The organism is Flavobacterium fontis (assembly GCF_900129405.1).
GTDB classification, from domain to species: Bacteria; Bacteroidota; Bacteroidia; order Flavobacteriales; family Flavobacteriaceae; genus Flavobacterium; species Flavobacterium fontis.
Window position 1 is genome coordinate 57672 of the sequence record NZ_FQVQ01000003.1, and the last position, 115343, is coordinate 173014.

At 40.6% G+C, this 115343-nt stretch carries 96 protein-coding genes and 1 tRNA gene (2 of these 97 cut by a window edge); 65 read left to right on the forward strand and 32 right to left on the reverse strand.

Features of this window, described 5'->3' with window-relative positions:
• The 12 genes from uvrC to BUC17_RS03790 all read left to right on the forward strand — a co-directional run.
• A protein-coding gene (gene uvrC / locus BUC17_RS03735) for an excinuclease ABC subunit UvrC (RefSeq protein WP_073361762.1) crosses the window boundary here: on the forward strand, positions 1 to 299 show its end. It extends 1528 nt beyond the left edge of the window; only the last 299 of its 1827 coding nucleotides appear in the window; its start codon lies beyond the left edge, outside the window; the stop codon is at positions 297 to 299.
• The gene (locus BUC17_RS03740; protein ID WP_234977684.1) at positions 283 to 2526 is read left to right on the forward strand and encodes a patatin-like phospholipase family protein; all 2244 of its coding nucleotides are present in this window, start codon (positions 283 to 285) and stop codon (positions 2524 to 2526) included. Before uvrC ends, BUC17_RS03740 begins: the two co-directional genes overlap by 17 nt.
• Positions 2527 to 2604: 78 nt before the next feature.
• Positions 2605 to 4245 carry an amino acid permease gene (locus BUC17_RS03745; RefSeq protein ID WP_143161704.1) on the forward strand — a complete coding sequence of 547 codons (1641 nt, stop codon included), beginning with the start codon at positions 2605 to 2607 and terminating at the stop codon, positions 4243 to 4245.
• 179 nt (positions 4246 to 4424) lie between these two features.
• Positions 4425 to 5582 (forward strand): homogentisate 1,2-dioxygenase, encoded by a 1158-nt coding sequence (locus BUC17_RS03750; protein WP_073361766.1) that lies wholly within the window; start codon positions 4425 to 4427, stop codon positions 5580 to 5582.
• A 4-nt stretch (positions 5583 to 5586) separates the two neighbouring features.
• Positions 5587 to 6048 (forward strand): hypothetical protein, encoded by a 462-nt coding sequence (locus BUC17_RS03755; protein WP_143161705.1) that lies wholly within the window; start codon positions 5587 to 5589, stop codon positions 6046 to 6048.
• 12 nt (positions 6049 to 6060) lie between these two features.
• On the forward strand, positions 6061 to 7221 hold the full coding sequence (gene hppD / locus BUC17_RS03760) for a 4-hydroxyphenylpyruvate dioxygenase (protein WP_073361770.1): 1161 nt from the start codon (positions 6061 to 6063) through the stop codon (positions 7219 to 7221).
• Positions 7222 to 7512: 291 nt separating this feature from the next.
• A complete protein-coding gene (locus BUC17_RS03765) occupies positions 7513 to 8289 on the forward strand; it encodes a DUF3108 domain-containing protein (RefSeq protein ID WP_073362057.1) in 777 nt (258 codons plus the stop codon).
• A complete protein-coding gene (locus tag BUC17_RS03770) occupies positions 8286 to 9218 on the forward strand; it encodes a tryptophan 2,3-dioxygenase family protein (protein ID WP_073361772.1) in 933 nt (310 codons plus the stop codon). Before BUC17_RS03765 ends, BUC17_RS03770 begins: the two co-directional genes overlap by 4 nt.
• The gene (locus tag BUC17_RS03775; RefSeq protein ID WP_073361774.1) at positions 9215 to 10453 is read left to right on the forward strand and encodes a peptidoglycan DD-metalloendopeptidase family protein; all 1239 of its coding nucleotides are present in this window, start codon (positions 9215 to 9217) and stop codon (positions 10451 to 10453) included. The genes BUC17_RS03770 and BUC17_RS03775 overlap by 4 nt, the downstream gene beginning before the upstream one ends.
• A gap of 109 nt (positions 10454 to 10562) precedes the next feature.
• Positions 10563 to 12206 carry a glucose-6-phosphate isomerase gene (gene pgi, locus BUC17_RS03780; RefSeq protein WP_073361776.1) on the forward strand — a complete coding sequence of 548 codons (1644 nt, stop codon included), beginning with the start codon at positions 10563 to 10565 and terminating at the stop codon, positions 12204 to 12206.
• 99 nt (positions 12207 to 12305) lie between these two features.
• Positions 12306 to 12728: a hypothetical protein gene (locus tag BUC17_RS03785; RefSeq protein ID WP_073361778.1), complete on the forward strand. Its 423-nt coding sequence runs from the start codon at positions 12306 to 12308 to the stop codon at positions 12726 to 12728.
• Positions 12729 to 12804: 76 nt separating this feature from the next.
• Positions 12805 to 13311, forward strand: coding sequence for a septal ring lytic transglycosylase RlpA family protein (locus BUC17_RS03790; protein WP_073361780.1), 507 nt, complete (start codon positions 12805 to 12807; stop codon positions 13309 to 13311).
• On the opposite strand, the gene BUC17_RS03795 is transcribed toward BUC17_RS03790, so the two are convergent.
• Positions 13303 to 13770 carry a CYTH domain-containing protein gene (locus BUC17_RS03795; RefSeq protein WP_073362059.1) on the reverse strand — a complete coding sequence of 156 codons (468 nt, stop codon included), beginning with the start codon at positions 13768 to 13770 and terminating at the stop codon, positions 13303 to 13305. The genes BUC17_RS03790 and BUC17_RS03795 overlap by 9 nt on opposite strands.
• A 78-nt stretch (positions 13771 to 13848) precedes the next feature.
• Here BUC17_RS03795 and BUC17_RS03800 point away from each other — a divergent pair, with 78 nt between their 5' ends.
• The 11 genes from BUC17_RS03800 (at position 13849) to BUC17_RS03855 (ending at position 23801) form a co-directional block, all read left to right on the forward strand.
• Positions 13849 to 15861, forward strand: a complete 2013-nt coding sequence (locus BUC17_RS03800) for a site-specific recombinase (protein WP_073361782.1) — start codon at positions 13849 to 13851, stop codon at positions 15859 to 15861.
• Between the two features lie 3 nt (positions 15862 to 15864).
• A complete protein-coding gene (dinB, locus tag BUC17_RS03805) occupies positions 15865 to 16947 on the forward strand; it encodes a DNA polymerase IV (RefSeq protein WP_073361784.1) in 1083 nt (360 codons plus the stop codon).
• 180 nt (positions 16948 to 17127) lie between these two features.
• A complete protein-coding gene (locus BUC17_RS03810) occupies positions 17128 to 17847 on the forward strand; it encodes a hypothetical protein (RefSeq protein WP_073361785.1) in 720 nt (239 codons plus the stop codon).
• 172 nt (positions 17848 to 18019) lie between these two features.
• Positions 18020 to 18433, forward strand: a complete 414-nt coding sequence (locus BUC17_RS03820) for a hypothetical protein (RefSeq protein ID WP_073361790.1) — start codon at positions 18020 to 18022, stop codon at positions 18431 to 18433.
• 208 nt (positions 18434 to 18641) lie between these two features.
• Positions 18642 to 19445 carry a hypothetical protein gene (locus tag BUC17_RS03825; RefSeq protein WP_073361792.1) on the forward strand — a complete coding sequence of 268 codons (804 nt, stop codon included), beginning with the start codon at positions 18642 to 18644 and terminating at the stop codon, positions 19443 to 19445.
• 254 nt (positions 19446 to 19699) lie between these two features.
• Positions 19700 to 20074, forward strand: coding sequence for a hypothetical protein (locus tag BUC17_RS03830; RefSeq protein ID WP_073361793.1), 375 nt, complete (start codon positions 19700 to 19702; stop codon positions 20072 to 20074).
• A 558-nt stretch (positions 20075 to 20632) separates the two neighbouring features.
• Positions 20633 to 21115: a hypothetical protein gene (locus BUC17_RS03835; protein WP_073361795.1), complete on the forward strand. Its 483-nt coding sequence runs from the start codon at positions 20633 to 20635 to the stop codon at positions 21113 to 21115.
• Positions 21116 to 21425: 310 nt separating this feature from the next.
• Positions 21426 to 21812, forward strand: coding sequence for a hypothetical protein (locus tag BUC17_RS03840; RefSeq protein WP_073361797.1), 387 nt, complete (start codon positions 21426 to 21428; stop codon positions 21810 to 21812).
• Between the two features lie 229 nt (positions 21813 to 22041).
• Positions 22042 to 22320 (forward strand): hypothetical protein, encoded by a 279-nt coding sequence (locus tag BUC17_RS03845; protein ID WP_073361799.1) that lies wholly within the window; start codon positions 22042 to 22044, stop codon positions 22318 to 22320.
• Positions 22321 to 22559: 239 nt separating this feature from the next.
• Complete coding sequence (locus tag BUC17_RS03850; RefSeq protein ID WP_073361801.1) at positions 22560 to 23165, forward strand: hypothetical protein; 606 nt, start codon at positions 22560 to 22562, stop codon at positions 23163 to 23165.
• Between the two features lie 288 nt (positions 23166 to 23453).
• The gene (locus BUC17_RS03855) at positions 23454 to 23801 is read left to right on the forward strand and encodes a hypothetical protein (protein ID WP_143161706.1); all 348 of its coding nucleotides are present in this window, start codon (positions 23454 to 23456) and stop codon (positions 23799 to 23801) included.
• Between the two features lie 905 nt (positions 23802 to 24706).
• Here BUC17_RS03855 and BUC17_RS03865 read toward each other — a convergent pair.
• From BUC17_RS03865 to BUC17_RS03890, 6 genes are all read right to left on the reverse strand, one after another.
• The gene (locus BUC17_RS03865; protein WP_073361807.1) at positions 24707 to 25459 is read right to left on the reverse strand and encodes a Bax inhibitor-1/YccA family protein; all 753 of its coding nucleotides are present in this window, start codon (positions 25457 to 25459) and stop codon (positions 24707 to 24709) included.
• Positions 25460 to 25567: 108 nt separating this feature from the next.
• Complete coding sequence (pyk, locus tag BUC17_RS03870; RefSeq protein WP_073361808.1) at positions 25568 to 26998, reverse strand: pyruvate kinase; 1431 nt, start codon at positions 26996 to 26998, stop codon at positions 25568 to 25570.
• Between the two features lie 4 nt (positions 26999 to 27002).
• Positions 27003 to 27488, reverse strand: a complete 486-nt coding sequence (locus BUC17_RS03875; RefSeq protein ID WP_073361810.1) for an IPExxxVDY family protein — start codon at positions 27486 to 27488, stop codon at positions 27003 to 27005.
• Between the two features lie 113 nt (positions 27489 to 27601).
• A complete protein-coding gene (gene rnc, locus BUC17_RS03880; protein ID WP_073361812.1) occupies positions 27602 to 28348 on the reverse strand; it encodes a ribonuclease III in 747 nt (248 codons plus the stop codon).
• Positions 28349 to 28356: 8 nt separating this feature from the next.
• Positions 28357 to 29610 (reverse strand): beta-ketoacyl-ACP synthase II, encoded by a 1254-nt coding sequence (gene fabF / locus BUC17_RS03885; protein WP_073362061.1) that lies wholly within the window; start codon positions 29608 to 29610, stop codon positions 28357 to 28359.
• 171 nt (positions 29611 to 29781) lie between these two features.
• Positions 29782 to 30018, reverse strand: coding sequence for an acyl carrier protein (locus BUC17_RS03890; RefSeq protein WP_026980165.1), 237 nt, complete (start codon positions 30016 to 30018; stop codon positions 29782 to 29784).
• Between the two features lie 190 nt (positions 30019 to 30208).
• Between BUC17_RS03890 and purN the strand changes: the two genes are divergently transcribed.
• The 3 genes from purN (at position 30209) to BUC17_RS03905 (ending at position 33449) form a co-directional block, all read left to right on the forward strand.
• On the forward strand, positions 30209 to 30781 hold the full coding sequence (gene purN / locus BUC17_RS03895) for a phosphoribosylglycinamide formyltransferase (RefSeq protein WP_073361814.1): 573 nt from the start codon (positions 30209 to 30211) through the stop codon (positions 30779 to 30781).
• A gap of 51 nt (positions 30782 to 30832) precedes the next feature.
• Positions 30833 to 31309, forward strand: coding sequence for a ribonuclease HI (gene rnhA / locus BUC17_RS03900; protein WP_073361816.1), 477 nt, complete (start codon positions 30833 to 30835; stop codon positions 31307 to 31309).
• 94 nt (positions 31310 to 31403) lie between these two features.
• Positions 31404 to 33449, forward strand: a complete 2046-nt coding sequence (locus BUC17_RS03905) for a BspA family leucine-rich repeat surface protein (protein WP_159433923.1) — start codon at positions 31404 to 31406, stop codon at positions 33447 to 33449.
• Between the two features lie 38 nt (positions 33450 to 33487).
• Here the strand turns inward: BUC17_RS03905 and BUC17_RS03910 are convergent, their stop codons facing one another.
• The gene (locus BUC17_RS03910) at positions 33488 to 33823 is read right to left on the reverse strand and encodes a hypothetical protein (RefSeq protein ID WP_073361820.1); all 336 of its coding nucleotides are present in this window, start codon (positions 33821 to 33823) and stop codon (positions 33488 to 33490) included.
• 320 nt (positions 33824 to 34143) lie between these two features.
• Here BUC17_RS03910 and BUC17_RS03915 point away from each other — a divergent pair, with 320 nt between their 5' ends.
• Both BUC17_RS03915 and BUC17_RS03920 read left to right on the forward strand, forming a co-directional pair.
• Positions 34144 to 35067, forward strand: a complete 924-nt coding sequence (locus BUC17_RS03915; RefSeq protein ID WP_073361822.1) for a PfkB family carbohydrate kinase — start codon at positions 34144 to 34146, stop codon at positions 35065 to 35067.
• Positions 35068 to 35198: 131 nt separating this feature from the next.
• Positions 35199 to 37097, forward strand: a complete 1899-nt coding sequence (locus BUC17_RS03920; RefSeq protein ID WP_073361824.1) for an amidophosphoribosyltransferase — start codon at positions 35199 to 35201, stop codon at positions 37095 to 37097.
• Between the two features lie 417 nt (positions 37098 to 37514).
• Here BUC17_RS03920 and BUC17_RS03925 read toward each other — a convergent pair whose 3' ends face one another.
• Positions 37515 to 38123, reverse strand: coding sequence for a superoxide dismutase (locus BUC17_RS03925; RefSeq protein WP_073361826.1), 609 nt, complete (start codon positions 38121 to 38123; stop codon positions 37515 to 37517).
• 109 nt (positions 38124 to 38232) lie between these two features.
• Here BUC17_RS03925 and BUC17_RS03930 point away from each other — a divergent pair, with 109 nt between their 5' ends.
• From BUC17_RS03930 to BUC17_RS03955, 6 genes are all read left to right on the forward strand, one after another.
• Positions 38233 to 38766 carry a GNAT family N-acetyltransferase gene (locus BUC17_RS03930; protein ID WP_073361828.1) on the forward strand — a complete coding sequence of 178 codons (534 nt, stop codon included), beginning with the start codon at positions 38233 to 38235 and terminating at the stop codon, positions 38764 to 38766.
• Positions 38763 to 41933: a UvrD-helicase domain-containing protein gene (locus BUC17_RS03935; RefSeq protein WP_073361830.1), complete on the forward strand. Its 3171-nt coding sequence runs from the start codon at positions 38763 to 38765 to the stop codon at positions 41931 to 41933. The genes BUC17_RS03930 and BUC17_RS03935 overlap by 4 nt, the downstream gene beginning before the upstream one ends.
• A 4-nt stretch (positions 41934 to 41937) precedes the next feature.
• Positions 41938 to 43128, forward strand: coding sequence for a glycine C-acetyltransferase (gene kbl, locus BUC17_RS03940; protein ID WP_073361832.1), 1191 nt, complete (start codon positions 41938 to 41940; stop codon positions 43126 to 43128).
• Between the two features lie 86 nt (positions 43129 to 43214).
• Entirely contained in the window at positions 43215 to 44630 is a 1416-nt protein-coding gene (locus BUC17_RS03945; protein WP_073361834.1) for an OmpA family protein, read from the forward strand.
• A gap of 66 nt (positions 44631 to 44696) precedes the next feature.
• Positions 44697 to 47462, forward strand: coding sequence for a PD-(D/E)XK nuclease family protein (locus tag BUC17_RS03950; protein WP_073361836.1), 2766 nt, complete (start codon positions 44697 to 44699; stop codon positions 47460 to 47462).
• 94 nt (positions 47463 to 47556) lie between these two features.
• Entirely contained in the window at positions 47557 to 49713 is a 2157-nt protein-coding gene (locus BUC17_RS03955) for a S41 family peptidase (RefSeq protein WP_073361838.1), read from the forward strand.
• Here BUC17_RS03955 and BUC17_RS03960 read toward each other — a convergent pair.
• Together BUC17_RS03960 and BUC17_RS03965 are read right to left on the reverse strand one after the other, a co-directional pair.
• Positions 49710 to 50492, reverse strand: coding sequence for an alpha/beta fold hydrolase (locus BUC17_RS03960; protein ID WP_073361840.1), 783 nt, complete (start codon positions 50490 to 50492; stop codon positions 49710 to 49712). The genes BUC17_RS03955 and BUC17_RS03960 overlap by 4 nt on opposite strands.
• A gap of 337 nt (positions 50493 to 50829) precedes the next feature.
• Complete coding sequence (locus BUC17_RS03965; RefSeq protein ID WP_073361842.1) at positions 50830 to 52125, reverse strand: aminopeptidase P family protein; 1296 nt, start codon at positions 52123 to 52125, stop codon at positions 50830 to 50832.
• Between the two features lie 181 nt (positions 52126 to 52306).
• Here BUC17_RS03965 and BUC17_RS03970 point away from each other — a divergent pair, with 181 nt between their 5' ends.
• From BUC17_RS03970 to BUC17_RS04000, 7 genes are all read left to right on the forward strand, one after another.
• Positions 52307 to 53158, forward strand: coding sequence for a ChaN family lipoprotein (locus tag BUC17_RS03970; RefSeq protein WP_073361844.1), 852 nt, complete (start codon positions 52307 to 52309; stop codon positions 53156 to 53158).
• Between the two features lie 28 nt (positions 53159 to 53186).
• Positions 53187 to 54056: a hypothetical protein gene (locus BUC17_RS03975; RefSeq protein ID WP_073361846.1), complete on the forward strand. Its 870-nt coding sequence runs from the start codon at positions 53187 to 53189 to the stop codon at positions 54054 to 54056.
• Between the two features lie 171 nt (positions 54057 to 54227).
• Complete coding sequence (locus BUC17_RS03980; RefSeq protein ID WP_073362063.1) at positions 54228 to 55118, forward strand: succinate dehydrogenase cytochrome b subunit; 891 nt, start codon at positions 54228 to 54230, stop codon at positions 55116 to 55118.
• A 13-nt stretch (positions 55119 to 55131) separates the two neighbouring features.
• The gene (locus BUC17_RS03985) at positions 55132 to 57141 is read left to right on the forward strand and encodes a fumarate reductase/succinate dehydrogenase flavoprotein subunit (protein ID WP_073361848.1); all 2010 of its coding nucleotides are present in this window, start codon (positions 55132 to 55134) and stop codon (positions 57139 to 57141) included.
• Between the two features lie 7 nt (positions 57142 to 57148).
• Positions 57149 to 57910 carry a succinate dehydrogenase/fumarate reductase iron-sulfur subunit gene (locus BUC17_RS03990; RefSeq protein WP_073361850.1) on the forward strand — a complete coding sequence of 254 codons (762 nt, stop codon included), beginning with the start codon at positions 57149 to 57151 and terminating at the stop codon, positions 57908 to 57910.
• 220 nt (positions 57911 to 58130) lie between these two features.
• Positions 58131 to 60941, forward strand: a complete 2811-nt coding sequence (locus BUC17_RS03995; RefSeq protein WP_073361852.1) for a GH92 family glycosyl hydrolase — start codon at positions 58131 to 58133, stop codon at positions 60939 to 60941.
• Positions 60942 to 60943: 2 nt separating this feature from the next.
• Entirely contained in the window at positions 60944 to 61705 is a 762-nt protein-coding gene (locus BUC17_RS04000) for an amidohydrolase (RefSeq protein WP_073361853.1), read from the forward strand.
• Positions 61706 to 61707: 2 nt separating this feature from the next.
• On the opposite strand, the gene BUC17_RS04005 is transcribed toward BUC17_RS04000, so the two are convergent.
• Complete coding sequence (locus BUC17_RS04005) at positions 61708 to 63309, reverse strand: Ig-like domain-containing protein (RefSeq protein ID WP_073361855.1); 1602 nt, start codon at positions 63307 to 63309, stop codon at positions 61708 to 61710.
• Positions 63310 to 63385: 76 nt separating this feature from the next.
• On the reverse strand, positions 63386 to 64066 hold the full coding sequence (locus BUC17_RS04010) for a ComF family protein (protein ID WP_073361857.1): 681 nt from the start codon (positions 64064 to 64066) through the stop codon (positions 63386 to 63388).
• Positions 64067 to 64149: 83 nt separating this feature from the next.
• On the opposite strand from BUC17_RS04010, the gene BUC17_RS04015 reads away from it, so the two are divergent.
• On the forward strand, positions 64150 to 65694 hold the full coding sequence (locus BUC17_RS04015; protein ID WP_073361859.1) for a glycine--tRNA ligase: 1545 nt from the start codon (positions 64150 to 64152) through the stop codon (positions 65692 to 65694).
• Between the two features lie 51 nt (positions 65695 to 65745).
• On the opposite strand, the gene BUC17_RS04020 is transcribed toward BUC17_RS04015, so the two are convergent.
• Entirely contained in the window at positions 65746 to 66069 is a 324-nt protein-coding gene (locus tag BUC17_RS04020) for an ArsR/SmtB family transcription factor (RefSeq protein WP_073361861.1), read from the reverse strand.
• Positions 66070 to 66533: 464 nt separating this feature from the next.
• On the opposite strand from BUC17_RS04020, the gene BUC17_RS14240 reads away from it, so the two are divergent.
• The 7 genes from BUC17_RS14240 (at position 66534) to BUC17_RS04055 (ending at position 74261) form a co-directional block, all read left to right on the forward strand.
• Complete coding sequence (locus tag BUC17_RS14240) at positions 66534 to 67541, forward strand: LytR/AlgR family response regulator transcription factor (protein WP_234977685.1); 1008 nt, start codon at positions 66534 to 66536, stop codon at positions 67539 to 67541.
• Between the two features lie 40 nt (positions 67542 to 67581).
• Complete coding sequence (locus BUC17_RS04030; protein WP_073361863.1) at positions 67582 to 68244, forward strand: response regulator; 663 nt, start codon at positions 67582 to 67584, stop codon at positions 68242 to 68244.
• A gap of 114 nt (positions 68245 to 68358) precedes the next feature.
• Entirely contained in the window at positions 68359 to 68748 is a 390-nt protein-coding gene (locus tag BUC17_RS04035) for a hypothetical protein (protein WP_073361865.1), read from the forward strand.
• Positions 68749 to 69054: 306 nt separating this feature from the next.
• Complete coding sequence (locus BUC17_RS04040) at positions 69055 to 70980, forward strand: ATP-binding protein (RefSeq protein ID WP_073361867.1); 1926 nt, start codon at positions 69055 to 69057, stop codon at positions 70978 to 70980.
• A 244-nt stretch (positions 70981 to 71224) separates the two neighbouring features.
• Positions 71225 to 71458: a hypothetical protein gene (locus tag BUC17_RS04045; protein ID WP_143161707.1), complete on the forward strand. Its 234-nt coding sequence runs from the start codon at positions 71225 to 71227 to the stop codon at positions 71456 to 71458.
• 76 nt (positions 71459 to 71534) lie between these two features.
• A complete protein-coding gene (locus BUC17_RS04050) occupies positions 71535 to 73574 on the forward strand; it encodes a tetratricopeptide repeat-containing sensor histidine kinase (protein WP_159433924.1) in 2040 nt (679 codons plus the stop codon).
• A gap of 18 nt (positions 73575 to 73592) precedes the next feature.
• Positions 73593 to 74261: a DNA-binding response regulator gene (locus BUC17_RS04055; protein WP_073361871.1), complete on the forward strand. Its 669-nt coding sequence runs from the start codon at positions 73593 to 73595 to the stop codon at positions 74259 to 74261.
• Here BUC17_RS04055 and thiL read toward each other — a convergent pair.
• Together thiL and lepA are read right to left on the reverse strand one after the other, a co-directional pair.
• On the reverse strand, positions 74253 to 75314 hold the full coding sequence (gene thiL, locus BUC17_RS04060) for a thiamine-phosphate kinase (RefSeq protein WP_073362068.1): 1062 nt from the start codon (positions 75312 to 75314) through the stop codon (positions 74253 to 74255). The two genes, BUC17_RS04055 and thiL, sit on opposite strands and share 9 nt — an antisense overlap.
• Positions 75315 to 75589: 275 nt before the next feature.
• Entirely contained in the window at positions 75590 to 77386 is a 1797-nt protein-coding gene (gene lepA, locus BUC17_RS04065) for a translation elongation factor 4 (protein ID WP_073361875.1), read from the reverse strand.
• Between the two features lie 363 nt (positions 77387 to 77749).
• On the opposite strand from lepA, the gene dusB reads away from it, so the two are divergent.
• Positions 77750 to 78739, forward strand: a complete 990-nt coding sequence (gene dusB, locus BUC17_RS04070; protein WP_073361876.1) for a tRNA dihydrouridine synthase DusB — start codon at positions 77750 to 77752, stop codon at positions 78737 to 78739.
• Here the strand turns inward: dusB and BUC17_RS04075 are convergent.
• On the reverse strand, positions 78736 to 79935 hold the full coding sequence (locus BUC17_RS04075; RefSeq protein ID WP_073361878.1) for an ABC transporter permease: 1200 nt from the start codon (positions 79933 to 79935) through the stop codon (positions 78736 to 78738). The two genes, dusB and BUC17_RS04075, sit on opposite strands and share 4 nt — an antisense overlap.
• The gene (gene rbfA, locus BUC17_RS04080; protein WP_073361880.1) at positions 79936 to 80328 is read right to left on the reverse strand and encodes a 30S ribosome-binding factor RbfA; all 393 of its coding nucleotides are present in this window, start codon (positions 80326 to 80328) and stop codon (positions 79936 to 79938) included.
• Positions 80329 to 80430: 102 nt separating this feature from the next.
• Between rbfA and mce the strand changes: the two genes are divergently transcribed.
• The 3 genes from mce (at position 80431) to BUC17_RS04095 (ending at position 81687) form a co-directional block, all read left to right on the forward strand.
• Positions 80431 to 80838, forward strand: a complete 408-nt coding sequence (gene mce / locus BUC17_RS04085; protein ID WP_073361882.1) for a methylmalonyl-CoA epimerase — start codon at positions 80431 to 80433, stop codon at positions 80836 to 80838.
• A gap of 104 nt (positions 80839 to 80942) precedes the next feature.
• A tRNA-Ile gene (locus tag BUC17_RS04090) sits at positions 80943 to 81016 on the forward strand.
• 467 nt (positions 81017 to 81483) lie between these two features.
• Positions 81484 to 81687 (forward strand): hypothetical protein, encoded by a 204-nt coding sequence (locus tag BUC17_RS04095; RefSeq protein WP_143161708.1) that lies wholly within the window; start codon positions 81484 to 81486, stop codon positions 81685 to 81687.
• A 41-nt stretch (positions 81688 to 81728) separates the two neighbouring features.
• On the opposite strand, the gene BUC17_RS04100 is transcribed toward BUC17_RS04095, so the two are convergent.
• Positions 81729 to 82319, reverse strand: coding sequence for a riboflavin synthase (locus BUC17_RS04100; protein WP_073361886.1), 591 nt, complete (start codon positions 82317 to 82319; stop codon positions 81729 to 81731).
• Positions 82320 to 82383: 64 nt separating this feature from the next.
• On the opposite strand from BUC17_RS04100, the gene pdxA reads away from it, so the two are divergent.
• From pdxA to accC, 6 genes are all read left to right on the forward strand, one after another.
• The gene (gene pdxA / locus BUC17_RS04105; RefSeq protein WP_073362071.1) at positions 82384 to 83448 is read left to right on the forward strand and encodes a 4-hydroxythreonine-4-phosphate dehydrogenase PdxA; all 1065 of its coding nucleotides are present in this window, start codon (positions 82384 to 82386) and stop codon (positions 83446 to 83448) included.
• Positions 83449 to 83525: 77 nt separating this feature from the next.
• On the forward strand, positions 83526 to 84065 hold the full coding sequence (locus BUC17_RS04110) for a YceD family protein (protein WP_073361888.1): 540 nt from the start codon (positions 83526 to 83528) through the stop codon (positions 84063 to 84065).
• Positions 84066 to 84073: 8 nt separating this feature from the next.
• Positions 84074 to 84268 carry a 50S ribosomal protein L32 gene (rpmF, locus tag BUC17_RS04115; RefSeq protein WP_073361890.1) on the forward strand — a complete coding sequence of 65 codons (195 nt, stop codon included), beginning with the start codon at positions 84074 to 84076 and terminating at the stop codon, positions 84266 to 84268.
• Positions 84269 to 84409: 141 nt separating this feature from the next.
• Positions 84410 to 85408 carry a beta-ketoacyl-ACP synthase III gene (locus BUC17_RS04120; protein WP_073361892.1) on the forward strand — a complete coding sequence of 333 codons (999 nt, stop codon included), beginning with the start codon at positions 84410 to 84412 and terminating at the stop codon, positions 85406 to 85408.
• 23 nt (positions 85409 to 85431) lie between these two features.
• Entirely contained in the window at positions 85432 to 85914 is a 483-nt protein-coding gene (gene accB / locus BUC17_RS04125) for an acetyl-CoA carboxylase biotin carboxyl carrier protein (RefSeq protein ID WP_073361894.1), read from the forward strand.
• A gap of 74 nt (positions 85915 to 85988) precedes the next feature.
• Entirely contained in the window at positions 85989 to 87335 is a 1347-nt protein-coding gene (accC, locus tag BUC17_RS04130; protein ID WP_073361897.1) for an acetyl-CoA carboxylase biotin carboxylase subunit, read from the forward strand.
• A gap of 136 nt (positions 87336 to 87471) precedes the next feature.
• On the opposite strand, the gene rpmA is transcribed toward accC, so the two are convergent.
• The gene (gene rpmA / locus BUC17_RS04135; protein ID WP_073361898.1) at positions 87472 to 87732 is read right to left on the reverse strand and encodes a 50S ribosomal protein L27; all 261 of its coding nucleotides are present in this window, start codon (positions 87730 to 87732) and stop codon (positions 87472 to 87474) included.
• Positions 87733 to 87754: 22 nt separating this feature from the next.
• Entirely contained in the window at positions 87755 to 88213 is a 459-nt protein-coding gene (gene rplU, locus BUC17_RS04140) for a 50S ribosomal protein L21 (RefSeq protein WP_073361900.1), read from the reverse strand.
• 248 nt (positions 88214 to 88461) lie between these two features.
• Here rplU and BUC17_RS04145 point away from each other — a divergent pair, with 248 nt between their 5' ends.
• Both BUC17_RS04145 and BUC17_RS04150 read left to right on the forward strand, forming a co-directional pair.
• Complete coding sequence (locus BUC17_RS04145) at positions 88462 to 89790, forward strand: M16 family metallopeptidase (protein WP_073361902.1); 1329 nt, start codon at positions 88462 to 88464, stop codon at positions 89788 to 89790.
• 10 nt (positions 89791 to 89800) lie between these two features.
• A complete protein-coding gene (locus tag BUC17_RS04150) occupies positions 89801 to 91858 on the forward strand; it encodes a M16 family metallopeptidase (protein WP_073361904.1) in 2058 nt (685 codons plus the stop codon).
• Positions 91859 to 91906: 48 nt separating this feature from the next.
• On the opposite strand, the gene BUC17_RS04155 is transcribed toward BUC17_RS04150, so the two are convergent.
• Positions 91907 to 92773: a DMT family transporter gene (locus BUC17_RS04155; RefSeq protein ID WP_073361906.1), complete on the reverse strand. Its 867-nt coding sequence runs from the start codon at positions 92771 to 92773 to the stop codon at positions 91907 to 91909.
• A gap of 93 nt (positions 92774 to 92866) precedes the next feature.
• Here BUC17_RS04155 and BUC17_RS04160 point away from each other — a divergent pair, with 93 nt between their 5' ends.
• Positions 92867 to 93241, forward strand: a complete 375-nt coding sequence (locus BUC17_RS04160) for a heavy-metal-associated domain-containing protein (protein ID WP_073361908.1) — start codon at positions 92867 to 92869, stop codon at positions 93239 to 93241.
• A 540-nt stretch (positions 93242 to 93781) separates the two neighbouring features.
• Here the strand turns inward: BUC17_RS04160 and gldD are convergent.
• The 3 genes from gldD to mutY all read right to left on the reverse strand — a co-directional run bounded on the left by gldD (position 93782) and on the right by mutY (position 96171).
• Positions 93782 to 94375: a gliding motility lipoprotein GldD gene (gldD, locus tag BUC17_RS04165; protein ID WP_083544728.1), complete on the reverse strand. Its 594-nt coding sequence runs from the start codon at positions 94373 to 94375 to the stop codon at positions 93782 to 93784.
• A gap of 287 nt (positions 94376 to 94662) precedes the next feature.
• Complete coding sequence (locus BUC17_RS04170; protein ID WP_073361910.1) at positions 94663 to 95094, reverse strand: single-stranded DNA-binding protein; 432 nt, start codon at positions 95092 to 95094, stop codon at positions 94663 to 94665.
• Positions 95095 to 95139: 45 nt separating this feature from the next.
• Complete coding sequence (gene mutY / locus BUC17_RS04175) at positions 95140 to 96171, reverse strand: A/G-specific adenine glycosylase (protein ID WP_073361912.1); 1032 nt, start codon at positions 96169 to 96171, stop codon at positions 95140 to 95142.
• 133 nt (positions 96172 to 96304) lie between these two features.
• On the opposite strand from mutY, the gene BUC17_RS04180 reads away from it, so the two are divergent.
• Positions 96305 to 96598 (forward strand): HU family DNA-binding protein, encoded by a 294-nt coding sequence (locus BUC17_RS04180; RefSeq protein WP_073361914.1) that lies wholly within the window; start codon positions 96305 to 96307, stop codon positions 96596 to 96598.
• A gap of 341 nt (positions 96599 to 96939) precedes the next feature.
• A complete protein-coding gene (locus BUC17_RS04185) occupies positions 96940 to 98490 on the forward strand; it encodes an Rne/Rng family ribonuclease (RefSeq protein ID WP_073361916.1) in 1551 nt (516 codons plus the stop codon).
• A gap of 185 nt (positions 98491 to 98675) precedes the next feature.
• Here the strand turns inward: BUC17_RS04185 and pbpC are convergent, their stop codons facing one another.
• The 4 genes from pbpC to BUC17_RS04205 all read right to left on the reverse strand — a co-directional run bounded on the left by pbpC (position 98676) and on the right by BUC17_RS04205 (position 108004).
• On the reverse strand, positions 98676 to 100970 hold the full coding sequence (gene pbpC / locus BUC17_RS04190; RefSeq protein WP_083544735.1) for a penicillin-binding protein 1C: 2295 nt from the start codon (positions 100968 to 100970) through the stop codon (positions 98676 to 98678).
• 160 nt (positions 100971 to 101130) lie between these two features.
• Positions 101131 to 101718, reverse strand: coding sequence for a transposase (locus BUC17_RS04195; RefSeq protein WP_073361920.1), 588 nt, complete (start codon positions 101716 to 101718; stop codon positions 101131 to 101133).
• 90 nt (positions 101719 to 101808) lie between these two features.
• Positions 101809 to 107481, reverse strand: coding sequence for an MG2 domain-containing protein (locus BUC17_RS04200; RefSeq protein ID WP_073361922.1), 5673 nt, complete (start codon positions 107479 to 107481; stop codon positions 101809 to 101811).
• Positions 107482 to 107563: 82 nt separating this feature from the next.
• Complete coding sequence (locus BUC17_RS04205) at positions 107564 to 108004, reverse strand: nucleoside deaminase (protein WP_073361924.1); 441 nt, start codon at positions 108002 to 108004, stop codon at positions 107564 to 107566.
• Between the two features lie 38 nt (positions 108005 to 108042).
• Between BUC17_RS04205 and BUC17_RS04210 the strand changes: the two genes are divergently transcribed.
• Positions 108043 to 109824 (forward strand): 1-deoxy-D-xylulose-5-phosphate synthase, encoded by a 1782-nt coding sequence (locus tag BUC17_RS04210; RefSeq protein WP_073361926.1) that lies wholly within the window; start codon positions 108043 to 108045, stop codon positions 109822 to 109824.
• Between the two features lie 151 nt (positions 109825 to 109975).
• On the opposite strand, the gene BUC17_RS04215 is transcribed toward BUC17_RS04210, so the two are convergent.
• From BUC17_RS04215 to BUC17_RS04225, 3 genes are all read right to left on the reverse strand, one after another.
• The gene (locus tag BUC17_RS04215; RefSeq protein ID WP_073361928.1) at positions 109976 to 112660 is read right to left on the reverse strand and encodes a T9SS-dependent M36 family metallopeptidase; all 2685 of its coding nucleotides are present in this window, start codon (positions 112658 to 112660) and stop codon (positions 109976 to 109978) included.
• An 85-nt stretch (positions 112661 to 112745) separates the two neighbouring features.
• Positions 112746 to 114077, reverse strand: a complete 1332-nt coding sequence (locus tag BUC17_RS04220) for a deoxyguanosinetriphosphate triphosphohydrolase (RefSeq protein WP_073361930.1) — start codon at positions 114075 to 114077, stop codon at positions 112746 to 112748.
• A gap of 142 nt (positions 114078 to 114219) precedes the next feature.
• Positions 114220 to 115343 carry the 3' end of a ribonucleoside-diphosphate reductase subunit alpha gene (locus BUC17_RS04225; RefSeq protein WP_073361932.1) on the reverse strand. It continues 1303 nt past the right edge of the window, so the window shows 1124 of its 2427 coding nt (coding positions 1304-2427); the start codon falls outside the window, past its right edge — the gene reads right to left on this strand; it ends in the stop codon at positions 114220 to 114222.

Consider the following 115343-nt stretch of genomic DNA (forward strand, 5'->3'; position numbering starts at 1 on the left):
ACAAAAAATCGGAAACCCTAAAAGTCATTCAGCATTTACGCAACGAAGCCCACCGTTTTGGCATTACCTTTCACCGTGACAAACGAAGCAAGTCGGCCTTACAATCAAGTATGGAAACCATTCCTGGGATTGGAGAAAAGACAATGCAAACGTTACTAAAACATTTTAAAAGTGTTAAAAGATTGAAATTGGCGTCTGAAAGTGAAATTTCGGCGGTTGTAGGGCCATCGAAAGCCAAAAAAATTTACGAATTTTACCAAACCAATACCAATAAAGACCATCTTGAAACCAATACGTAAACGCCTACGCGAAGTTTTCCCTATTTATTCCACCCTGTGGGTATTTGGGATGGTGTGCTTCGGTGTAACTTTGGGGTATAGCCAAGAGGTTACCCCGCGACCCAAAGTAGGCGTGGTTTTGAGTGGTGGAGGAGCCAAAGGGTTTGCGCATATTGGTGTGCTGAAGGTTTTGGAAGATGCCGGAGTGAAAATAGACTACATCGGCGGCACCAGTATGGGCGCTGTCGTAGGAGGATTATACGCTTCGGGTTACAGCGCGCGTCAAATCGACTCCATTTTTCATGACACCAATTTTGACGAGTTATTAAGTGATTACATTCCCCGTGAATCCAAAAGTTTTTATGAAAAGCACAACGACGAGTTGTATGCTTTGACCCTTCCCTTTGATAAGTTGACCATTGGTATTCCGATTGCGTTATCGCGGGGCCTCTATAATTATAATTTGCTGAATAAGTTACTGCATAACGTGCGTCATGTGCGAAAATTTGATCAGCTTCCTATTCCTTTTGTATGCGTGGCTACCAATATTGAAACGGGCGAGGAAGTGATGTTGCGCGAAGGCTATCTTCCCGAAGCGATTTTGGCGAGTTCGGCTTTTCCCAGTTTGTTTTCTCCCGTTGAAATCAATGGCCAATTGTTGATAGACGGCGGCGTTACCAATAATTATCCGGTGGAAGAAATTCGTCGAATGGGCGCCGATATTATCATAGGCGTGGACGTGCAAGATGACTTACAAACCCGCGAAAAGCTCTCGGAAGCGACTCGAATTTTGGTGCAAATTTCCAATTTGGAAATGATCCAAAGCATGAAAAGAAAACAGTTGTTGACCGACATTTATATCAAACCCGACATTAAAAATTATTCGGTGATTTCTTTTGACAAAGGCCGAGAAATTATTGCCAAAGGAGAAGAAGCCGCTCGGGAATCGTGGGAAAAATTTAAAAAACTAACGAGCCGCAACTATCAATTAATTGAAAAACCGCTACAACAAGATAGTTTGCAAATAGACCGCATTACCATCAATGCGTTAAAGAATTATACCCGAGCTTTTGTGATTGGGAAATTGGGATTCAAACAAGGAACAAAAATCAGTTATGCCGATTTAAAAAACGGGATTAACAAACTAACATCCACAGGAAACTTCAGCAGTATTTTGTATCAAATTAATCCGTTTAACGATAGCGAAGAGTTGGAACTTCGATTGACAGAAAGTAAAAATAAAACGTTTTTGCGATTCGGCCTACATTATGACGGGTTGTATAAAAGTGCCGCTTTGGTGAATTTGACGCAAAAGAAAATCCTTTTTCGCAATGATGTTTTGTCTTTAGATGTCGGACTAGGCGATAATTTCCGGTATAATTTGGATTACTATATTGATAATGGATTTTACTTCAGTTTTGGGTTAAAATCCCGTTTCAACCAATTCAATCGAAATGTATCCACCGACTTCAATAACGGCGCTTTTTTTGATCAAGAAGGCATCAATGCAATCAATGTAGATTACTCCGACTTTTCTCATCAAGCATATCTTCAAACGGTTTTTGCACAGAAGTTTTTGATTGGGGGCGGCATCGAATTGAAGCATCTTGAAATTAAATCCAAAACCCTTGAAAATCAAAAGCAAATCTTTGAAGATAGCAATTATTTGAGTGTTTTCGGGTATTTAAAATACGATTCATTAGACAATAAATACTTCCCAAAAAAAGGCTGGTTTTTTAATGGAGAGCTCAATTCCTATCTCTATTCGTCCGATTACGCCAACAATTTTGAGCGGTTTACCATCATCAAAGGGGAGGCAGGCATTACCCGAACATTTTACAAAATTTTCAACCTACGCCTTCAGTCTGAAGCGGGCATCAATATCGGGGATAACGGTTCCCATTATTTAGATTTTGTGTTGGGAGGTTATGGGTTTCAAACCATTAATAATTTTAGGCATTTTTACGGATACGACTTTGTAGGCGCTGCTGCAGACAGTTATATTCGTGCGTTGGCCACCGTCGATGTTGAATTTTACAAAAAGAATCACATTAATTTTTCGGCCAATTATGCCAACTTAGAGAACAAGTTGTTCAAAACAGGGAATTGGTTGCAAACCCCTATGATGTCTGGGTATGCTGTGGGGTATGGCCTAGAGACGGTTATCGGCCCTATTGAAGTTAAATATTCCTGGTCGCCCGAACTTCCAAAAGGCTTTTTGTGGTTTAGTGCCGGATTTTGGTTCTAAGCCATCCCACTCCTTTGTTTGTTTTTTCCACAAATACGTTATATTTGGAAGCTATAACATAACCAAAAACAAAATTATATGTCAATTTGGAGAGTAAAACCTGTTTCAGCTTTTGAAGCAGATATGAAAAAAGGCGGACTCAACCGCGTCTTAACTCGTTGGGGACTTACCTCACTGGGGATTGGAGCAATCATTGGGGGAGGTATTTTTACGTTAACCGGAATTGCAGCCCATGATTATGCAGGTCCCGCGTTAGCATTATCTTTTGTAATCGCTGGAATCGGCTGTTTATTTGCCTCTTTGTGTTATGCAGAGTTTGCCTCTGTATTGCCCGTTGAAGGGTCGGCCTATGCCTATGCTTATGGAACCATCGGAGAGGTTTTTGCCTGGTTTATCGGATGGAATCTAATCCTAGAATACATGATGGGAGCCACCACTGTAGCCGTGGCATGGAGTGGATATTTTACCAAATTATTGGGTTTGTTTCACCTTAAACTCCCACTTTCATTGCTTTCCGACAAAGCTACGGCCATGGAAAAACTCAACCATGCCAAAGCCGTAGATGCTGTAAAAGAATACTTGACCACACATACGACTGCTACTTTTGATCAAATCAAAGAGCATTTTGCCAACGCCGAATTTGCTAGCGCATTTAAAAGTTTGACCACGATCAAAGATTTTCAAAATTTTGCCAACGGTGAAGGGGTCGCGCAATTTGCAGAACACTATTCTTCAATCGATTTATCAGGAATTGTATTCAATTTACCAGCGTTTTTAATCACTTGGGTGATTACTGCTATTTTGGTAAAAGGTATCAAAGAAGCAGCCAAAACAAATAATATTATTGTGATTATTAAAATTGCAGTAGTGCTTTTCGTCATTATTGCTGGAGCCTTTTTTATCGATACCGATAATTGGGTGCCGTTCATTCCTGCCGAAACCAAGACGATTGTGGATGGGGTAGAAAAAATTAATTTTGGTTTTGGGGGCGTTTTAACAGCTGCGACCATTGTCTTTTTTGCGTATATCGGATTTGACGCCGTTTCAACCCAAGCAGGAGAGGCCATTAATCCGAAAAAGGACGTACCTTTTGCTATTGTCGCCTCATTGGTAATCTGTACTATTCTGTACATCTTGGTTTCTTTGGTGCTTACCGGTATGGTTCGTTTTGATCAATTGGATAAAGCCGCTCCCGTTGCATCAGCCTTTAGCGGTGTTGGATTGACGTGGGCAACGTTTTTAATCACCATTGCGGCCACCGCGGGATTAATGTCGGTGATGTTGGTAATGATGTTGGGACAAACACGAATTTTCTTAGGAATGTCCAAAGACGGATTACTCCCTGGGTTCTTCAAAGATTTGCATCCCAAATACCTTACCCCACACAAGAGTACGTTGTTGGTAGGATTAATTATTTCGATTGTAGCCGCATTAACTCCCATTGAAAAAGTATCGGAAATGTGTTCTATGGGTACCCTTTTGGCTTTTGCTATGGTATGTATGGCTGTGATGGTATTGCGCGTGAAAAAACCTGAGCTAGAGCGTCCTTATAAAACACCTGCTGTTTATGTTGTTGGAACCCTTGGCGTTGGATTTAACCTGTTTTTGATGACCCAAGTCCGCACCGAAACTTGGTATACCTTTATCATTTGGGGTACCTTGGGGATTTTGGTTTATCTGTTATACAGTAAACGACATTCCAACCTAGAAAAAGAATAAATTGAAAGCCACAGTATTGTGGCTTTTTATTTTTTACGATATTTGTTCGTATGAACGGTTGGAATGGTTTACGGTCCTATCTGAAATTCCTCATCAAGAGAAATCCTGAGTGAGAAGACTGCGACTATGCTTTGTTTTCAACCCTTTCGGGGTTATTGTTAACCACAATCCTTTCAATTATGCCGATTTATCACAAATTAGGAGATACTCCCCACAAGCGACACATTCAGTTTCGCAAACCCAACGGCGACTTGTATTATGAGCAACTTTTTGGCACCATCGGTTTTGATGGTATGTATTCCAATTTATACCATGTACATCGTCCGACACAAGTCAAAGAAATTCGCCGGCAATACAGTGTTGCCCCCAAAATCGCGAAAGCCAATAACATTCAATCCTATCGACTACGCGGATTTGAAGTAACGCCCGAGGATGATTTCTTGGAAAGCCGAAAAATTGTCCTGACCAACAGCGATTGTCATATCGTATTGGCCGCTCCCCGTCAGTCGATGACGGCTTATTTTTATAAAAACACCGATGCTGACGAAGTGATCTTTATCCACAAAGGTTCGGGAAAACTTCGAACGATGATGGGAATTTTGGACTTTAAATACGGAGATTATTTGGTTATTCCTAGAGGAATGATCTACCAAATGGAATTTGATACCCAAGAGAACCGATTGTTTATTGTCGAGTCCCACCGTCCCGTGTATACCCCAAAGCAATATCGAAATTGGTTTGGTCAGTTGCTCGAACACGCGCCGTTTTGTGAGCGTGATATTCGTCGCCCGTATGCGCTAGAAACCCATGATGAAAAAGGTGATTTTTTGATGAAAATCAAAAAGAAAGATGAGATTTTTGAATTGATTTACGCTACTCATCCCTTTGATGTAGTGGGCTATGACGGGTTTAATTATCCGTATGCGTTTTCGATTCATGATTTTGAACCCATAACGGGACGGATTCACATGCCTCCTCCGGTACACCAAACGTTTGAAACCGATGCTTTTGTTATCTGTTCGTTTGTGCCGCGCTTGTATGATTACCATCCCGAGTCCATTCCTGCGCCTTACAATCACAGCAATATCGATGCCGATGAGGTATTGTATTACGTCGATGGTGATTTTATGAGTCGCAATGATGTTGAGGCGGGACATATTTCGTTGCACCCTGCTGGGATTCCACACGGGCCCCATCCAGGTGCTGTTGAACGCAGTATCGGGAAAAAGGAAACGCTTGAATTGGCGGTTATGGTAGATACGTTCAAACCCTTGATGGTTACCGAGGAAGCGATGCGTATTGCTGACGATACCTATTATCAATCTTGGCTTGAATAATACGATGCAGCATCATAGATTGCCCGCCGATCCGTTAGTGCTCATACTGGGAGTAACCAGTTTGTTTATTCTTTTTTTTGTGTGTTGCTGCGGATTTTTAATTCCTTTTTCTCTTGGATTGGCTATTGTGGGATGGGTCCTTGCAGGTAAAAGTTTACGCCTCTATGACGTCGATCCCCAGCAGTATTCAGAAGGCAGTCGTTCTATCGTTTCTATAGGGAAAATATTGTGTATGATCAGTGCTATTATCAACGGGATACTAGCCCTCTTGATTACCGTCTTTTTCCTCTTTTTGGATTATGATATTATTGAAAAATTTTCAAACCAAAACCTATTACAACAAACCAAACAAATCACAACGCGCGCAAAGGATTCAGTAGTGCACGATTCGGTATATGACGACGCTTTATTTAAACGCCCCTCGACCGATACCGTAGCCATACCCGCTCCAAAAACGCGTCCTTAACTTTTAATTTTTATGGCAAAAGAAATAAAATCCGTAGAATACGGACTGGAAAAAATCTTTCAAGGGGCCCAAGACTTTTTACCCTTGTTAGGAACAGATTATGTTGAATTTTACGTGGGAAATGCAAAACAATCCGCGCATTTTTATAAAACAGCCTTTGGGTTTCAATCGTTGGCCTATAAAGGGTTAGAAACAGGCTCTCGCGATGCCGTGAGTTATGTATTGCAACAAGGCAAAATCCGATTGGTCTTGACAACCCCGTTGAACAGTGATTCTCCCATTAACGACCACTTGCGCAAACACGGTGACGGTGTTAAAGTTGTCGCTTTATGGGTTGAAGATGCCCGTTCTGCGTGGGAGGAAACCACAAAACGTGGGGCGCGTTCGTTTATGGAACCTACCGTAGAAAAAGATGCCCATGGCGAGGTGATCCGTTCGGGAATTTATACGTATGGCGAAACTGTGCATGTTTTTGTTGAGCGTAAAAATTATACGGGAACCTTCCTTCCTGGATTTATAGATTGGAAATCCGATTACAATCCAGCGCCACTTGGGTTAAAATACATTGACCACATGGTAGGAAATGTTGGTTGGGGCGAAATGAACCAATGGGTAAAATGGTATGAAGACGTGATGGGATTCGAAAACTTCTTGTCCTTTGACGATTCGCAAATTCATACCGAATACTCTGCCTTGATGAGTAAAGTCATGTCCAACGGCAACGGCCGCATTAAGTTCCCCATCAACGAGCCCGCCGAAGGAAAAAAGAAGTCGCAAATTGAGGAATATTTAGATTTCTACGAAGGGCCAGGTGTGCAACACATTGCGGTCGCTACCGACGATATCATTCAAACCGTAGCGGGGTTACGTGCTCGTGGGGTCGAATTTTTACCGCCACCACCGCAAGCGTACTATGATGAGATTCCCGCGCGTTTGGGCAAACATATGGAAGTGATGAAAGAAGACATCAAAGCCTTACAAGCCTTATCCATTTTGGTCGATGCTGATGAAGAAGGGTATTTGTTGCAAATTTTCACCAAACCCGTAGAAGATCGCCCTACCTTATTCTTTGAAATCATTCAACGCATGGGGGCAAAAGGCTTTGGTGCGGGGAACTTTAAAGCCCTTTTTGAATCCATTGAACGGGAGCAGGCGTTGCGAGGCACCTTGTAAAAACCTAAAAATGTTGAATAATTGTTAAAATACAACGTTGTAGTACGCTTGTTTCTAATAATTATTTGTTAAAGTAGACATTCTGTTGTTGATAATTCAAAAATAGGCAGTACTTTTGACCTCAGAAAACAAGAAAGGTGTATTACTCCTTTTGAAAGTAATTACGTTTTTCATAATTTATAGTTTTTTGGTTGGTTAATAGCATAAAAACCTAGTCATTTTTGGCTGGGTTTTTTTGTTTTTTTACATTTGGAACAGTAATTGTATGCGGTAAATAAATTTCAGACCATTATGAAAAATCTTGTTTTGCTCAGTCTTTTATTTTTTACCGTATCCTTTGACATGGAGCGTCCTTCGGCTTTTGATGTGGGCGAATGGTTCAAATTTCGCATCCACTACGGTTTAGTTACGGCGGGTTATGCTACCTTGGAAGTCAAAGAATCCACGCGCAACAATAAAAAAGTTTTTCATGCTGTCGGCAAAGGATATACTACGGGTATGTCCCGGTGGTTTTTTAAAGTCGACGACAACTATGAATCGTATTTTGATAAAAACACAGGGAAACCCTATCAGTTTGTGCGTAAAATTGACGAAGGAGGGTATACCAAAAATCAGGAAGGGTTTTTCAATCAAGACAAAAATACAGTGTTGGTCAAAGATTATAAGAACAACACCAATGCGGTTTTTGAGACTCCCGAGCAAGTGCAAGATATTGTCTCTACCTTTTATTACCTTCGCAACCATCCGAATGTTGACAAACTAAAGGTGGGCGAATCCATTAACGTGGATATGTTTTTTGACAACGAAACCACAAAGTTTCGGTTAAAATTTATAGGTCGAGAGGATTTAGACACTAAATTTGGCACCGTTCCTTGTATGATTTTCCGACCTTTGGTGCAAACCGGTCGTGTTTTTAAGGAACAAGAAAGTTTAACGGTTTGGATTTCGGCAGATGATAACAAATTGCCCATTCGAATCAAAGCCAGTTTGATGGTTGGCTCCCTGAAAGCAGATTTGGATGCGTTTAAGGGATTGGCCAATCCTTTTGAAATTAAAGTAAAAAAATGAGTAGCGAACAAACCTCTACCTTGATTGAAGCCTTGGATGAAAAATTCCAAAAGATTAATCAAAACACCGATACACATCTGGAAGGCCTTTTGTGGGCCAAACCCATCACGTATTGGGATTATATTCAAACCGATGCGCTTTTGAATTTGCAGATTCAACGCACCACACTCCCCGACGAAATGGTGTTCATTATGTACCATCAAGTCAACGAGTTGCTGTTTAAAATGGTATTATGGGAAATTGATCAAGTATGCCATGCGCAATCCTTGACGACCGATTTTTTTACCGAAAAATTACGCCGCATCAGTCGTTATTTTGATATGTTAACCACCTCTTTCGATATTATGGGCGAAGGCATGGAAGTGGCGCAATACATGAAGTTTCGCAACACCTTAACACCCGCCAGTGGTTTTCAAAGTGCCCAATACCGCAAAATTGAGTTCGCCTCCACCGATTTGATTAATTTAATTGACTACCGCTTTCGGGCTACCATCGACCGAAATACGCCTTACCGACATGCTTTAGAACATTTGTATTGGCAAGCCGCAGGGAAAGACCATCGAACGGGTACAAAAAACTACTTGATTCAAGCCTTTGAACAAAAATACGATGCCGAGTTTCTTCGCTTTATGGAGGAATATAACACCATCAACTTGTGGCAAAAGTTTTCGCAACTTCCGGAATCCGATCGTCAAAATCCTGAGCTCATTGCTACAATGCGTCATTATGATCGCACGGTAAATATCACGTGGGTGATGGGACATTATAATGCAGCCCGCAAATACATTGAAAGCGGACAAGGTAATGGCGAAGCAACAGGCGGTAGCGATTGGAAAAAATACATGCATCCGAAATACCAACGTCGAATTTTCTTCCCTGAATTGTGGAGTGAAACCGAATTAAAACATTGGGGAGAGGATTGCGAATGAGAAGGGCATCGCTAAAAATACTAGGCCTTTTTGGACTCTTTTGGCTTTTGTTTTCTTGTTCACAAAAAGCAGAAGAATACGTTATTGAACCTATGGAACCTCGGAAACCTATGGTCGATTTCGGATTCAATTTTGACGATTTTAACGTGCATTTCGATACCATTCGCAGTCAAGATACTTTTGAGCGAATTTTAAAAAAACAAAATCTTAACGGACGCAAACCCGCTGAAATTATCGCCAAGGTTAAGGATTCTTTTCCTACCTCTGTGCGGTTTATGAAGCCCTATATTTGTTTGCGCTCCAAAGACAAATACCACAAACTTCAGTACTTGATTTACCAGCCCAACAAAATAGATTACTATTTGGTCGATTTAACCGATTCCATCGTTGGCTATAAAAAATCACGTCCGCTTACGTTCAAAGTTCGCACCATTGCTGGAAAATTAGACGGCTCGCTTTCTACTACGTTGCGCGGAATGAAGGTCGACCCTTCGTTATCCAACAAATTGCTCAAAGTGTATGCGTGGTCGATTGACTTTTTTAAATTGAAAAAAGGCGACCGATTTGCCGTTAGTTTTACCGAGCGCTATATTAACGATACCATTTACGATGGAGTCGATAGTTTGCGCTGTGCTTTTTTTGAATACAAAGGCGACAAAATCTATGCGTTCCCCTTCCAACAAGAGCGCAAGGGACGCACCGATTATTACGATGAAAACGGAAAAGCACTCAAGAATTTCTTCCTCAAAGCACCGCTGAAGTACATCCACATCACATCGCGTTTTTCCAAAAGTAGATTCCACCCCGTTCAACTGCGTTGGAAAGCACACAACGGCACCGATTACGCAGCTCCCACAGGCACACCGATCATGACGACTGCTTCGGGGGTTGTAGAGCAAGCAGGGTACACTGCCGGAAATGGGAATTTTGTCAAAGTCAAACACGACCGAACCTATGCTACCCAATACCTTCACATGTCGCGCATCTTGGTACGACGGGGCCAACGGGTAAAGCAAGGGGATGTTATTGGAAAAGTGGGGAGTACGGGCTTGGCTACCGGGCCGCACGTATGTTATCGTTTTTGGAAAAATGGGGTACAGGTCGATCCACTTCGTATTCAACTGCCCAATGCACAACCGATGGAAGGAAGAAATTTGCCTCGATTTAAGGAGCAAATGCGTCCGTTGAAGCGCGAATTGGATAGTGTGGCCCAAGTGGTTTTCAAAGGACGTTAAAATTTTTCCAACGAAAACGATTTCTTAACAGTGTCGTTCCCTTTTTTGAACGACTTTAACGATTTTTCCCCTATTATTTTAGTTAATTTTGTCGGGCAAAAAATCTCTTATGGCATTACAAGCAATTAATCCAACCCGTACCGCTGCCTGGGCAAAGTTACAAGCGCATTACAACTTCATGCAGCAGCAATCGATCAAAACGTTGTTTGTAGAACAACCCGATCGTGCGCACACGTTTCATATTCAATGGGAAGACTTTTTAGTCGATTATTCCAAAAATGCAATTACCCGTGAAACTCTTCAGTATTTGTTGGAGCTCGCTGATGAGGTGCACCTCAAAGAAGCCATTGCTGCTTATTTTGAAGGCGATTTAATCAATCAAACCGAGCAACGAGCGGTATTGCACACGGCATTGCGCAATCCAGCTTCGGCTACCGTTCGGGTCGACGGACAAAATGTAATGCCCGAAATTTTTGCCGTTAAAGAACGAATCAAAACATTTGTCGACGCGATTATTTCAGGAACACACAAAGGCTATACAGGAAAAGCCATTACCGATGTGGTCAATATTGGTATTGGAGGCTCTGATTTGGGTCCAGCTATGGTGGTAGAAGCCTTACAGTTTTACAAAAACCATTTGAACGTTCATTTCGTGTCCAATGTAGATGGGGATCATGTACAGGAAGTATTGAAGAGAGTCAATCCCGAAACGACCTTGTTTGTTATTGTTTCCAAAACGTTTACTACACAAGAAACCCTTACCAATTCGGAAACTATTCGCCATTGGTTTTTGCAATCGGCGCAGCCTGCCGACGTAGCGCGCCATTTTGTGGCAGTATCGACCAATATTCAACGGGTAACTGCTTTTGGCATTCATCCCGAAAATATTTTCCCGATGTGGGATTGGGTTGGAGGTCGGTTTTCGTTGTGGAGTGCGGTCGGACTTTCTATTGCCTTGGCCGTGGGATACGAGCATTTTGATCAACTCTTAGCGGGGGCGCATGCCATGGATGAGCATTTTAGAACGACTTCATTTGATCAAAATATTCCAGTTATACTCGCTTTGTTAAGCATTTGGTACAATAATTTTTACGGTGCCGAAAGTGAAGCCTTGATTCCGTATACCCAGTATTTACAAAAGTTAGCGCCCTATTTGCAACAAGGGATCATGGAAAGTAACGGAAAAAGTATTGGCCGCGATGGCAATCCCGTAAACTACCAAACTGGAACGATTATTTGGGGGGAACCCGGAACGAATTCGCAACACGCCTTTTTTCAATTGATTCACCAAGGCACCAAGTTGATTCCCACCGATTTTATTGGTTTTGTCAAAGCGTTGTACGGAGATCAAAACCATCACGATAAATTAATGTCCAACTTTTTTGCCCAAACCGAAGCGTTGCTCAATGGGAAAACCGAGCAACAAGTTTTGGCCGAGTTTGCACAACAAGGGATTTCGGGGGACAAAGCCGCCTTTTTAAAACCGTTTAAAGTGTTTTCAGGGGACCGTCCTACCAATACCCTTCTTATTCAGCAACTAACCCCTGCCTCTTTAGGAAAATTGATTGCTTTGTATGAGCATAAAATTTTTGTTCAAGGCGTTGTTTGGAATATTTTCAGTTACGATCAATGGGGGGTAGAACTTGGGAAACAGTTGGCCAATTCTATTTTGGAAGAAATCGAATCGCAACAGGTAAAAACCCATGACAGTTCGACAACCTTCTTGTTGGAACATTTCTTAAAGAACCGCTAAAAGAAGTATAATTTCATGATAAATAACCGTATTCTCGTGGGAGGGTGCGGTTTTTTTATGGTTTTTACCTATTTTTGTTATCCACTAAAACTAAAATATATGTACGAATTTATACAAAAGTTCCACTCTGGTTGGGCTTATATTATCTTGGCCTTATTGGTTTTCACCGCGATTAATGCTGTAATGGGCCTTAGCTCTGGAAGAGATTTTTCAGCGCGCGACCGTAAAATCGGGTTGTTTACGTTGATTGCTTCACACGTGCAATTACTGGTTGGCTTGGTATTGTATTTTATATCGCCCTTGGGTAAAGCGTTGTTGGGCGAGATGTCTAATGCAGAAGCGCGTTTAACGTCTTTAGAGCATCCGTTGACCAATATTATTGCGATTGTGTTGATTACCGTAGGCTGGTCAACCCACAAAAAAGCCACGGAATCGGGCGTTAAGTTTAAAAAATTCGCCATTTTCTATACCTTGGGATTGGTGTTGATTTTATCGCGTATTCCTTGGAAACTTTGGTTGTAAGTCAACCGTTTAGTATGTAATTGATGTCAAGACACACTCGATTGTAGACGTCTTGAATCGCCCAAAAATAAGTCCAATGCGAACAAAATCAATACTTATTTACGGTATCACCCTCGGCATCGGTCTTTTCTTTAGTAGCACTTTTTTGGCTCAAAATACGGTAAATCCCGAATTAAAAAAGCAAAAAAATGATACGGTCAAAAAAGAAAAAGTCCTTGCGGATGAGCCTGTAGCCGATACATTACCAGTAGTTAATGGAAAGTTTAAGCTTTTCAAAAAGAAAGCCCACGCTTCCTATTATTCCGATCGCTTTCATGGTCGAAGAACGGCTAGTGGCAAGCGTTATGACCGAAACAAACTTACGGCGGCGCACAAAAAATTGCCTTTAGGAACCTTGGTTCGTGTTACCAATGAAGCCAATGGTAAAACGGTTATCGTTGAAATTACCGATCGTGGTCCGTTTGCTCGTGGTCGTGAAATCGATTTGTCTAAACGCGCGTTCTTCTTGATTTCGGGATCCCGCAATTCAGGATCCGCTACCGTTACACTTGAAGTGATAGAAGTGGAGAAAAAATCACCATAAACCAAAGGGATGCTGCGATAAATAAGCGTTGTAATAGCGTGCGTCGTGGGTTACTTCTTCACCGAGCCAATCGGGTTTAGCATACGTTTCGTCTTCCGATTGTAGTTCAATTTCAGCGAGAATCAGTCCGGCATTTTCACCTTCAAAAACATCCACCTCGATGATATGTTGCCCCGATACCACTTCGTATCGGGTTTTTTGTATCGTTCCTTTTTCACAAAGGGGCAAGAGCATTTGTGCTTCGGCTACCGTAATCTCCTTTTCCCATTCCAACCGACTCGCCCCCGAGGCATTGCTTTTCCCTTTGATGGTTAAAAATCCTTGATTTCCTTTGATTCGAACGCGCACGGTACGCTCGGGAACCGATGAAAGATAGCCTTGGGCGATGGGTATAGCCGCGCGACTTTCCGCTTTGAATTGTTCGTTTCGCACTAAGAATTTACGTTCAATTTCGATCATCATATTCGAATTTAGGAGCAAGTTAAGAAAAAAATTCCCCGTAAACTGTATCTTTACGTAACGTCAATTACGCCTTTTATGCACGAAACCACCTCGATGACTTCTTTACACGATTGGTATATCCGCCATTTTCAAACCGACGATGCTTCAGATTCTTTAGCTTATTTGGTTGCCTTGGTAGCGTTGTTTCGCCCTGCACAACCCAAACAGGCAGCTGAAGTATCGATTCGCCCGCTTTTGGACTTTTTAAGCCAAGAAACCGAGATTGCCGAGCAAGTTGCGCTTCGTGTTCAAAAAACGTTGCAAAAGCGAAAATTTGCACGCATGTTGTCGGATTCAGGAATATTGAAAGATTCCGATTTTTGGTATGAAATCAAACAGCGCGCGTGGGCAAAGATTTTACCCTACCAACCGGAGGCCGATACCTTAGAGTTTGTATTAAATCAGGTGTTTTACAAAAGTACTGACCCCATTTGGTTGGCCAAGATTCCACTTGAAGAATACCGTGCCTTGTTTGCGTATCTTCAACTGCAACCCTTGTATACTTCGCTGGATGACCAATCACCTTTATCGGAATTGCTTACCGCCATAGCTTTGTTGATGCAACGGATGAGCGGCCGAGCCATGGAAAATCAGGTGATACAAATGGTTCCCGAATACGACGATTTAGAAAGTCCTTTTCTCGCCTTGGAAACCGAATTTGAAGCCTTACATCGTCGTCTTCAAGCGCAAGAAGCCCCTTATATTACGCCTGATGACATGCATTATCGGCAACTCTTGGTGTTACAAAAGCAATGTGAAGCCTATGTCGCTAAAGCCTTTCATAACAGTACCAAGTTTGGGATTTCTTTAAAAGTCAATCAAAGTTTGTTGCGCATACGGCAGCAATTGCAGCGGGTGAAGGCCTTGTTGGGGTATTTGGTGGTGCCCAAAGTAGCCGATGCTCAATCGCAAACCATTTTGTTGGCGTTGCGACTCATACGGTACAATTGCCATAAAAATAATGTTCGCCAACTGTTTAATGAGAGCACCCAACTTTTGGCGTATGAAATTACCCAGCATACGGCACGTACTGGCGAGCATTACATCACCGAAACCCGTTCGGAGTACCTTTTGATGCTTAAGGCGGCTTTGGGCGGTGGTTTTATTGTTGGGTTCCTTTGTATTTTCAAATTGCTTCTATCAAAAGTTGAGGCCAGTGCTTTTGGCCATGCCTTTTTATACAGTTTCAATTATGCTGCTGGATTTATCTTGATTTACCTTTCGGGGTTTACGTTGGCTACGAAACAGCCTGCGATGACAGCTGCTACCATCGTTCAAGCTATTGAAAACGGGATGCGTAAATCGCGCCATAAAGACGATCAGAAGCACGAGGCCTTTGCCTTGCTGTTTGCCCGTTTGTTCCGTTCTCAATTCATCGCTTTTTTTGGGAATGTGGCGATGGCATTTCCAGTAGCCTTCGGGTTGATTTGGGGTATAGATTTTCTGTGGGAGACCAATATTGCTGAAGACAAAGCGTATAAATTATTGACCGATTTGTCGCCCATAGATTCACTGGCCGTTTTTCATGCTGCGATTGCAGGTTTTTTCCTTTTTTTGTCGGGTATCATCTCGGGGAGTATTTCCAATAAAAATAAGTACAATAAAATTGCTTACCGAATCCAAGAGCATCCTGTGTTAAAGCAAACGTTGGGCACCGCCAAAACGACCCGATTGGCACAATGGATTGCCGACTTTTGGCCAGGCGTTGCCTCCAACGGTTGGTTTGGTATTTTCTTGGGGAGCACGGCTTCGTTGGGGATTTTCTTTGGCCTAGCGTTGGATATTCGGCACATTACTTTTGCTGCGGGAAATTTTGCTCTGGGCTTGTATGGTGCTGATTTTCATGTAGCAGTTCCCATGGTATTGTGGGCCGTTATCGGAATAGGTGTTATCGGATTTGTAAATTTTATCGTGAGTTTTTCACTATCCTTGGGACTTGCATTGCGTTCGCGTAATATTCCATTGGGGGAGTTGCGCCTGTTGGTTTGGGCTACATGGAACTATTTTAAACGGCGTCCCATTGCTTTTTTTGTCCCCGTTCGAGAGTAAATTATGGAAACAGATTGGCGGCAACGGAAAATTATTCACATTGACATGGATGCGTTTTATGCGTCGGTGGAGCAAATGGATTTCCCCGAATTAAAGGGCAAACCCATTGCCGTGGGTGGCAGTGAAGTGCGCGGGGTAGTTTCGGCGGCCAGTTATGAAGCCCGTAAGTATGGCGTACGCAGTGCTATGAGTGGCGTTCAGGCCAAACGTTTGTGTCCTGATTTAATTTTTGTTCCTCCGCGGTTTGATCGCTATACGGAGATTTCCAAACGGATACGGGCTATTTTTAAAGCGTATACGGATTTGGTAGAACCTTTATCGCTAGACGAAGCCTATTTGGATGTGACGGTAAATAAAAAAGGGAATCCGAGTGCCACCTTAATCGCGCAGGAGATTCGGCAGCGCATTTTTGATGAAATCGGTTTGACCGCTTCGGCAGGGATTTCCAACACGAAATTTGTGGCCAAAGTTGCCAGCGATTACAACAAACCCAACGGTCAAAAAACGGTGCCGCCGGATGAAGTGGAAGCCTTTTTGGAGGTTTTGGATATCAAAAAGTTTTATGGCATTGGCAAAGTAACCGCCGAAAAAATGTACCATCATGGGATTTTTACCGGGGCCGATTTAAAAGCGCGTTCGCGGGAGTACTTAGAGGAGCATTTTGGCAAGAGCGGAGGCTTTTATTACAACATTGTGCGGGGCATTCATTACAGTGAGGTCAAACCCAATCGGGTGTCAAAGTCGGTAGCGGCCGAGCATACGTTTGAAGAGAACCTGACTTCGGAATTGTTTATGGAAGAAAGGCTCGCGCATATTGCTGAAACCTTGGAACGGCGCCTGAAAAAATACAGTATTTCGGGTAAAACGGTGACGTTAAAAATCAAGTACAGCGATTTCACGACCCAAACCCGCAGTAAGACCTTGCCGTATTACATCAGTGACAAGGGTTTGTTGTTGGAAACGGCCAAAGAATTGTTGTACCAAGAACGCCTGAAAGAATCGGTGCGGTTGTTGGGGATTTCGTTGAGTAATTTGAATACCGAAGTTAAGAAAACGGTGGTGGTGCAGTTGAAGTTTGCGTTTTGAGAGTGGGGTGTAAATCCGCGTTATCGGAGTTTGTGTTTTTCAGTATTTTAAATTGTAAAAACCACCCGAAATGATTGACTTCGTCGAATTTCATTTTGCTCGGTAGCGGGGGAACCTCCAATACCTTTGAATAAAATACAATTAACAAAAAGTGGTTTTAGCTATTAAAATAAATAAATTATGAATAAAAATGTTTTAATGTTTTTTGTATTATTTTCAACAATATTATATGCTCAAAACACTTTAAAGTCTTTTACTGAAGTTAGTAAAATTAATCATCAGTATAAATATACCCGAGGTAAAAAAATATATATTTCTGAAAAAAATTATCTAATCAAAAATAAAAATATAGTATTACAATTGAATTCTAACTTATTTCCGGAAGGACATTATAATGCTCTTTATCTTTTTAGTAATGAATTGTTTATAGTACATGCTTTGGTCACTGGGAATGCATTTGAGAATCCAATTAAAAATATGTTCGTTCCAAATGTATTTAATGAAGTTATTATTTATGATATAATTAATAATAAAGTTTTTTTGATTGGTAGTGTTGATGGCCTTGGAAGTATTTACTTCATATCAAAAAAAAGATTATCTATTCTTTATCATAAATCGAATTACAGAAATAGATTATTTGTATTAAATGAAGATTTTTCTCCAAAAGAACTTATTGAGAAAAAAGATTTTTTCAATCTATTAGAGTTTACAAAAGGAAAAATTTTGAAAAAACAAATAAACATAGCATTTGAAAATGTTTTTGATATTCCTTTAATAGAAATAAACAATATTATTTCTAATCAATCTAATAATTATACAGAAGAAATTAAATGTAACGATGAAGATTGTTTTAAAGAATCTGACCAAGGTATTTGGAAGTGTTTATCAGGGCGTTCATAGTTAAGAGTTTAATTTTTCTAGCTGCCGCACGCGCTGCCGGAACAGGTGAAGATGGTACAATTTATATTTTTAGCAAAAATGGTGAACAAGCAAAACATGAAATTATGACATTACAAGCAGTTGAGTATTTCTTCGGGAAGCACAAGGGATTATATAATCATAACAATTAACCATGAATTTTTTATTTACATTTTTTTTGATGTTTTCAATACAATTATCTTTTTCCCAAAAAAGTAATGTAAGTCTGACTATAGAAACTGAAAGTAATGTTTACATCACAGATAAGATTAGTATTTGTGAATATTATAGTGGCTTTGAGGTCAATATTGATGAAAAATTCAAACAAAAAATATTTGATAAAAAAACTAAAAGTATTTATTTATCTTATGGAATGGAAAAACTTAAAATTAGTTTATACAATGTATTGTATTCTCCTAAAGCTAATGTTCAAAATCAAACCCCTTTAACTCCAAAAGGAAATATCGTTATTTTTAAAAATGAAACTAGTTTTTATTTTTTAATTCGATCAGATGATAAATCAATAATTAAAAAATTTTTAGAAAATAAAGTAGGTATTTGTGAATGAGTTAATTATTGATCCCAGCTGACGCGGATTTACAATCCGTGCCCACACCGTAAAAGGCAGAAACTTCATTAAATTAGATATAGTATATTTAACGTTGAGTCAATATATAGCAAACATGGATGAGCACGGATTGTAAATCCGCGCTTTCGGGATCAAAGGATGTAAAAAGTTTAAACAATTTATATAAAATTTTAAGAATTTATAGTGTATGTCCAAATTAAATTATTTACTCCTATTATTACCAATCTTTGGTCACAGTCAAATAAGTATTTTGAATGATACTATAATAGTGAAAAAATACAATCATTTAGATTACGAAATTGTTGCTAGTGATACAATAAAATCTATGTATGAAAATCAAAAGAGATTTTTAATTAATTCACATGTAACTAATGAAAATAGTTTGTCAAATAAAAGTAAATTAAACGAGTTAAATTTATTAACTATACCTTGTTTTAGATTAAAAAGAAGTGCAAATGAATTCTACGACTGTGATAAATCAATAGAACAATTCATAGCATTTGAGGATCATGTTAAGTACATGTTTACATTTATTATGTCAAATAATAAAATTATTAATCTGCAAATAATACCAAATCCTATTTTTGAAATCGAACGAATAAATAATCCTGACTCGCAATTAGAAGTAAATGGTTTTAGATATAGAGAAATGATTTTAAATGACTTTACTGATGATTCAGATTTTTTTAAATTTATACAAGATGATATATTGTCAATAAAAAACTCATTTATATTTGGGATATATGGTATTTGGGATGTAATTTTTGAAATTGAGAACGGTGAGTTGTTCGCTAATAAATTTGGATTTAACTCATTTATCAGAATGAATGCAAATGATTATTTAAATCATTATTTGGGTGAAATCAAGATAAAAGAATTAGCAAGAGGCTATTATGAGGATATAGATAATTTAGGTACATTAGAGCCAATTCCTTGTCAAAATCATAAAAATGAAAAATTGAAAACTTTTATAAAAATATTGAATAATTAAAATTTCTAGATTCAAAAATTAGTTTAAAAATTTAAAACCCCGCTACGCAAAGTGTTCCTTTTATGTACGATGCTAAGCAACAGTCCCGTTCCCCTCTGGCGCGGATTTACAATCCGTGCCCACACCGTAAAAGGCAAAAACTTGATTAAATTAGATATAGTATATTTAACGTTGAGTCAATAGAGTAAAGCATGAATAAGTAAGAATTGTAAATCCGCACTGCCGGGGGTAGCGGTGTATTTTAAATTGATGTAATGAAGTCACTTTTTTTAATTTTTTTATTTCTTTGTTCCTGTACAAGCAGCCAAAATCAAGTTGGAGTTGCGAATACTTGCAATGAAAATATTGAATTTAAAAAGCAATTTTTCTATCATTTACAAGTGGTGGATGAATATATGCACTTAGTAAATCCTAAAGTTTTAAATATTGATGAATTACAGAAGTTAGTGACGCAGGAAAAAACAAAAAATTTTAATATTTCTCTTTACTTTATTTCAAAATATACACATGTTTCTTACGAGTCTATCAGTCATTCTAGGTATCCTTTCGGGGTCTACGAAGAAGATAAATTAGTTTGGTTAAAATGGTACGAAGAAAATAAATGTAATAACATTCAAATTAAGTTGTAATAAATCCCGATCGCTCGGATTTACTTCGTCAGTTCGGCTAAAGCCTCGGGTGCAATCCTTGCCCACAATGAGAATAAAACAAAACTATATTAAATTAGATATAGTATATTTAACGTTGAGTCAATATATAGCAAACATGGATGAGCACGGATTTTAAATCCGCGCTATCGGGGGTTAACACTTAATGAAAATATTATGCTAAAAAATTTTTTGAATATTCTCTTTTTATGTTTAATGGTATACTTTTCACTAGTGATTTTTTACAACAAACCTAATATAGATACCAACAGCATTGATTTATTGAACTATTATAATAATATTGTATATTACAATTTAGCTGTTTTGCTATTATATATATTTTTTATATCACTTTTTGGAAAGTATAAGTTTACCATTTCATGTATTACTTTAATAATAAGTGCTTTATTATTTTTATACTATTATAATTCAATAAAATTCAAACTAATTGAGGGTTTTAATTTCTTTCCTATCATTAGTTAAAACAACACCCGCTGACGCGGATTTATAATCCGTGCCCACACCGTAAAAGGCAAAAACTTGATTAAATTAGATATAGTATATTTAACGTTGAGTCAATATATAGCAAACATGAATGAGCAGGGTTATAAATCCGCGCTGTCGGGTTTAATTATGAAAATAACTATTATGAGCAAAAAGGTTTTAATAATTACTATAATAACTAATATTTTTTTTATATTATCTTGTGATGGTCCAAAAAAATATTTGTTCAATGGTGGTAAAAGTCATTTAAATTTTAATTGTAATGATGACAATTTTCAATTTACTTTATTACGTAGTTTATCTAAATCTGATATAATAAAAATTGACAATGGTAAAGTTTCTAATATAAAAGTAAACAATATCTTAGTTAATAATAATCCATGTGATTTTAATATTCAGAAATATGATAAGTACACTTATATAGAATTAATTAATTATAAATTTTTTGAGAAAGACAAAATTGACATTGAAATTAATATTAACGATTGTAGTGTTATAAGTACTATAATAATAGATTAGTTTGAAGAACATGAAAAAAATAATTTATCTAATACCATTTCTTTTTATCCCCGATCGCGCGGATTTACTTCGTCAGTTCGGCTAAAGCCTCGGGTGCAATCCGTGCCCATAATGAGAATAAAACAAAACTATATTAAATTAGATATAGTATATTTAACGTTGAGCCAATATATCGCAAACATGGATGAGCACGGATTGTAAATCCGCGCTATCGGGGAAAAATTATGACCGAGAGGATGGTAATAAACCATTATCAACAATAAAACAATATATCAATGCTTCATATCAATTATTCAAAAATTAAAAATTTATGAAAAATTTATTTAGATTAATTTTTTTGTTATTTGCTTTGCTTTTAAATGGCTGCATAGACATTAATAATTGTAATTATAATATATCAGGTAAATATTTTTGTTCAAAGGATGATAAAGCTATTAATTTTATTGATTTAAATGTGAACGGAACATTTCTTCATTATTATAAAAAAGGAACTATAATACTTACCAGCCGAGGAACTTGGGAAAAAAGCACTAATGGATACTGTTATATTGAATTAAGTGAATGGAAAAATTTCAATGAAGAAGGTGAAAATTTCAAGGAATATGGTAATGGGATTTTATATATAAATGATAATTTTTTGGACATTAGTCCAGATGGCAATTCGTCAAGTAGTTTTCGTAAAGAAAACGAAAAATAGAATTATAAGTACAATGGAAAAGAGTACCCCGCTGGCGCGGATTTACAATCCGTGCCCACACCGTAAAAGGCAAAAACTTGATTAAATTAGATATAGTATATTTAACGTTGAGCCAATATATAGCAAACATGGATGAGCGCGGATTGTAAATCCGCGCTATCGGGGTTGCAGGATATGCAAGCATGACAGCACAGCAAATGATTTTAAAATTTAAATTAAAAAGATAATCATGAAATTACATAGTGAAGGTAAAATTGATGAAAATGGTAAAATTTTTAGTGACGAATTGATAACTGAAAAACAAGGTTATGAAGCGATGCTATTGATGTTATACAATTACTGGAAATCAACAGATTCAAATGACTTGACTGATATATTAAGTGGTGGTGAGTATTGGCTAGATTATGATATTCCTGCTGATTCTGCTTTCTGGGAGTATTGGCTTGAGGCAGTTGATAAAATAAAAAAAAATGGATTTTTAAAACTAAAGAAATTGTCTAAAGAATAGAATAATTACTAGAAAATCAAATGGGTACTAAAAAAAGCCCGATCGCGCGGATTTACAATCCGTGCCCACACCGTAAAAGGCAAAAACTTGATTAAATTAGATATAGTATATTTAACGTTGAGTCAATATATAGTAAACATGGATGAGCAGGGATTGTAAATCCGCGCTATCGGGATATGTTCTATAATTATTGGTGTTGTTCTACTGTTTTCATAATGTTTAATTGTTTGTTTTAATTTATGATGAAGTATTTTTGGTTTTTAATTTTTTTTCTTGCCTTTTGCAAAAACAAGAAAACAGAAGAATGTATTGATAGAGGAATAAATATTGAATATTTAACCGATATTGATAAATTGATTAAAGATGGATATAAATGTGAAACCACATTTAATGATTTTAATATTGATGAATTAAAAAAGTGCAAAGTATTATTCTCAGATTCTAAATACAAAATAATTTATAATGGTTATAAGTCTAGATTACTTATTGATAAAAAAGAGAATATTACGATTGCAATAAATTCTCGGACTGTTGATTTTAAAACTATAAAGAATTTACCCTTCGCGTTATTTTTACTTAATGATAAATTAATGCCAATTTATGCAATTTCAAGGCTTGGGGAGGAAAAAACTTTTGTTTATAAAATTGAATACTTGAATGAAAATATTATTCTTAGTAGAGCTGTAGATAAAGAAGTTGCCGAAATTGATATCAATAAATTAAAATATTCTCAGATAAAAGAAATTTTTAAAAAAAGTATTTATAGTTTCAGGTACAAAAAAGAGAAACTAACTTTAGATAGTTATTATAATAAGGTACCTTTTTGGACAGCAGGCTTAAATTAAACAATAAAGACTCTAAACTCCCCGCTGACGCGGATTTATAAACCGTATCCACACCGTAAAAGGCAATAACTTGATTAAATTAGATATAGTATATTTAACGTTGAGTCAATATATAGCAAACACGGATGAGCACGGATTGTAAATCCGCGCTATCGGGATAATAGACGAATTGATAATATCGTTACACTACAAATAATATTTCATGATCGAAACAATCCAAAAATAGAAATGATTGTTAATCCAACTACTAATGGAAGTATTAGTGTAACAAAAAATAAAATCCCCTAAATGAAAAAAAATGTAATTATCTTATTTTTAATGATTTCTTGTAATTCAAACAAAGAAATAATTAATGGTTGTAATGAGAATAAAGAATTTAAGAAGGTCTTTTTTTCACACTTTGATTATATAAAAAACAACATTTACATAAGGCAAGATATAAAATTTAGAGAATCGTTAATTTTCATTTCTAATTATACACATGTTTCTCTCGATAGAATTGTAAATTATTCAGGAACATATCCTTACGGTGTTTTTATAAAAGATTCAGTAATTTGGAGAAATTGGTACGAGGAAAATAAATGCAATAATATACAACTAAAGAAAGAATTGATTATACCTGAAATTTTAAAATAATAGATGTTATCTTGACATTTAATTTCTAGCTACCCCCCCCCGCTGGCGCGGATTTACAATCCGTGCCCACACCGTAAAAGGCAAAAACTTGATTAAATTAGATATAGTATATTTAACGTTGAGTCAATATATAGCAAACATGAATGAGCAGGGTTATAAATCCGCGCTGTCGGGACTATAAGTTCAACAGTTTACAGTATTTCAGAGGTTTACAGCGCTGATAATGGCCAATATATAGGCAGAATTAGATAATTTAACTTTTAGGAAATTCATGAAAAGATTTAAATCCTGGCTTACATACTTTATTTTTTTTGGTATTTACATTTTTCAACTTTGGTCATTTATCTCAATAACTTCTGATGTGATAATTAGATTATTTTTTAAAGATAAAGTTTATATTTTTCACATATTATTTATTTTTGTTTTAATCTTTCTGCCGATTCTTTTTAAAAAGACAAATTTGTTTCTACCCTATTTAATATTTATAAATATTCTATTGTTTATATTGAATCAACAATATGGAAACTACCATTTATGGTGATTTTGTATAATGTTATACCCTCTGCGACCTCGCGAAATGAAATTCGACGAAGTCAATCCTTCGGGTGGTTTTGTGTTATAAAATCCTATATTTCTAATTACATTATAGTTGATAAATAGCTGAAGTCCTAGCCCTGGTGGCAGTGGAAAGCCCGGAAGGGGGATGCGTTGGTTTTTACCGCCGAGGGAGAGCGACCCAAGAAGCTAGAGCGCGGCGTAGTAAAAACACGCAGGCCACTGAGGACTTGCAACGAACAACAGGAAATAGCTCCAAAACAATATATTCAGGTTTGCGGTTCACGGCACGTTTATAAACCAAAAAACCACCCCGAAGGATGGTTTTCTTGTTATAGTTTAATGCTGACTTAGTCTCGGCTGCTTATTTTGGATAGCAATCGCAAGAACTCGATATACAACCAAACTAGGGTGACCATCAAGCCCATCGCGCCAAACCACTCCATATACTTGGGCATGCGGTTGGCGATGCCTTTTTCAATTTGATCAAAGTCCAAAAACAAGTTTAACGCCGCAATGACAATCACAAAAACGCTAATGCCAATACTCATTAAACTGTGGCCATGATGAACGGGTTGGAAGTTGGTAAAAAGCGAAATCAACCAAGAGATCAAATAATAGGCAGCAATAGCCAACGTAGCGGCCACGACCACCGAACGAAACTTCTCGGTGACTTTCACCACTTGATATTTGTATAAGGCCAAACAAATGAAAAACGTTATAAATGTGGCACCCACGGCTTGAATAACAATTCCTGGGTAGGCAGCTTCAAAATAAGCCGATACGCCCCCGATGAACAATCCTTCAAAAACCGCATATCCTGGCGCTAAGAAGGGCGACCAAGCAGGTTTGAACGACGCGACCAATACAGCAATTAAGCCCACAATTGCCCCGCCAAACACGAGAATTAACGGGTTGTACCCCGCATTAATCATCATCCATGTGATGACGGCACCGCCCACGAGCAATACCAACAAAAGGAACGATTTGTTGATGGTTCCGTTTAGGGTCATCGTTTGGTTGTAATCAATAAGTACCGCATCGTGTACGGTTTCACTTTCCTTGTAGGATTTGGTGTTGAAAAAAGGATTTCTAGATTCCATAGTACTGTAGTTTATGTCTCAAAGATAATTTGATTTTTTGGAACGAAAAAAGGATTATCAAAATTCTAACAGGTTGATAATCCTTTTTACGATGTATACTTCGTGCGTTTATTCGATTTCAGAGATACGCAAGGTGTTGACCATTCCGCGTTCTACTACGGGCATCGCCGCAAGGTTGATCAGGATATCGCCTTTTTTAACAAACCCACGGTCTTTGGCCATTTGGTTAATGTCGTCAACGGTATCGTCGGTGGTGACAAACTTGTCGTAATAAAACGCATTGACACCCCATAACAAGTTCAATTGCGTTAGAATATACTTATTGGACGTGTACACGAGAATGTGTGCTGAGGGGCGCCATGCCGAAATTTGAAACGCCGTGTACCCGCTGTTGGTAAGCGTTGATATCGCTTTGGCTTTGATGTCGTTGGCCATCGTAGCGGCGTGGTAGCAAATCGATTTGGTTATGAATCGTTTGGTACGTACGTGTGGCGGGTTTTGGGGAACTTGAATCAAAGGCGAATCTTCGACAGCCTCAATGATTTGGGTCATTTTTTCAATGACTTGCACGGGATAGTTTCCTACCGAGGTTTCACCCGAAAGCATTACCGCATCGGCGCCATCCATAACCGAGTTGGCCACGTCGTTGACTTCAGCACGGGTGGGAGTCAAGCTGGTAATCATGGTTTCCATCATTTGGGTCGCTACGATTACAGGGATACGGGCTGTTTTGGCGCGGTGGATTAATTTTTTCTGAATTAAAGGTACTTCGTGTGCTGGAATTTCCACCCCGAGGTCACCCCGCGCTACCATCAATCCGTCGCAGTAGGCTACAATCTTATCGATGTTTTCAACGGCTTCGGGTTTTTCAATTTTGGCGACAATCGGAATTTTATGATCGGTATGTTCAGAAATTAATTCTTGCAATTCCATCAAGTCTTTTGGGGTGCGCACAAAGGAGAGTGCAATCCAATCCACGTCGTTTTCAATAGCAAAAATCGCGTCTTTGATGTCTTTTGGGGTCAAAGCAGGAAGGGAAACCTTGGTGTTGGGCAGGTTGACTCCTTTTTTGGATTTTAGGGGACCTCCTTGAATGACTTTGGTTTTTACTTCGTTTTTTCCGTCGGTTTCGATGACTTCAAAAATGAGTTTCCCGTCGTCGAGAAGGATGCGTTCGCCTGGATTTACATCACTTGGAAACGCTTTGTAGTTCATGTATACGCGTTCGGCATTGCCGGGAACGTCTTCGGCAGTTTGAAAAGTGATTACATCTCCTGGATTGACCACAACGTCTTCTTTCATAACGCCTACCCGTAATTTGGGTCCTTGTAAGTCGGCTAAAATAGCGGTGGTGTAGCCAAATTCCTGGTTTAATCCACGGATAATGTCAATTCGCTCTTTTACATCGGCATAGTCGGCATGCGAAAAGTTAATACGGAACACATTGACTCCGGCGTCGATCATGTCTTTGATTACCTCGCGGGTACTACACGCCGGCCCCAAGGTGGCCACGATTTTGGTTTTTTTTCTAGTCGGCATTCTTTTAAAAAATTAGATTGTGTTTGGACTTTAGTTGTTTTTTATCAATACGGTAAGCCATACTTACCCATTCAATTTCGCTGATTTTTCGAATCACTTCATCCAAATCGACATCGTTTTCTAGATTGTCAATTTTGAGAATATAATCCACTTTTTTGTACTCGGGCAATAAATACACCGAAGTGGCAACATCATTTTTTAGCGCGGCAAACAGCACCCCAGGACCTTGCGTTTCGGTGATGACTTCACTTTTATTTTGCACCAAATGCCAGGTAATGAAGCGGGATTCGTCATAAAATTCAAAGCGTGAAAGTCCGGTGCTTCCTTCTTTGATTTGTATGTGAAGGTCTTCTTGGGTTCGTGCCAACAAAACGTCGAGTTGTCGGTTTAGGTGAAAGGCCAAACGGGAATCTTCCAACGAAGTGTGCAAGGCGATTACCTCGTAATCTTGCGCTTCAAATTCATGGATGTAGATTTTTTGCGTCGCCATTTCCGCCCAAATAAGTTGTAAATATACTTCATATCGGAATGCGTTTTACCGAGAGGAAGTTAGATTAACGTTATTTTATGAACGAAATCGTTGTAGGATTTTAAGATATTGCCCTATATTTTGTTAATTTTTTCTTGAAATGCAAAATAGGCTCGTTTGGCTGCGATTTCTTCCGCTTTTTTCTTGGAGGTAGCTCGGGATTTGGCTACTACTTTTTGGTCAATGCTTAAGCGCACGCCGAAATATTTTTGACCGTCGTTGCCGTTGTCATCAAAAACATCAAAATGAAAGTTGTGTTTTTCTTTTTGGCACCATTCGATAACAAGGCTTTTGTAGCTTATGACTTTTCCTTCTAATTTTTCGATATCCACGTAGGGAATGATGACTTTTTCGTGGATAAATTTTTCGCAAAAATCATAGCCTTTGTCCAAAAATATAGCTCCAATTAAGGCTTCAAAGATATTTCCGTGGATGTTTTCGCCAAAATGTTGGGCGGGGACTTTACTCTCGACAAATTGAATGAGATTCAAATCGCGTCCGAGTTCGTTTAAGTGTTCCCGACTCACAATTTTGGAGCGCATTTTGGTGAGATACCCTTCGTCACCTGTAGGCACTTCACGGTATAAATGGGCGGCAATTACGGAGCCCAACATGGCATCGCCCAAGAACTCCAAACGTTCGTAATTCATAGGGCGCCCGTTTTCATCCATTAGGTTGGAGGAACGGTGCGTGAAGGCTTTTTTGTAATATTTTAATTGCCCTGGCGCAAATCCTAAGATGGTTTGTAGGGTCTCAAAAAAAATCCCGCCTTCTGTCTGAGGACGGGAGTTTTTAGCAAATATTTTTTTAATAATTCTCATAAAAGAGATTACGCGTCAATTTTTTTAAAAAGTACACAAGCGTTGTGGCCCCCAAAACCAAAGGTGTTGCTCATGGCTACTTTGATCTCGCGTTTTTGTGCTTTATTCAAAGTAAGATTCAACGAAGGATCAATGTTTTCATCGACAACTTCATGGTTGATGGTCGGCGGAACGATACCGTGTTGCATCGCCAAAATTACCGCAATCGCCTCAATCGCACCCGCCGCACCCAACAAGTGGCCGGTCATAGATTTGGTTGAGTTGATGTTTAAGGTTTTGGCATGGTCGCCAAAGACTGCACTAATTGCTTTTAATTCAGCGACATCTCCAAGAGGTGTGGAGGTTCCATGGGTGTTGATATGATCGACATCGGTGGGTTGCATTCCCGCATCGCGAAGCGTATTTTGCATTACGGCGATAACACCTACGCCTTCAGGATGGGGTGCTGTGAGATGGTACGCGTCGGATGAAAGACCACCGCCTCCGATTTCACAATAAATTTTAGCACCACGAGCTTTGGCGTGTTCGTATTCTTCCAATACTAAGGCACCGGCACCTTCTCCGAGAACGAATCCGTCACGGGTGGCATCAAATGGGCGCGAAGCCGTTTCGGGGCTGTCGTTTCGGGTTGATAAAGCGTGCATCGAATTGAATCCGCCCATACCAGCAATGGTTACCGCGGCTTCTGAACCCCCAGAAATGATAACATCGCACATGCCCAATCGAATGTAGTTGAACGCGTCGATCAAGGCATTGGCGGAGGAAGCACAAGCCGAAACGGTGGTATAGTTAGGTCCCATAAAGCCATTGCGCATCGAGATGTGTGCAGGGGCAATATCGGCAATCATTTTTGGGATAAAAAACGGATTGAATTTGGGAGTTCCATCGCCTTTTGCGTAGTTTAAAACCTCTTCTTGGAACGTTTCTAAACCACCGATTCCAGCGCCCCAAATAACGCCTACGCGCGCTTTGTTGACATTGGTGTCGGTGATCCCCGCGTCTTTAATGGCTTCATCACTGGCAGCAATAGCATATTGTGAGAATTTGTCCAAACGACGGGATTCCTTGCGGTCCATGAATTGTTCGATGTCAAAATTTTTGACTTCACAAGCAAATTTGGTTTTGTGTTTTTCGGTATCATAATAGGTAATCGGGGCAGCCCCACTTTTCCCATTGACTAAACCTTCCCAATAGGCTTCAATCGAATTTCCAATGGGAGTTAAGGCGCCAAGACCGGTAACAACAACACGCTTTAATTGCATAAAAATGGATTTAGTTTGTTCTGTATATAAAGAATACCCTTGTTCCTTTTTGGCAAATCGCAAAGAGACAGGGGTATTTATCTTTAGGATTGATTTACAATCGCAATGTAGTGATTTTGAAAATAATAAAAACCCGCATGCCAAAAAGGTACGCGGGTTTGGTATATTTTATTATTTTTTAGCTTCTTCGATGTAAGAGATAGCTTGACCAACTGTTGAGATGTTCTCAGCTTGATCGTCTGGAATTTGAATGTCAAATTCTTTCTCGAACTCCATGATAAGCTCAACAGTATCTAATGAATCGGCTCCCAAGTCATTGGTGAAGCTTGCTTCAGATACAACTTCATTCTCGTCAACTCCTAGTTTGTCCACGATAATCGCTTTAACTCTTGATGCAATGTCTGACATAGTTTCTAATTTTTAATTTTTAATTGTTGGCAAAAATAAAAAACTTTATTTTATTTCAGCATTTTGATTTACAAATGTTACCACGAAGGTAATAAATTATTTTAACAAACCTTTTACGGTAGTTGAATTATCTCGTCATTTATTCGTTTTTTTGTAGGCGGTATTTTTGTCGAAAAACACAACCCGTTTTATGTCCAAAATTGTTCTATTTGCCTCGGGAGAAGGCACCAATGCTGTGGCGATTATCAAGCATTTTCAAGCAAAAGCTATCGGTTCAGTGGTGGCCGTTTTTTGCAATAATCCGCAAGCGGGGGTGTTGCAACGCGCGAACGATTTAGGCGTTCCCACCGTGTTGTTTGGACGGCAAGATCTTGAAGAGGGCAAAGTGCTACAACAGTTGCAAACGTTTGCCCCCGATTGGATTGTACTGGCGGGATTTCTGTGGAAGTTTCCCGAAGCGATTTTGGATGTTTTTCCCAACGTGATCAATATTCATCCCGCTTTGTTACCCAAATTTGGAGGGAAAGGCATGTACGGCAAACATGTTCATGAAGCGGTATTGGGGCAGGGTGAGACGGTAACCGGCATTACAATTCACTATGTCAACGCACATTATGACGAGGGTGCGATTATCGCTCAGTTTGAAACTTCGATTGCCGATTGTACCACCGCAGCGTGTATTGCCGCCAAGGTTCATGCCCTCGAACAAGAACATTTCCCCAACGTGATTGAACAACTTCTTCATGCCCAACTAAACTCATAATTCATAATTCATAACTCATAATTCATAATTCATAATTCATAATTTTTTTAGATGCATCAAATTCACTTGTACACTGACGGCGCAGCCAAAGGAAATCCCGGTAACGGTGGGTACGGTGTGGTTTTGGAGCAAGTAGGTACAGGCTATCGCAAAGAGTTTTATGAAGGATTTCGCCTAACGACCAACAACCGGATGGAATTGCTGGCTGTGATTGTGGGTTTGGAAAAGTTAAAACAACCGGGCATGTCGGTATTGGTAGTCTCGGACAGTAAGTATGTGGTCGATGCCGTTGAAAAAGGTTGGGTAATGGGTTGGGAAAAAAAGGGATTCCAAGGCAAGAAAAACCCCGATTTATGGAGGCGTTTTTTAAAAGTATATCGCCAGCATAAAGTCGATTTTCAATGGGTAAAAGGCCACAATAACCATCCGCAAAACGAGCGTTGCGATCAATTGGCGGTCATGGCATCCATGCAAACAAATTTGTCAGTAGACGCCTATTACGAGTCGCAAGAAGATGCTTTGTTTTAAAGTATTCGCTTTTAATGCTGCCTCAAACAATCCCAAATTTAAAGTTAAAGAAAACCGTTTTCATCCGTTTTCAGCGTATTTTTATAAGAAAACTATGAAACGACTTTTACTCCTCTGTTGGGGCTTGGTATTCATTGCGTCTTCAGCTAAAGCCCAAGATTTTATTACCACTTGGCGAATCATCAATAATTCATCGTTTATTGCCTTTGGCGCTGAAACCGTGGGTCCTGTGAATTATTCTTGGCAAACCTTACCCCCAGCGGCACCTGCTTCTGGGTCGGGCACTTTTACGGGGCCGAATGTCACTATCTCAGGATTGCCCATTACGGGTTCCATTCGTTTGACGATTCAACCACAAAACTTTCGGCGAATAGTCAATAATGCCACATTTAATTTTTCGTATACTCTAGAAAACATCAATCAATGGGGCGCTGTGCCGTGGACCAGTATGGAAAATGCTTTCCGTTTTTATCCCGAATTGCAAGTTAGCGCTATTGATTTTCCAAATTTGACCAACGTAACCAGTATGGCGGGAATGTTTGAAGGTTGTTTTGCGCTCAACTCTCCTTTCAATATTAATTTTTGGAATATTTCAAATGTAACCAACCTCTCACGGATGTTTAAAGACTGTCAGAATTTTAATCAGGCCTTGAGTTTGTGGAATACTTCGAATGTCACGGATATGTCGAGTTTGTTTGAAAATGCAATAGTGTTCAATCAAAATATAGGCAATTGGAATACCGCGAATGTGACTTCGTTTCGTCGGATGTTTAAGGCTGCAGTTGAGTTTAATCGCAATATTGGTAACTGGAATACGGGCAATGTGACCGATATGTCCGAAATGTTTTCCGTTCTAGAATTTGCTAGTTTTCCTACGCAGTTTAATCAAAATATTGCCAATTGGAATACTGCGAATGTGACTACAATGGCAGGGATGTTTTATGGAGCCTCTTTTTTTAATCAAAACATTAGTAACTGGAACACCTCCAATGTGACCGATATGTCGGATATGTTTCGGGATGCCAATGCCTTTAATCAAAACATTGGGAACTGGGATACGTCTAATGTGACTACGATGGCACGCATGTTTCAAAATGATTTATTTAATCTTGTCCCTGAAAATTTTGCCTTTAACAATGGCGGAAGTCCATCCATTCAAAATTGGAATACGTCCAATGTTATCGATATGTCGGGCATGTTTTCAAGAGCGGCAAATTTTAATTTTTCATTAGGGAATTGGGTTTTAAATCCGAATGTCGTTTTGGTGAATATGTTGGATCGCTCGGGTTTAGATTGCGAAAGTTATACCCAAACCTTGCTAGCATGGAATGCCAATCCGAATACCCCTAACAATAAGATATTGGGCGCCACATTCATGTCCTACGGTCCAGAAGCTATTCCAGCCATAACCAATTTGGTAGTCAACAAAGGTTGGGGTTTTTCTGGGCATGATTTTTTCTCTGTCACGCCCGAGTTTTCGTTGGATACTACTTACTGCGAAGGCGATGTGATTCCGGCGTTACCTCTCGTGTCAGAAAATGGGATAACAGGCACATGGAGTCCAGCGCTCAACAATACCCAAACTACGACTTACACTTTTGTGCCCAACAACGGTCAATGTGCTACAACGCTTTCGACAACGCTTACAATAGTTCCTGTAGTCACACCATCGGGGGAGGCCAATCCGTTAGTACCAGCGGGAAGTACTTTAAATGAATTGGTGATAACTCCTGCCAATGTGCTTTGGTATGCGAGTTTACAAGACGCGCAATCGGGGAATAATTCGTTGCCCTTAAGCACGTTGTTGGTCGACGGGGCTACTTATTATGCGGTGGCGGTTAATTCAGGATGTCGAAGTGAGCCTTTTGCTGTAACCGTATCTTTTTCTTTGGATGTTGCCTCGTCATTGTTTACGGGTTTTTCTTTTCAGCCCAATCCGGTAACGACGTTGGTAACGGTAGCCAATGCGACTGCTTTGGAGCACTTGGAAGTGTATAACTATTTGGGACAAAAAGTTCGCGTTTATCCGATCCATCAAGAATCTGCGGTTTTGGACATGAGCGGATTAGAACCCGGAGTTTATCTGGTCAAAGTCTATGTTGATCAAGCCGTCAAAACGCTAAAAATGCTCAAAAAATAGTGGTGATTCAACCCAATTCAGGATGACGCCCGTGCGTTTTACCTAGTCGTTGGATTGGTTTTGTTTTGTTTCAAAAGGGCATTGTATTCCTCCAAAAGTAGGATGTATTTCATTTTCCAATAGTCTACTGTTTCCTCCTCGGGGTATTCTTGAGGGGGCTCGTGGACGATTTTGGGATACATTTCTTTGATTTCTTGGGTAAAATCGTGATGGATGATTTTGCCGATGATGAGGATGGTATCGATAGTGACATTTTTTTGCTCAAACATTTGATAAAACCAACGTCGGCTTTTTCCCATCTGTTTTGCTATAGCACTGATAGGCATGCCGCTTTGGTAAATCGCATTTTTGATTATTTCTCCCCGGTGTTCCATCCCTGCAAAGTTTTACACTTATGTGGGAAAAATATTTCTCAAAAATTTCTCAGATGTGTGTATTTTTTCGTAAGTTAGCTCAAGAAAATGGATTATTTCAAAAATACTTACCGCATGGGCCTTTTCGGAGGTGCAATAGGTCGTGTTTTTACACGGTAGTTTTCAAGACTAACGACTTGAGGACTATAATTCGAAAGTGACGCAACCCGGTTTAGGCCGGGTTTTTTTTATGAAAAAATTATACCTCTTCATTTACATGAGAAGTTTTATTCTTATGATATGAATACGTATCTTTGCGCCTTTATTCTAAAAACGAGTTCATGAACAAGCTTTTAATCGTGGGAACTGTGGCTTTTGATGCAATCGAAACGCCCTTTGGAAAAACCGACAAAATATTAGGTGGCGCTGGAACCTTTATCGGGTTATCGGCCTCGCATTTTAATCTACAATCCGCAATTGTTTCCGTGGTGGGTGATGATTTTCCACAAGATTATTTGGATTTATTGACGGCGCGAAACATTGATATTTCTGGATTGGAAATTGTGCAAGGCGGCAAAACGTTCTTCTGGAGCGGCCGTTACCACAATGATATGAATTCCCGCGATACCTTGGCTACCGAGCTCAACGTATTGGCTGATTTCAATCCTATTGTTCCCGATAACTTTAAAGACGCTGAAGTGGTGATGTTGGGCAATTTGCATCCTTTGGTACAAACGGGTGTTTTAAATCAATTGACCGCAAAACCTAAGTTGGTCGTATTGGACACCATGAATTTCTGGATGGACTGTGCGTTACCCGAGTTGATGGAGGTGATTAAGCGCGTTGACGTGATTACTATTAACGATGAGGAAGCCCGTCAATTGTCGGGAGAGTATTCGCTAGTCAAAGCAGCGGCCAAAATCCATGCAATGGGACCAAAATATGTGGTGATTAAAAAAGGCGAACATGGAGCGTTGTTGTTCCATAACGAACATATTTTCTTTGCGCCTGCCTTGCCTTTGGCCGACGTGTTTGATCCCACAGGAGCGGGCGATACCTTTGCAGGTGGATTTGCAGGCTATGTGGCACAACAAGGGGACACTTCTTTTGAAACGTTAAAAACGGCCATCATTCAAGGATCCAATTTGGCTTCCTTTTGTGTAGAGCAATTTGGAACGGAGCGAATGGTGCGACTTACCAAAGAAGAAGTGGCCGAGCGCTTGAAACAATTTAAAGCACTCACCCAATTTGAAATAGAATTATAGTAACTTTATGCCTCGAAATTTCGGGGCATTTTTGTTTACTACAATCATAGAAGTTCCGAGAATTTCATTGGTTTTCAGAACACTAAACCCCAACAACACACAACAACACAAACTCAACACAACTACCATTTATGAGTGATGCCGTAAAACACGAATGTGGAATTGCACTCTTACGGTTGAAAAAACCGTTGGAGTATTACAAACAAAAATACGGTTCGGCTTTTTATGGGGTACAAAAAATGTACTTACTCATGGAAAAGCAACACAACCGTGGCCAAGACGGTGCCGGATTTGCCTCGATCAAGTTTGATGTGGCTCCTGGCGAACGCTACATCAGTCGTATTCGTTCCAATGACGCGCAACCGATACAAGACGTCTTTGCCCAAATCAATCAGCGAATTTCCAACGATTTAGCAGCACATCCCGACAAAGCCGATGACGTAGCTTGGCAAAAAGCCACCATCCCCTATATTGGCGAATTGTTTCTGGGGCATGTGCGTTATGGAACGTTTGGCAAGAACAGTATCGAGAGTGTACATCCTTTTTTGCGTCAAAACAACTGGATGCACCGGAATTTGATCGTCGCTGGGAATTTCAATATGACCAATGTTACCGAGCTCTTTGCTAGTTTGGTCGAGTTGGGGCAACATCCCAAAGAGATGGCCGATACGGTAACGGTTATGGAAAAAATTGGTCATTTCCTGGATGATGAGGTTACCGATTTGTATTTGGAATGCAAAAACGAAGGCTTGTCCAAACGTGAAGCTTCGCCAGTCATCGCCGAACGACTCAATATACAACGCATTTTAAAACGCGCTTCCAAAGGTTGGGATGGCGGTTATGCTATGGCGGGATTGTTTGGCCATGGGGATGCTTTTGTCTTGCGCGATCCTGCAGGAATTCGTCCTGCCTTTTTTTACGAAGACGATGAAGTGGTCGTTGTGGCCTCAGAGCGGCCCGTGATTCAAACCGTATTTAATGTAGCCTTCGAATCGGTTCAGGAATTACAACCGGGTCATGCCTTAATCATCAAGAAAAATGGGACGGTTACATCGGAGTCTATTATACCGGCGGTTGAAAAAAGAGCCTGTTCGTTTGAGCGGATTTATTTCTCTCGCGGGAGTGATGCAGCCATTTATCAAGAGCGAAAAGCCTTGGGGAAACTTGTTTTACCCGATGTGTTGGAATCCATTCAAAACGATACCGATAACACTGTTTTTTCATACATTCCCAACACGGCCGAAACCTCCTTTTTTGGAATGGTAGAAGCGGCCAATGACTTTTTAAACCAACGTAAAAATCAATACATACTCGATAACCGTAAAACGCTAACAAAGGAAAAGTTGGAAGAGATTTTAGCGGTCAAAATTCGCACCGAAAAAATTGCTATCAAAGATGCCAAGTTACGCACTTTTATTACGGAGGACAGTAGTCGTGATGATTTGGTGGCCCACGTCTATGATGTGACCTACGGTGTGATCCAACCCAGTGATAATTTGGTAATCATCGACGATAGTATCGTGCGTGGAACGACCTTGAAAAATAGTATTCTCCGTATGATGGATCGTTTGAATCCGAAAAAGATTGTTGTGGTATCGTCGGCCCCACAAATTCGCTATCCCGATTGTTACGGAATTGATATGGCCAAGTTAGAAGGCTTGGTTGCTTTTCAGGCGGCGATAGCTCTTTTGAAGGAACGCGGGCAATATGATGTTGTAGACACAGTTTACCAACAATGTAAAGCACAAGAAGGAAAGCCCGATGCGGAGATTGTAAATCATGTGAAAACAATCTATTCGCTATTTAGCGATAAAGAGATTTCAAAAAAGATAGTTGAGCTATTGAAGCCAGAGGGAATTCATGCAGAAGTTGATATTATTTTCCAATCGGTTGATAACCTACATGAGGCTTGTCCGGAGCATGTAGGCGACTGGTATTTTACGGGAGATTATCCCACGCCAGGGGGCAACCGCGTGGTGAATAGGGCATTTATGAATTTTTATGAAGGTAAAGACGCACGGGCTTACTAAAATTCTGAAAAACATGCATTTTATCGATTTTTATGGTTATTCATCAATAATATTTTGAATCACCTCAAAGGCAGGTATATATTTGGATCACCATAGCATTAGTAGGTTAAGTTTATGGTAGATTTGGGGCAAAAAGGGTGAAAGTTTACTTTCACCTTTTTTATTTTCTACAAATTTCAGTGCATTCCCTTTCAAAACGCATTCATCTACCCTTTTTTATTGCTGTTTAGCTTATTTTTTAAGAAACGTTTGGGTTTCCCTACCGATATTGTTAACTTTGTTCTACCATAGAATTTAGTAGGTTAAGTTTATGGTAGATTTGGGGCAAAAAGGCGTTCGTATCCACGAACGTCTTTTTTAGTATAAAAAAACCCGATTGAGCATTCAATCGGGTTTTTGTTTCGTGTTGTGTACGAATTATTTTTCAGTAGCGTAAAGGCGTGCCACTTCGGTCCAATTGATTACATTGAAAAAGGCCTCAATATAATCGGGACGTCTGTTTTGGTAGTTCAGGTAATACGCGTGTTCCCATACATCCATGCCTAAGATGGGCATTCCACCGCATCCTACTTCTGGCATCAATGGGTTGTCTTGATTCGGGGTAGCACACACTTCCAATTTACCTCCTTTTTGCACACAAAGCCATGCCCAGCCGGAACCAAATTGGGTAGCGCCCGCCTTAGCGAATTTGGCTTTGAATTCGTCAAACGATCCAAAGTCGCGGTCAATGGCTTCGGCCAATTCCCCTGTTGGTTTTCCACCTCCTCCAGGAGTCATAATACGCCAAAAAAGGTTGTGGTTATAAAATCCACCACCATTGTTGCGAACGGCAGCGTTTTTCATATCCAAATTAATCAATAGGTTTTCAATGGTTTTTCCTTCCCAATCTGTACCCGCAATGGCTGCGTTTAGGTTGGTGGTATACGCATTGTGATGTTTACTATGGTGAATTTCCATAGTACGGGCATCAATATGAGGCTCCAATGCATCGTAAGCATAGGGTAATTGTGGTAATTCAAATGCCATAACTATTTTGTTTAAAGGATTATTTAATTGACCTCAAATTTATACATTTAACTTCGGAATAGAAAATACTATTTTTCAATTTTACCATAGGTTTAACGTATCGTTTTTTATGTCTATTTCACTACAACCCGCTCGTTTGGAGGGCGAAAAGGTGTATACCGTACCTTTGCTTCCAGCCCATTTTGAATCGCTGTACGCAGTAGCTTCCGATCCTTTGGTTTGGGCGCAACATCCGAATCCCAACCGCTACCAACGAAGTGTTTTTCAAACCTATTTCGAAGGCGCCATAGAATCCCAAGGAGCCTTGTTGGTTCTGGATAAACAAACCCATTTGGTCGTTGGATGCAGCCGATTTTACGCCTATAATTTGGAGCAAAAATCAATCCTAATTGGCTATACATTTATAGGAAGAACCTATTGGGGCCAGGGCTATAACGCCGATTTAAAGCAACTTATGTTGGATTACATATTCCAATATGTCGATACCGTTTACTTTCATGTGGGCGCCGAGAATATTCGCTCCCAAAAAGCCATGGAGAAAATAGGTGCGGTGAAAATTGATGAAATTCAAATAGCGTATTATGGGGAGGTAGAAAAGACTAACTTTGTGTATCAAATTCAACGTCCTAACCCAGTTTCATGAGTACAACACCTGCATTTACTTTATATGACGCCTCTGCTGGATCGGGGAAGACCTATACTTTGGTAAAATCGTACTTGAAGATTATTTTAACAGCACCCCAACCCGATGCCTACCGCTCGATTTTGGCTATCACCTTTACCAACAAGGCCGTACATGAAATGAAAAGTCGCGTAGTGGAGAGTTTGTCGCAATTTGCTGCCCTTCAACCGAGCACAAAGGCCCTTGATTTACTCGAAGATATAGCCGCCGAAACAGGGATGTCTACCCAAACTATTCAAGAGAAATCTCGGGTGATAATTAAAAATTTGATTCACAACTATGCTGCCTTTGATATTTCAACCATTGATAAGTTTACCCATAAAGTCATTCGCTCCTTTGCCCATGAATTAAAGTTGCCCATCACCTTTGAAGTGTCTTTGGATACCGATGGATTGTTGCAAGAAGCCGTTGATGCCATCATTGCGCAGGCGGGTGAAGACGAAACGTTGACGCAATTGTTGGTGAATTTTACCATGGAAAAAACCGATGAAGATAAAAGTTGGGATATTTCTCGGGAAATTATTGAAACGGGGAAATTGATGTTGAATGAAAACAACCGCGAGGAAATTCATCAATTGCAAGACAAGTCTATCGAAGACTTTATTGTTCTCAAAAATAAGTTGGTAGCGTTAAGCCATGCCATGGAGGAACAGGCAGCACAAGAAGCCCTTTCTATTTTAGGGTTATTGGAAAAAAATGGGGTGGATTTAAAATCGTTTTCTCGTGAAACTTTTCCCAACCATATAAAAAGCATTGCGCGTAAGGACTATAATCCCAATCATAAAACCTATCGTGAAGCGGAAGCAATTCAAATCAATAAAACCGCTTCCGATAGAGCACTCATCGAATCGTTAGTTCCCGAAATGGTGTCGCATTTGACCCAAATGTATGGCGCTTTAGAGAAAATGCTGTTCTACAAAGCTTTTTTAAAAAATGTCACCCCGCTTTCTTTGCTCAATACCCTTCAAAAAAAATTGAAAGCCATTCAAGAAGCCCAAAATATCCTTTCGATTACCGAATTCAACACTTTAATTCAAGAGCAAATACAACAGCAACCGGCGCCGTTTATTTATGAAAAAATGGGCGAAAAATACCGGCATTTTTTTATTGACGAGTTTCAAGACACTTCTGAATTACAATGGCACAACTTGATTCCTCTTATTGATAATGCGCTGGCCGGAGAGGAAAATGGGGTGCCCGGGTCGTTGCTTTTGGTGGGCGATCCCAAACAGTCGATTTATCGTTGGCGTGGAGGAAAAGCCGAGCAGTTTATTGCTTTGGGGAAAGGTGAAATTCCGTTTTCAAACAAAAATTTTGGCCGAAAAACCTTGGATACGAATTACCGAAGTTATTCGCAAATCATTGAATTTAACAATGATTTTTTCCAATTTCTCTCCGGAAAATTTCAGCACCCTGACTATAAAGAATTGTACGCAAACTATAGTTTTCAAAAAACCAATTCCAAAAAAGGAGGCTACGTTCAGTTTGAATTTATACCTGGAAAAGTTGATAATACCGAGGACGATGAAGGGTTAGAAAAAGCCGATCTTTATTTGGAAGCCCTTGTCAATACTATAGCTCACATTCGATTGCAAGGATTTGCCTATCGCGATATTGCGATATTGATTCGCAACAATAAAAATGGGGCGCTCATTGCACAATACCTAACCGAAAAACAACTGCCTATCATTTCCTCAGAAAGTTTGTTGTTGGCAGCCTCTGCTGAAGTTCGCGTCTTGGTAGCGGCGCTTCGGTTTTTGAATAATGCGAAAGATCAAGAGGCCAAAGCCAATGTTTTATACTATTTGGCGTCTCATTTCGATCCAGCACACCTCCATGAATGCATCGCCGAAGGAATGGCAAAAACGCTAGAAACCGACTGGGAGCAATGGTTGAGCTCACGTTTTGGGGCTGCTTTTTCACATTTTTCATTACAAAACCTTCGTAAAAAGTCGCTGTATGAAGTAGTTGAATACTTAAGTCATTTGTTTATCCCCCCGTCAAAACACAATGCGTATGTACAATTTTTTCAAGATGTCGTATTGGAACATGATTTGCGCAAACAAGCCGGGATAGTTGATTTCTTGACTTTTTGGGAGCGTCAAGCGCAAAAGTTAAGCATCGCTTCACCAGAAGGCAACGATGCTATTCGAATTATGACCATTCATAAATCAAAAGGACTCGAATTCCCCGTGGTTATTTTTCCTTTTGCCGAAGAAAATTTTGCCCAAAATAAGCAAGATAAGTTGTGGCTCGATCTTCCCGATACCGATTTAGGTATTCCCAAAGCTCTAGTGGCCAAAAATAAAGAAGTTGAAACCTTCAGTCCTGAAGCGGCTGCGGTATATCAACAACGAACCGAAGAAGAATTGCTGGACAATATCAATGTATTGTATGTTGCCATGACTCGAGCCGAAGAGCAGTTGTATGTGATTTCTGCCGAAAATCGTACGAGTAAGGGCGAACTGCCGTCCAATTTATCGTCTTTTTTCTTGGCGTTTTTAGAATCCAAAGGTTGTGTACTGGATCAAGGTAAAGTGCGATTTGGTGAGGCAACACGCCGTTCCACACCCGATGCGGTGAACGTTACTTCTATGCTCATCCCAAAAGTGAACGCTTTGTTTCGTCCGAGCAACATCAAAATTGCCCAGCGGGAAAGTTTAATGTGGAATACGAAACAGGGGGATGCCATTGCGTATGGAAATTTGGTGCACGAACTTTTAGCTTCAGTGACCACTCTGCGCGATATTGATTTGGTTTTAGATAAAGCGATAGAAGAAGGGCTATTAGCGACTTCACAAAGGGGTGTGACTCAGCAAACCCTTTTGGCAGTCGTCACCCACCCGGAGTTGCACGAGTTTTTTTCAGAAAAAGGACGTGTGTACAACGAGCAAACCTTTTTATTGCCTCAAGGACCGGTTTTAAAGCCCGATCGTGTGGTAGTTTTTGACGATCAAACCGCTATTTTATTGGATTACAAAACAGGAAGCCACAAAGAGGTTTATCGTGCTCAAGTCGCAGGGTATCAAACGGCTTTGGAAGCGATGGGTTGGCAAGTGCGGAAAAAATGTTTGGTTTATATTGGCGAACACGTTGAAGTTGTACATTTGCAAGAACAAACGAATTAAGATTATGTACGGAAAAATTCAAGCGCATTTGCAACAGGAAATTCAAGCTATTAAAGATGGAGGCTTATACAAAAAAGAACGGATCATCACGTCGCCTCAAGGGGCTGAAATCATAGTCAACGGGGAGACTGTTTTGAACTTTTGTGCCAACAACTACCTCGGATTGTCTTCGCATCCAGAAGTCGTTCAAGCCGCCAAAGAAGCGCTCGATACGCATGGTTTCGGCATGTCTTCAGTGCGTTTTATTTGTGGGACACAAGACATTCACAAAACCTTGGAGCAAAAAATTGCCGATTTCTATGGCACAGAGGATACCATTTTATATGCTGCCGCTTTCGATGCCAACGGTGGGGTTTTTGAGCCGTTGTTGGGCGAAGACGACTGTATTATTTCCGATAGTTTGAACCACGCTTCGATTATTGATGGCGTTCGTTTGTGTAAAGCCGCTCGTTATCGTTATGAAAACAACAATATGGCTGATTTGGAGGTGCAACTTCAAAAAGCAACAGCGGCAGGACATCGATTTAAATTGATTGTTACCGATGGCGTGTTTTCTATGGATGGTTTGGTGGCTCCGTTGGACAAAATATGTGATTTGGCCGATCAATACGATGCGATGGTGATGGTTGACGAATGTCATGCCGCAGGATTCATTGGAGCTACGGGTAAAGGAACGCTCGAAGCAAAAGGCGTCATGGGACGTGTGGATATTATCACGGGAACCCTTGGCAAGGCCCTTGGGGGTGCAATGGGAGGCTACACCACAGCCAAAAAAGAAATTATTGAGATTTTGCGTCAACGCTCTCGTCCGTATTTGTTTTCCAATTCGTTGGCACCAGCCATTGTAGGGGCTTCAATTAAAGTTTTTGAGTTGCTGGAAAAAGATACGACACTGCGCGATCAGTTGGAATGGAATACCAATTATTTTAAAAAAGGCATGAAGGCAGCAGGATTTGACATCATTGATGGCGACTCTGCCATTGTTCCCGTAATGTTGTATGATGCCAAGTTATCTCAAGTTATGGCCGATCAATTGTTGGCCAAAGGCATTTATGTAATTGGTTTCTTTTACCCGGTGGTGCCCAAAGAAAAAGCACGTATTCGGGTGCAACTTTCGGCGGCTCATACCCAAGCACATTTGGATAAAGCAATTGCCGCATTTACCGAAGTTGGACAAAGCTTGGGTGTTATCTAACCGAAATGTGCCTTAACATTTTGATAATTCATTAATTGGTTATAATTTTGCCCCCATATTCATATATAAATCTAACAAAATTAAGTATGAGACATCTTAAAAAACTATGTGCTATTTTGATGCTTGCTGGGTTAAGCGTTCAAGCTCAGGATAGTAACAACCAATGGGCTATTTCGTTTGGTATAAACGCAATCGATGGTGCTCGTGTAAGCGCAGCTTCAAAAATTGAAGATCAGTTTTCTCAATTTTACAATGCCAAGGGATACTGGAGTATTATGCCAGCCGTTTCGGCAATCAATGTTTCCAAGTATGTTGGAAATAATTTCTCTTTTGGAGTTACAGGTTCTGTAAACCGAATTAATAAAATTGTAGGAGAGCGCTTTTACGATCCAATCACTAACACTAGTGAATACCCTGTGACTAACCCAGGTGATTTGATGTATTACAGCTTTGATGGGGTTGTTCGTTACAGCTTCATGAGCTTGTTAAAGTCAAAAACCATTGAGCCTTCAGCACACATTGGGGGAGGTTACACTTTCTTGGGTGATGCTTCTGCAGGTACTGTGAATGGAGGTTTAGGATTGACTTACTGGTTTGGAAAACAAATTGGTTTGACTTATACAGCTACTTATAAGCATTCATTTGATGACTCTAGAAATCCTTCTATCGATGTTGCACCACACGTACAGCACTTTGCTGGTTTAGTATTGAAATTTGGTGCTAAAGATACAGATGAAGATGGTTTTTATGATAATGAAGATGCTTGTCCTACCGAAGCTGGAACTGCAGAATTCAGAGGTTGTCCAGATTCAGACGGTGACAAAATCATTGACAAAGAAGATGCTTGTCCAGATACTCCTGGTTTAGCACAATTTGGAGGTTGTCCTGATACAGATGGTGACGGAATCCAAGATAAAGAAGATGCTTGTCCAGATGCAGCAGGAGTTAAAGCTTTAGGCGGATGTCCAGATGCTGACGGTGATGGTATCGCTGACAAAGATGACAAATGTAAAGATGTTAAAGGGCCTAAAGAAAATGGCGGATGTCCATGGCCAGATAGAGACGGTGACAACGTGTTAGACAAAGATGATCAGTGTCCAGATGTAAAAGGAACTGCTGCTAACAAAGGTTGTCCTGAAGTTACCGATGAGGTAATGAAAAAATTGAATGACTACGGTAAAACAATTCTTTTCGATACAGGTAAAGCGTCATTCCAAAAACAAACATTCCCTGTTTTGGAAGCGATGGCTGCAATCTTAAAAGAGTATCCATCAGCACAATTCTCAATCGAAGGTCACACCGATAGCGATGGTAAAGATGCTGCTAACCAAAAATTATCTGAAGACCGTGCAGCTGCTGTGAAAAACTATTTAGTTTCAAACGGAATTGATGCTTCTCGTTTAACGTCTAAAGGATTTGGTGAGTCTATGCCAATTGCTTCAAACAAAACGAAAGCTGGTAAAGCACAAAACCGTCGTGTAGAAGTGAAATTGGTAAAATAATTTACCTACACCACAATATATTGAAAAACGCTCCGATTTGTTCGGGGCGTTTTTTATTTTTATAGCATGCAAAAGAACACCTTTCTCTTCGATATCGCCGCCAAACTTTTAGAGGAGCATAGCCAACAAATGGAAAACCTAACGGTTATTCTTCCCAACAAACGTGCCCGCATTTTTTTGATCAATGCATTGAAAGCCCAAACCAAGGTTCCCTTAGTGGCCCCTGAAATCATCAGTATTGAAACGTTTGTCCAAGAAGTTTCAGGAATTACCGCTTTGGATTCTATCGAATTATTATTTGAATTTTACGCGGTATATGGTCGGTTAACGCCCGAGCAGCCCGAACCTTTTGAATCTTTTGCTCCTTGGGCTAAAACATTATTACAGGATTTCAATGAAATAGACCGCTATTTGTTAAATCCCAATACGATTCTCACCTACCTCGAAAACATCAAAGAAATTGAACACTGGTCGGTAAGTGTCGACAAACATACTGCTTTGATCGAACGTCATTTGGCTTTTTGGCGAAAACTGCCGTCGTATTACCACGAGTTTTACCAACATTTACGCGATAAGAAACGAGGGTATCAAGGGCTTATGTATCGTGAAGCCGTCGCCAATCTTCCCCATTTTATACAACATTCCTCAGCGCGTAAGTACTGCTTTGTTGGGTTTAATGCCTTGACCAAAGCCGAGGAAACTATCGTGCAACAATTAATGGCCGCCGATCGTGCTACGGTGTATTGGGACGCCGATCGCGCATTTTTGGAAGATCCACTGCATGATGCGGGACTTTTTTTACGCCGGTACTTGAAAGAATGGCCCCACTACAAAACACAGCCGCTTCAGCACGTGTATTCACAGTTTCAAGAGGCTAAAAAAATCACGGTAATCGGAACCTCCAAATCTATTGGGCAGGCTAAATTGGTGGGAAGTATTCTAGAAAAACATCTGGAAGACCATCCCGATACCGCCTTGCAAGATTGTGCCGTAGTTTTGGGAGAAGAGAGTTTATTAGTGCCTATTTTGTACAACCTCCCCGCTTCAATTCCTGCCCTGAATATCACCATGGGGTATTCGAGCAAAAACAATCCCGCTCAACTATTGGCGCACAAATGGTTTAAAATGCACCTCAATGCACAACAACGCAATCCCCAACAGTATGTATTTTATTTTCGGGATGTTTTAGATGTCATTACACATCCGCTGGTTGAACCCTATATTCAAGCCGACGTTTTATTGAAATATGTACGACAAAATAACGTCACGTTTATTCCTCAGAATCGATTGTTTACCTTATTGGAGAAACCGCCTACAGCGCTTTTTCAACTCCTTTTTCAAAAATGGGAGGCTCATGCTTCGGGAGTGCTTCAAAACTTAGCAACGTTGCTGCTGGAAATTAAAGCGCAATTGAATTACACGTCAAACGACGAGAAAATTGCCAATGCCTTTTTGTATTCATTGTACAAAATTGTCAACAAACTCATCTCGTATTTTGAGCAGCATCCTGTGGATAACCAACCCGAAACGGCTTTTGCTTTGTACAAACAGATTGTCGATTTGGCCGAAGTTTCTTTTGAAGGTGAGCCGCTCGAAGGACTCCAAATAATGGGGGTACTGGAAAGTCGTGTGCTCGATTTTGAAACCGTGATTATCACATCGGTTAATGAAGGGAAATTTCCTTCAGGGAAGTCCAACAACTCCTTTATCCCGTATGATGTGAAGCGCGAATACGGCTTGCCTACCTACAAAGAAAAAGACGCCATTTATACCTATCATTTCTACCACTTGTTGCAGCGTGCCAAAAATGTGTATTTGCTGTACAATTCCGATTCAGAAGGACTCGACGCGGGAGAACGCAGCCGTTTTATCACGCAATTGGAAGTAGAAAAGCAACCCCAACACCAATTGATATTTGAACAATACCATCCTGAAGTGCCCCAAATTGCTTACGAACCCATGGTGGTACCCAAAGATGAAGCGGTGATGCACCAATTGAAAGCAATAGCCACCGAAAAATACTTTTCCCCTTCTTCCTTAACCAATTATGTGCGGAATCCGATACGGTTTTATTTCCAGCGGTTATTGCGCATTTCAGAGGCCGAGGAGGTCGAAGAAAATATTGCGGTCAATACGTTGGGTACGATTATACATGCTGTTTTAGAAGATTTATATACCCCTTTTATCGGTCGAATTTTAACGGTTCATGATATCGAAGCTTGTTTTTCGAAAATCGAAGCAAAAGTTGTAGAGAAATTTAAAGACGTTTACAAAGAAGGTGAAATCCAAAAAGGACGGAATTTGCTGGCTTTTGAAGTGGCAAAGCGCAATGTATTTAATTTTTTGAAGCTCGAACTCGAATCGCTAAAAAAAGGCGAAGTAGTGCAAATTCTGGCTTTGGAACAAGGGTTTGAACGTGAATTTGTGCATCCAAAGTTGCCCTTTCCCATTAAAATTGGCGGGAATGTTGACCGCATCGAACTACGGGACGGTCGTGTGCGCATTATCGATTACAAAACCGGAAAAGTAGAGGGTAAATCCGTAACACTTTCTTCCTGGAAGGGATTGACCGAAGACATCAAAAACGACAAAATTATACAGGTTTTGGCTTATGCTTTTCTCTATGAAAAAGAAGCGAAAGGCTTACCCATGGAGGTAGGAATCATTTCGTTTAAAAATTTAAAAAGCGGATTTTTACCGTTTAAGTTCAAAGCGGATAAAGAAGTTCAAACCGAAGTCACTCCCGAAATCCTTGCGGCCTATTTGGAGGAATTAGCAACCTTATTGGCGGAGATTTTTAATCCTGAAATTCCGTTTAGGGAGAAAATATAAGCTGCGTTAAATCTTCTTAAAAAATGTAAATCTGCGTTAAATCGTTTGGTAGCCTATTCTCGATTCAGTTGGTTTGTGTCAGAAAACCAACACCATGAAAAACAGTATACTTACTATGTTGGCGTTTGCTTGTATAGGAAATGCCCAAAATTTAACGAAATACAATTTTGATTTTGAAAAGAGTAGTTCCGAAACGATACCGCAAGACGTAGGGGTTTGGGGCGACTACCAAGTGGCTACTGATACGCAAGTTTTTTATTCGGGACAACAAAGTGTGCGGATTCATTCTGGCAATCAAACCAACAGTTTTGGCGCTATCTATCTAAAGATACCCGCATGCTTTTCGGGAAAAACCATTCGGGTAGAAGGATGGATAAAAACAGAAAATGTATCGGGTTCAGCCAGTCTTTTTGTGCGCATGAATCGCGATAAAATCAAACTAAAGTATCATGATGAGTCCTATTTAAAATACCAAGGCACAAACGATTGGAAGTCATTTACCATTCGGCAAGAATATATTCCAGAGACCAATGCGATTTACGTGGGCGGTATCTTAAACGGAACAGGTATTGTGTGGATTGACCAACTTAAAGTCACTATTGATGGAACTCCCATAGATCAAGTAACCCTGCGCGAACAAACGCCAATTGAAAAAGACATCGAATTTGATGCTGGTTCGCAATTTCAATTGGAAAATCCAACGCCCCAACAACTTAAAAATTTAGAAATCCTTGGTAAAGTTTGGGGCTTTGTCAAATACCATCATCCTAAAGTGGCTTCAGGAACGGTGCATTGGGATTATGAATTGTTTCGGATGTTGCCGTTGATTAATGCAACGGATTTTACGTCTCGTTTAGCGCAAAAGATCGATGCTCTTGGTCCATTTAAAATGATTAGAAAAAAATTACCTAAAGCCGATTCGGTAAAGTCCCTCCCGCAAAACGAGTGGATTCGGGATACCGCTTTGTTGGGGGAAGCCTTATCATCACTTTTGGTTCAAATCAACCAAGCTGAGATTCATAAAAACTATTATGTAAGTATGTATCCAACGGTGGGGAATCCAAATTTTGAAAATGAATTGGAGTACAGTTTGATGCCATGGAACGATTCGGGGTATAAATTGTTGGCTTTATTTCGGTTTTGGAATGCTGTCCACTATTTTTTTCCCAATACGCATTTGACCGATCAAAAGTGGGATACAGTACTGCCTGAATTTATCCCTCAACTGCTTCAGCCCACGGATGAATTAAAGTATAAGCTATTGTTGAAAACGTTGATTGGAAAAATTCAAGACTCTCACGCGGATGTCTGGGGATATGACGAAACGCTATTCAAATACAAAGGAGACAAAAGTGTTCAGGTTGAATTGGATTATGTAGAAGGAAAATTTGTGGTAGTGGCTGACCATCAAAAAACACCACTTTTACACAAAGGCGATGTTATTGTTGCAATTAATGGAGAATCTATAAACGATTGGGTACAGCGAAGAAAGACCGAGTTTCCTGCTTCCAATGTTCCCACGCAATTTCGAAACATGGCACGCGATTTATTGCGAACGAATGAGGTCGAACTTCCTCTTACGGTTGAACGGAAAGGAACCTACTTGGAATTAAAAGCGCCAACCGAAGCTACTTTTTATTATGACGATACAACGCCTTCTTCAAAAATCCTTGACCCTCAAATTGGATATCTCTACCCAGGAACATTGAAGCAAGGTGAAATCGAAAAAATCATGGAAAATTTCAAAGATAAAAAGGGAATAGTAATTGATTTTCGCTGTTATCCTTCCGAATTTATTCTGTTTAAATTGGGGAATTATCTCTATCCAAAAAAAGTGGATTTTGCCAAATTCTCTGAAGGTTCTATCGAGCAACCAGGACTATTTGTTTATCGCAAAGGAACGCCTGTGGGGAAATCGAATGCTAAAGCCTATACCGGTAAAATAGTGGTTTTGTTGAATGAAGAAACCCAAAGTAGTGCCGAATACCACTGCATGGCCTTGCGGGCTGCGCCCAATGTGACAATTATCGGGAGTACCACGGCTGGCGCTGATGGCAATGTTTCCAAATTGTATCTGCCGGGGGGTGTCATGACCATGATTTCGGGAATTGGGGTATATTATCCGGATGGAACAGAAACACAACGCATTGGAATTGTACCCGATGTGGAATGTAAACCCACAATTCAAGGGATTCGCGAAGGACGAGATGAATTGCTGGAAAAAGCGATTGAAATTATTTTGAAAAGTTAGATCCCCTTCAAAAAGCTTACAATTGTTTTCTCCAAGGCTTTTTGGTTTTCCAAATGGCTCATGTGGCCGTCGGGGAAGGAGGTGAGTTGCACGCGCGTATTTTCAACTTGGGTGACATTATCGTCATACGGAAGTACGCCGTCTTTTTTACCCAAAATCAAAGCAATAGGATACGGGCCAAAATGCAAGAGTACTTCGCGATCGTTTCGGATTTTCATGCCTTCCAAAGCGGCGACAATGCCTTGCAAAGGAGTTTTTAACGCTTCGAGTTTGACGTTTTCGATGGTTTCGGCTAATTTTTCGCGGTTGTCTTCGCTGAATAAGTTGGCAATCGACATGCGCACAAAAGCTGTATAGTTTTGCTTCACTGCTGCAATGGCACGATCGCGATTCAATTTGCGTTCGTCACTGTCGGCGCGGGAGGTGGAATTAAGTAATACCAATCCTTTTACATTGTCAGGATAGAGTTCGGCAAACGCCAACGCTACATAACCGCCCATAGAATGCCCAATCAAGACCGATTTCCGGATTTTGAGTTCGTGCAACACATGATGCACCATATCGGCTTGGTCTTCCATGGTGTGCACATAGCCCAAACAATCGGTGTTGCCATGACCTAATAAATCTATCGTAATCACGCGGTATTTGGTTGCCAACACGGGAGCCAAATACTGCCACATGGTTTGGTTTTCCAAAAAACCATGCAACAACACCACCGCAGTACCTTTGCCCGTAGCGGTGTAGTCAATCGTGATATTTTTATACTGGATTTGTGCCATAGTTGATTGCAAAAATAAGAGAACTAAACATTCAATTAAAAAATTACACCGTCTTATTAGTAGTTAACTCCCAATTCATAATTCATAACTCATAATTTATAATTCAAAACAACACTTGTATTCAGCCCCGATTGCAGCAAGCTATCCTGCCGTTCTCTTTTGTTGATTTGACAACTAAATTTCTACGGCAGATAGCGCGGAAAGCGGGTGTTTGCGCGATAAATGCAGGGCGTTGTTGCTGCATAAAAAAAACGGCCCAAAAGGCCGTCTAAATTCATTAGTGCAGTTATAAACTTTTCACCGCAAACAAACTGTTCACTGCGACTGCGACTGTATACTATTCCCCGTTCATCAATGATTCAATCTCTGCCGCTTCAATCGGAATGTTGCGCATGAGGTTGAACGGTGCGCCGCTCGCTTGGATGACTACATCGTCTTCTAAGCGAATTCCGAAACCTTCGGCGGGGATGTAAATGCCGGGTTCGACGGTAAACACCATATTGGGTTGCATCGGCTCGTGCAACAAACCGTAGTCGTGGGTGTCTAAGCCCAGATGGTGTGAAGTGCCATGCATAAAATATTTTTTGTAGGCAGGCCATGCAGGATCTTCGTTTTGCACATCGGCTTTGTCCAACAAGCCTAAGCCGAGCAATTCGGAGGTCATGATTTTACCCACTTCCACATGGTATTCTTTCCAAAGCGTGCCCGGAACCAACAGTTGGGTTGCTTCGTTTTTCACTTTCAAAACCGCATTGTACACTGCGCGTTGGCGATCGGTGAACCGACCCGAAACGGGAATCGTGCGACTCAAATCGCTGGAATAATTGGCGTATTCGGCACCCACATCCAAAAGCAATAAATCGCCGGCCTTACATTCTTGGTTGTTTTCGATATAGTGCAGCACGTTGGCATTGGCGCCACTCGCGATAATTGGGGTGTAGGCAAAACCTTTGGAGCGGTTGCGCAAGAATTCGTGCGCAAATTCGGCTTCGATTTCATATTCCATCACGCCGGGTTTCACGAAGTTCAAGATGCGACGGAACCCTTTTTCGGTAATGTCGCAAGCCGTTTGCATTAGGGCCAATTCTTGGTTTTCTTTTACCGAACGCAAGCGCTGTAAAATCGGGTTGGATTTCTCGACTTTGTGCGCGGGATAGGTTTCTTTCCACCATTTGATGAAACGATCTTCGCGGGTTTGCGTTTCTACGGCCGAACGGTAATGTTCGTTGGTGTTGATGTAAATCGTGTCGGCGTAGGTCATCACTTCTTTTAACGTTTTTTGGAAATCTTGCAACCAAACAATGTTACGGATTCCTGAAACTTCAAATGCGCGTTCTTTGGTTAGTTTTTCCCCTTCCCAAATGGCGATATGTTCGTTGGTTTCGCGTAAAAACAAAATCTCACGTAAATGTGCATAGGGCGCATCGGGGAATAACAACAAGATACTTTCTTCTTGATCGGCACCCGATAAATAAAAGATGTCGCGGTGTTGGGCAAAAGGCAATGTGCTGTCGGCCGATACGGGATAAATATCGTTGGAGTTAAAAATGGCAACGCTATTGGGTTTCATTTGTGCCGTAAACTTGGCGCGGTTGGCGATAAACAGTTCGCGGTCGATAGCATGGTATTTCATATTCTTTGAGTTGAAGATTTTTTTAGTTGAAGATTTGAAAATGATTTATCAAAATTACGGATAAGTCTAAAGCGATTCGTAGACCAATGGCGTTATTTTAGATTTTTTCGAAATTCGATTTCAATATTAGGCAATTTTTGGAAATGAAGCGAAAAGTGTACTTTTAGAAAAAAATAAATCTATGAAAAAGGTTGTCTTTATTCTAATCTTGCTTTTTGGTGTTTCTTTGCAGGCACAAGATAAGCCCGCGTATCAATTGTATGATAAAAAAGGGAAGAAGGTAACGTATAGCAAAATGCTAAAAGCTGCCGCGGCTACCGAAGTGGTGTTGTTTGGTGAATACCATAACAATGCGATTTGTCATTGGTTGCAATTGGAATTGACCAAGGATTTGGCCGAAATAAAGCCTTTGGTGATGGGTGCCGAAATGTTTGAAGCCGACAATCAACTCGCGGTGAATCGGTATTTGGCCGATAGTATTACACAAAAACAACTGGACAGTACAGCGCGGTTGTGGGTTAATTATGAAACCGATTATAAGCCGTTGTTGGATTTTGCCAAAGAAAAGAAGATAACGTTTGTGGCGACCAACATTCCTCGTCGGTATGCTTCGATGGTAGCCAAAAAAGGATTTGAGGTATTGGAAACATTGACTGCTGAGGAAAAATCCTGGATGGCACCGTTGCCTATGCCTTATGATGCAAATTTGCCTGGGTATGTCAATATGATGAAAATGATGGGCGAACGAACGAGTCCGAACATGCCCAAAGCCCAAGCCACCAAAGATGCAACGATGGGCTACTTTATTGCAAAGAACCTACAACCGGGGACGGTTTTTTTACATTTCAACGGCACGTACCATTCTGATAATTTTGACGGCATTAATTGGTATTTAAAAACATATCAACCGGGGGTGAAAATTATGACCATCGCTTCGGTAGAGCAAAAGGATGTGGGAAAACTCGAAGCGGAGCATTACAATAAAGCCGACTTTATTCTCGTTATCGATGAGGATGTAACAAAGACGTACTAGTTTCGTCTAGAAGGTAAATGCTCTACGTATGAAAAAATGGATCGCTTTTGGGATTGCTCTATTGGTTTTTGTACCTTTTTACTCTTGTGATCAGGAAGAAACGGTTGCAGAACCGTATTTAGTGGTTCGGTTTCAATTTGACCCTAATCAAGTGCGCTTAAACAATTTGGGGCAACCGGCGGCGGTTCCTTCGGGACATGCAGCACAATCGCCTACATTCAACACCATTGGAGCTCATTATTTGGAGTTAGCCCAAAACGCCAATACACAATTGGGACAAGGCTTGGTGGTTTATCATGCGCCTGAAACCAATGCTGGCGGAGCGACGGCTATTGACTTTAATCAATCAAAGATCGTTGCCGAAGGAGCGGTTTTTCTAAAAATACCCTTACGCACCTTGGCACAAGGGACCTACGAGTGGGTTCGCGTTTCATTATCGTATCAAAATTACGGGATTTCTGTTCGGCATGCTGGTGCTGATTATGCGGGAACCTTGGCAAGTTTTGTGGGGTATAACACCTACATTACAAGCCATGCCATAGGGAATAATTTTTTCGCTGTCGATGGCAATCGGACGCAAGGGTATTGGGCGTTTGCGTTAAATGATTTCCCATATTCATCTTCTGGCCAAGCTCCTGCCGGAGCAACCACGGTACCCAATCCTTTAGCGGCCACTTCACCTATCCCTGCGGGGTCATGTGTGGTTACAGGGAAATTTCCCGTAGCATTACAAATCACAGGCAACGAAACTCGCGATATTGAACTCACGCTCTCATTGTCCAACAACAACAGTTTTGAATGGGTTGAAGTGGTGTCTGATGGAAAGTTTGAACCTGCAGCAGGCGAAACGGTAGTTGATATGGGGTTGCGGGGTTTGCTTCCAACCTTTGAAAAATAAGCGTTTATTTTTTTTGTATTCCTATTTTTGCTGTCGATTTCCTTTCATTTTTGCAGTCCCCTAAACGCTTTTTAAATTCATTATAAATTAGTGCGAAAAGGTTGTAGTTAACTGCAAGAACCCTTATTTTTGTTTGATTTTTTAAAAAACTATTACAATCAAATAAAAATTATGGCAAAATCTGCACTTCTGAAGTCCTCCATTGCAAAAAAATATTGGATGGCGCTAACGGGTTTATTTTTATGCTTGTTTTTGGTCGGTCACTTGCTGGGGAATCTCCAGTTGATTTTCAGTGATGCCAAGCATTTCAACGATTATGCGTTGTTTATGACGACCAATCCAGCGGTAAAAATTCTTTCTTACCTTACTTACATTTCCATCATTTTCCATGCGGTAGATGGTATTTTATTGACGGTTCAGAATAAAGCGGCTCGTCCCGTAGGCTATGCCAAAGTGAATGCGTCGGCGAGTAGTAGCTTGGCGTCTCGCAACATGGCGGTGTTGGGTACCTTAATCTTAGTTTTTATTGTAACCCACATGGCTAATTTCTGGGCTCGTATGCATTTTGATGAAAACATGCCTATTGTAGTGAAGGAAATAAACGGAGGTATGGGTGGAAAACAGCGCGTGGCTGTGGGAACGAAAGAGTCGCCAAACCCCTATTTCCAAATTGATGAAAACGGACGCTTTGGTACAAAAATCTTAGAAGATATAAAAACACAATCCATGGGTCAATACGACTTAGCGGTTCGTGATTTGACTACCGTTTACAACAAAAAAGACGGTGAAGTCATTTTTATTGGACAAAAAGACTTGTACAAAATCACCATCGATTTGTTTAAAGATAAAAAATGGGGAATGGCCGCTACAGGATTATACGTTTTGGCCATGTTGGTTTTGGCATTTCACTTATTACACGGGTTTCAAAGTGCGTTCCAATCGATGGGCGTAACCAGTCGTAAGTTAACGCCAATCATCAAAACATTCGGAACTGCTTTCGCTATTTTGGTTCCTGCTTTGTTTGCTGCGATTCCTGTTTACATTCATTTTTTCTTAAAATAATCAACATCACGATATGAAGTTAGATTCAAAAATACCGGAAGGTCACATTTCAGAAAAATGGACCAATCACAAGAATAACTTAAAGCTAGTAGCGCCCAATAACCGTCCCAAAATCGACATTATTGTGGTAGGTACTGGATTGGCAGGTGCTTCTGCGGCCGCTTCCTTAGGAGAAATGGGGTATAATGTAAAGGCATTCTGTTTCCAAGATTCACCGCGTCGTGCGCACTCCATTGCGGCACAAGGGGGAATCAATGCTGCCAAAAACTACCAAAATGACGGAGACTCTGTGTACCGTTTGTTTTATGATACCATTAAGGGAGGCGACTATCGTGCTCGCGAGGCCAACGTACACCGTTTGGCGGAAGTGTCGGGTAACATCATCGACCAATGTGTAGCTCAAGGGGTTCCTTTTGCTCGTGAATATGGTGGGATGTTGGACAACCGTTCTTTTGGTGGAACGCAAGTACAGCGTACATTCTATGCAGCGGGTCAAACCGGGCAACAATTGTTGCTAGGAGCTTATTCTGCTTTGTCACGTCAAATCGGATTGGGACGCGTACAAATGTTTAACCGTCACGAAATGATGGATTTGGTTAAAGTTGACGGGAAAGCGCGTGGGATTATTGCGCGCAACTTAGTTACAGGTGAAATCGAACGTCACTCTGCTCACGCGGTGATTATTGCTTCTGGAGGATATGGGAATGTATATTTCTTGTCGACCAATGCGATGGGAAGTAACGTAACGGCAGCGTGGAAAGTACACAAACAAGGCGCCTTATTTTCCAATCCTTGTTTCGTACAAATTCACCCAACGTGTATTCCTGTACATGGAACCAATCAATCCAAGTTGACATTGATGTCGGAGTCTCTCCGTAACTCAGGTCGTATTTGGGTGCCAAAGAAAAAAGAAGATGCAGAAGCCATTCGCGCAGGGCAATTGAAACCCACGCAAATTGCAGAAGAAGATAGAGATTATTTCTTGGAAAGAAGATACCCGGCGTTTGGAAACTTAGTGCCCCGTGACGTAGCTTCTCGCGCTGCCAAAGAGCGTTGTGATGCGGGATATGGTATTGAAGCAAACGACACCAATGAAGGGGTGTATTTGGATTTCTCTACAGAAATTCAAAACAAAGGGAAGCAAGCCGCCTATGCGTCTGGAAATCATAATCCTTCCCCCGAAGAAATTACCCGTTTAGGTAAAAAATGGTTGGAAGAAAAATACGGTAACTTGTTTACCATGTACCAAAAAATTACCGACGAGAATCCGTATGAAACTCCGATGAAAATTTATCCAGCGGTACACTATACCATGGGAGGTGTTTGGGTAGATTACAACTTACAGTCGACTATACCAGGTTGTTTCGTAGCAGGGGAAGCCAACTTCTCCGATCACGGAGCCAACCGACTTGGAGCGTCTGCTTTGATGCAAGGATTGGCCGATGGGTATTTCGTATTACCTTACACGGTTTCCAACTATTTGGCCGACGATATTCGTACCGGTAAAATTTCAACAAGCTTGCCTGAATTTGACGAAGCAGAAAAACGCGTAAAAGACCAAATCAACAGTTTCTTGTCGAATAATGGTACCAAGACCGTTGACTATTTCCACAAACGCTTAGGATTAATCATGTGGAATAAAGTCGGAATGGGACGAAATGAGCAAGGATTAAAAGAAGCCATCAGCGAAATAGATGCGTTACGTGCAGAATTCTACAAAGACGTCTTCGTTCCAGGAAGCGCTGATGAGTTGAACCAAGAATTGGAAAAAGCACTTCGCGTGGCCGATTTCCTTGAATTGGGTCAGTTGATGGCGATGGACGCCTTAGAACGTAATGAATCTTGCGGAGGTCACTTCCGTGAAGAGTACCAAGACGCTGAAGGGGAAACGCTTCGCGATGACGAAAACTATGCTTTTGTGAGTGCTTGGGAATACAAAGGCCCCGACATTAGCAAAGAAGAACTTCACAAAGAAGAGCTGAAATACGAGTATATTAAAATTGCAGCGAGAAACTATAAATAATTGAAACATGGCTTCTAAAAAGAACATCAATATAAACTTGAAAATTTGGCGTCAAAAAAATGGAAACGTCAAAGGACAATTGGTCGATTATAAGTTGGATAACGTCTCTACCGACAGCTCCTTCCTCGAAATGTTAGACCAATTGAATGAACAATTGGTATCTCAAAAACAAGAGCCTGTAGCGTTCGATCACGATTGTCGTGAGGGAATTTGCGGTTCCTGCTCTCTGTTTATCAACGGACGTGCACACGGGCCAGATACAGGAATTACCACCTGTCAGTTGCACATGCGTATGTTTAAAGATGGCGATACTATTTATGTAGAGCCATGGAGAAGCCGCGCGTTCCCAATCATCAAAGACTTGGTGGTAGATCGCAGTGCTTTCGACCGTATCCAACAAGCAGGAGGTTTCGTTTCAGTAAACACCTCAGGCCGTACCATCGATGCCAACACAATTCCAGTACCTAAAGAGAATGCTGACAAAGCATTTGAAGCTGCGGCTTGTATCGGTTGTGGTGCCTGTGTGGCCACTTGTAAAAACGGTTCTGCGATGTTGTTTGTGGGCGCCAAAGTATCGCAATACGCTTTGTTACCCCAAGGAAAAGTCGAAGCTACACAGCGTGTAATGAACATGGTACGTCAAATGGACGAAGAAGGATTCGGAAATTGTACCAATACTGGAGCATGTGAAATCGAATGTCCAAAAGGAATTTCCTTAGAAAACATCGCCCGCATGAACCGCGAATATTTGAAAGCAAGTCTTAAATAATTCCTCAAAAAGGTTAATTCATAAAAAAGCACTTCTCACGAGGTGCTTTTTTTATTTAGGCGAGCCCCGTCCTGTTTTTTACTACCTAGGAATTTTAAATTTCGGGGCCCTATCCGCCGAGCACGGCACTTGGCTTCTGCTTGCCTGCCGTTAGGTAGGTCCCCCTCACAATCCCTGCACAAAAAAACGTATATTTGAAAACAACAAACCAACGACACAAATGAAATCCCTTTTTACACTCGTACTTTCGGGATGGGTGCTACTACTCCCCGCTCAAAATTTATCGCAATATGTCAATCCCATGATTGGAACCGACGGTCATGGCCATACGTTTCCAGGAGCCACTCTACCTTACGGAATGGTTCAACTCTCCCCCGATACGCGTATTGATGGCAGTTGGGACGGATGTTCAGGCTACCACTATTCAGATTCCGTGATATACGGATTTTCTCATACGCATTTAAACGGAACAGGGTGCTCTGATTATGGCGATATTATGCTAATGCCTACAATGGGCGATGTTTCTTTCGATCCGAAAGTGTACGGTTCTCCTTTTTCTCATACCACCGAAAAAGCCAGCGCTGGCTATTATGAAGTTCGCCTCGAAAAGCACCAAATTCTAGCGCGATTCACCGCGTCAACGCGAGTGGGTTTTCATGAATATACCTTTACAAAAGCAGGGTTGGCCAATTTAATCCTCGATTTAAACCATAGAGATAAATTGCTATATGGCGAAATACGTGTAGTCAATAACCGCACACTCGAAGTGCTCCGTCGTAGCGAAGCTTGGGCCAAAGATCAATGGGTATTTGCCCGCATTGAATTTGATACCCCCATGAATATAGCGCGTGTGGAAGCCAATCGTTCACAACAAAATGATTTTTACACCGGGACAGAATTGAAAATCGCACTTCAGAAAAGTGTCAATGCCGGAGATAAAATTAAGGTTAAAGTTACCCTTTCGCCTACTTCCTACGAAGGAGCTCGTTTAAACAGTAGTGAGATTACGGGTTGGGACTTTAATCAGGTGCAAAAAAATGCCGAAAAAGCGTGGGAAGCGGAACTGTCAAAAATTCAAATTTCAACGGCCAATAGCGACCAAAAAACAGTCTTTTATACGGCGCTTTACCACACGATGATGCAGCCCAACATCGCTCAAGATCTGGATGGCTCCTACCGTGGACGCGACAATCGCATTCACAAAGCTGAGGGGTTTACCTATTACTCGGTTTTTTCCTTGTGGGATACCTTTCGAGCTGCCCATCCTTTGTACACTTTAATCGACAAAAAACGCACCGCCGATTACATTAACACCTTTATCAAACAATATGAACAAGGAGGACGCTTGCCGGTTTGGGAATTAGCGTCCAACGAAACCGATTGTATGATTGGTTATCACGCGGTCTCCGTTATTGCTGATGCCATGGCGAAAGGAATTCAAGGGTTTGATTATCAAAAAGCGTTTGAAGCTTCCAAACATTCGGCAATGCTCGATCATTTGGGACTGGAAGCATACAAAAAACAAGGATTTATTGCCATGGACGATGAGCACGAAAGTGTTTCCAAAACTTTAGAATACGCCTACGACGATTGGTGTATAGCCCAAATGGCCAAAATTTTAGGCAAATCTGACGATTACCAGTATTTTATGAAACGCGCCCAAGCATGGAAAAATGTTTTTGATCCGAATACAGGGTTTATGCGTCCCAAGAAAAATGGGGGATGGGATAAACCGTTTGACCCGCGCGAAATCAACAATAATTTTACCGAAGGCAACAGTTGGCAGTACTCCTTTTTTGTCCCCCAAGACATCACTGGCATGATCGAGGCCTATGGAGGCAATTCAAAGTTTGAAGCCAAATTAGACGAAATGTTCAACAGTGAAAGCAAGACCACAGGACGTGAACAAGTGGATGTAACCGGACTCATCGGCCAATATGCGCACGGAAATGAACCCAGTCATCACATGGCCTACCTCTATAATTTCATTGGAAAACCCGAAAAAACTAAAGAGAAAGTCCACTATATCCTGAACACCTTCTACAAAAACAGTCCCGACGGTTTGATTGGCAACGAAGATTGTGGTCAAATGAGTGCGTGGTATGTGTTGAGCGCTTTGGGGATGTATGCGGTTACTCCCGGAATTCCCGAATGGACACAAACCCAACCCTTGTTTTCTTCGGCGACGATTCAAATGGAAGACGGCTCTCGTGTTACCCTAACCCCTGAAACACCAAAAAGCCGTTTGGGAATTACCACGGTTCCAACAAATACGCAAGCAAATTTCGTAACCGCACCCAAAATTGTCCCCGTTCCTGTGATTGAAGCGGCACATAAAGCTTTTAAAGACCAAATGCAGGTTACCATCACTGCTCAGCATCCCTCGCATAAGATTTTCTATTTGGTTACCGTAAAAGGAGTCGATTATTCAAGAGTAAAGCGAACCTTCGTTCCTTATGTAGCTCCATTTACAATTGACGCAACGTCAACTGTGAGCGCTTATGTCATGGAAGGAACACAAACGAGCCAAACGATTTTTGCTTCGTTTTTCAAAAAACCCAACACGTATTCTATAGCGATAAATTCAACCTACAATCCACAATACCATGCTGGCGGCCCCGAAGGCTTACTCGATGGGATTCACGGTACTACCAATTGGCGAAAAGGCGATTGGCAAGGATATCAAGCCCAAGATTTTGAAGCCGTAGTCGATTTGAAGGAAACCAAAAGCATTAGCACCTGCAAAACCTTCTGTTTGCAAGATACCCGTTCTTGGATTGTTATGCCTACACAAGTAGCCTATTACAGTTCACTCGATGGGGTTAACTTCACTTTGCTGGGAACACTAACCCATACGGTCGATCCGCAAGATTATGAAAATTCGATCCATGATTTTGCCTTGCAGTTGCCCAAACCCATTCAAGCCCGTTACCTCAAAGTAAAAGCCATCAATTTCGGCAAATTACCCGAGTGGCATATCGGTGCAGGCGGAGATGCTTTTATTTTTGTAGATGAAATTGAAATCAACTAACGATGCAAGTAGCCTTAGTTCAAACCGCTTTGGAATGGGAAAATCCCAGTAATAATCGAGCTTTATTGGATAAAAAATTAAGCGCTATTTCGCCACATACCGATTTAGTAGTTTTGCCCGAAATGTTTACGACAGGCTTTACGATGCATCCGCACCACTGCGCCGAAACGATGGAGGGTCCTACCGTCAAATGGATGCAGCGTTGGGCGCAACACTTGCAAGCAGCTCTTGTAGGTAGTGTGGCTATCGTGGAGAACGGTTTGTTTTATAACCGATTACTTTTTGTTACTCCAGCGGGGAATGTTTCGAATTATGACAAAAAACACCGTTTTGCTTTAGCAGGAGAAGATCAGGTGTATGAAGCGGGAAAACACCGTTTGTGTATTGATTATAAAGGATGGAAAATTTGTCCTTTTATTTGCTACGACCTCCGATTCCCAGTGTTCTCACGCAATACTGAGGATTATGATATATCGCTATATGTGGCAAATTGGCCCGCGCCTCGAATTCAAGCCTGGGACGTGCTTTTGCGGGCCCGTGCGGTCGAAAACATGTGTTATACCCTTGGCGTCAACCGCGTTGGAATCGACGGCAATGGGTTGGAATACCCCGGACATTCGCAAGCCATTGACTGCTTTGGGAACTATCTTTTGTCGCCTCAACCCACAGAAGGGGTATTCACGGTAGTATTGGATAAAGAAAAATTAGAAGAAGCCCGATTGCGATTTCCGTTTTTAAACGATCGCGATACCTTTACTGTGTAGCGTCAAGGCCCTAAATCAATGGTCTGTTCGGCATCCCAATTCATTCGAACTTCAATAGGCTCGGGATAGTAATAGACTTCCTCGCTTTGTTTTAACTCCATAAAGTTGCCCGGAGTCCATTTACCATCTTTGTCATCGTCGTAAATTATGCGCACCGTAAAGGTGTTCGGTGGGATTAAATCAAACGAAAAAGAAGACGATTTATCGCTATATGACGAAGCTAGAAGTTTACCCTGACTGTCCGTCAATTCTACAAGTATCGGAAAACGCTTGGCATTTTTAAGATTAAGTTTCAAGTTCCCATAATCAGCATAATCGCCCGTATTGGTATTCAGTTGTAGTGTGTCGTTTTTTTGTTCAAACCAATCCGTTAAAGCGCCGGGTAAAGCCGAAAACTTGTATTTTTCTTGCGGTTCTTTATCAAAAAGAACGGCCATGGTATTGCGGTATTCATTATACTGCACTGTAAATTTCACCTCAGAGGAATCTTTTCGTACTAAGCGCATCAAACTCGAATCCCATTTTTTGAGCGGATTAGACGGTTTGATGAACAAGGTATCCCGAAAAGGTAAATTCCCTCCTGGACCAATCCCTATTTGAAGGCTGTCCTTTTTGGCCTCTTTCACTTTAAACCCAAAAGTTTTTTGATACGCGTCTTTTTGAAGGTGGAGTGTAAGCGAATCCCCTTTGGTAGCGTTGAACCAAACTTCTGCCGAGTCTTTTCCAGCCAATTTCACCAAACGATGGGGAATTACCTCATTTCCTTTCTGAAGTTTCAAGGAAGCCTTAGCAATAGCGCCTTGAAAACCAACCAAAACACGTGATTTCTTAGTGTGCGAGGTCGAAGTAATGCGTAAATCCCGCTGAGGGCTGAACAATTCAAGTTGGTAAACAGTATCGTTGGGAATACGAACAAAATCGCGTTGGAAACCAATTTTTTCGGTTTGGGGATCAAAACGATTGTTTTTGTTGAGGTCTTTTATAGCAACTAATCGGTAGGTGCCTGATTTTAGGTTTTCCAAACGCACTACTTTGGCACTATCTAGTGAATTGGCAACATATTTGGGCGCTTTTTTAAACACGATCGAGTCGGTGTAATTGGCATCCACTTCATAGAGCATAACCGAAACAAAATTGTCGGTTTTCCGTTCGAGTGCATCTTTAATTTTTACCCCCAAACGCAAGGTGTCAATGGCGGGACCTGTAGAGAAGACAAAGCGAAATTGCTGGTACGGATTTCCTTCGTTATTGTCTTGAATGCTTTGTCCAAAATTGAAACTATACGTGGTATTGGGTTGTAAGGTGTCTTTGATTTTTACCGTAAGGATTTTACTCGGGTTTTGTGGAGTCACCTCAGGAGCTGTATTCATCGGAGGCGAAACGACCAATTGCTTATCCAAATCCTTGAGTTTAACGTATTCATCAAATTGCAGTTTTATGATATTGCCCGAAAATTGGGTGCTAAAATTCTTAGGAAAACTAGAGATCAATTGCGGTGCGAGCGAATCTTTTGGTCCTCCTGTAACATTCCCACGACGAGCACAAGAAGGCATCCAACCGAGGAGGGTGATAAGAAGAAGGATGAATACTACGTTTTTAAACATAAATGCCTGTAATTACATCGCAAAGTAACAATTATAATTGGGGAAGCGAAAATCTTTTTGAGGAGATTTAACGAATTTATTGACTCATCGCCATACAGACAATGCTAATTTTTGCGCCTGGAATTTTCAAAAGTTCACGGGCACAAGCCTCCAAGGTTGACCCTGTAGTAATGACATCGTCGACCAACAGAAAATGGTTGTGGTGAAAGCCTTCTGCATTACGAAGACCAAAAATTTCATGTACCACTTCCGATCGGCCTACAATCGATTTCTTCGTTTGCGTTTTGGAATACAATTGCCGCACGAGTAAGGTGCGAAGGCAGGGAATACCCAACCGCTCTGCCAGTGCATCAGCATAGGAATCCACCTGATTGAATCCCCTTTGCCGTTGTTTCCGTGGATGCAATGGAACTGGAATGATGAAATCGGGATATAGCGATGGAAAATTTCGTTGTAAAACCGCGCCATGCCAATGACCAATGGCTGTCCCTATAGTTTCTTGTCCTTTGTATTTTAGGTGGTGAATGAGTTCCTGCACAGCTCCTTTTTTGTGAAAATACAACAAGGCTCCCCCATAGACCAACGGGATGCGGCCATAGAATTTTCGAACGACTTCATTGTCCTTTTGCAGATGGTGCAGGGTTTGCGGCAGGTCATGCCGGCATCGGGTACAAATCACAAATTCTTGATGGAGTAAGAGCGCTTGACAGGAAGCGCACGTTTCAGGATAAAACAGGCGAATAAAATGCGATAACATAGGCTTATAATTAAAAAATAAAGATATAAAAAACACAGCAATCCTCATCGCTACAAGGCAGTTTTTTATATTTTTGCACCACTATGGCAAAACAAGAAGATATTTTCAAAAATGTAGTTTCGCATGCAAAAGAGTACGGATTCATCTTTCCGTCGAGCGAAATTTATGACGGATTAAGTGCCGTCTACGATTATGCACAAAACGGTGCTGAATTAAAGAAAAACATTCGCGAATATTGGTGGAAGGCAATGGTGCAAATGCACGAGAATATTGTGGGTATTGACGCGGCCATTTTAATGCATCCTACCACTTGGAAAGCTTCGGGGCACGTTGATGCGTTTAACGACCCTCTTATTGATAACAAAGATTCCAAAAAACGCTACCGCGCCGATGTTTTGCTGGAGGATTATTGCGAAAAATTACAGCAAAAAGCACAAAAAGAAATCGACAAAGCCCGCGAACGTTTTGGCGAATCCTTTGATGAACAACAATTTATCACAACGAATGGACGTGTCGTGGAGTATTTATCCAAAAAGAAATCCATTCTAGAACGCATGGCCAAGTCGTTGGATAGTGGCGATTTGGAAGATGTCAAAGCCTTGATTGAAGAACTGGAAATTGCCGATCCTGAAACAGGTTCAAAAAATTGGACCGAAGTACGTCAATTTAACTTGATGTTTGGAACCAAATTGGGCGCTTCTGCCGAAAATGCGATGGATTTGTATCTACGACCCGAAACGGCACAAGGAATTTTTGTCAACTTTTTAAATGTACAGAAAACAGGGCGCATGAAAGTCCCTTTTGGGATTGCGCAAACCGGAAAAGCGTTCCGTAATGAAATCGTTGCCCGACAATTTATTTTCCGTATGCGGGAATTTGAGCAAATGGAGATGCAATTCTTTGTGAAGCCAGGAGAAGAGATGAAGTGGTATGAATACTGGAAAGAAACCCGACTTAAATGGCACTTGTCGTTGGGATTGGGGGCAGAGAACTACCGTTTTCACGATCATGAAAAATTAGCGCATTACGCCAATGCAGCTGCCGATATCGAGTTTAATTTTCCTTTTGGCTTTAAAGAATTGGAAGGAATACATTCGCGCACCGATTTTGACCTGAAAGCACACGAGGAGTATTCGGGTAAAAAATTACAATATTTTGACACCGAAGAAAATAAAAACTATGTTCCTTATGTGGTGGAAACCTCGGTTGGTTTAGACCGTATGTTCTTGGCTGTATTTTCTAAAGCCTTGCAAGAGGAAACGCTAGAAGACGGCAGCACGCGAACAGTTTTGCGTTTGCCCAGCGTGTTAGCCCCAACCAAAGCAGCTGTATTGCCTTTGCTTAAAAAAGATGGATTGCCAGAGATTGCCCGTGCTATCATTGAGGATTTAAAATGGGATTTTAACGTAGCCTACGATGAAAAAGATGCCGTGGGTCGTCGTTACCGTCGTCAAGACGCTTTGGGCACCCCCTTCTGTATTACCGTAGATCACCAAACGCTAGAGGATCAAACCGTCACGCTTCGCCATCGCGATTCTATGGTGCAAGATCGTGTAGCTATCAGCGCACTTCGAGGAATTATTTTAGAAGAAGTATCCATGCGCAATTGGTTGATGCGAACGAAATAATAATGAAATCAAATAAAAAAGCGGCTCGTTTCTATGAATGAGCCGCTTTTTTTATGCCTCCTCCTCCCGAGGGAGTGTAATGTCAGTGAGCAGAAAGTCTTTCACCTTATCCCATGTTTTTATATTCAGGGAGTAGTATATGTTATTTCCTTTGGATTTCCCTTTAATCAGTTTCACGCGTTTCAATTCCGACAAGTGTTTGGAGACCGTAGATTGGGCTAATGGTAGTACTTCTAAGATTTCGCCACAGGATGAGGCAGGGGCTTGCATCAAAAACTGTAAAATTTTCAATCGTGCGGGATTTCCCATTGCCTTTAATATGTCGGCTAAATCGTTGATTTTAAATGAAAAACCCTGCGTTTTAGTGATTCCCATATCGCTAAGTATAAATTTAAAATTGCGGTTCGCGTTAAACGTTGCCCTAAAGGTAATGCAAATCGTTCAAACGAAAAAAAATCCGCTTTATTTTCATCCGTTAATTTGTTTATAAAGTTGTTTAAAAATAGTGTTTACAAGGCTTGAGGGATAGCTGTTATAATTTCTATATTCATATATGTAAAAATAGCCTTTTTTGTGAAGGGTATTTGAACGAAGTTTTGCAGATAAAAGAAGTTATTTCTTACAAATAAGACCCCTTTCGTCGACCTTTTTATCCGTTTGCCTATTTTTTAGGGTTGTGGTAACCGATGGTCGATTTCGGTTGTTTTTTGTAGCCCCATTCTTTTATTTTAGCCTTTGCGAGCCCCCGCAAACAGCGAAACATTTAGTTTTTTGATTGTCATAAACTTAACCGCAATTCCTTTTGGAATACACTAGTGCTTTGCTCAAAAAGTAAAGCTTTGAAGACCATTTCCTTTGTAGTATTGGACGATGATCCCCAACGGATGCAAAAAACTGCAGCCGTAGCGGGAGGATTTCCATTTATGGTCTTTTTAGGATCGGCAGGATCGGCAGATGAGGCTTTGGATTTGGTGCTAGACGTTCGTCCCGACGTCGTTTTTTTAGAAATTGAACCCGAAGAACCCGAAAATGAATTGTCTTTGGCGTTAATCAGTGAATGGTATCGGTATCTGATTCAAGTACCTCAAGTAATCGTTACCACCAAAAATGACACCCTTTGTTTGCAAGCCTTTAAGTACGGGGTTTTCGACTATTTTACGCATCCGGTAACGACGTCTGAACTCCGAAAAACCCTTTTGCGCTTGGAGAAAACCATGGGGTATACGCTCCGCCAACCTGCAGCTGTGCCGGTAATGCCTGTTGCTACACCGGTTGTACCATCGCATGCAGCGGCTCCTACCGTTACCATTACGGAAATAGTTCCCCCTATGGCGCTTGAAGAAGCTACCATTGAAGGCGATGAAGCAATTGAAAATGAGACTCTAGAAGCGACAGAAGTCCTTCCCGAAGAAACACCTGAAGAAGCCGATACCACCGAGGAACCATCAGTTACTGTGCCTGTAAATCCAACTACGGCAGTTCAAGTTAACACCCCTCAACCGCTGGTGATTTGCGTGAAATCATATGGCGATTATCGTTACATCGACGCCGATGAAATTTGTTATTTGCAAGCCGATAACAATTCGACCGACATACATTTGAATACGGGTGAAATGATTACCGCATTTAAGACCTTAAAGCATTTCGAAGGGGTATTGCAAGCGCCTTTTATTCGTATTCATAACAGTTATATTGTCAATACAAAGTATATTGGTCGAATTCATACAGGAAATTCGGTGTGTCACTTGAAAAATTCGACGGTAAAATTGCCGTTTTCTAAGTCTTACAAAGACAATATCGACCTCATAATCAATCAAATTGCTTCAGGAAACTATTTGGAGATTTAAGGAAGTTTTCTTTTTTTTGTAGCCTAAAATAGTAAACGCCATGACCATAAATGTACTCATTGTCGATGACCATAAATTAATTATTGAAGGGTATAAAACCATTTTTTCCAACAATCGCTTAGGGGCAGAAATCGTTGTTAGTGAGGCTACTACCGCCACACAAGCCGTAGAAATTTTGAAAGCATCCGCCTCCGAAAAGGCATACGATATCGTCATTTTGGATTACACGCTACCCGTTTGTGAAACGTATCATATTCAAAATGGTTTCGATCTGGTTCACTATGTTCGAACCTATCAACCGCTGGCCAAATTAATGATACTTACGTCCCACTCGGAAGCCCTTATTTTGTACCGTGTAATCATGGAGTCTCGGGCAGAAGCCATTATGATAAAAAGTGATTTTTCTTCCATGGAATTGTTGGACGCCTTTGAAAACGTATATCAAGGAGGTACCTGCTACACCAAAACGGTTGCCGCTTTAAAACAGCAATTAAATGCCGATTACAAGGTGCTGGACGGCATCAACCGACAAATGATTGCCATGCTGGCACAAGGGTTTAAAACACGTTATATCATGGATCAATTGGGACTCTCCAAAAGCGCCATTGACAAGCGAAAGGCCCTTATTCGGGAGTATTTTGCCATTGAAAAAGGGAATGATGAAACCATAGTGCAAATCGCACGGGAACGAGGATATATTTAAATTTTAACAAATTATACACTTTTTGCACACCTGAGATGGTCAATTGCCTTGGTATCTTTGTCTACGATTTGAGAATGAAAATGATGTTGTTGTTGGAATCAAATACTTTACGCCATGATAAAATACGTTCTAATTGGATTTTTTGCCTTAGTATTTAATGTACTTCCCGTTCGATCACAAGCCCCTTTAGACTCCGGGAAAATAGTAGTTCGGCTCGTTTTCATGACCGATACATTACAGTTACATTTTGATTCAAAAGCGATTTGGGCGCAAGCGTGTCACGATTTGGATTTTTCCATTGCTGACTTTCCGTGGTTCCTTACGCCCGAAACAGGTATCGTTCCCACGGTTCATGTTACGCTTTATGAATGGATCCCAAGATGGGCCTTCCCGTATACGATGTTTGGATTTTGGAAGCGCTACGGACCCATAGCTTGTGAACTGGAATGTATAACGCATGAAATCAATACGTTGTGGTACAGTGATAAAATTGCTTCACGTTAAATTTTAACAAAATGTACACTTTTAGTGTAACAATAGTTAAAAAATAGCCTTGTAATTTTACCATGTACAAGCACTTAAAATTGGGTTTCTGCCGATACTATGATAAATCCCCTCACTCGGAATTCACTGTTGTCACTTTCGTTAATTCTGTTGTATACGCCCGGATTCTTTATTTTTTCTACGCCTTTCCGAGTAGGGGATTTTTATTTATTTGTTAACTTGAGCGGATGAATCCGCTTTTTTTATATACTTATGCGATACGTTGTTTTGATTTTTTTGATTTTTATTTCTTGTAAAAATTCAAATATGAATTCTGATTTGAGTATTGAAAGTCAGAAATATATTGATAGTATATGTGTTCATTATGATAGAAAAGAACTAACAAACGAAAAGTTTAAGAGACTTTTATATGGAAATTTATATGATTTAAGAAAATGTAATGATTCTGTTTCAAGATATTACTTGAATAGAATTGCAGCATTATCGGTTACACATAATTTACAATCTAGCAATTATCTTGTAAGTAAATTGAGTACTCTGAGCTTGAGATATGGTGACACTCTAAATTATGCGAGAAGTTTGAGATTGAAAGGATCAATTCTATTAAGTAAAGGTGAAAAGTTGGAAGCATTGAAGTTTCATGAAAAGTCATTAAAAATATTTGAGTTTATTAATAGTGAAATTGATTTAGTTAGAAATTATACAAATATTGGTTTGGATTTGTATTATTCAGACGACTATACTGGGGCAGAATATTTCTTAATCAAAGCTTTAAAAAAATTAAAGAATAGAGATTATAATTTAAGATTTAAGATAATCACTAATTTAATTTTAACATATAATGGTAGTAGCCAACCAAATAAAGCAATAAAGTTAATTAAAAATGAAATTTCACAATTTAAACATGTAAGAAACAGTATTGATTGGATTATTCTAAAGTCTGAATTAGCCTATGCATATGAAGAAAAGAATGATTTTTTAAAATGTTATAAAACATTAGCTGATATAAAAAGTTGTTCTAGTTTTAATATGTTAAATACATTACAAAGAGCAGAGGTAAACAGACGCTTTTTAAGGGTGTTGAGAAAATTAAATAATGGTGTTTCTTATGAGAAAGAGTACGAAGAAATGGAGAAACAGTTCGATAGCGAATTTGAAGTAGGAATGAAATCTTCTCTATTAGTAGATTATATATACCATTTGCATGAATTAAAAAAAAATGACAAATTACTTTTAAAAGCAAAAGAGACGTATAAAATATCGATTGAGTCAAACTACATATTTAATTCATTAAATTCTCTTATTCTATTGTCTAAAGTAGACTCAAAGAATGCTTCAATATATTTTCAAAAATATGATTCAATTAACGATCTTTTGTTTAATTCGAAAAGGGCAACCTTCTCTAAAATTCTTTTAGACACAAATAATCTTGAAAAAGCAAAATTAAAGGCTGAGAGAGATAGGCAGTTAGTCATAATTTGGATTTTAATTATACTATTGATTTCAATTGTAATTTTTATCTTTTACTATAAACGGTTATCAAAGCTACGAAGCGAAATAAGCAAAAAAAATCAAAAAAGTAATGCGCGTATTGAAGAGCTGTTGGTCAAAAATCAAGAAATCGAAGCCCAAACCCGCAAGCATCTGCTGCGAAGCATTGCCATGGAAATTCACGACAATGTGCTCAACCGCTTAGCCAGTACCCGGTACCAGCTTTTTAAATTGCATTTCAAGCAAGACAAGCAAACGCTGCAAGAAGCCATGGAAGGTATCGATCATATACAACAGGTGGAAAACGAATTACGTTTATTAACCCATAACCTTACCAACGAAAGCCAATCGGCGACCATTTCTTTACTATCCATGATTCAAGAGTTGATCGATATCCATCATGAGGTATACGATCAAGAAGTAGAGTTTACCGTATCCCAATGGGATTGGGAACTGTTGCCCAATGAAACCAAAATCAATTGTTTGCGTATCGTACAAGAAGCCTTACTCAACATTACCAAACATGCCAAAGCGACCCGAATATCGATTCAATTTATTCACGATACCCATCATTTGCGATTCCGAATTTCCGACAACGGGAAGGGTATGGAAGCCGTAAAAACAATAAAGGGCATAGGCTTAAAAAATCTGGAAGAACGCGCTCAAATGATGGCCGCTAAAATTGAAGTTTATTCGACTCCTGCCGAGGGTACAACCTTGCAAATCACACTACCCATTTAATTTAAAAAACTAATAATCAACAATTTAAGCTAAAAAATAGCCTTTTTTTCTTCTGTTTTTTAAAATTCGTGCATTCACCCAAATTTGACCTACATTCACTCACAAACAGCCATCATTCACTATATACAAGCGTGAGGATATCAATTACCTCATGATGCTCTAGTAGTTTTACATCGTGAAAGCCCCAAATGTATTGGCTTTACAAAACAAAAAAGTCTAACAAAAACTATTAAAGCATACGAATATGAAAAAGTCAGCAATTATTTCAGCATTATTTATGATGATGTTGGTTTTAACTTCTTTTAGTACTCCAACTGAAATTGGAGGAGGTAAAAATTCCAAAGGTGGTTTAGAGTTTCAAATAGGTGGAGGCAAAAACTCCAAGGGAGGTTTAGAAATTGGAGGGGGAAAAAATTCTAAAGGTGGTTTGGAATTTGAAATTGGAGGAGGAAAGAACTCCAAAGGTGGTTTAGAATAGTTGAATACATTTAATTTTATAAAAAAACCGTTACCAATTGGTAGCGGTTTTTTATTTTTGTTTAAAATGGTTTAAGTTGAAGCTAATACTTTGTATATTTATTTCTTTCTTCATTATCTCTTGTTCTAAGAATAAGAATACAGATAAGAATTTCCAAAGAAATGACAGTGTAACATATTATTTGAATTTATCAAATACTAAAAGTTTAACTAGTAATCGAAAATTCAAATATTTATCTAAAGCATTTATTGTACTAAAAAATAGTTCAGAGAATTCGAAAATTGTAAGGAATCAAATAGCAGATATTACATTTGAGTTTTATAGACTAAAAAAACTTGATGAATTTTATGATGGTTCAAGTATTTTGTTGTCAAAGTCAATACAAGGTAGAGACAGTTTGAATCTGGGTAAAGCATACAGATGTAAAGCAACATATTTCAAAGATGTAAAAAGATTAGATAGCTCTTTAATTTATTTTTTAAAAGCTGAAAAAGTATACAACACTTTAAATGAACCTTTAGTTCTAGGAAATATCTTATTTAATAAAGGAATTGTACAATTTGATGGCGGAGATTTTCTCGGAGCAGAATTGTCTTTAACAAGTGCTTATGAAATTTTCAAGGATTCCGACAAGAAAGATAAATTATACGGTGTTTTAAATCAACTAGGATTAACTTTTAATGAGTTGAATGAATACGATAAAGCTATTTTTTATCAAAAGAAAGCTTTAGAATTAGTGCAGAAGTATAATCTAGTTACCTCTTTTAATGAGGATATTGTTTCATACAATAATTTAGGTTACCTATATAATAAGATTGGGAAATATGAAGATGCTATCTATTATTTGGAGCTAGGGTTAAAAAATAAAAATATTATTAATACTGATCCAGACTTGTATTCATTATTAATTGATAATCTTGCATACTCTAGGTTAAAATCATCCAGCTTCAAAGGATTGCCGGGTTTGTTTTTTGATTCTTTAAAAATTAGATTAAAATTAAAAAATTCTACAGGAATAGTTACCAGTTATATTAATTTGTCACAGTATTATAAATTAAAAAGGGACTATTTAAAGTCAATTTATTATAGTGAAAAAGCTATTGAAGAAGCAAGAAAGTCAAAGATTCCAATAAATCTTATTCAAGCTTTAAAGCAAGCATCCGTTGTTAATGAAAAGCTAGCATATAAATACTCAAAAGAATTTATAAAAATTAGTGATAGTCTACAATTAGTTGAACGTAATTCTCGGGATCGATTTACTAAAATTCAATTAGAGACTAACGAAATCCTCCAACAAAAAGACTCCCTCGAGAAAAAAAACCGAAATATCCTCAACTATTTTATAGGAACGATTGCCGTTGGCGGACTGTTGTTTTTTATGCGGGCGCAACGAGCGAAGAGTCGTGAATTATTGCTGCGGCAAGCACAACAACGCGCCAATGAAGATATTTACCGCTTGATTATTTCGCAGCAAAACAAACTTGAAGAAGGACGTGTGCTCGAGAAAAACCGCATCGCCAAAGAACTCCACGACGGGGTACTCGGACGCCTCTTTGGATTGCGCCTTAACCTCGACGGCCTCAATCACCGCAACGATGAAGATGCTATTCATGAACGTATTCGCTGCCTTGAAGAACTCAAGAATATCGAACAAGACCTGCGGGAAATCTCCCATGAGCTGAGCCGAGAAAAATATGTACTCGTCAATAACTTTGTCGCCATCGTCAACAACCTTCTCGACGAACAAGCCAAAATCAATCCGGCGAAACTCAATGCCGTCATCGGAGAAAACATCGATTGGGATCAACTCAACAACACCACCAAAATCAACCTCTACCGGATTTTGCAAGAGAGTTTGCAAAACATCAACAAATACGCCAATGCCAAAACCATTAAGGTTGAATTTCGTAAAGATAAAAAAGGTAATTTAGTGCTCAACATTACCGACGACGGTGATGGATTTGAAGTCGATAAAAAAAGTAAAGGCATCGGACTGAAAAATATAGTGACACGAACCCATGAAAGTAACGGAATTATTGAAATTAAATCGGCACCCGGAAAAGGAACCCGCATCAGTATTACCGTGCCTCTTGAACATAAAAGTATTAAAAATTAACCCCAATTTCCTGCACAGATGTCCCAAAAAGTCAATATTCTTATCGTAGACGATCACCCTTTTATCATTCAAGGATATAAAAATGTGATTAATCTTTTTCCCGATAAATCAATAACGTTTCAGTTTTTTGAAGCCACCGATTGCCGCTCAGGCTACGACATTATTATGCAAGCCAATGAACCCTATGATATTGCGTTTCTCGATGTAAGTATGCCCGAATATGAAGAGAAAAATATCCATACCGGAGAAGATTTGGCCAAACTATTAAATGCCGAAATGCCCCAGTGCAAAGTGGCGTTGCTCACCATGCATTCAGAATCCCTTAAGGTACAATCCATTATCGATGAAATCAATCCCTTAGGGTTGGTCATCAAAAACGACCTTACCTTTGACAATATGATTTTGGCTTTGACCACCATTTTGAAAGGGGAAACGTATTACAGCGATTCGGTGATTAAATTCCTAAACAACCAACAAAAAGAAAAAGTATATGTCGATGTCATTGACCGCCAAATTCTGCATTATCTCAGCAAAGGCATCAACTACGACGACATTCCGTTATATATCTCTATCTCATCTAGTTCGGTGAAAACCCGTAAAGAAAACATGAAAGAATTACTCAATATTGCGGGAAGTGACGATGAAACCTTAGTAGCCATCGCCAAAGACCGCGGCATGTTACTCTAGAGTTTTGGTTTCGTCAAGGGCATTCCAACCCCGGGCTTTCAACGCAATTTTGGTCTGGGCTCGGGTCACCAAATGCATGCCTTCCTGCGCGGCAGTCATGTGTCCGATGACCGTTAAGTTCGGATTCCCTTTGATTTTATCAAAATCAGCGAGGTTGATCGTAAATAACAACTCGTAATCTTCACCGCCGTTGATGGCTAAGGTTGTGCTGTCGATATTAAATTCTTCACAAGTGCTGATAAACTGCGGGTCAAGCGGCAATTTATCTTCAAATAAGTTACATCCCGTTCCGCTATTTTTACACAAATGAATGAGCTCCGACGAAAGTCCGTCCGAAATGTCAATCATCGAGGTGGGTTGCACCTCCAATTGCGCCAACAAGCCCTTGATATCGGTGCGCGCTTCGGGTTTTAACTGCCGTTCAATCAAATACGTATAGTTGTCTAAGTCGGGTTGGTTGTTGGGATTCACTTGAAAAACTTGCTTCTCGCGTTCCAGGACTTGCAACCCTAAATAGGCTGCACCCAAGTCGCCCGTTACCACAATCAAGTCGTTTTCTTGAGCACCGCTGCGGTACACCAACTCGTGCTCTTGCGCCACACCCAAGGCAGTGATCGAAAGAATCAACCCTTTTTGCGATGAGGTAGTATCGCCGCCAATAATGTCAACGTTGTAGGTTTTGGCCGCCAAGCGAATTCCCTCGTACAATTCCTCCAACGCTTCCACAGGAAACCGATTGGAAACGGCAAGGGATACTGTAATTTGGGTTGGCGTCGCGTTCATCGCACACACATCCGACAAATTGACGACCACCGCTTTATAGCCCAAATGTTTCAACGGCATGTACGACAAATCAAAATGAACACCCTCCACAAGTAAATCGGTAGTCACTACAGTTTGGGTGTTTTCAAAACGTAAAACCGCGGCATCATCGCCAATTCCTTTGCGCGTCGAAGGCTGGCTAACCTCAATATTTTGTGTCAAGTGAGCGATTAAACCAAATTCGCCAAATTGCGATAAGGGAGTTCGTTGTGGGGATTTGTCTTCCAGCATGATTCGTACCATTTTAGGGGGTAAAGGTACGATAAGCCCGTTCGATTTCCAAGTTGAAATCACAGGGATAACGCGTTGTGAAAACAACTCATGTATACAGCCCCGATCGCAGCGGCATCCTCTGGTGCTTCCTTGGTAAAGGAGCGCCAGAGATATAGCGGAGAGCGGGAGGAAGCGACCTTTTGCGCACGGGCTCGTTGCTGCCCATAAAAAAAGTCCGGCGAAAACCGAACTTCATTTATAATTTATAATTTAAAATTTAGAATAGTTGAACATTAGTCGTTCAACTTCAACACCGCCATAAACGCCGACTGTGGAATTTCGACATTCCCTACCTGGCGCATACGTTTTTTACCGGCTTTTTGTTTTTCCAACAATTTACGTTTACGCGAAATATCTCCACCGTAACATTTGGCCGTTACGTCTTTACGCAAGGCTTTGATGGTTTCACGGGCGATGATTTTTGCGCCAATCGCGGCTTGAATCGGAATATCAAATTGTTGTCTTGGGATCAATTCGCGCAATTTCTCGCACATTTTCTTCCCAATATGGTAGGCGTTATCTTCGTGAATCAAGGCCGACAAAGCATCGACAGAATTGGCATTCAACAGCACATCCAGTCGCACCAACTTCGACGTACGCATCCCAATCGGGTGGTAGTCAAACGACGCATATCCTTTGGAAACCGTTTTCAAGCGGTCGTAAAAGTCAAATACAATCTCCGCCAGCGGCATGTCGAAATTCAATTCCACACGCTCGGTAGTCAAATAGGTTTGATTCGTAATAATGCCGCGTTTTTCAATACACAAACTCATCACGTTGCCTACGAAATCCGACTTGGTGATGATCGTTGCTTTGATATAGGGTTCTTCTACACGGTCCAATTTTGACGGCTCGGGCAAGTCCGACGGGTTGTTCACAATAATCGGCGTTTCGGGCTCTTTTTTGGTATAGGCCAAATACGATACGTTGGGTACCGTGGTAATCACCGTCATGTTGAATTCGCGTTCCAAACGTTCCTGGATGATTTCTAAGTGTAACATGCCCAAGAAACCGCAACGGAAACCGAAGCCCAAAGCGGCCGAACTCTCGGGGGCAAACACCAGCGAGGCATCGTTCAACTGCAATTTTTCCATGGAAGCCCGCAAATCCTCGTAATCCTCGGTGTCCACTGGATAAATTCCCGCAAAAACCATCGGTTTTACATCTTCAAAGCCTTGAATCATTTGCGTAGTTGGCGTTTTGGCGTCGGTAATCGTGTCGCCCACTTTCACGTCTTTCGCTTCTTTAATTCCCGAAATCAAATAGCCTACGTCGCCGCATCCAATTACGTCTTTGGGAACTTGGTTCAATTTTAAAGTACCCACTTCATCGGCATAATATTCGTTGCCCGTCGACATGAATTTGATTTTCTGCCCTTTGCGGATTTCGCCGTTTTTCACTCGGAAAATAACTTCGATCCCACGAAACGGATTGTATACCGAGTCAAAAATCAAGGCTTGCAACGGTTCGTCTTTGTCGCCCTTGGGCGCCGGAATGCGCTCGACAATGGCTTCCAAAATTTTATCGACGCCAAAGCCTGTTTTTCCAGAGGCATGGATGATATCCTCCAATTTACAGCCGAGCAAGTCCACAATGTCATCGCTCACTTCTTCAGGATTGGCACTGGGTAAGTCTACTTTATTGAGTACAGGAATAATTTCAAGGTCGTTTTCCAAGGCCAAATACAGGTTCGAAATCGTCTGTGCCTGAATGCTTTGTGCCGCATCTACAATCAACAACGCGCCTTCACAAGCCGCAATCGAACGCGAAACCTCATACGAGAAGTCTACGTGACCGGGCGTGTCGATCAAATTCAAAATGTATTTTTCTCCTTTATAGGTATACTCCATCTGGATCGCGTGACTCTTAATAGTAATCCCGCGTTCCCGCTCCAAATCCATATTGTCCAAAAGCTGCGCCTGCGCTTCGCGTGCCGTTACCGTTTGCGTCGAGTCCAATAAGCGATCGGCCAGCGTACTTTTTCCGTGGTCAATGTGAGCAATAATGCAAAAATTCCGAATGTTCTTCATCGTCAATAGTCCTTTTTTGGCGCTAATTATTAAAATTTAAAATTTATAATTCAAAATTTAAAATAATAATAAGTAGGGGCGCTCTCGTCGTTCCTCCTCACCGGGCTTTCCGCAGTACACGCCTGCCTCTCGGCTACGGCGGGGTACTTTGCTTCAATCCCTAGCGCAACATCGTGCAAATATAGTTTAAAGTTTACAATTTTGTGGGCCTCACTCGGGAATAGAAGCGTTTGTTTTTGTGTATTTTTTCATCTTTATGATTGATTAACAAATGTTTAGCACTAGGAATAATTGCTTTTCCTTTGGTTTTCATAAGATTAATTCCCTAATAGTACTATTTTTGCACTCAGAAAAAACAGCTGTATGCCCAAAATTGGTCCTATCGAACTCCCGGATTTCCCGTTGTTACTCGCTCCTATGGAAGATGTGAGTGACCCGCCATTTCGTCGCTTGTGTAAAATGCACGGCGCCGATTTGATGTATTCGGAGTTTATTTCCTCCGAAGGCTTGATTCGTGATGCCATCAAGAGTCGGATGAAACTGGATATTTTTGATTACGAGCGGCCGGTAGGGATTCAAATTTTTGGAGGCGATGAAGAGGCCATGGCCATGAGTGCCAAAATTGTTGAAGCCGTGGAGCCCGATTTATTGGACATCAATTTTGGTTGTCCTGTGAAAAAAGTTGTCTGCAAAGGTGCCGGCGCTGGGGTATTAAAGGATGTCGATTTGATGGTGCGGTTAACCAAAGCGGTCGTCAAAAGCACCCATTTGCCCGTAACCGTCAAAACCCGTTTGGGTTGGGATGAGAGTTCGATCAACATCGATGAGGTGGCCGAACGGTTGCAGGATGTTGGCATTCAAGCCTTGACCATTCACGGACGCACACGCGCCCAAATGTATAAGGGTCATTCCGACTGGACACACATCGCACGGGTCAAAAACAACCCGCGTATTCATATTCCGATATTCGGAAATGGCGATATTGATTCTCCCGAGAAAGCTTTAGAATATAAAAACAAATTTGGATTGGACGGTATCATGATTGGTCGTGCTGCTATTGGCTATCCTTGGATTTTTAACGAAATCAAACATTTTTTTCAAACCGGGCAACACCTGCCGGTTCCCACACTAGTTGATCGGGTAGAAGCCGCACGTAACCACCTGCTTTGGTCCATGGAATGGAAAGGAGAACGCTTGGGTATTGTAGAAATGCGCCGTCATTATACCAATTATTTCAAAGGCATTCCCAATTTTAAAGAATACAAAAATCGCTTAGTCACCACCGATGATCGCGAAGCCTTACTTGGGGTTTTTGAAGAGATTATTGAGTCGTTTTCTGGCGTAGTATTTTAATCCAACATTTTCTCGGAAACGCGACTGCTGGCAATACCACTCGAAATCATTCCCAAAACGATAACAGTAAGCCATACTAAAGCCAAATTTTCCCAGTGAAATTCGATGGGATAGGCCAAGGTTTCGGTAATCATAATGAGTTGGTAGTGCTGTTGCATCACCACCAATACCGATCCGAGGATGAGGCCCACCATTCCCCCGAAAACACTCAAAAGTGTTCCTTGTAAAAAGAAAATTCTTCGCAATTGAGGTAAGGTTACGCCCAAACTGAACAAGGTTTTTAAATTGTTTTTCTTGTCCAAAATCATCATGATTAAGGCGCCTGCCAAACTAAAAAGTGCCATGATGATGACAAGGGTAAAGATTAGGTACACCGCAACATTCTCCGAGTTCAACATTTTGTATAATGTTTCATTGAGTTGTGCCCGGTTTTTGACCGTAGTGTTTGGAATATATTTTTCGAGTGCAGCAATTACTTGTGCTTCCGAGGCGTTGGGTTGCAGTCGAATTTCGAGGTTGGTAATTTCATGAGGTTTTAATTGCACCACAGCCTGTGCCAACTGTAAGTCGGCAAACACATAACGGTTGTCCATTTCTTCATTAATGGCATAAATCCCAACCGGATAAATACGTTCTATAATAAAGGAGTCCTCGGGATTTAATCCCAAATCGCCACGACCGGGTTTGGGCGCATATACTTCAAAGGCATTTTGGTAATCGAGGAGTCCTAGCGAGAGTTTTTCCGAGAGTCCATATCCAATCACCACTTGATAGGTATTGGGTTCGAGCCACTGCCCGTTAAATAATTTTTCGGGTGTTTTTGAAACGCGGCCAAATTGTGCATCGACGCCTTTGAGAAAAGAAAATTGTGTTTTTCCATCAAACAAAAACATCACGCGTTTTTCGACAACCTGGCTAAAATGCCCTACGCCTTCAATGGTTTTTATTTTTTGAGCTTGCGCTGGCGTGAAGGTAAAATGAGTGCCCGATTTCGGAAAGACTTTTAGATCAGGATCCAAATCATTGGAAAAAGAAAGGCTAAAGGTGCGTAGGCCACTAAAAACAGATAGCACCACAAACAAGGCCATCGCGCCCACGATCACACTCAAGGAAGCAATACCCGTAATGATATTGATGGCGGTGTTTTTACTGCGTGAAAACAAATACCGACGGGCGATGTAGAGCGAAAGGTTCACTTACGATTTTTTGCGTTTGGCTAAAAGGTCGCGGTTTTCAATAGGATTTTCCTCACCCGCTAGAGCGCGGTCAATTTTTTCGATGTATTCCAAGGAGTCATCGATGTAAAAAAGCAAGTTGGGCACTTTGCGCAATTGCAACTTTACCCGTTGTGATAAATCGTGTTTAATCAAAGGAGTGTTGGAACGAATTGCCTCCAGAATTTCAGGGCCTTTTTCGGCGGGAAAAATGCTAAGAAAAACTTTTGCAATAGACAAGTCCGTGGTAACATTGACTTTGGAAACCGATATAATCAAATTGGCGATACCATTTTTACGAACTTCGCCTTGCAAAATATCGACCAAGTCTTTTTGCAATACGCTTCCTATTTTTTTCTGTCTATTCGATTCCATGCGACAAAAATACAATATTAATCGGAATTTGCTTTCTGACTTCTACGACAAAAATACGGCTACCTTTTAGCGTTTTAATATCTTTGTAGGAAAGAAATAAAAATGCAAAAAATAGAACACATCGGAATTGCTGTAAAATCACTCGAAGCTTCCAACCCACTTTTTGAAGCCTTGCTGGGCGTACCTTGTTATAAAGAGGAGGAAGTCAGTAGTGAAGGCGTAAAAACTTCTTTTTTCAAGAACGGTCCCAACAAAATTGAACTCTTAGAAGCGACCCGCCCCGACAGTCCTATAGCCAAGTTTATCGAGAAAAAAGGAGAGGGAATTCATCATATTGCTTTTGATGTGGCCGATATAGAAGCCGAAATGAAACGGTTAACTGCTGCTGGATTTATATTGCTCAACGAGCAGCCCAAGCGCGGTGCCGATAATAAATTAGTGGTTTTTCTTCATCCCAAATCGACCAATGGTGTTTTGATCGAGTTGTGTCAAGACGCAGGGGAATCGTAACTCCAAAAAAGTATTGCAAGAAACTAGAATTAATAGTAATATTGCATCGCTGAAAGCTTGACGGTAGATACTATTTTTATGTGCTAGCTAGCATTCAGTTTATAGGTCCTATAGCTCAGTTGGTTAGAGCACCTGACTCATAATCAGGTGGTCCTTGGTTCGAGCCCAAGTGGGACCACATTAAAGCCTTGCTCAAGTATGCAAGGCTTTTTTTATGCGTTTTGGTCGAGCTTTGAAGTCTCGGAATTACCTCGAGCAGCATGAATCGGGCAAAGCAAATTAGTTTTTCTTTCCTGTTATTTAATTTTTTGGAGAAGTCGACACCTTGTTTTCGCTTTGTGGATATCAAACGATAGGGATGTAGTATTTCACGAGTACGCACGAATTTATAGATTTCCTGACGTAATTATGGAATCGTTTTTTGCATTTTTTGGTGTTTGACCCATTTTATCTTTTCGTTGTCGATATTTTTTGTGGCAGTCTATCTTTTCATTTTTTTGTGGAAGAGAAACCAAAACACTTTTTTTTTCGTTAATACCAATGAAGCGATAGAAAGGTTACGATATTGTGAAATGTTTTGCAACTCGCTCAAAATATGAAGTAAAAAATTTTGACAAAGCGTTTTTTTTTATACTTTTACGCCCTATGAAAATCGACCCAACGAAAGTAATTTTAATCACTCTAGCGATTTTGTGTGGTCCTATGACCTTTGCAGCACCAAATCCGCCGGCCCCAATTCCACCTCCACCTCCAGGGCTTCCTGTGGATGAAGGTTTGGTTTTTTTGGCCCTTTCGTCTATGGTTTATGTAGGATACAAGTTAACCCGATATAAAAAAGCTTCAAGATAATTCCTGAAGCTTTTCTTTTTTTATTCTAGTACTATTTCGGATTATTTTCCGATTTCGTAGAGTCGAGCTACATATTTTCCAATCACATCAAACTCCAAATTGACAGGAGTGCCTATAGCAAAGGTATGAAAATTCGTATGTTCATACGTGTAAGGGATGATGGCTACACTAAAAGCATTTTTTTGCGAATCTACAACGGTCAAACTGGTGCCGTTTACCGTAATCGATCCTTTTTCGATGGTAACATTGTTGGTTTGTGCGTCATATTCAAACGTAAAATACCAACTCCCTTCGGCTTCGCGAATGGCAACACAAGTTCCTATTTGATCTACATGTCCCTGCACAATATGTCCGTCCAAACGATCGCCCAATTTCATGGCACGTTCTAAGTTCAATTTATCCCCAACATTCCATTGCCCTACATTGGTTTTTAGCAGCGTTTCTTTAATGGCTGTTACGGTATATTGATGACCTTCGATAGCCACGACGGTTAAACATACCCCGTTGTGGGCTACACTTTGGTCAATTTTTAGTTCCGATGTAAGTTCGGAAACTACGGTAATATGCAGGTTTTCTTGCTCTTTAACGAGTGCGGTTATGGTTCCTAGGGTTTCTATAATGCCTGTAAACATTTGTCGTTTTTATTTTCTAAATTTGCCCTTCAAAAGTACGCATTTAAATCGACTTCATTTACCCATGAAAAAAGCGGAGAATATTATAGTAGGAATTGCTGTTGGAGATCTTAACGGGATAGGTTGTGAAGTGATTTTAAAAACCTTTGAAGATACACGTATGTTGGAGTTGTGTACGCCCGTATTGTTTGCCAATGTAAAAGTGATTTCTTTTATAAAAAAAAGCATGCAATCGGAATTACCGCTCCATGGTATTGACCGTTTGGATCAATTGATTGTTGGAAAAGTGAATGTGCTTAATGTGTGGAAGGAATCGGTGGATATTCAGTTTGGACAATTGAACGATCAGGTAGGAAGTTATGCTATTAAATCGTTTGTCGCTGCTACGGAAGCGTTAAAAAACGACGCTATAGATGCCTTGGTGACAGCGCCTATTAATAAGTATTCGATTCAATCAGAGGGTTTTTCATTTCCGGGACACACCGACTATCTCGACCAACAATTAGAAGGCAATGCCTTAATGTTGATGGTTCACGACCGATTGCGAGTAGGATTATTGACCGATCATGTTCCTGTCAATGAGGTTTCGCAGCACGTTACACGTGAGCGGGTACAACAAAAAATCCGAACGGTATATGAAACGTTGAAACAAGATTTTCGAATCAATCGTCCTAAAATCGCGGTTCTTGGATTGAATCCACATGCCGGCGACAATGGCGTTATTGGCAAAGAAGATCAAGAAATTTTAAAGCCCGAAATACAAAAATTGTTTGATCAAGGTATTTTGGTGTTTGGACCCTATTCAGCCGACGGATTCTTTGGTTCGGGACAGCATGAAAAGTTTGATGCCGTTATCGCCTCCTATCACGACCAAGGATTAATTCCGTTTAAAACGCTTTCTTTTGGATCGGGAGTAAATTATACAGCGGGCTTGCACAAAATTCGCACCTCCCCCGACCATGGAACCGCATTTGAAATTGCGGGGAAAAATCAAGCGGATGCCACTTCTTTCAAAGAAGCAGTCTACCTTGCTCTTGATATTTATAAGGCACGCCATGAATACAAAGAATGGTCAAAGAATCCCTTAAAAATCAAAGAAAAACAGTTGGAATCAAAAAAAGGGCATTAAGGCTTTTGAATTTGATATAAATTTATATCTTTGCACTCCCAAAGTTGAGGCTTGCAGTTAGGCAAATTGGTGAAACGATGAAAGTTACAAATGAATTTTTAATTCCTTTTACAGGATTAAAATTGGGAAAACACCAATTTGACTATCAAATTAGCCAAAAGTTCTTTGAGTCGTATGCGTATTGCGATTTTGAAAATTGTGCGGTAGACGTAAAAGTGGTTTTAGACAAAAAATCAACCTTTATGGAATTGTCACTCAAACACAAAGGAACTGTTTTTGTTCCTTGCGATGTCACAGGTGAGCAATTCGATTTACCCGTTAAAGGTGCCATCAAAGTGGTGGTTAAGTTTGGAGACGAATTTAACAATGAAAATGAGGAGCTTCTCATTTTACCCCACGGTGAACACCAAATTGATATTACGCAATATGTTTATGAGTTGATTGTGTTGTCGGTTCCCCAAAAAAGGGTACATCCCCGCGTAAAAGACGGATCACTCAAAAACGAAGCCCTAGAAAAACTGTCTGTTACTTCGGTGAAAACCCAAGAAACAACACCAAAAGAAGAAAATATAGATCCCCGTTGGGATAAATTAAAACAACTATTAACGGATAAATAATATAAAAAATGGCACATCCTAAGAGAAGACAATCTGCGTCAAGAAGAGACAAAAGAAGAACGCACTACAAGGCTACTGCTGCGACTATCGCTACTTGCCCTGTAACTGGTGAGGCTCACTTGTATCACAGAGCGTACTGGCATGAAGGTAAAATGTATTACAGAGGTCAAGTAGTTATTGATAAATCAGTAGCTGAGGCTTAATATATACGGTAAAAAATCCCTCAAACTCTCACTATGTGGGAGTTTTTTGTTTTTTACACCTTAAAAAGTATAACTCAATTATTTTTTGTAATTTCCACCCTCTGAAATGACATGCTTTTCAGAGCGCTATTAAACCAAACTATGAGTACAATTACAGCCGCTATTACAGCCGTAGGCGCTTATGTCCCTGATTTTGTTTTGTCCAATGAAGTACTGGAGCAAATGGTAGATACCAATGATGAATGGATTACTACCCGCACCGGAATCAAAGAGCGCCGTTTGTTAAAAGAATCGGGAAAAGGCACTTCTTTTTTAGCGATCAAAGCGGCTCAAAATCTTCTAGAAAAGAATAATATCGACCCCTTAGAAATTGATTTAATCATCATGGCCACGGCTACACCCGATATGCCCGTTGCTTCAACCGGAGTATATGTAGCTTCACAAATTGGTGCGGTTAATGCTTTTGCGTTTGACTTGTCTGCTGCATGTTCTAGTTTTTTGTATGGAATGTCAACGGCTGCCGCTTACATTCAATCGGGGCGTTATAAAAAAGTGTTGTTAATTGGAGCCGATAAAATGTCATCCATCATCGACTATACTGATCGAGCTACGTGTATCATTTTTGGTGATGGAGCTGGTGCCGTTTTGTTTGAACCCAATTCAGAAGGCTTAGGATTACAAGATGAGTTCTTGCGCTCGGATGGAATCGGTCGAGAGTATTTAAAGATTGACGCCGGAGGTTCGATACTTCCAGCCTCTAAAGATACCGTGGAAAACGGACAGCATTTTGTTTTTCAAGATGGGAAAACAGTTTTCAAATACGCCGTTTCAGGAATGGCTGATGTGAGTGAAAAAATCATGCAACGCAATAACTTAACCCATGATGATATTAATTGGTTGGTAGCCCATCAAGCCAACCGCCGTATTATTGATGCAACGGCACAACGCATGGGATTGGATGAATCCAAAGTATTGATAAATATTCAACGCTATGGAAATACAACTTCGGCTACCTTACCCTTGTTGTTGAGTGATTTTGAAAATCAATTAAAAAAAGGTGATAATCTAATTTTTGCTGCATTTGGGGGTGGGTTCACTTGGGGAGCCATTTACCTAAAATGGGCGTATAACAAACAATAAACGATAACTAAAACGAAAGAACTATGGATTTAAAAGAGATTCAAAATCTGATCAAATTCGTATCCAACTCGGGTGTTGCTGAGGTAAAATTGGAGACTGGCGATGTAAAAATTACCATCCGCACCACTTTGGAAGGAAATACTCCTGATATTACGTATGTACAATCCGCACCGGTGGCTCCTGTGATTTCGCAAGTAGCGGCTCCTGCTCCAGCAGCTCCAGCAGCTCCAGCTACACCTGCCGCACCTGCCGCTGACGATGCAAAATATATCACCATCAAGTCGCCCATGATTGGTACTTTTTACCGCAAACCCGCGCCCGACAAATCTCCGTTTGTTGAAGTAGGTTCATCAATCGGTAAAGGGGATGTATTGTGTGTGGTAGAAGCCATGAAATTGTTCAATGAAATTGAATCGGAAGTATCGGGTAAAATCGTCAAAATATTAGTAGACGATATGTCTCCCGTTGAATTTGATCAACCGCTATTCTTGGTCGATCCGTCTTAATTTGTAGTGACTTCCACAGGATAAGGACTTTTTTTCTGTGTTGGAAGTCTAGGTTTAATTTAAATTGAAACAGGATGTTCAAGAAAATATTAATCGCCAATAGAGGCGAAATCGCTTTGCGTGTGATTCGCACCTGTCGTGAGATGGGGATAAAAACCGTTGCAGTGTATTCTACTGCGGATGCTGAAAGTTTACACGTAAAATTTGCCGATGAAGCGGTTTGTATCGGACCTGCGCCGAGTAACTTATCGTATTTGAAAATGTCCAACATTATCGCAGCTGCTGAAATTACCAATGCCGATGCGATTCACCCAGGATATGGTTTCCTTTCAGAAAACGCCAAATTCTCCAAAATTTGTCAGGAACACGGCATCAAATTTATTGGTGCTTCCCCTGAAATGATTGAGAAAATGGGAGACAAAGCCACCGCCAAAGCTACCATGAAAGCGGCGGGAGTTCCCTGTGTGCCAGGTTCTGATGGAATATTAGAGTCCCTGGAACAAGCCAAAAAAGTAGCCAAAGAAATTGGGTATCCCGTGATGATGAAAGCTACTGCAGGGGGTGGAGGAAAAGGAATGCGTGCCATTTGGAAAGAAGAAGAGCTCGATAAAGCTTGGGAAAGTGCCCGATTAGAAGCTGCTGCGGCCTTCGGAAACGATGGGATGTATATGGAAAAATTGATTGAAGAGCCCCGTCATATTGAAATTCAAGTGGTAGGGGATTCCTATGGAAAAGCATGTCACTTATCTGAACGTGATTGTTCGGTGCAACGTCGCCACCAGAAGTTAACCGAAGAAACTCCCTCTCCATTTATGACCGATGATTTGCGTCAACGGATGGGGGATGCTGCCGTGAAAGCAGCTGAGTTTATTCAATATGAAGGTGCTGGAACGGTAGAGTTTTTGGTAGATAAACACCGCAATTTCTACTTTATGGAAATGAATACCCGTATTCAGGTAGAACACCCTATCACCGAGCAAGTAATTGATTACGATTTAATTCGCGAACAAATATTGGTAGCGGCAGGTGTGCCGATTTCGGGTAAAAATTATTTGCCACAATTGCATTCCATCGAGTGTCGTATCAATGCGGAAGACCCGTACAATGATTTCCGTCCCTCGCCAGGAAAAATTACTGTGTTGCATGCGCCAGGAGGACACGGAGTTCGTTTAGATACCCACGTTTATGCGGGCTACACCATACCACCCAACTACGACTCTATGATTGCGAAGTTGATTACCACGGCACAAACCCGCGAGGAGGCCATCAACAAAATGAAGCGCGCGTTGGATGAGTTTTATATTGAAGGAATAAAAACCACCATACCTTTTCACCGTCAGTTAATGGATGAACCGGATTATGTGGCTGGAAATTATACCACAAAATTTATGGAATCCTTTAAAATGAAAGATCCCAATTAAAATAAAGCCACCTTTCGAGGTGGTTTTTTTTTCTTCGACTAAAGGCTAATTTCCTTTTTAGAAATCAAAGGGAATCGAATGCAATAAAAAAACCCGCTCCAATGGAACGGGTTAATTTATGTTTTAATACGAAGTATTATGCTTTGAAGGGTTCAACAGATACAAAAGATTTGTTATCTCCTTTTTTCTGGAATTTTACAATTCCATCAACCTTAGCGTGTAGTGTATGGTCTTTGCCCATGTACACGTTTTCACCTGGATTGTGTTTTGAACCACGTTGTCTAACGATAATGTTACCTGCGATAGCCGCTTGACCACCATAGATTTTTACACCAAGTCGTTTCGACTCTGATTCTCTTCCGTTCTTGGAACTACCGACACCTTTCTTGTGAGCCATGATGTTTTGGTTTTATAAGTTATTATTCTTCAGTTTTTTTGGTTTTCTTCGGTGCTTTTGGTGCAGCATCCTCTGATTTTTCTGCTTTTGGCGCTTTTGCTTTTTTAGGCGCTTCTTCTGTAGCTTCTACAGCAGGAGCAGCTTCTTTTTTAACCGCTTTTTTTGCACCAGTGGCAGCAATGCCTTCAATAACGATTTGGGTTAAAGATTGACGGTGACCGTTTTTCTTTTTGTACCCTTTTCTACGTTTTTTCTTGAAAACGATTACTTTTTCACCTTTAAGGTGTTGTAAAACTTTGGCTTCTACGGAAGCACCTTCTATAGCTGGGGCGCCGATCGTAATTGTTCCGTTGTCGTCTAATAAAAGAACTTTTTCAAAAGAAACTTTTGAACCTTCTTCGTTCGCTAAACGGTGAACAAAAACTTTCTGGTCTTTGCTTACTTTGAATTGTTGCCCTGCTATCTCTACGATTGCGTACATAACAATAATGTTTAGTTAAAAATTTTAAGGTTGCAAATATACAAATTAATTTCATTGAAACAAGCTAATTTTCAAAATACTCGACCTAAGAATCAAAGGATTAGATTAAGGCGTTACTCGAGATGTAAAAAAATGCTGAAACCCAATTAAAAAATCTATTTTTGTGTAACAATTTGCCTGTTTGTGTGACAAATGGGCATTCGATTTAACGCTGGGTTCAACCCCGAAAAAACAAACAACGAATTCTTATGAAAAAATCTTTAATCGCTTTAAGTTCATTGCTTATGCTTGGAGGTACAGCTCATGCTCAAAAAGTTGCTTTTGAAGAGTATGACTTAGACAACGGAATGCATGTCATTCTCCACAACGACCCTTCGGCGCCTGTAGTGATTACCTCGGTAATGTATCACGTAGGAGCCAAAGACGAAAATCCAGATCGTACTGGTTTTGCCCACTTTTTTGAGCACTTATTGTTTGAAGGAACTAAAAACATTAAACGAGGAGAATGGTTCAAAATCGTAACAGGTAACGGCGGTACTAACAATGCCAATACGACCGATGACCGTACGTATTATTTTGAAGTTTTCCCTTCCAATAACCTTGAATTGGGGTTGTGGATGGAATCTGAGCGATTGATGCACCCGGTGATTAACCAAATTGGGGTGGATACTCAAAATGAAGTGGTTAAAGAAGAAAAGCGTTTACGCGTAGACAATCAGCCTTATGGGCAATTGATTGCCGAAGTAAAGAAAAATATGTTTGTGAAACACCCGTATCGTTGGGCAACCATTGGTTCTATGGAGCATTTGGATGCGGCAACTTTGGAAGAGTTTCAAGCGTTTAACAAAAAGTTCTATACCCCAAACAATGCCGTTTTAGTTGTGGCAGGGCAAATTGATATTGCGCAAACGAAAGCTTGGATTCAGAAGTATTTCGGCCCAATTCCACGAGGTGAAGAAGTGAAGCGTCAGAAGTTTGAAGAAGCACCGATTACACAAGAAATCCGTGCAACCTATGAAGATCCTAACATTCAAAAACCCATGGTGGTGGCTTCATACAGAACCCCTTCAATGAAATCACGTGATGCTCGTGTGTTGGATATGATTTCAACCTATTTAAGTGATGGAAACAGTTCCAAATTGTACAAGAAAATTGTCGATGACAAAAAAATGGCGTTACAAATTGGAGCTTTCAACTATTCCCAAGAAGATTATGGGATGTACATTCTTTATGGAATGCCACAAGGCGAAACTACTTTGGCGCAGTTGGTAAAAGAAATGGATGAGGAAATTGTGAAATTACAAAACGAACTCATTTCAGAGAACGACTACAAGAAATTGCAAAATAAGATTGAAAACAACTACGTAAACAACAATTCTAGTGTAGAAGGGGTAGCTGAAAACTTGGCATCTTACTATATGTTGTACGGTGATGTTAATTTAATCAACACTGAAATCGAAATGTATCGCTCAATTACCCGAGAAGAAATTCGTGACATTGCCAAAAAGTATTTGAATCCCAACCAGCGTTTAATTCTGGATTATGTTCCAGCCAAAGACAAAGCAGACGCTAAATAATTGAATCATCATGAGAAAATCTATTATACTTTTATCAGGCTTGTTTCTGACATTCATTATGCAAGCACAAGACAGACCCCAACCACAGCCTGGACCGGCACCTAAAATTAGCATCAAAAAACCAGAGACGTTTACACTTCCCAACGGATTAAAGGTCATGGTGGTAGAAGATCACAAATTACCTCGTGTTTCTTTTAGTTTGACCATCGACAATGCTCCTTATGCAGAAGGGAATAAAAAAGGAGTTGACGATTTGACCAGCAGTTTGATGGGGATGGGTTCAACCAAAACGCCAAAAGATGCCTTCAACGAAGAAGTTGACTTTTTAGGAGCCGATATTAGTTTCAGTTCAAGTGGCGCTTATGCTAGTGGTTTGTCCAAATACTCAAAGCGCATTTTAGAATTGATGGCCGAAGGGTCGTTGATGCCCAATTTCACGCAAGAAGAGTTTGAAAAAGAACGCGATAAATTAATCGAAGGATTAAAAACACAAGAAAAAAGTGTTCCCGCAGTTGCTGGACGCGTTGAAAATGTATTGGTTTACAGCAAAAATCATCCTGCAGGGGAATATTTGTCGGAGGAAACTATTAAAAATGTAACCTTAGACGATATCAAGAAAAATTATGTGACTTATTTTGTGCCTTCTCGTGCCTATTTGGTCATCATTGGGGATGTGAAATTTAAAGAAACCAAAAAGTTAGTCGAAAAATTATTTGGTACATGGACCAAAGCTACAGCGCCTGCGGTTTCGTATACGCAACCTAGTAATGTTCAGTACACGCAAATCAATTTTGTCGACATGCCTAATGCAGTACAATCAGAGATTTCGGTGGTGAATACCGTAAACTTGAAGTTGTCTGACCCTGACTTTTTCCCAGTTATTGTGGCGAATCAAGTATTGGGAGGTGATTTCAATAGTTATTTGAATATGAATTTGCGTGAAGCGCATGGTTGGACGTACGGTGCCCGTTCGAGTATAGGGTCAAATAAGTACATGATGAGCAAATTCAAAGCAAATACACAAGTTCGTAATTCGGTTACCGATAGTGCTGTGGTTGAGATCATGAAAGAAATCAAACGTATTCGCACTGAAAAAGTAACCGATGAGGCACTTCGCAATGTGAAAGCCGGGTATATCGGACGTTTCGTAATGCAAGTTGAAAAGCCGCAAACTGTTGCACGCTATGCCTTAAACATTGAAACCGAGAGTTTACCTGCTGATTTTTATGAAAATTACATCAAAAATATTGAGGCAGTAACGGCAGAAGATGTGATGCGTGTGATGAACAAATACGTATTGGCCGATAACTTGCGTATAATTATTACAGGGAAAGCGGCTGAGGTTGTACCAGCTTTAGAAAAGTTGAAAATTCCAATGTTCTTCTTTGATAAGTTTGGTAACCCAACTGAAAAGCCAAAAATGAAAATGCCAGTCCCTGCTGGGGTAACTGTGAAAACGGTTTTAGATAAATACATGGCAGCCATTGGAGGCGAAAAAGCAGTTATGGCGGTAAAATCTATCGCGGTGAATGGAACTTCTGAAATTGAGGGGGCTCCTGCTCCGTTGGCCTATCTTTCCAAAAAAGACAGCAAAGGACGTTCGTTGATGAAATTAGAACTTACCGGAATGATGGAGTTGTCTAAACAAGTCATCGGCGATAAGTCAGGATATTCTGCCGGTCAAGGACAGAAAAAAGAAATGACCGCTGAAGAGTTTGCAGAGAAAAAAGCATTGGCGGGTACTTTTGAAGAGTTGGGCTTGGCTAAGAAAACGGATGTGGTTTTAGACGGGATCGAACCTTTTAATGGTGTAGAGGCTTATGCGTTGAAAAGTGGTAAAACAATTTATTACTACGATGTAAAAACGGGATTACGTGTAGGTTCAACAACCACTCAAGAGCGTAATGGACAGCAAATGACCTCGTCTATTTTATTGTCGGATTACAAAGATGTAAAAGGGGTTAAAGTACCTTACATCATTGTGCTTTCTCAAGGAGGACGTGACTTAGAAATCAAAGTTTCAGAGGTAAAAATCAACGAAGGAGTGACCGACGCTGATTTTCAATAAGAAAAAAGGTTTTTATTATAGAAAGGCTGTTCTTCGGGGCAGCCTTTTTTATTTTTTACTTGAGAGGTAAACGCCAATTAGTATGATAAGCGCCCCGATGCCCTGCACAGCGGTTAGTTTTTCGCCATCAACCATGCCCCAACATACGGCAACCACTGGAATTAAATACGTTACCGAAGTAGCAAAAACAGGGGAAGAGATTTGAATTAGTTTATAAAATAGAATATTCGCTATTCCTGTTCCTATCACTCCCAAAATCATAATGTATAGCAACGCTTCTTGGGTAGCAGGCACCGTAATTATTTCCTGAATATTGGTGCTCAAAAGAAGGGCTAATGCGGGGAATAGCATAACCACAAAGTTACCGGTTGTAATGCTTAATGGTTTTACATCGGATAGGTATTTTTTGATGAAGTTCACATTGGTCGCATAACAAAGTGAGGCAATAAGCACCAATACGGTATACATATAATTTTGATTGGGGTGTGAAAGCGCCCCGTCGATAATGAGCAAGAGCGTTCCTGAAAATCCGATGACAACACCAAAAATCTGACTGCGTTTGAAAGTTAGACCGAAGGCAAGTGCACCCAAAATAAGAGTGTTTAGGGGCGTCAACGAATTCAGGATGGAACTTACAGCACTGCTTATTTGTGTTTGTGCAATGGCAAAAAGGAAAGCAGGAATAAAGGTTCCAAATAAGGAAGTTAGCGCTATGTACTTCCATTGATAATGGCGAATGTCTTTTAAACTCCGAAAGCCAATGAAGAGTAAAAAAAGGGAAGAAAACACGATGCGTGCGGCACCCAGCTGTATTGGTGTCAAGCCCAACAATCCCCTTTTGATCAAAATAAATGAACTTCCCCAAGTTAGCGCGAGGATAATGAGGAATAACCATTTTACTTGTTGTTGGGTCATAGCAAAGATGTTAAGGTTTGCAAAATTGGGATTATTTTATGAATGCTCGTGTAAAAAAAAATTTATTTTTGTTTGCAATTCAAAGGAATAATCATGAAAATATCATCTGCATTCAGTATTCTAGCGGCTATGGTTTTAACATTAACCGCTTGTAAACAAGAGACCGCTGCTGCTCCAAACGGAAAAGATGTTGCCAGTTCTACCAAAGCGCCTGCTGTTAAACCAGAGACAGCCTCTTTACAAATTGATGGAATGACTTGTGCTATTGGGTGTGCAAAAACGATAGAAGAGAAGCTCGTAGAGATGCCTGGAGTACAAGAGGCTAAAGTCGATTTTGAAACCAAAAAAGCAGTTGTAAATTTTGATGCCGATCAACTTTCAGGTTCTGAATTAAAAGCGGCTATCGAATCCTGTGCTGATGGCAAAACGTATAAAGTCACCGATATGAAAGTGGCCAAAAAAAGTTAACAACTTACTTAATTATATTCAACCCAAGGATTCCATTACTGTTGGAATCCTTTTTTTATTTCAAATGCACGTATGCTTTTTTATAATTAACTTTTTAAACCATTCAAATGATGTCAAATATTCATAATTGTGACGGGCGGATTGATTTAGAAAGTGAGCCTTTGTTAATAAAAACACTTAGTTTAACTGTTATTGTGTATCCTTATTTTTATCTAGTTTTGATTGGTAGTATTTAGTTTTAAGATTTATGTACTTGTTTACTTTAAAAAAAAGGATGACAATGCAAATGGTCAAAAAAAGGAGTATTGCAAGGGGTAACAATTGTGTTAGTGTTGCAAATATATCTCGCATAATAATAAAATTTAAATTTGATAACCGAAACAAAAATTCAAGTGATTTATGTAAATTTTTGGTCAACTTTTATTAAGAGCATGTGATTTGATCAAAACTTAGATTTTGAATACACATACCTTAAAATGCAAATAATGAATTTTATTTGAGTCTTAAATCATATCATTTACCAACTACAATAGTAATGAATTATTTCCATTTTAACGATTCCATCAAGGATTGCATGTCGTTTTTAATGTAATCGGCGGCAGGCATGATGGAGTCAAAATTAGGGCGCGCATAAAAATACATGGAGCCACTTAAAAAATGGCGGGTACTGTCGGTTACATAGAATTGTGCATTGGTAGCGGCGTTCCCACCCACACGATAAAACATCCCATACACCTTGTCTTTGGTGTTCATAAAAGGTTGTTCCAATATATTGTCAGCTTTGATTACATGTTTATACGTTAGTTTTTGCGTGTCGCGCAACAATTGTTCTAAATTCCCTTGAATCGGTTTGTACGTAAGAAATAGCGTAGCTTTCATTTTTGGATACGTAATCGTAAACGTACAGTCGCCTTTTTCTTTGATTTGCGCTTCTTTGTTTCGGGCAAACGAAAAAGGACATGGACCTTTATAAGGGGTATACGCAGCCATTGGATATTCTAAACGCAAATGTCCAGGTGGTTTTGGAATGATTTCTTCTTTGCAGCTCGTCGTGAAACACAAAAGGATTACCCATAAAAAACCGAAGCGATACGAACGATTTTGCGCAGTGAAAATAGAGGTAAGTTGATTCATCCGATGATTAGAATTATACGAGTACAAAGGTATCATTTCGACGCGACAATTTGTTTTTTTATCAAAGGGGTTAACGCTATGCGAGTCGTATTATTTTATAAAGGAAAACGAAAGTTGAAAATACAGTGTGGCATTTACAGATTAGAGGGTAAATAAAAAAGAACTGCAATTGCTTTTTGGTTTGTTTTGAAGGAACAAAATTATATTCGTATTAAGCAGAATATAATCCAAGAAGCAATTGCAATTTAATTTTTGCCTATTAATGCAAAACATTAAAAAGGAGTAGTTTAGAAAGGCATATCGTTTTCAACATGCGAGCTAGGCGTTTCATAGCTTGCATTTCTGGGTTCGTGGTTGGGAACCGAGCGGCTTTCTAAATCTTTTTTCACATTCAGAAATGTAAACTCAGTCACCTGAATTTCTGTTGTGTATTTAGTAATACCTTCCTCGGTAGTCCATTGACGCGATTTGATTCGCCCTTCAACATAAATTTTATCGCCTTTGGATAAAAAGCGTTCGCAGATTTCCGCTGCTTTGTTACGTACAACCAAATTGTGCCACTCGGTTGATGTAATTTTTTCGTTAGTGGATTTATTGATATAAATCTCATTTGTTGCTAATGGAAAGCGCCCAATGCAATTACCGCCTTCGAAATAGTGCATTTTAACATCATCCCCCAGATGACCAATCAGCATAACTTTGTTAAGTGTCCCGTTCATAATAAAATTGGCGTGTTTATATCACGCAAAAATACGAATTAATACCTAATACGTCTTAATAAAATTATAAATTACAATAGGAAACGGGTAATCTTCGAGTGATTCTCTTGGAACACCAGCTTCCATTTCTTTATTAAGACTAATCTTGTAAAAACGAATGTACAAATTTTGATGAGAAAGTTTGTGTAAAATAGTTGTTTTATTCATTTCAACTATGGATTTAATGATTTCACGGGGCCAAATGGAGGCTATTTTTTGTTGTAAATCCGCCCAAGTGATAGGGGTCGGGGTTTCAATTAAGGGAAATTGGTAAAGGTTGTGCCAAATTCCTTTTTCTGTTCTTTTTTCAAGCAAAATCTTACGTTGTGGATCTTCAACAATGAGATAATGGAAGTAGCGGTCGGTTATTTTTGTTTTCTTTGTTTTTACGGGTAATTCGGCTACTTTTTGATCGCGATAAGCCACACAACTCCATTGGAGAGGGCATTGATGGCATTGCGGATTTTTGGGCGTGCATTGCATGGCGCCAAATTCCATAAGTGCTTGGTTGAATTGGGCGGGGCGCTTGGGGTCCAATAGCGTATTTGCTAAGGCCGAAAATTCTTTTGGAGCAGCCGAAGAGGCAATGTCAGTTTCAACCCCAAAAAAGCGTGCCAACACCCGATACACATTTCCATCGACTACGGCTACGGCTTCATCAAAAGCAATAGAAGCTATTGCCGCCGCGGTATAGGTACCAACTCCTTTGAGTTTTAGGAGTTCGTGATAGGTTGTCGGAAATTGGCCTTGGTAATCAAAGGCAACTTGTTTGGCGGTATGGTGAAGGTTACGGGCGCGAGAGTAATACCCAAGTCCTTGCCATAGTTTCAATACTTGTTCTTCAGTGGCTTCGGCCAAATCGACAACCGTAGGAAAGGCTTCAAGAAAGCGTAAATAATAGGGTGTGGCTTGAGCGACTCGGGTTTGTTGCAACATGATTTCTGAGAGCCAAATGCAATAGGGGTCGCGCGTTTGACGCCAAGGGAGTTCCCGTTGGTTTTCTAAATACCAAAGTAATAGTGAGTTAGTAAATTCCATGGATAATTTGAGTTTAACAAAAGTATAACTTTATGTATTTAAATTTTAATAGATTATACTTGAAAATTTGTTTTTTTAATTCCTATATTTGCACTCTCAAAAATTTACACATAATTATTAAATACGAAAGAAAATGACGAAAGCAGATATCGTAGCGAAGATTTCAGAGAAATTAGGTCTTGAAAAAGGAGATGTTCAATCTACTGTAGAAGCATTGATGGAAGAAGTAAAGGCTTCATTAGAGAACGGAGACAATGTATACCTAAGAGGATTCGGTAGCTTCATCATCAAAACAAGAGCAGAGAAAACAGGTAGAAATATTTCCAAAAATACTACCATCAAAATTCCAGCCCACAACATTCCTGCCTTTAAGCCAGCTAAAGTATTTGTAGAAGGTGTAAAAGCTAAAACTGAAGTTACAGTCTAAAAATATTTATTAATCACTAACAAATTAACCTATGCCAAGCGGTAAAAAAAGAAAAAGACATAAGGTTGCGACGCATAAACGTAAGAAAAGAGCGAGAGCAAACCGTCATAAAAAGAAAAAGTAGTTTTTAACTACTTTTTTCTTTTTACACGTTCCTTGAAATTACGGGAAAAACTTAAAAAAATTCGAATAAAATACCATTTTTTAGGTTGTTTTACGTTGCAAACCTAAACAATCGTTAATTTTTTTTCATTTTTCCCAACGGGTAAACAACCTGTATAAATGTTTAATCCATCCTAAAATTGGTCTTTTTGACCTGTTCCGGGATAAAAATTTACATCATGAATAAAGAACTTATCATCCGAAAGGGTGACGATGCTGTAGATTTTGCCTTATTAAAAGATGGAAAACTCATTGAATTACACAAAGAAGAAGAAGATCGAAGCCAATTTTTGGTAGGCGATATTTTTATTGCCAAAATTCGTAAACCCGTCCCAGGACTCAACGCAGCCTTCGTTAACGTTGGATTCGAGAAAGATGCTTTTTTGCACTATCACGATTTGGGACCCAATCTCACTTCTTATTTGAAATTCATTAAACTTGTAAGCACAGGTAAATTAAAAGATTTCTCCCTAAAAAACTTTCCGTTTGAAAAAGAGATTGATAAAAATGGTGCCATCGCCGATGTGTTGAGCGCCAATCAATCGGTACTAGTTCAAGTGGTCAAAGAACCCATTTCCACCAAAGGACCGCGCATCAGCTCAGAGCTTTCGTTTGCGGGACGTTATTTGGTGTTAGTGCCGTTCTCCGATCGGGTTTCGGTTTCACAAAAAATCAATTCACGAGAAGAAAAAGACCGACTTAAAAAATTAGTTACCGCCGTCAAACCGAAAGGATTTGGTGTTATTGTGAGAACAGTAGCCGAAGGCAAATCAACAGCCGAACTCGAAAAAGACTTGCAAAATCTGATGAACAGATGGATTGCAATGTGCAAACGATTACCTACGGCACATCATCCGTCGAAAGTATTGAGCGAACTTACCAAAGTTTCTTCGATGCTGAGAGACATTTTCAACGATACCTTTACCGGAATCACCGTTGATGATGAAGTGTTGTACCAACAAACTAAGGACTATTTAGCCGAAATAGCGCCGGAGAAACAAAAAATTGTAAAGCTTTATCAAGCCGTCGATCATCCAATTTTTGAACGGTTTCATATTGAACGACAAATCAAAACTTCCTTTGGGAAAACGGTTTCCATGAGTAAAGGAGCCTATTTGATTATCGAACATACGGAAGCGCTTCATGTCATCGATGTGAATAGCGGCAACCGCTCCAATAAAGCAACCAGTCAAGAAGGCACCGCGATGGAAGTCAATTTGATTGCAGCTACAGAAATTGCGAGACAGTTGCGACTGCGCGATATGGGTGGGATTATTGTCATTGATTTTATTGATATGCAAAATCCTGAAAATCGCAAAGTGCTTTATGATCATCTCAAAGCCGAAATGAGCGACGACAAAGCGAAACACAAAATTTTGCCTCCGAGTAAATTCGGATTGGTTCAAATTACACGACAACGGGTGCGACCTGAAGTCAACATTAAAACACAGGAAGAAGATCCTAGCCAAGGATCACAAGGCGAAGTCGATGCGCCCATTTTGTTAATCGACCGCATTGCTTCCGATATTGAACGATTAAAAGACAGTCAGAATAAGTTGGTGCTCAATGCCCATCCTTTTGTGGCTGCCTACCTTACCAAAGGTTTTCCATCTTTACGTTTGAAGTGGTTCTTCGAACATAAAAAATGGGTGAAAATCATACCTCGTGATGCTTACACGTACCTCGAATACCGTTTCTTTAACGAAGAAGGAAACGAGATTAAAGAATAAAGAAAAACCGCCTTTCGAATTGAAGGGCGGTTTTTTTATTTTTGGGCAGCCCTGCCTACCGGCAGGCAGGAATTCCGGCTTTCCGCTGTACTTGCCTGCCGACTAAGGTAGGTCTCCCTCCTAACGTCGGGAATATGCCGCTTCAACCTGCCTACCGATAGGCAAGTCCGGGCTGCATCATGCAATCAATCGCGAATCAACTCAACTTTACGTTTGATTTCATTGCCTTTTTCATCCACCACTGTCACACGATGCACACCCGTTTGGGCCGTAATCTGCATTTCGTGAAAGGTTTGGGTGGTTCCCAAAAATCGGTCATCCACATACCAATACAATTTGGCCTCTCGATTGGAATGGGCCACCTTAAATACAACGGGCTGAATCACACCATTAAAGTTTTTCGTCAAATAAATTTTACTAGTTGCCCGCGGATAAATAAAATCCATTTGTACTTGTGTTTCCCCCACACAATCCGCTCGGAAAGGCGGTAAAGGTTGGTAATCAATATGCAAACTCTTGTAATACCATTCCCAAACCGGTGGCAATACAAACCATTTTTTGGTTATAATTTGGTCTACCGATACACAATTGCTATTCACACGAAACTGTTCGGTTGGGTCCAAATGCACCAATTTATGATACGGGCAAACTTTGGTTTTTAACCCTTTTAAAGGGATCCATTGTTTTGATTTGGGACAGTCGTCTTGGGCGATATGTCCGCTTTGGGTACAAATTTCGGCTTGTTCCAAATCGTTTAAGGGTGCTTTAAACCAACCCGATTTAGGCAGCGTATTAAATACATCAAACAAAATCGGAGCTGCGCTGTCCACACCCGTCAATTCGGGTCGGCCTTCTCCCGAAGCATTTCCTACCCAAACGCCCACCACATATCGTGAATTGGTTCCAATCGCCCATGCATCGCGATTTCCAAAACTCGTTCCCGTTTTCCAAGCAATCGGTAGGGCAGAATCATAAAACTTCCAGGCTTCATCGCCTTCAGGGCGGTTAACTTCTTTCATCGCCGTGTAAGTAAGGTAAATCGAACCCGCTCCGAATAGCGTTTTATCATAGGAATCGGTTCCAAAATCATGTTCTTTACCTTGTATATAATTCAAATCCGCAAACTCTTGACTGCGGTATTTTTTGGTCTGGTTGTAATAATTTAAGGTCGACGTCATGTTGGCATAGGTCTTCGTTAAATCCCATAAATTACTTTCGGCACCCCCCAAAATCAAGGATAAACCATAATGATCAGGATGTTTGTTGATGTTTTTTTGACCTAACTTTTGCAAGGTTTCATAAAACTTCGGAATGCCGTGTTCTTGTAACATCAAAACCGCCGGAATATTCAACGAACGCGATAAAGCGCGCTGTGCAGGTACAGCACCATCAAAGGTTTGGTTAAAATTTTGAGGTGCATAGCCCGAAATTTGAGTCGGAATATCCGCTACTAAAGTATTCGGTAAGAGTTCGCCCTCATCCAACATCGAAGCAAATAAAAGGGGCTTTAAAATACTTCCTGTACTTCGCGGAGCGCCTATGATGTCTACATCTTTGCCGTGTTGGACATCCGTAGGGGCATTGCCTACATAACTCACGATATTGCGGTTTTGAACGTCAATAACAATCACCGCCAAATTATGGACTTCGTTTTGTTTGTACTGGTTGTAATAATAACTTGCAATTTGATTCACCCGATTTTGCAACGGCAATTCAAGGGTTGTCTTGATGCGTTCTCCGGGATGTTTTTTGACCACCCGTTCTAATAAATGGGGTGCCAATTGGGGTAAATCATAGGGTTTTTGCGGTAACGGTTCTTTCAGTGCCAATTCGTAAGTGAGTTGGTCAATCTCTTTATTTTGGTATAGTTTTAATAATAAGGCATTGCGCTTTTTTAATAATTTTTCCTGATTTTTTCCCGGATAAATCAATCGAGGCGCATTGGGTAAAACCGCTAAGGTTGCACTTTCTGCCCAGGATAATTGATGTGCTTGCACACCAAAGTACCGCCAGGAAGCCATTTCCAAGCCCACCACATTACCTCCAAAAGGCGCATGTGCCGCATAGAGTTCGAGTATCGTATCCTTGGAATGGCGAAACTCCAATCGCGTGGCCAAAACAATTTCTTTGATTTTCTCCCAATAGGTGCGGTCTTGATTATGCCGCGATAAGCGAATGACTTGTTGGGTCAAGGTACTCCCGCCACGGACTACTTTACCTGCTGCCCGATTTTGTTGTACGGCTTTGTACATCGCAACCGGATTGAATCCCCAATGCTGATAAAAATGTTCGTCTTCATAATAGACAATGCATTTTTTGAATTTTTCGGGGACACTATCTTTTGCGGGGAAACGCCATTGACCATCGGTAGCAATTTTTGCGGCTAATAATTGACCATCCGAACTTTCAATCACGGTAGCGTAGGGGACTTGAAACAAGGTGCGGGGCAATGAGAAATAATACACCAAAAGAGCAATCATTAGGACTGCGGATTTTTTGGGATGTTTGCGTACGCGGGTTTTCACTGCTTTAAAAAACAATGAAAGCTTAGAGAGTAGAAAGTGGATGAATATGTAAAGCTGTTTTTGCAATGATTTGGTGATTAAGACCTAACAGGTTTTTAAAACCTGTTAGGATTGTTTATTGTTCAAGAAATAGAATATCCTTTAAAAGTTCAAAATTTATTTTTTTTAAATCATGTTCGTGTTTAAAATGGTCAATCCCACCAAATAAAGCAATTATATATTGTCGAGTCAACATTGTTGGCTGTAGGCAAAGATAGGCTTTATAGGAGGAGTGGTTGTAAGAGGCAAAATCCGAACAAACCTTGTGGAATTCTGGATTTAAATGTACAAAAGCAACAGCTTGAACTAAGGTTTCATTTGAATTGATTCGATTTCTCTTCAGATGTTCTTGGAATAAACTTCCAGTTCTTCCATAGGCTTTGTTTATTGCTTTCGCATAGCTGTTAAAAAAGTTGGAAAAAGGCAAGTGCAGTCTTTCCTCCGATACATTTTTTAACTCCTCTTGTTCTTTTATTTTTAAAACAATATGAAAATGATTTTTCATCAAACAATAGGCATAAATTTCAGCAATTGGATGAAGATACTTCTTCATAAGATTTAAAAAATAGAGATAATTTCGCTCTTCAAGGAATAAATTTTCTCCATTGTTCCCTCGGTTGTAAACATGGTAATATCCACCATATTCAAATAGTTCTCGTTTCATTTTGGCATATATTATAGACCTAACAGGTTTTAAAACCTGTTAGGTCTGGTTAAACTAGGCTAATAAATTTATTCTACTTATCACAATAGGCTACTCATTCACCACTTCCACCCATTGTCCCTTAGTTCGGGCAATGAATTCATGGTCGTACATCGCTTCACATTGTAATCCAGGTAAATAGTATTTCCCCAAATATGAAGCGTTCAATAATAATTTAAAAGTTCGGGTTTCTCCGCCTTTTAAACCAAAATAATAGTTAGCACGGTCATCGCGAATATCCATATAATCCACCGTATTCTCGGTGGCATTGCCGTATTCCGTGTATCGGGTATTTACAATTTCAAATCCAGACGGAATGATTTGTGTCAACGCAATGTTTTCTACATAATCATTCTTCAAATTCGTTAGTGTCACTACCGCAATAAACTCGGTACCTTGGGTGATTTTACTCACATCAATTTTGTTGCCTTTACGATCTTTGAATACCAACGAAGCTTTCACGTTGTTTTCCATTGGTTTTTCTTTTCCAACCGGTAGAATGCCACTGTTGTAAACCCGAACGAACAATGTGTTCTTCAAATTGTTTTTCAAAGTCACATTATTTGAACCGTTTTGGACCACTAAGGTGCGTTGCGAAAGCGATTTAGCCGAATTGATTGTCTCCGATTTCCCTTTTTGAATCACATTCACATTCATCCCTTTTCCACCATTGGATTGCGCAAATTTCGACATAGCATACAAACAGTAGGCTGACGTTTGCGTACTCATCCATTCGTCAGAAGCCATGTTTTTGGCCAATTTTGTTGCCAATTGGAACGCTTGTGTTTTTTGTCCCAATAAAATTAACGTTTCCAACGCCATGGCACGATTGCGTTCCCGCGAACCGTAGTAATAGTCGTAATAGTTCTCGTCCGTATATTCCACATCGATTTTAGCTCGGGAAAGTAATGCCATACCTGCATTATTTTGTTTCAATAAAGCAAAAGTAGCCGCTAAACGTAACTTAGCTTCATTGGAGATATCACGGGTTTCTCGTAATCGGTTCATCGACGCCAAATCAGGATTCCCCGCCAAAGCCAAAGTATATAAACGATACGCTTGTGCCATATCATTATGACTTTCAAAACGCCACTGTTTGGCAGCCCGTTGTTGGTAAGCAATCCATTTTGCTTTAAACGTTGGCGGCAAAGCGTACCCTTTTTTCTCGGCTTCAAGCATAAAATGCCCCGCATAACTGCTTCCCCAATCGTCGGCGTAATTACTGCCGGGCCAATAACTCATTCCTCCACTTGCAGTTTGGAATTTTGATAACCGTTGGATTCCAGCAGCGACGTTGCGTTGAATTCGATTTTTGCGACCCGAGTCCAAATCCATGATATCCATCAAATACAATTGTGGGAATACCGATGAGGTAGTTTGCTCCACACAACCGTGTGGGTACTGAATCAGATAATCCATTCTGCGACCAAAATCAACAGTAGGCATGGACGAAATTTCGACCACCGCTTTATTACTTCCCGCAATTCCGAAGGTTTTCCAGTTGACGGATTTACTCGAATTCGGATTCAAAACCACATCGGTGTAAGAAGTAGTTACCGGATTCGGATTAAAAATATCGACTTCAATTTCGTAAACGGAGCGTTCTTTGCCCGAAGTAGCGATTACTTGTACTTTTCCAACACCCGTGACATTGGCAATTTTTAAATTAAAAAAGGCCATTTTTTCATCCGGACGCGCAAAAGTTACCGATTGTGTCGCTTTTCCTGCAATCACAATGCCGCCAGTGGTTTTTACTTGTACGTTTACATTTTTCACCTGATTTTCCATAGCGAATAGCGTTACCGGTAAGGTTACTTGTTCCGAGGGTGTTACTTTTCTTGGGAACGAAGCCAAGACCATCAACGGACTGCGAACGGGCGTCGTTTTTTCCACACTTCCATAGGCATTACTATCAGCATTAGCCGCAACCACCATGGTGCGCACTGAACCGATATATTTCGGCAATTTGATTTGGTGTGTTTTTTCGGCGCCTTTTTCTAATTTAAACGGACCTAAGAATACGACCACAGGTTTGAATCGATTGGCTTTTTTTGATTTGCCACCGCCTGCATCAGCGTCTCCACCAATACTGAAAACCTGATTTACACGTCCACCATAGGCGCCAATCACATCATTGTAAATATCCCAAGTGCGTACACCCAAAGCCTCGCGTTTGTAAAAATCATCCCAAGCATTGGGCGTTTGGAAACGCGTAAGATCCAACAAACCTTCATCGACTATCGCAATGGTATAGGTCATGGCTTTGCCTTGCTGTTCGCTGACTTTAATGTTAACCGTTTGCTCGGGTTTTAAAACTTCAGGCATCACCAATTTGGGTTGTAAAACCGTCGATTTATCCGTCACCCCAATCGGAACCACACCATACATACGTATCGGTGCGTCGTTTTTCGTAGAGGCATGCGGTTGTAATAAGGTGACATTGATGTACACATTCGGCGCCATATCGGCGGTAATCGGTAGATCAATTGTGGTTTCGCCCGATTTTGTTTTGGCCCATAATGTTTTTAAAACTTTGGAACCATTTTCTATCGATATCAAAGCGCGACCACCCTCACTAGAAGGTAAAAATACTTTTGCTGTTTCACCTACGGCGTATTCTTTTTTATCGGTATTAAAACGTAAAACAGTAGCACCATCGCCATCAACATTGCGGGAACGCGACGACCAATAGGGATAATCTAAAAATACAGTCGTACCAGAAGCATGGCCACTGGTTGGATCGATAACACGAACTAAATAGCGCCCCCAATCATCACCTGGTACGGAAAATACAACTTGACCACGGCCTGAAGCATCGGTATTAATGCGGAATAACTTATACGAAGTGGTCACATTTGCCGTATTGTAATTGGATAAATCTTCGTTGGAAGCATCCCACCACCAACGGGATTCCAAACGGTAGACGCGAACTTCCAAGTTTTTCACCGCTACGGGATTTCCGTTTTCATTTACCGAAATGATTTCGTAACGGTTGTTTTTATCGGTTTCGATTAAACCGTATTTATTTGGATCGGGTGCTTTTATCCCAACATAGGTTTTGTAGGGAGAATAATTTACAGCTGCAACATCAGTACTTACATCCCCGCCTTGTTCGTAAACTTTGGTGATGAAAGCCGCGCGAAGCATGCCCGGAGCTTGCCCTTGAATGGTTGGGTTAATCGGAATCGAAACTTGCCCATTTTCGTTGACTTTTCCTGAGAAAATATTGATTTCTTCGGTCGAAAAATTACGAGAAGGATCGTCAAAAATATAGTTTGAATACCCTTTGAAAGTGGTCACTTGTTGCGAGAATTTGGCTTGTACTTCGGTTTTCAAATTTTTTGCTACCGCACCGTGTAACCAAGTCACTTGAACGGTATTGGTGTTTTTCTCACCCGCAGAAAGCATTTTGCCATTAAAACTATTTTTAATTTTTAAACGATTAGGCTTAATGGTTTCAATTTTAATGCTTTTGTAAAAATGAGCACCACCCACACTAATGCGCGCTTCCCAATTCCCCGTAGGCGCATCGGCTTCTGTAGGAATCGTGAAAGCATAATGATTCAACTCGTTTTTGGTTTGAACTGTTTGATATACCGTTTTGCCTTTGGGATCATTAAACCGCAATTTAATCGGATGGTTTTCAGGAAGTTTATTGTTGTTGTCATTTAAAATAAAGGACAAATACACATTGTCTCCGGGACGCCAAACGCCGCGTTCCCCGTAAATGTAGCCTTTCAAGCCTTTTTGCAAACTTTCCCCTGAAACATCAAAATTACTAACCGACAATGAAAGTTCGTCATCTAGCTTTACATACGTGCTTTGATCGCCTTTGGAAACTACTGCGAAGTAGGCCATTTTTGTCAATTCGAAAGTCGCCATACCGTCGCCATCGGTCGTAGTTTCGGCTAATTTTTGTTGTTGGTAGTTGAATAATTCTACTTTCGCCCCCGATTCAGGGTCGGTTGTCACAATATTACTCACCGCAACCGTCACCGATTTATTATTGCCGCGTTTTACGATTACACCTAGGTCTGTTGCTAGAATATTTGTCCCGCGTTTGGTGTTGTAATAGTAATAGTTAGAACACGGATCTTGACTGGATTGCCAATCGTAATCCTCTTCATAATAGTAGTAATAGCCACCACCGCCACTGTAATTCACATCGTCTTCATTTTCTTCTTCCTCATCTTCATTGGAAGATTCATCAGAAGTACCGTCACATTTGTACAAAGCATATTTTTTTCGGAACGAAAACTCAACGCGGTAAATCGCCCCAGGTTCGGGTTCGATTATCTTGGAAATATCCAAGGTATAAGTATTCCATTTGTTGTAATTATAGAGATTGTTTTGCTTGAGTTGTAAGGTGGTTTTGGCGATGGGCTGACTCACACGGCGCAAGTTTTGCGTGCCATTGAGTTCATTATCTTGCAAAAACTGAAGAATATTGTTCTTGTAAATTTTATAGATTTTTACATCCACGGCATTCAAACTGGCCGCTTCAAAATTTACTTTTAAATTATTCGAACTAGGAAGAATACTCCCGCTTTTCACCAATTTTACTCCCGGTTTAATCGGATCAAAAATGAGCGTTTCAGTGTAATTTTCTTTGAGTTTAAAACCGTCAATGCTTTCAATTCCGGCAAACACTTCTACCAATTTATTGGCCGAAATCATTTTGGGTTCTTCCTCTTCTTCATAATCGGAAACTTCGTCGGAAGTATTAATAACAGTAGCTGTTGAGTCTACTGCCATCTCCACGGTATCCACCGCCACTTCTTCTGTGGCCGCCACTTCGTTTTGTGCTGTTTTTTGGGTGTTGGTTGTGGGCCCGACATTGTCGAAATAAACTTTGAGTACATTGCCCATCGTACTAAATTTCAAGTTGTCGGTGTTTTGTATGTTGACCAAGCCGGCAAAGTTTTGGTCTTTTTTCAACGGATCCGAGAAATTGATAAGTATCGACTGGTTGTTTTCATCCCCCGAGGTAATATGCACCAATTTGAATTGGTTTTTCCCCGGAATTTTAATTTCCACCAAACCTTCTTGGTCTTCGACATCGGCTTCGTCACCGTCCCATTTTAAGGTGATCGTGCTTTCATCGTCAAAGCGTTGAATGCTGTCAATAAGGAACTTAAATTCGGTAGGCGAACTCATTTCCTTGTCGATTTTTACTTTTAAATCATTACCATTTTGGGTAGCCGAAAGAAATTTTTGTGCCAATGCAATATCCATTTCATCTGCGGTGCGAATCGTTCCGTATTGGTAATAATAGTTCTTGTTGTATGACTGTAAATCCTGGGTTTGAACGATAAAATCTTGCTTAATGGTTTTGAATGAAAAATTAAAAGCCTGGAGTTTTTCATCTGTTACAGTGGTCAGTTTTTCCAAATTCAAGGTTACTTGGTACAAGGTGTTTTGTTCCAAGGGTTCCTCAGGAATAAAAGCAATCGTGTTGGATGATAACATTTTCACTTTCCCTTCCACACTGGGTGAAATGGAAAATAAATCATCATCCAATTCTTGCTCGGGATTCCAATCCTTTTTTTGGAAAGCAAGTTGCACCCGAATGTCGGATTTTGCAGGAATAAAACCAGAGGTAAAACCAGCAATGTACGCTTTAAATAGCGTAGGGTCAGAGTCAAAATCGGCAGCCGATTTTTTGGAACAAGCGGCTAGGGTCACAAGGACCATTAGCACAGACAGAAACTTAAAAGTTTTCATAAAATGGGTGAATGAAGATACGTTTATTTATGGGTGGGTGGGTTGCGAGATGGCGAAGAACGGGTTCGGTAGCGCAAATAGGTTAGCGTCTTTTTTTAAAAAAATCTTTCATCAATTGGGCACATTGGTCGGCCATCACCCCCGAAACGACTTCGGTTTTGGGATGTAACTGGGTTCCCAAGGTCATAAACCCCCGTTGTTCATCGCGGGCACCGAATACAATTTTGGAAATCTGACTCCAATACAATGCACCAGCACACATTTGACAAGGCTCCAACGTGACATACAACGTACAGCCTTTGAGGTATTTTCCCCCAATAAAATTGGCGGCTGCGGTGATGGCTTGCATTTCGGCATGTGCCGTTACGTCGTGGAGCATTTCAGTGAGATTATGACTTCGGGCAATGACCCGATTATCTACTACAATAATCGCGCCAACCGGAATTTCACCTTTTTCAAAAGCATTTTCAGCCTCAACTAAGGCTTTTTTCATAAAGTATTCGTCGGTGAAAATGGGTTCCATAAAAACAAAAATAGGAATTCAATTTGTACCTTTGACTCATGAGCCAACATTTACTCGCACAAATTCAATCTCCGTCCGATTTACGGCAACTCGATATCGCGCAATTGGAGCAAGTTGCTCAGGAAATGCGGGAAAAAATTATCGGTGTCGTCGCTGTAAAAGAGGGGCATTTGGGAGCGAGTTTGGGCGTTGTTGAATTGACCATTGCCTTGCATTATGTTTTCAACACACCGGATGATTTGTTGGTATGGGATGTTGGGCACCAAGCCTACGGGCATAAAATTTTGACGGGGCGCCGGGATCAATTTGAAACCAATCGGCAAAAAGGCGGAATTTCGGGTTTCCCAAAACGTTCCGAAAGTGTTTATGATACCTTTGGTGTTGGGCATTCGTCCACATCGATTTCTGCGGCTTTGGGAATGGCAATTGCTTCCCAACTGAAAGGTGAACAACGGTCGCATATTGCAGTGATTGGCGATGCCTCGATTGCCAGCGGCATGGCGTTTGAAGGATTGAATCATGCAGGTGTTACTGAGGCTGATATTTTGGTGATTTTAAATGATAATGCAATCGGAATTGACCCGAGTGTAGGGGCGCTGAAAACCTATTTGACGGCTGTGAAAGAAGGGAAAAATCCGAAGCAAAACAACATGATCAAGTCGTTGAACTTTGCGTATTCGGGTCCGGTTGACGGTCATGATCTCCCCACTTTAATCAAAGAATTGCAACGATTGCAAAAGGTGAAAGGCCCCAAGTTTTTACACGTCATCACCACCAAAGGCAAAGGCTTATTGCAAGCCGAACAAGATCAAGTCAAGTACCATGCACCGGGGAAATTTGATGCAGCGACAGGCGAACTCATTACCAAAGAAGAATCCCATTTGCCTACCAAATTTCAAGATGTTTTCGGTTATACCTTAGTAGAATTAGCACAGCAAAATCCAAAAATTATCGGAATTACCCCAGCCATGCCGTCGGGGAGTTCGATGAAATACATGATGGAAGCCTTTCCCGAACGCGCTTTTGATGTGGGTATTGCTGAGCAGCATGCAGTGACCTTAGCTGCGGGTATGGCAACTCAAGGAATGGTGGTGTTTTGCAACATTTATTCGACCTTTTTACAAAGAGCCTACGACCAAGTAATTCATGATGTTGCTTTGCAGAAATTACCCGTGATTTTCTGTTTGGATCGTGCGGGTTTAGTAGGCGAGGACGGCGCTACGCATCATGGTGTTTTTGATTTGGCCTATTTGCGCTGTATACCCAATATGGAAATTGTTGCACCTCTAGATGAAGTAGAGTTGCGCCAACTGTTGTATACCGCTTCTTTAGGATTGGAGAATCCGATTGCGATTCGGTATCCACGCGGTCGTGGCGTAGGTTTGGAATGGAAAAAACCCTTTCAAAAAATAGACTATAAAAAAGGAAAGGTACTGCATCAAGGTTCGGATATTGCGATAATTTCAACGGGTTTTATTGGCAATAATGCGCTTGCCGCTTTAGCTGATTTTGATTTAAAAGAAAAGGTGAGTTTGTATCATTTTGGATGTGTAAAACCACTAGACGAAGTGCTTTTGCATGCCCTTTGTAAGCAGCATCGGATTGTAATCACTTTAGAAGACGCTACGATTGAAGGTGGATTGGGCAGTGCTGTCGCAGAATTTGTTACGACGCATGATTATCAACTTCATGTATACCGCTTGGGTATTCCAGATGCGTTTGTTGAGCACGGAACTATCGCACAGTTGCAGGAACTATGTGGTATATCCCCAATGGCGATTCAGCAGTTTTTAAGGACGCTTTTAGAGCAATTTGCGTGAATTCTAGCCCGGACCTGCCTGCCGGTAGGCAAGTTGAAGCGGCAGCTCCCGATGCAAGAGGGACTATAGCGGAAAGCCGGACGGTTCATGATTGATAATCTAAATAGGACGCTCCAAAAAAAAACGAACCCTTTTGAGGTCCGTTTTCGATTTAGTTTTTGATGATTTTTTCGGTGATTTGTATGCTATCTCCTGTGGCTTGAAGCAGGTACATTCCCGTTTGTAAGTTCCCAATTGGAATTCGGTTAATATTTCCGTTGTTCCATTGGGCTTGGTACACGACACGGCCATGGATATCAATCAAACGAATCTCCAACGCACGACTATAGTTGGGGAGCTCCACAAAGACCTCATTAGTCGCTGGGTTGGGATAAACCCGGTAGGTGAGGCTGTTTTCAAATATAGAAGTTCCCAATGCGGTACAGTTGGGCCCTGGCGCCGGTTGCGTAAAGTCTTCTACCTGATCGGCGGAATCGTTTCGGTTGCCCGAACTGGCATTAATGCCGAGACCTCTTCGAGCAAAAACCTCCCAAATCATACAATAATCTGCACCGCCCGTGGTAGCTTGATCGGCAGCGATTAAAGCATCGCGTGCTTCCGTAAACGAGGGATTACAAGGCTGCAATTTCAATCCGTCCAGCACCAAGCGCATCACACGGTTGTTTCCTCCCGTCCCTGTATATTTATTGTTGTCATAGCCATATTTGGTGACATAAGCCCAAGTTAAATCCCAAAGCATGGCACACCAAACTTCACCGATATTGTGCGGAGAAATGGTAGTATTCCCGTCGGCATCGGTAATAAAGTTATCGTTTACGGTGGCAAATGTGCTTGGGTTAATAGTCATATCCGTAGTATACGGAAAACGGCGTATCCCTCGACCTGTGGTAGGCTGACTTACCGCAAAAGTTCCAATTCCTTTAGGGGTTGTTCCTACATCGCCAGGCTTCATTTGCAACATCAAGGCAAACCAATCCGACCAGCCTTCGCCCATCTGCTCTTCATTAGTTAGGCAGTTGCTTAAACTGGGTCCTCCTGTCAAACGGTTGGAAATTCCATGGCCATATTCATGGGAAATAATACCATTATCAAAATCGCCATCGGTACTCACGAAAGGGGCTCCGTTGAGTTGTAAGCGAACATTTACCGTACTTCCAAATGTATTTCCGATCAGATTTTCTCCGTCGTCAAAACTCATACATATCGCTGGGATGGTAATGGTAGCATCGGCACCACTCATGCTCACAAATTCGGGTTCGGATACATTATTCACGATAATCACTGCTACAGCGCCTCGTGTTTGTGCATTTTTGACTTTAACGGTGAAGTTGCAATTTCCACGACGAATAATGACGATTTTTCCATTCATCGCCGCTCCATTGGAAGGTGCTACACACGCTTCATTTAACCCTCCTGTCCCATCTTGATACAATACCAAATCCGATTGAATAAAGTTGGGCGCTTGGGGTAAACTCACAAAGCCAGGGTTGAAAACATTTTGTACAGCACGATAATTTCCAGCTACACTAGCAGGACTGTTAACGGTGACCGGAAAAATAGGAGGCGCTACATTCCAAACATACATTTGCATGCGTGGTCGGGTTCCATCGGCTGGAGTAGAAAAGTTAGCGTTGTTAAATGTGGGTGTGGTCGAACGCGAACCGTCTTGCGCATCAGCCCATACAAAATCGGAACCGGATCCACCCCGACCGAAATTGTTTTGTTGGAAATTACCATTCTGCTCATTAAAACCGTATTGGTACCAAATATCGTGTAAGCAATTGTTCATGTAAAACAAATTGGTTACCGCTGCATTAATGTAGGTATTGGGTTGCACACTTACTCCGCCATAAGGGAAGTCAAAGGTGAGACTACTTCCACCATCGGGGGCATATCCATTGGCCGTGGTATTGGTCGAATGGGCTGTGGGATTCGTATTGGTGAAGTCGGCACGGGCCCAAACATTATTGCCGCGGGTGTAGGTGTACTTTAATGTTGGATTATTATCCGAAAGATTGTTGGTGTCATGCCATCCTTTGGGAGAAGCCAATGCATTGGCGGGACTGCTGATAAGTTGAAAGGGACTGTGGTTTGGACTTTCAAACTCAAACGGGATGACGCGATAATTTCCGCTTTGCACTTGTAATGGACTTACCGCTTTTTGAACAGATTTTTCAAAAGAAAAAATTGGAGAAGCCGATTGCGCAGGGCTGTGCGGATGGTCAAATTGACATCGTACAGTTAAATCGTTTTTTTGGACAATCAAACCTGAGGCCGCATCTGCATAAAGGCTCCATAAATGTTCTTGGTTGGGACTGTAAAATTCGAAATGCCATACTTTTTGCAAGCGGTCGTTGACAGTAAGGTAGCCTAAAGTAGCTTGGATAGGGTCTTCTTCAGCATCGCCGTTTGTGAGCGTTACCTTTGTTGCATTTTCTTGTTTCAACACTGTAGGCGAAAGGTTATAGCCTAACGCTTGTGTTGCTTTTTGAAAAATTGCCGCTGCCGGTTGTGCATTTGTCTTTCGATCGGCTTTTTGTAAAATTCCCGTAATGAATCGATCGCCAACTTGAAGCACAGCGCCATTTTTAACCCAAACGGTAGTTACAGATTCGAAAAGAGGCAGACCGTCGAGGGTTTGTCGGATAAAATAATTGGTGATTCCTGTTGATTCAGAAGAAGTTTGACTCACTACTTCCCAGTGGGCAATGTCAGTTTCAGCCCATTTTTGGGCGATTTGTTGCTTTTGTAATGCCGCTTGAATAGCTTGTTTCGGAATCTCTTGCGCCCAAATACTGCTGCAAAGGAACAGTAATCCCAGGTAAATTTTTTTCATAGCTGTGGGTTAATCTTTTCAAAATTAGCGTAATCTTTTCAAAAAAACAACCACAGCCCTTTGAGGGTCAGAAAATTAAGAAATGTTAGCCAAGCATGTCGTGGTACAATACGGCATTTCCATCGGTTAAAAGCGAGATAAAATGGCAAATGTGCATCAATCGATCATACAAACTACTTTTTTCCAAGCGGTGTTTTTCGGGGAGTACTTTTAACAAAAGTGCATCGTAATTGGATGTTTTTCCTTCGTATTGATGGTTGTAAGCCGTGATAAATTTGTCCAATAAACTATTGATTATTTGGTAGCCTTTCAATTCTTTTTCGATGACCTCCCGACTTTGGTAAATATTTTTGACGCTCAATTTGATAATGTCATCCATTTGTGCTTTGTACTTGCTTTTGTCGGTTAAGGCATGATGAAATTCGCCTTTCAAAATAGCTTCTTCATTCTCTAAAAAAACTTTTACCGCATCATTGATGAGGTTTCCAATGGCTAAGGCACGCAGGTAACTGATGCGATCCTCTTTGGTGGTTAAAGCATTGTATTTGTTGCGGTCAATGGTATCTTTAACCAAATTTATGAGGTATTCCAATGCGAAATCTTCAGCGACCAAGCCTAAGTTAATTCCGTCTTCAAAGTCAATGATGGTATAGCAAATGTCGTCGGCGGCTTCGACCAAAAAAGCGAGGGGATGACGTAAATAGCGTAAATCTTCGCCCGAGTTAATTTGGAGTAAGCCCAATTCTTCCGCCACTTCTTGAAAAAAAGCTTTATCAGTTTGAAAAAAACCGAATTTTTTGTCGGAGATATAAGCGGTAGGTTTTTTGGGCAAACTTTCTTTGGGATACTTCATAAAAGCGCCCAAGGTGGCATATGACAAACGCAATCCTCCTTCAATGCCTGGACGTGTTCCCGTAAGTACCGAGAAACCATTGGCATTGCCTTCAAAATCAACCAAATCTTGCCATTCTTTGGGGCTCAATTGTTCTTTAAATTGTTGGCCGTTGCCACGCGAAAAATATTCTCCAATCGCTTTTTCCCCCGAATGGCCAAACGGCGGATTTCCAATGTCATGGGCCAAAGCTGCCGCTGCCACGATAGCTCCAAAATCATTGGGTTGGTACCCGTGTATGGTGGCGAGGTAAGGATACTTTTCGATGATTTTTTTACCGACCAAACGACCCAACGAACGTCCTACCACCGAAACTTCCAAACTGTGGGTGAGGCGCGTATGTACGAAATCGGTTTTGGAAAGTGGAATTACTTGAGTTTTATCTTGTAAACTGCGAAAAGGCGCCGAGAAAATAATGCGATCGTAATCGACTTCAAATCCCAAACGGGTATCGTCTTGCTCGATGCGTAAGCGTTTGCCCGTGTCACCTTGACGTTTCAAGGAGAGTAATTGTTCCCAAGTCATCATATAGTAAAGAATTTTCAGTAAACACAAATGTAAATAAATTCATTGTGGGGAATTATGGAATGATACAATAAAAAACAGCCACCATTACTGACAGCTGTTATCCTAATTTATAATTTAAAATTCCTAATTTCTAATAAAACTAAGACCCACACATTTCACAGTCCTCAGGACCTGCGTTGCGGGCGCGTTCGACCATCAATCGGAATTCTTCGGCGCTCATTTCACCCGATTCTGGGGCGATAACTTCTACCGCTTGGGGTTCGGGTTGTTGCAAGGTAACCGTAGGTTCTTCTTTTTTCTCATTGCTCAAAGTGAACTTGATGGCGTCTACCGCCGATTTAGTACGTAGGTAGTACATCCCCGTTTTTAGGCCGCTTTTCCACGCATAGAAGTGCATAGAGGTCAGTTTGGCAAAGGTTGCATCTTGCATAAACAAGTTCAACGATTGCGATTGGTCAATGAAATACCCGCGTTGACGTGACATGTCGATAATATCTTTCATCGACATTTCCCAAACCGTTTTGTACAAGTCTTTCAACTCTTGCGGAATGATGTCGATATTTTGAATTGAACCGTTGTGGCGCATGATTTCTTGTTTCAAGTTTTCATTCCACAACCCGTGTTTTACCAAGTCTTCCAACAAATGTTTGTTGACTACGATAAACTCGCCCGACAATACGCGGCGGGTATAAATATTGGACGTATAAGGTTCAAAAGCTTCGTTGTTTCCAAGGATTTGCGACGTAGAAGCGGTAGGCATTGGCGCCAACAATAAGGAGTTGCGCACCCCGTGTTCCATCACTTCTTTACGCAGCGAAGCCCAGTCCCAACGACCGGATAAGTCGCTGTCTTTCAATCCCCAAAGATTGTATTGGAATTCTCCTTGCGAAATCGGCGACCCTTGGAACGTAGAGTACGGTCCTTCTTCTTTGGCCAATTCCATTGAAGCGGTAACGGCAGCAAAGTAAATCGTTTCAAAGATTTCTTGATTCAATTGTTTGGCTTCATCGCTGGTAAAGGGCAAACGCATCATGATAAACGCATCGGCCAATCCTTGTACACCCAATCCTACGGGACGGTGGCGCAAATTGGAGTTCTCGGCTTCGGGAACGGGGTAATAGTTGCGGTCGATAACTTTATTCAAGTTGCGGGTCACGCGTTTGGTTACGTTGTACAACAATTCGTGGTTGAATTTGCCGTCTTCGACAAACATCGGTAAGGAAATCGAAGCCAAGTTACACACTGCGATTTCATCTTCCGAGG

Bases quoted from the DNA above. Each gene is read 5' to 3' on its own strand.
- BUC17_RS03745 (WP_143161704.1), top strand. From the start codon at position 2,605: ATGTCAATTTGGAGAGTAAAACCTGTTTCAGCTTTTGAAGCAGATATG.
- BUC17_RS03750 (WP_073361766.1), top strand. From the start codon at position 4,425: ATGCCGATTTATCACAAATTAGGAGATACTCCCCACAAGCGACACATT.
- BUC17_RS03755 (WP_143161705.1), top strand. From the start codon at position 5,587: ATGCAGCATCATAGATTGCCCGCCGATCCGTTAGTGCTCATACTGGGA.
- hppD (WP_073361770.1), top strand. From the start codon at position 6,061: ATGGCAAAAGAAATAAAATCCGTAGAATACGGACTGGAAAAAATCTTT.
- BUC17_RS03765 (WP_073362057.1), top strand. From the start codon at position 7,513: ATGAAAAATCTTGTTTTGCTCAGTCTTTTATTTTTTACCGTATCCTTT.
- BUC17_RS03770 (WP_073361772.1), top strand. From the start codon at position 8,286: ATGAGTAGCGAACAAACCTCTACCTTGATTGAAGCCTTGGATGAAAAA.
- BUC17_RS03775 (WP_073361774.1), top strand. From the start codon at position 9,215: ATGAGAAGGGCATCGCTAAAAATACTAGGCCTTTTTGGACTCTTTTGG.
- pgi (WP_073361776.1), top strand. From the start codon at position 10,563: ATGGCATTACAAGCAATTAATCCAACCCGTACCGCTGCCTGGGCAAAG.
- BUC17_RS03785 (WP_073361778.1), top strand. From the start codon at position 12,306: ATGTACGAATTTATACAAAAGTTCCACTCTGGTTGGGCTTATATTATC.
- BUC17_RS03790 (WP_073361780.1), top strand. From the start codon at position 12,805: ATGCGAACAAAATCAATACTTATTTACGGTATCACCCTCGGCATCGGT.
- BUC17_RS03795 (WP_073362059.1), bottom strand. From the start codon at position 13,770: ATGATCGAAATTGAACGTAAATTCTTAGTGCGAAACGAACAATTCAAA.
- BUC17_RS03800 (WP_073361782.1), top strand. From the start codon at position 13,849: ATGCACGAAACCACCTCGATGACTTCTTTACACGATTGGTATATCCGC.
- dinB (WP_073361784.1), top strand. From the start codon at position 15,865: ATGGAAACAGATTGGCGGCAACGGAAAATTATTCACATTGACATGGAT.
- BUC17_RS03810 (WP_073361785.1), top strand. From the start codon at position 17,128: ATGAATAAAAATGTTTTAATGTTTTTTGTATTATTTTCAACAATATTA.
- BUC17_RS03820 (WP_073361790.1), top strand. From the start codon at position 18,020: ATGAATTTTTTATTTACATTTTTTTTGATGTTTTCAATACAATTATCT.
- BUC17_RS03825 (WP_073361792.1), top strand. From the start codon at position 18,642: ATGTCCAAATTAAATTATTTACTCCTATTATTACCAATCTTTGGTCAC.
- BUC17_RS03830 (WP_073361793.1), top strand. From the start codon at position 19,700: ATGAAGTCACTTTTTTTAATTTTTTTATTTCTTTGTTCCTGTACAAGC.
- BUC17_RS03840 (WP_073361797.1), top strand. From the start codon at position 21,426: ATGAAAAATTTATTTAGATTAATTTTTTTGTTATTTGCTTTGCTTTTA.
- BUC17_RS03845 (WP_073361799.1), top strand. From the start codon at position 22,042: ATGAAATTACATAGTGAAGGTAAAATTGATGAAAATGGTAAAATTTTT.
- BUC17_RS03850 (WP_073361801.1), top strand. From the start codon at position 22,560: ATGATGAAGTATTTTTGGTTTTTAATTTTTTTTCTTGCCTTTTGCAAA.
- BUC17_RS03855 (WP_143161706.1), top strand. From the start codon at position 23,454: ATGAAAAAAAATGTAATTATCTTATTTTTAATGATTTCTTGTAATTCA.
- BUC17_RS03865 (WP_073361807.1), bottom strand. From the start codon at position 25,459: ATGGAATCTAGAAATCCTTTTTTCAACACCAAATCCTACAAGGAAAGT.
- pyk (WP_073361808.1), bottom strand. From the start codon at position 26,998: ATGCCGACTAGAAAAAAAACCAAAATCGTGGCCACCTTGGGGCCGGCG.
- BUC17_RS03875 (WP_073361810.1), bottom strand. From the start codon at position 27,488: ATGGCGACGCAAAAAATCTACATCCATGAATTTGAAGCGCAAGATTAC.
- rnc (WP_073361812.1), bottom strand. From the start codon at position 28,348: ATGAGAATTATTAAAAAAATATTTGCTAAAAACTCCCGTCCTCAGACA.
- fabF (WP_073362061.1), bottom strand. From the start codon at position 29,610: ATGCAATTAAAGCGTGTTGTTGTTACCGGTCTTGGCGCCTTAACTCCC.
- BUC17_RS03890 (WP_026980165.1), bottom strand. From the start codon at position 30,018: ATGTCAGACATTGCATCAAGAGTTAAAGCGATTATCGTGGACAAACTA.
- purN (WP_073361814.1), top strand. From the start codon at position 30,209: ATGTCCAAAATTGTTCTATTTGCCTCGGGAGAAGGCACCAATGCTGTG.
- rnhA (WP_073361816.1), top strand. From the start codon at position 30,833: ATGCATCAAATTCACTTGTACACTGACGGCGCAGCCAAAGGAAATCCC.
- BUC17_RS03905 (WP_159433923.1), top strand. From the start codon at position 31,404: ATGAAACGACTTTTACTCCTCTGTTGGGGCTTGGTATTCATTGCGTCT.
- BUC17_RS03910 (WP_073361820.1), bottom strand. From the start codon at position 33,823: ATGGAACACCGGGGAGAAATAATCAAAAATGCGATTTACCAAAGCGGC.
- BUC17_RS03915 (WP_073361822.1), top strand. From the start codon at position 34,144: ATGAACAAGCTTTTAATCGTGGGAACTGTGGCTTTTGATGCAATCGAA.
- BUC17_RS03920 (WP_073361824.1), top strand. From the start codon at position 35,199: ATGAGTGATGCCGTAAAACACGAATGTGGAATTGCACTCTTACGGTTG.
- BUC17_RS03925 (WP_073361826.1), bottom strand. From the start codon at position 38,123: ATGGCATTTGAATTACCACAATTACCCTATGCTTACGATGCATTGGAG.
- BUC17_RS03930 (WP_073361828.1), top strand. From the start codon at position 38,233: ATGTCTATTTCACTACAACCCGCTCGTTTGGAGGGCGAAAAGGTGTAT.
- BUC17_RS03935 (WP_073361830.1), top strand. From the start codon at position 38,763: ATGAGTACAACACCTGCATTTACTTTATATGACGCCTCTGCTGGATCG.
- kbl (WP_073361832.1), top strand. From the start codon at position 41,938: ATGTACGGAAAAATTCAAGCGCATTTGCAACAGGAAATTCAAGCTATT.
- BUC17_RS03945 (WP_073361834.1), top strand. From the start codon at position 43,215: ATGAGACATCTTAAAAAACTATGTGCTATTTTGATGCTTGCTGGGTTA.
- BUC17_RS03950 (WP_073361836.1), top strand. From the start codon at position 44,697: ATGCAAAAGAACACCTTTCTCTTCGATATCGCCGCCAAACTTTTAGAG.
- BUC17_RS03955 (WP_073361838.1), top strand. From the start codon at position 47,557: ATGAAAAACAGTATACTTACTATGTTGGCGTTTGCTTGTATAGGAAAT.
- BUC17_RS03960 (WP_073361840.1), bottom strand. From the start codon at position 50,492: ATGGCACAAATCCAGTATAAAAATATCACGATTGACTACACCGCTACG.
- BUC17_RS03965 (WP_073361842.1), bottom strand. From the start codon at position 52,125: ATGAAATACCATGCTATCGACCGCGAACTGTTTATCGCCAACCGCGCC.
- BUC17_RS03970 (WP_073361844.1), top strand. From the start codon at position 52,307: ATGAAAAAGGTTGTCTTTATTCTAATCTTGCTTTTTGGTGTTTCTTTG.
- BUC17_RS03975 (WP_073361846.1), top strand. From the start codon at position 53,187: ATGAAAAAATGGATCGCTTTTGGGATTGCTCTATTGGTTTTTGTACCT.
- BUC17_RS03980 (WP_073362063.1), top strand. From the start codon at position 54,228: ATGGCAAAATCTGCACTTCTGAAGTCCTCCATTGCAAAAAAATATTGG.
- BUC17_RS03985 (WP_073361848.1), top strand. From the start codon at position 55,132: ATGAAGTTAGATTCAAAAATACCGGAAGGTCACATTTCAGAAAAATGG.
- BUC17_RS03990 (WP_073361850.1), top strand. From the start codon at position 57,149: ATGGCTTCTAAAAAGAACATCAATATAAACTTGAAAATTTGGCGTCAA.
- BUC17_RS03995 (WP_073361852.1), top strand. From the start codon at position 58,131: ATGAAATCCCTTTTTACACTCGTACTTTCGGGATGGGTGCTACTACTC.
- BUC17_RS04000 (WP_073361853.1), top strand. From the start codon at position 60,944: ATGCAAGTAGCCTTAGTTCAAACCGCTTTGGAATGGGAAAATCCCAGT.
- BUC17_RS04005 (WP_073361855.1), bottom strand. From the start codon at position 63,309: ATGTTTAAAAACGTAGTATTCATCCTTCTTCTTATCACCCTCCTCGGT.
- BUC17_RS04010 (WP_073361857.1), bottom strand. From the start codon at position 64,066: ATGTTATCGCATTTTATTCGCCTGTTTTATCCTGAAACGTGCGCTTCC.
- BUC17_RS04015 (WP_073361859.1), top strand. From the start codon at position 64,150: ATGGCAAAACAAGAAGATATTTTCAAAAATGTAGTTTCGCATGCAAAA.
- BUC17_RS04020 (WP_073361861.1), bottom strand. From the start codon at position 66,069: ATGGGAATCACTAAAACGCAGGGTTTTTCATTTAAAATCAACGATTTA.
- BUC17_RS04030 (WP_073361863.1), top strand. From the start codon at position 67,582: ATGACCATAAATGTACTCATTGTCGATGACCATAAATTAATTATTGAA.
- BUC17_RS04035 (WP_073361865.1), top strand. From the start codon at position 68,359: ATGATAAAATACGTTCTAATTGGATTTTTTGCCTTAGTATTTAATGTA.
- BUC17_RS04040 (WP_073361867.1), top strand. From the start codon at position 69,055: ATGAATTCTGATTTGAGTATTGAAAGTCAGAAATATATTGATAGTATA.
- BUC17_RS04045 (WP_143161707.1), top strand. From the start codon at position 71,225: ATGAAAAAGTCAGCAATTATTTCAGCATTATTTATGATGATGTTGGTT.
- BUC17_RS04055 (WP_073361871.1), top strand. From the start codon at position 73,593: ATGTCCCAAAAAGTCAATATTCTTATCGTAGACGATCACCCTTTTATC.
- thiL (WP_073362068.1), bottom strand. From the start codon at position 75,314: ATGCTGGAAGACAAATCCCCACAACGAACTCCCTTATCGCAATTTGGC.
- lepA (WP_073361875.1), bottom strand. From the start codon at position 77,386: ATGAAGAACATTCGGAATTTTTGCATTATTGCTCACATTGACCACGGA.
- dusB (WP_073361876.1), top strand. From the start codon at position 77,750: ATGCCCAAAATTGGTCCTATCGAACTCCCGGATTTCCCGTTGTTACTC.
- rbfA (WP_073361880.1), bottom strand. From the start codon at position 80,328: ATGGAATCGAATAGACAGAAAAAAATAGGAAGCGTATTGCAAAAAGAC.
- mce (WP_073361882.1), top strand. From the start codon at position 80,431: ATGCAAAAAATAGAACACATCGGAATTGCTGTAAAATCACTCGAAGCT.
- BUC17_RS04095 (WP_143161708.1), top strand. From the start codon at position 81,484: ATGAAAATCGACCCAACGAAAGTAATTTTAATCACTCTAGCGATTTTG.
- BUC17_RS04100 (WP_073361886.1), bottom strand. From the start codon at position 82,319: ATGTTTACAGGCATTATAGAAACCCTAGGAACCATAACCGCACTCGTT.
- pdxA (WP_073362071.1), top strand. From the start codon at position 82,384: ATGAAAAAAGCGGAGAATATTATAGTAGGAATTGCTGTTGGAGATCTT.
- BUC17_RS04110 (WP_073361888.1), top strand. From the start codon at position 83,526: ATGAAAGTTACAAATGAATTTTTAATTCCTTTTACAGGATTAAAATTG.
- rpmF (WP_073361890.1), top strand. From the start codon at position 84,074: ATGGCACATCCTAAGAGAAGACAATCTGCGTCAAGAAGAGACAAAAGA.
- BUC17_RS04120 (WP_073361892.1), top strand. From the start codon at position 84,410: ATGAGTACAATTACAGCCGCTATTACAGCCGTAGGCGCTTATGTCCCT.
- accB (WP_073361894.1), top strand. From the start codon at position 85,432: ATGGATTTAAAAGAGATTCAAAATCTGATCAAATTCGTATCCAACTCG.
- accC (WP_073361897.1), top strand. From the start codon at position 85,989: ATGTTCAAGAAAATATTAATCGCCAATAGAGGCGAAATCGCTTTGCGT.
- rpmA (WP_073361898.1), bottom strand. From the start codon at position 87,732: ATGGCTCACAAGAAAGGTGTCGGTAGTTCCAAGAACGGAAGAGAATCA.
- rplU (WP_073361900.1), bottom strand. From the start codon at position 88,213: ATGTACGCAATCGTAGAGATAGCAGGGCAACAATTCAAAGTAAGCAAA.
- BUC17_RS04145 (WP_073361902.1), top strand. From the start codon at position 88,462: ATGAAAAAATCTTTAATCGCTTTAAGTTCATTGCTTATGCTTGGAGGT.
- BUC17_RS04150 (WP_073361904.1), top strand. From the start codon at position 89,801: ATGAGAAAATCTATTATACTTTTATCAGGCTTGTTTCTGACATTCATT.
- BUC17_RS04155 (WP_073361906.1), bottom strand. From the start codon at position 92,773: ATGACCCAACAACAAGTAAAATGGTTATTCCTCATTATCCTCGCGCTA.
- BUC17_RS04160 (WP_073361908.1), top strand. From the start codon at position 92,867: ATGAAAATATCATCTGCATTCAGTATTCTAGCGGCTATGGTTTTAACA.
- gldD (WP_083544728.1), bottom strand. From the start codon at position 94,375: ATGAATCAACTTACCTCTATTTTCACTGCGCAAAATCGTTCGTATCGC.
- BUC17_RS04170 (WP_073361910.1), bottom strand. From the start codon at position 95,094: ATGAACGGGACACTTAACAAAGTTATGCTGATTGGTCATCTGGGGGAT.
- mutY (WP_073361912.1), bottom strand. From the start codon at position 96,171: ATGGAATTTACTAACTCACTATTACTTTGGTATTTAGAAAACCAACGG.
- BUC17_RS04180 (WP_073361914.1), top strand. From the start codon at position 96,305: ATGACGAAAGCAGATATCGTAGCGAAGATTTCAGAGAAATTAGGTCTT.
- BUC17_RS04185 (WP_073361916.1), top strand. From the start codon at position 96,940: ATGAATAAAGAACTTATCATCCGAAAGGGTGACGATGCTGTAGATTTT.
- pbpC (WP_083544735.1), bottom strand. From the start codon at position 100,970: ATGATTGCTCTTTTGGTGTATTATTTCTCATTGCCCCGCACCTTGTTT.
- BUC17_RS04195 (WP_073361920.1), bottom strand. From the start codon at position 101,718: ATGAAACGAGAACTATTTGAATATGGTGGATATTACCATGTTTACAAC.
- BUC17_RS04200 (WP_073361922.1), bottom strand. From the start codon at position 107,481: ATGAAAACTTTTAAGTTTCTGTCTGTGCTAATGGTCCTTGTGACCCTA.
- BUC17_RS04205 (WP_073361924.1), bottom strand. From the start codon at position 108,004: ATGGAACCCATTTTCACCGACGAATACTTTATGAAAAAAGCCTTAGTT.
- BUC17_RS04210 (WP_073361926.1), top strand. From the start codon at position 108,043: ATGAGCCAACATTTACTCGCACAAATTCAATCTCCGTCCGATTTACGG.
- BUC17_RS04215 (WP_073361928.1), bottom strand. From the start codon at position 112,660: ATGAAAAAAATTTACCTGGGATTACTGTTCCTTTGCAGCAGTATTTGG.
- BUC17_RS04220 (WP_073361930.1), bottom strand. From the start codon at position 114,077: ATGACTTGGGAACAATTACTCTCCTTGAAACGTCAAGGTGACACGGGC.